Source organism: Streptomyces rimosus subsp. rimosus (assembly GCF_000720725.1).
GTDB classification, from domain to species: Bacteria; Actinomycetota; Actinomycetes; order Streptomycetales; family Streptomycetaceae; genus Streptomyces; species Streptomyces rimosus_A.
Genome location: NZ_JOCQ01000005.1, coordinates 56,419 through 171,751 on the forward strand (window position 1 = coordinate 56,419; position 115,333 = coordinate 171,751).

Sequence of the window (115,333 nt, forward strand, 5' to 3'; positions counted from 1 at the left end):
TACGGCAAATTCGTGAAAGGTTACCCCGAGGCGTCATCGGAAGACATGATGATCCTCACTTGGGGTGGTCTGCCTGTTGTGTCGGGTGACTTGACGGCCTTCGGAGGGCGGGGCGGGCGCGGTGGGGGAGTACACCGCGCCCTCGTTGTCCCGGGCCTTCGCCCTAGCCGCCGAACGTACGGTGGTTCAGTACGTCCGGCCATGCGCGCGGGCTTCGGCGGCGGCCTTGAGGTCGCTCAGCCACTTTTCGAGGCCCCTGCGGAGGATTTCCGTGGCGAGGGGGACATTCGATTCGACCTGGGCGCCGTGGTGGGTCTCTTCGGTGCTCACGCGCACGCCGCCTTCGACCTTGGTGAAGTTCCACACGTGGACGCCCCTGTCGATGCGCAGTCCGTCACCGATCGCGGGGCCGGTCCAGCGGATGCAGGAGTTGTGTTTGAGCTGCTCGACGGTCGAGGTGATTTCCAGGGTGGTGGCGGGAGTCGTGGGAGTGGCGGGCGCCGGGGTCGTCCACCGGAAAACCGAACCCTTCCGCAGGGGGCCGTGATCGAGGCGTTCCGCGGTCTCGACAGGGGACTGCCAGGACGGCCAGCGCTCCACATCGGTCTGCAGCTTCCAGATGGTGCGCAGCGGCGCGTGGATCACGGTCTCGGTCCTGTGGCGGATGAGGGCGTCGGGATCGACGCCCTTGCCGCGGCAGGTAAGAGACTTGCCGGGGTGGTGGGAGGTGGCTCCGGCGGGTGCGGCCGTGGTGCCGAGGAGGCCTATGACGAGCGGGAGGGTGAACAGGGCGGCGCGGGTGCCGGTTCTGCGGATGCCGGACATGGCGTTCTCCTTGTGAGGTCGGTGCGCGGTTCGCATGCTGGGCCGTCAGCGGGTACCGGCGCGGCGGAGGGTGACGATGAGCGCGGCGGACGCGGCGATGATCAGTCCTGCGAACGCGGGGTGCATGTCCTTGGACAGGCTCTGCGCGCCGTCGGGCCGCACCAACCACACGACGAGCGGGGCGGCGTAGGCGACGGCGAGCAGGGCGGCCGCCCGGCGCACCACCCGGTCACGGACGTAACGGAACGCGCCGGCCGACGCGATGGCGACCGGGAGGGCCGCGATCAGGGCGAACCGACCGGCGATCAACACGGGGACCGCCCAGGAGGAGACGGCCACCGCCAGTGGGACGCGCCGGGCGGCGGAGGCGGGGCGTGAGGGGACGGTGGTGGTCATGAAGATCCTTCGCTCGAAGGTGGCGGAGGGTGTGCGCCCGGGCAGGGGCGTGCTGCGCACTCCGCGCGCGATAGGGGCTATTGCGCGAGTTAGAGGTTATAACCATTTGATGGAGAGGGCAAGAACCGGGGTTCAGGAGTGCCCCAGGGGGACCGGGACCGGGTCCGGTGGGATCGCCGTATAAGAGATCCATTGCGGGGTATTCGGATCGAGCCGGTCCGACGTCGAGGTGCGGGCCGTGGGATTCCTGGATGCGAGTGCCGGTCACGGCTGTGCGGAAGGTGGGACGTGACGTGAGTGTGGGAGTGGACACGAGACGAATCCCGGACGCCGAGGAGCTGCGGCGGTCGGTGGCGGACCGGTTCGCCACCTGGGTGGACACTGAGGCGCGGGACCTGCCGCTGCCGGGAGCGGGGCGTACGCGTGACCGCTTCGCCGCCCTGTACGCGCTGGGGCGCACCGACCTGTCGCTCGCCCGGCTTGCGGAAGGGCATGCCGACGCCACGGCCATTCTGCGGGAGCTGGGGGAGACCCCGCCCGGCCCGGGCGAGCGCTGGGGCGTCTGGGCCGCGCAGCCGCCCGGTACCGGTCTCCAGGCGCGCCAGGAGGGCGACGGGTGGCTCCTGGAGGGGTACAAGGCGTACTGCTCGGGGGCGCACTCCTGCACCCACGGCCTGGTCACGGCGGACACCGGGGAAGGACGCAGGCTGTTCGCCGTACGCGCCGATCACCCCGGTTACGCACCGCTCGAAGGGACCTGGCAGGCCATCGGCATGGCGGGCAGCGACACCCCGGACGTGCGCTTCACGGCGGTTCCGGCCCGGCCGGTCGGCGGGGTGGATGCCTACCTGGACCGGCCGGGCTTCCAGCACGGCGGCATCGGCGTCGCCGCCTGCTGGCTCGGCGGGGCGCGGGCGGTCGCCGGCACCCTTCAGGCCGGTGCCCGTACGGAGGATCCGCTGACCGCCGTACACCTGGGCGCGGTGGACGTGGCGCTGTACGCCGCGGAGACCGCGCTGTGGGAGGCGGCGCGGGCCATCGACGCCGACCCGCTGGACCGCTCGGGCGCCGCACGGCTGCGCAGCCTGCGGGTACGGGCGATCGCGGAGCGGGCCTGCAGCGACGTACTGGACCGGGTCGGGCGGGCGACCGGCGCCGGACCGCTGTGCCACGACCCGCGCCACGCCCGCAACGCCGTCGACCTGACGGTGTACATCCGGCAGCACCACGCCGAACGCAACCTCGCGGAGCTGGGCGCGCTGGTGGGACAGCAGACGGAGCAGGCGGCGGAACCCGAAGCGAGGCCGGAACGGTGATCGGTTCGTTCGACCGCGCGGCGGCCGCCGAGGCCATCGAAGCCCCCGGTACGCCGGAGGAGCAGTGGGCGGCCTGGCCGGAGCTGGCACGGCTGCCCGCCGTACGGCCGCCGGCCGGGCCCGTCGTGGTGGTCGCCGCCCACCCCGACGACGAGGTCCTGGGGTTCGGCGGCACGATGGCGCAGCTCGGCGGCGAGGTCGGGCTCGTGACCGTCACCGACGGCGAAGGGTCGCACCCGCACCTCCCGGCGGAGCGGATCGCCGCACTGCGTGCGGACGAGCTGGAGCGTGCGCTCGGCGAACTCGGGCTGCGCGGGCACCGTACCTACCGGCTGCGGATCCCCGACACCGGTGTCGGCGCCCACGAGGCACGGCTGGAGCGGGAACTCGCCGCGGTGCTGCGGGAGACCGGCGCCGCGCTGTGCGTCGCGCCGTGGACGGGCGATCTGCACGCCGACCACGAAGCGGCGGGGCGGGCCGCGGCCGTCGCCGCCCGGGAGACCGGCACACCCTGCTGGCACTACCCGGTGTGGATGTGGCACTGGGCGTCGCCCGGTGATCCGCGCGTCCCGTGGTCCGCCGCCCGGCGGCTGTCGCTGTCCCGGCCGGCGCGGACGCGAAAGCAGGCGGCGATCCGCCGCTTCGCCAGCCAGATCGCTCCCCTCGGCCCCGGCGACGACACGGTGATCCTGCCGCCCGCCGAACTCGCCCACCACACGCGCCCCTTCGAGGTGGTCTTCACATGACGACGACGAACCGAACGGAACGTTCCGCCACTACGGGTACGGACCGCTCCACCATTACGAATACGGCCCGCTCCACACCCACACCCCCGTCCACGCCGCCCTCCTACTTCAACACCATGTACGCCGGTGCCGCCGACCCCTGGGACCTGGCGGGCCGGTGGTACGAGCAGCGCAAGTACGCCCTGACCGTCGCCGCGCTGCCCCGCCGCCGCTACCGCCGGGCGTTCGAACCGGGCTGTTCCGTCGGCGTCCTGACCGGGCTGCTGGCCGAGCGGTGCGACGCGGTGCTGGCCGCCGACCGGGTGCCGGCCGCCGTCGAGGCGGCCGCCCGCCGCAACCGCGACCGGTCGCACGTCGAGGTGCGGACCATGGCGGTACCGGACGAATGGCCTGAAGAAACGTTTGACCTGATCGTGCTCTCCGAGCTGCTGTACTACTTCGACGACGCCACGCTGCGGGAGGTCCTGCAGCGGACCGTGGACAGCCTGGAGCCCGGCGGAACCCTGGTGACCGTGCACTGGGACCACCCGGTCGAGGACCACCTCCGTACCGGTACGCAACTTGCCCCGCTGCTCACCGGCCTGGACGGGCTCGCCCCCGTCGCGCGGCTGGACGACGCCGACTTCGTGCTGCACACGTTCACCCGGCGACTGCCGGACGGCAGCGCCGTCCCCGCGCCCGCGGCAGCCGAGGGGCTGGTGTGAACGGCCCGGTCACCGCACCGGCGGCCCTGGTGGTCGCCGTCCCCGCGCACAACGAGGAGGCGGCGCTGCCGGCCGCGCTCCGAGCCCTGCACACGGCCGCCCGGCAGCCGGAACTGCGGGCGCGGCGGGTGCGGGTGGTGACGGTCGTCGCGGCCGACGCCTGTTCCGACGGCACCGCGGCGCTCGCCCGCCGACAGGGCGCGCACGTCGTGGAGCTGACGCGGCGCAACGTCGGCGCGGCCCGGGCCGCCGCCGTCGCGCACGGCCTCGACCTGCTCGGACCCGCCGCCGACCGGGCCTGGATCGCCACCACCGACGCCGACACGCTCGTGCCCGCCACTTGGCTGGCCCACCAGATCGAGCAGGCCGCCGCCGGATGGGACTGCGTGCTCGGCACCATACGGGTCGCCCCGCACCCCACGCTGAGCGCGGCGGTCGCCCAGCGGCACCGCACGCTGTACTTCGCCGGGCGGCCCGGCCGCGACCGCGCCTGGGACCACCCGCACGTCCACGGCGCCAACCTGGGAGTCGCCGCCGACGCCTACCGGCGCGTACGGGGCTTTCCCGCGCTCCCGCACAGCGAGGACCACGCGCTGGCCGCCGCACTGGAACGCGCCGGCGCCCGCATCCTCAGAACGGACCGCTGCCCCGTCCTCACCTCCGGCCGCACGGACTCCCGCGCAGACCACGGTTTCGGAACGTACCTGCAGGACCTGACCCTGGCGTCCACCACCGGGAATCTCCGCTGAGCGGGTGCGAGTGCCCTTACGGAAACCCGCGCCAGAAGCCCAGGGCGTGTTCATGGGCGTAGTCGACCGGAGCGATCCCGTCCGGTGTCAGCGACTGGGTGTACGGACGCGGGTCCGCGTCCCGGTACGACGGACGCGGGTCCGCGGCCCGGTACGGACGCCAGGCAGGCAAGCGGAGCCCATTGGGCGTGCCGGTGCGGGCGAAGGCGGCCCACTGGTCCGTCATGGTGTCCGACAGCCACCGCTGCGCGGCCGTGAAGCGCTTGCTCACCTCCGGCTCCTCGAACAGGTAGGGCGTGTCGCCCGCGTGGTAGGCGCCGAAGGCGAAGCGGCCCGGCAGCGGGAGGTACATGGGCGCGTTCCGGTCGGCGAACTCGTAGGCGTACGTCGGAACGTACCGTGAGAGAGCCATGTGCTGCGCGTGGGTGCCCCGGGCCCACAGCCGGTCGGTGACGACGGCCGACCAGGCGATGGCCGGGGACGGGAACCGCGCCGGCGGGTACTGCGCGCGCACCGCGTCCGCGCGGCCGCCGAACGCCTTCGTGAGCGCCCGCCCGTAGTCGTCCCCGGTGAACGGCTTGCCGACGGCGTCGTACAGCATCCCCACGAACGTACGGTGCTCGTCGCGGGTCGCGCCCGAGAGCACCGGCACGCGGTGGAAGCGCCCTTCACGCAGAGACCTGGCCGGGAGCCGCGGCAGCGTCGCGTTGCCGTAGGCGAAGAACTGGAAGGCGTTCATGATGTGCGGCACCTTGAGAATCCGCTTGACCGGCAGGGCACGTAGACACCGCAGCGTCCGTGCGGGGTCGGGCACCGTACACCCCAGCGACGAGGTCATCTCCGCGCTGATCTCCTCGGCCTCCCGGGCCGTACGCCAGACGAACCACGGATATCCCGGCACGTCCGGGCCCATCGCCCCGGTCGGCAGGTCCATCATGCCCTCGCCGCTCGACAGGACGGCCCGGTGGAACAGGCCCCGCGCCCCGGGCGAGGTGAGGTGCCCCGTGATGGCCGCGGCGCCGAACGAGGAGCCCGCCACGGTCACGTTCCCCGCGTCACCGCCGAACGCCGCCGCGTTGCGCCGCACCCAGCGCAACGCGGCCTGCTGGTCCTGGAGTCCGAAGGTCCCCGATCCCTTCAGGTTCGGGTGGGCGAAGCCGCCGAAGATCCCCAGCCGGTAGTTGACGGTGACGACCACGACGCCGCGGTCGGCGAGCCGGCGCGCGTCGAAGAAGCTGCCCGCACCGACCGACCCGTCACCGTGGATCCACACCAGTACGGGGGCGGGGCGGTGCCGTACGGCGGCGGGCGCGGTGACGTTCAGGAACAGGCAGTCCTCTTCCTCGCTCGACACCTGGGCGTACGGGGACGGCACCTGCGGGCACAGCGCGCCCGGCGCGGCGGCGTCCCTGACCCCCTTCCACGGCCGCACCGGCCGCGGAGCCGCCCATCGGTACGCCCCCTCGGGCGGCCCGGCATACGGGATGCCCTGAAAGATCCGGTGCCGCGCCGACCGTACGCCGAGCACCAGGCCGGCATCAGTCCGTACGGTCACCCGTTCCGCCACCGCCCTCTCACCCGGCCGCACCCCGCCGGGCACCGCCGAGGCGGCGGCGCCCGCACTCAGGAATGCCACCGCCACCGCGGTACCGGCCAGCCTCCTCGGCCCTCTCCGCATCTTCATGGCCCGCTCTCCTCTCACCGACGTGACACCGCCGAACGGCAGACGGCCGACGGCATGTGATGTCACCGAACCGGCCCGTACAGCCGCAGCCCGGCCTGCCGACACGGCAACGGCGACGCCGACCACTCGGATACGTGCGCCCTCAGCCGTCCTCCACGCGGCCACCCTCCAGGGCGATGAGCCGTACACGCGTCCGGCCGAAATGCCGTTTCTCCTGAAGGCGCGTGATTGCTTCTGACATCCGCCAGTTCGCAGCACGCGCCCCAAAGGCAGAGCCGTCTCACGGGGAGGCGGCCAGGCCGGGGGAGGCTTCATGGCACCGACCGCACCCGACTTCGGACCTCGCATCGACCCGTACGCGCCGTACGACCCGCAGCGCGACTGCGACCCCGCGGCCAAGCCCGGCGTCACCGGCTTCCGCGACCTGATCCTCGCCGCCTACCCGGACACCCGGGACCTGGGCATCAGCCGCCCCTGCGGCAGCGGCGGCCAGAGCGAACACAAGGAAGGCCGGGCCTGGGACTGGGGCGTCGAGGCCAACGGCCAGGCCCACCTGGCGGACGACCTGATCAACTGGCTGCACGCCACCGACCGGCACGGCAACCCCCACGCGCTGCTCCGCCGCTTCGGCATCATGTACATGATCTGGAACCGTCGCATCTGGATGGCGAACCGCCCCGACGCCGGCTGGCAGCCGTACCGGGGCAGCAACCCGCACACCAACCACATCCACTTCAGCTTCTCCTGGCCCGGCGCCCGCAAGGAGACCACCTGGTGGACGGACGCGGCTCCCAGGACGAACCCCCGGGTGAGTGTGGGGGTGCCGTCGGTGGTGGACACCGGTTCCGGGATGGTGATCTTCGGGGTTGATGTGGGCGGGGGCCTTACGCATCGTTGGCAGAGTGCTCCGGGTGGGGCCTGGTCGGCGTGGACCGCGTTGGGGCGTCCTGCGGGGCGTGCGGTGGGGCGGCCGTGGGCCTTGGTGGGCCGGTACGGCAAGTTGGCGGTCTTCGTCCGTGGTGATGACGGTGCCGTGTGGCATACGTGGCAGTCGGAGGCGGGGGAGTGGGCGCCCGAGTGGGTGTCATTGGGCGGGCACTTGGCTGGTGATCCGGCGGTGGTGCTGAGTCCGAACGGTGCGTTGTCGGTGTTTGCCCGGGATGCGGGTGGTCGGGTGACGCATACGTGGCAGCGGGGGCCCGAGCAGGGATACGCCTGGAACGACACCTGGGCGGACATGGAGGGTTCCGTCCGGGGCCGTCCTGTCGTTGTCGTCGGTCGTGACGGCGGGATGGTGTTGTTCGCGCGCGGTGCGGACGACGGACTGCACCACCGTTGGCAGACCGGCACCGGCGGGCCCTGGTCCGCCTGGACGCCGCTGCACGGCCGTCTGGTCAGTGATCCGGCGGTGGTGTTGAGTCCGAACGGTGCGTTGTCGGTCTTCGCCCGCGATTCGGCAGGCCGCGTCACCCATACGTGGCAGCACGGGCCGGAACAGGGGTACGCCTGGAATGACACCTGGGCGGATATGGAGGGTTCGATTCGAGGCCGCCCCACTGTTGTTGTCGGACGCGATGGCGGGATGGTGCTGTTCGCACGCGGCACGGACGACGCTCTCCACCACCGCTGGCAGACCGGCACCGGCGGGCCCTGGTCCGGCTGGACACCTCTGCACGGCCGTTTCACCAACGACCCGGCGGTCGTCCTGAGTCCGAACGGTGCGTTGTCGGTCTTCGCCCGCGATCCGGCGGGCCGCGTCACCCATACCTGGCAGCGCGGCCCCGAGCAGGGCCACGCCTGGAACGACACCTGGGTGGACATGGAGGGCAACCTGACCGACGACCCGCCCGAGGCCGAGAACCCGCACACGTCCCGCTCTCAGCAGCCGACCACGGCACCCGCGTAGACAGGAGATCCGTCATGGCACCCTGCCCCGTTCCACCGGACCGTGACCTGGAAGTCACCAAGGCCGTCTACCTCGTCGGGCGTGACCTCGGTGTCTCCGGCAAAGTGATGCTCGCCGGCTTCGAAGCCGGCTGGGTCGAGTCACACATGAACAACCTTCCGTGCGGCGACCGCGACTCGCTCGGGGTCTTCCAGCAACGCCCCAGTCAAGGCTGGGGCACGCCGCAACAGATCATGCAAGTGCCCTACGCGGCCACCCAGTTCTTCATCCGGGCCGTCCGCATCGAGCAGCAGAACCCGCAACTGACCGCCGGACAGACGGCACAGCGCGTACAGCGCTCCGGGTTCCCCGACCGCTACGACCAGGCCGAGACGAAGGCTCGGGCGCTGCTCGAAGAGGCGCGGAAAGCGGTGGGTCACGTTCCGCAGGCTGCCACCCGGGTGAGTGTGGGGGTGCCGTCGGTGGTGGACACCGGTTCCGGGATGGTGATCTTCGGGGTCGATGCGGGTGGGGGGATCACGCATCGTTGGCAGAGCGCTCCGGGTGGGGCCTGGTCGGCGTGGACCGCGTTGGGGCGTCCTGCGGGGCGTGCGGTGGGGCGGCCGTGGGCTTTGGTGGGCCGGTACGGCAAGCTTGTCGTCTTCGTCCGTGGTGATGACGGTGCTGTGTGGCATACGTGGCAGTCGGAGGCGGGGGAGTGGGCGCCCAACTGGGTGTCATTGGGCGGGCGTCTGGCGAGTGATCCGGCGGTGGTGTTGAGCCCGAACGGTGCGTTGTCGGTGTTTGCCCGCGATCCGGACGGGCGAGTCACGCATACGTGGCAGCACGGACCGGAAGGGGGTTACGCGTGGAATGACACTTGGGCGGATATGGAGGGTTCAGTGCGCGGCCGTCCCACTGTTGTCGTCGGTCGCGATGGCGGGATGGTGTTGTTCGCGCGCGGTGCGGACGACGGTCTGCATCACCGCTGGCAGACGGGTACGGGTGGGCCGTGGTCGGCCTGGACGCCGTTGCACGGCCGCCTGGTCAGTGATCCGGCCGTAGTGCTGAGTCCGAACGGTGCGTTGTCGGTGTTCGGCCGGGATGCGGCGGGTCGGGTGACGCATACCTGGCAGCGGGGGCCGGAGCAGGGGTACGCCTGGAATGACACCTGGGTGGACATGGAGGGTTCGGTCCGCGGGCGCCCCACCGTTGTTGTCGGCCGTGACGGCGGGATGGTGTTGTTCGCGCGCGGTGCGGACGATGGTCTGCATCACCGTTGGCAGACCGGCACCGGCGGGCCCTGGTCCGCCTGGACGTCACTCCACGGGCGCCTCACCAACGACCCGGCCGTGGTTCTCAACCCGCACGGCACTCTTTCCGCCTTCGGCCGCGGGCCGGATGGCCGTGTCACTCATACGTGGCAGCGCGGGCCTGAGCAGGGGTACGCCTGGAACGACACCTGGGCCGATATGGAGGGCAACCTGACCGACGATCCGCCCGAGGTCGAAATGACCACACCGACACCCTCTCCGGCGCCGGCATAGAACGCCGGCACCGCCGGACGGCCGCCCCGCCTGTAACGGGGGTGCGGGGCGGCCGTTCGGAGCGCGCTCGCGGGGCGAGTGGCCGCCCGGCGTTCACAAGCGCCACCGCACCTCGCGATCCGGTGCGTAGCGGCACATCGCTCCGGTCGACACGGCCGCCTGTAGGTGGGAGGCGAGTTCGGGGTGGTGCTCTCTCAGGCGGCGCAGAGTGTCCCGGATACGGGCCGTGACGTTCTTGCGGGCGCGGTCGGTCTCGTCGCCCAGGCGGCGGGAGCGTCCGGCCAGCCCGGCGGCTTTGCGGAGTTCGGCGAGCAGCGCCTTCCGCTCGCGGTCGTACTCCGCGGCCGCGTGGTCGTCGCCGTGGACGGATGCCCTGTCGATCTCCTCGTCGAGCAGTTCCAGGCGCTGCCGGTAGCGAGTCTTCGCCTCCTCGTCCAGGACCATGTCACTTCCGAGGGCGCCTGCCGCCGCTGCCAGAGGCGCGCTGTCCGGGTACAGCAGGCGGACGGCAGGGACGTCCTGGCCGGGACGGCCGAGCAGCGTGTGCAGGTCGGCCAGTCCTTTGGCGTCGGGTACATGGACGGTGCGGCCCGCGTAACGAAGGCGCCACACGGCCCCGTTGCGGACGAACTCCCGCTCCGGATGGCCGTCTTGGAGGTGATGGTGCGGGGTGGGGGAGGGCAGGCGGGGCCGGATGCGTTCGACGATGTGCGCCATGCCCAGTTCGCGGGCCTCGGCTTCGGTGGCGCGCAGGAGCGCGGTGGCCCGGTCGTGGTCGTCGTGGTCGTCGTGGTCCGCGCGGGCGAGCAAGACGTGGGCCAGTTCCGTACGGGCGCGTACCGACCAGGGCCGGGCGTGCAGCCGGTCGGCGGACCGCGCGGCGGTGGTGAGGTCCCGTACCGCTGCTTCCCACCGCTCCTCAGCAGCGTGCAGCAGGCCCGACCACAGGGCTGCCGGGCCGCTGATGTCCCAGCCGAACAAGGAGACCAGCCACTGTCCCCGGTACGGCGCCAAGGCCGTGTGTGCCTGCTCGCAGCGCGCCGGGTCCCGGGACGCCGCCGCGCTCTGCGCCTGGAGCCGGACCCGCAGGGGGGCGATGCCGCGTTCCAGCACAGTGTCGTCCACCGTGTCGTCGGACGAGTGGTCCCCGGGCCATGGCACCGGGCCGTGCGAGGCGGCGCCCTGTTCCAGTGCCGTGATGCCCGCCAGCAGTTGCGTGTACAGGTGGTCCTGTCCCCGCATCGCGCGGTGGGCCTGCTCCGCTGCCGGGAAGCTGCCCTGGAGGAGGGACAGCGCCCAGCGGTGGTGGCCGACGAAGTACTGGTAGTAGTTGGCGTGGGTGCCGCTGAGGGCCAGTGTCTGCGCGAGCAGGTCGTCGGCCTCGGCGAAGCGGCCCATGAACGCGTACACGACGCTGCGGTCGATGACCGAGATCATGCTGGTACGGGGCAGCCCGCAGGCGTCCGCTCCGGCCACCATGCCGGAGAACTGCCGCAGAAAGCCCGGGTCGTCCAGTTCCAGCAGGGCGACCCAGCGCATCGACGCCGCCAGATGCTCCATCCACACATCGGCCCGGCGGCGGGACACCTCCATCAGCTCCCCGGCCACACGGACCCGCTGCACGGCCGTGCCGGGTGCCCATACCGCGTGCAGGCGTGCCCACAGCCCCAGGTGCAGGGTGTCGTCGTCGCCGGCGGTACGGGCGGCCGCCACGACGCGACGGGCCACCTCGTCCACCGGGCCCGCGTCAGGCACCTCGGACGCGTCGGACGTGCCGGACGTGTTGGACGCGTCGGCCGGGGGGCGAGGCCCGGGAATCAGCGCACGGTGCGCCTCGCGCAGCGCCCGGATCTTGAGCCCCGTCCCGTCACCCCGGCCGTCCGCGTGGTGCAGCGTGAGCGCCACCCGGCCCACGAGTCCGGCGTCGCCCGTACGGGACGCCAGCGCGGCGGCGTCCTCGTACACCAGCCATGAGCGTTCGTGTTCGCCGAGCAACTGGAGTTCGGCGCCGAGGTCAAGGGCGAGGAGCACGTGGCGGCGTGGGTCGCCGGTTCCGAGCCGTTCGAGCGCGCGCCGGTAGTGCGCCACGGCCTCCTCACTCGCCAGCCTGCTCACCGCGTGCCGGGCCGCGGCCACCAGGATGTCCACCGCCTCATCGGCATCGAGGTCCGGGCCGGCGAAGTACGCGTGCCGGGCCAGGTCGGTGGGCCGCGCCCGGTCACCGGCGCCGGTGGTGTCCCGCAGAGCCCGTACGGCGGCGGCGTGCAGCCGGCGGAGCCGGTCCTCCGCCAGCCCGTCGTACAGGGTCTCCCTTACCAGGTCGTGGGTGAAGACGTACGCCTCGGCCGCCGACGGCTCCAGCAGTCCGGCCGCGACCGCCTCCCCGAGCAGTCCGGTGGCGAGGGATTCCGGCGATCCGGCAGTACGGGCCAGCGTTCTCCGCTCGAACCGGCGGCCCAGCACGGCGGCGGCGCCGAGCAGCCGTACGGTGGGCTCGCCAAGGAGTGACAGCCGCCGGTGCACCACGGCGCGGACCCCGGGCGCGACGGCGGCCACCGGCTGGCCGGCGGACCACAGGCGGGCCGTCTCCTCCACGAAGTACGGATTGCCGCCGGTGCGTTCGCACATTCCCGCCGTCGTGGCCGCGTCGGGCCGGGCACCGACCGTACGCGCGACCAGCTCCGCAACCTGCGGCGGGGTCAGCCCGGTCAACGCGAGCGTGGTGGCCTTCGCAGCCAGTCGCGGCAGCAACGGCCGCAGGGGATGGTCGGGCCGCTGCACCTCCACATCGCGATACGTCCCGATCACCAGCAGCCGCTCGAACCAGGTGTGCTGCGCCGTGAACTCCAGCAGGCTCAGCGACGCGGCGTCCGCCCAGTGCAGGTCCTCCAGCACCACGGTCACCGGGCGGTGCTGCGACAGCACGGTCAGCAGGGTCGTCACCGCGTCGAACAGCTCGAAACGCAGCGCGTCCCCGGCCCCCGTGCCCTCACCCAGCAGGACGGAGAGCGCTCCTCCGGCGGCCGTCGCCGCCTCCTCCCACTCACCGGCGGCCGCGCCGCGCCGCAAGCTCCGTACGGCTTGCGTCCACGGCCAGAAACCGGGCGTGCTGTCGGAGTCCCAGCAGGTTCCGCGCACCACCAGCATGCCGCCGCGCTCCCGCGCTTCGTCCACCGCGCTCCGCACCAGGGACGTCTTGCCGATGCCGGCCTCGCCCGTGACCAGCACCAGCCCGCCATGACTGGCGCGCGCCCGCTCCAGGCTCGACCGCAGCACCCGTACGCTGTGTTCCCGCCCGATCAGCGCAATTTCCATTCGTCCTCCCGGGCTTGGGCTGCGCGGTACTTCCGCGCCCCGGCCACGCGCCGCGTCAGCGGTACGTCGGTCCGCGGCCGGGTGTGCCGTCGCCGCCTTGATAGCCCGGGGGCGGGGGGCCGCGTGGCGTTACGTACCGACGTCACCTTCCCGGGTGCGACGGTGCCTGGTCGCGCGCCCGATTCCTCAGCTGCACCTCCCGCTGCCGCTGTAGCAGGGCGTGTAACCGGGGTCGGGGGCGGGAGCGGGGCCCGGGTGGGCGCGGTCGTAGTCGTGCTGCGCGAGTACGAGCAGTGCGGCCACTGCTCCGGCTGCCAGGAGTTGCGAGACCACCGTCCACGGGGCGCGGGACAGCAGCGCGCACGCGGCGATCACGACCGTGACGATGAGGAAGTGCCGCATCCAGGCGAGCTCCGCGAGGTGGGCCGCATCGATGCGCGCCTGCTTCCCTTGCGCGGCCCACACCTCCATGCCGTACCCGAAACCGACCCACAGAAATACGGCGGCCTCCACGAGGAACAGCACGATGCCCAGGGCGATGTCCCAGCCCAACGGTGTCCTGCGCGACCAGGGCAGCCGCCCGGGACGGGGCGGACGGGGGAGAGGAGGGACGGGTGGTGCGTACGTCATGACCGCACCATGCCGGGCGGCCGTGGAGCGCGCATGAGTACGCGCACTCAGTTTGTGATCAAAAATGGGTCGCCGTCCACGATGGCCCCCCGAGGCCACGGTGACGTGCGGCAGGCCCGGCTCGCCGTCCGATGCCTGGCCGGTGGCCGGCTGCACGATGCCGGGCGCGTTGACGACCTGCTGGAACGCGGCCATGGCACCGACCGATACGGCCACGGCATCGGGCGATCCAGCGGCGGTGAACGGCACCACCGTCCGGCGAACTGGTTCGAGCCGTCGAGATTCCGGGCGATGCACACCAGATTCGCGTCGTCCGGACTCAGCGCCGGCCACACCGGCTGCCACGTGCCGCCCGTGCTGATCGAGTCGTTGCCCAGTCGTGCGGTGCTGCCGGACAGGGCGCGCTGGGCCTGTTGCTCCTGTTGCTCCTGGTGCCGTCGGAGCGCCGGACACGTCACTGACCCGAGGAGCGGGTCGGTTCACGGTTCATCGGCTGCCGGCTTCGCCAGGTAATTCCGGTTGTCCTCGATGAGGTGGTCGAGCGCGGACCTGGCAGCGGCGAGGCCGTCCATGGCCGAGGAGAGCCGGGCTCGCTCACGGTTCATGATCGCCAGTGCGTGCCGCGCTTTGTGCCTGCTGGGCTCCGCCATGCAAGGAACCATCTCGGCGATGGTGGCGCTGGACATGCCTGCGGCCAGGAACGCCTGGATGAGGTGCACCCTCCGGACGTGATCGTCATCGTAGTGACGCTGTCCGCTGGGAGAGCGTGAACTGACGAGCAGGCCCTGGTCCTCGTAGTAACGCAGCGACCGACGGCTGACTCCCGTCCGAGCGGACAGTTCACCGATCCGCATGTCGACTCCTCGTTATGCGCCGGGTCACAGCGCCTTGCCCCTGACATCGATGTGAGCGTTTAGGTTAACTCCTGCGGTCGCGCGGCCTGCCGCCCCGGACGTCCGAACGCCGACGCGGCTCTCCGAGAAAGAAAGAAGAAGCCAGTGCTCAAGTTCGCCTTCATGATCAACCGCATCGAGGGAATGTCTTTCGAGGCATTCGTCGAGTACCACAGGGATCGGCACGCCCCGTTGTTCGCCTCCATTCCCGAGGCGCGGCGCTACGTGAAGAAGTACGCCGTGTCCCACCCGGTGCACGCCGAGAACTACCCGAGCCCGGCCTATGACGGCCTGACGGAGATCTGGTTCGGCAGCTGGGAGGACCATGACGCCTTTTTCGCCTCCGAGAACTACCGGAAGCTGGTCAACCCGGATGAAGCAAAGTTCATCGACCTGAGTTCCGTGGCCGTCATGGTCAGCGAGGAGAAAGTGGTCATCTAGCTGCGGTGTTCAGCGTCCGGGCGCAATCCGCAAGGGCGGCCGGCGGCGTGCGCCTCCCGGTCGCGTACGTGAACCAGTATCGACACCGAGCCGCCCCCGCCACCGCCCTCGCCCCCCGGCACGCCCCCGCCACCCGCTACGCTGGTCAATTCGCCCACTCCGATGCCGGGAGTGCCGCATGAGCACGTTCTTGCGTCCGTCCGCCGACCGGGCCGTCATCCGCTGCGACCAGTGCCCGGGACGGCCCGTTCTGGCCACCCACCGGGAGGAGACCGACACCCGCCGCTGCGTACGCTGCCAGGGCGAGCACCGGTGGCTGGCCCAGCCCCACCCCGAGGATCACCTGTGCGCGGTGTGCCGCAGGGAATGTCCCGGCTGTCAGGCGCCCACCTCCAACGGCGAGCGCTGCCGTGCCTGTCGGGACCGCTGCCGTACCTGCGCCGGACCGTTGCCGCAGCGTCCCGCGTACGCCTCCGGCGTTACGCATGTCGAGCCCGGCAAGCGCAGGGACCGCCGCCGCAAGTGGGCGCGGACCTACTTCCCGCGCTCCTGGGACCGGGACCAGTGCGACGCGTGCCAGACTGCGGCGAGTGCGAGAGACCCGCTGCGGGCGGTGTTGGCCGCGCTGCCCGACAAGCTGGTGCTCGCCTGTGGGGGCGCCGTCCCGCCCGCTGTTGTCGACCTCGTCCACGACGAACTCCAGCGGCATCCCGCCGCCCGGATCGCGGCCCGCGTCGAGCGACGCTGGTGGCAGGGCTGGGCCGGCCGTCCGCTCAGGCGGGACGGTGACGGGCGCCGTGACGGGTACGGGCCCGACGATGTCGCGGTGTGGCTGCTGACGCCCACCGCCTGCAACGGCCGGTGCGAGGACGGCTGGTTGCCGGCTCCGCCGGAGCGGCCCGACCGTGACGACGTACCGTGCCCGGTCTGCCGGGGCGGATGGCTGCTGTCCTCCCGGCGCGACGAGCCCGCCGCGGACGACGAGGGGGCCGAGCCGAAGCCTGCCGCGGCACGCTCGCTCGCCGACGCCGTCAGCTACCGGCCCCCGATCCAGGAATGCGCCGGCCGCGGCGGCACCTGCGGACGGCCCGTCACCTCCCCGCACACCCAGTGCCCCGAATGCCTCGACTGGCCCTGGTGCGTCTGCGGGCGCCGCCGCCGCAACCCCGACCGGGCCGCGTGCCCTGCCTGTTCCACGAGTTGAGCGCTGCGGGCCATGCGTTTCCCGTCCGGCGTGACGCCTCTCACGTCCACCGACGGCACCGATCGAGCCGACCTCGGCGTGCCCGACGGGGCCGCGCCGGGCATGCGTTTCAGCCCTGACAGTTCGCCGTTCCGCGCGTCCTCCGCCGGGCCGACGGCTTTCCCGCCGCCGCGCGGGACGGCGCCGCACCGCCGGTAACCCCCGTACGGGACGAGGCGATCGCGGCGCCTCCCCGGCCACGGTTTCCGGCCGCCGGGCACCCCGTACGTCCCTCCCGTCACGCCGCTGCGAAGCGGCTCAAAACCGCTCAAAGCGTATGTTTGGCGGGCATTCGGCCGGGGAGTGATCCCCTCGTTCTCAAGATTGTTATCGCGGCGGCCCCCTCGCAACAGGACCACTTCGGCCGCACTTCCCGACCCGGAGGAGAGCTCTTCCATGCTGCCCGCCATGGCGCGCCACGACCGTGAACGCTTCCTCGCCGAACCGCGCGTCGGTGTCCTGGGCGTCGTCGACACCAGAAGCGGCGGCCGGGCGCCTCTGATCGTGCCGGTCTGGTACGGCTACGAGCCCGGCGGCGAGATCGTGGTCGAGACGGGCCGCCAGACCGTCAAGGCCCAACTGCTGCGCTCCGTAGGGCGGTTCAGCCTCTGCGCGCAGGACGAGGGGCGCCCGTACCGGTTCGTCAGCGTCGAAGGGCCCGTCACGGCGGAGGCCCCGGTGGACCCGGCCGTACGCGAAGCCCTGGCCCACCGGTACCTGGACGCCGAGGAGGCGCGCGCCTACCTGGCGGCGACCGCGGACCAGCTCAAGGACGACGTCGTCTTCCGCATGCGCCCACAGCGCTGGCGCAGCGCCGACTTCGCCGCCTTCGCGGCGGACTTCGCCGAGGGGGCCGCCGCCGAGGGCCCCGGCGAGAGCGGCGCCACGGGCTGAGCGCGCCCGCCTGCGCATCGCAGCACCGTACGCACCGTACGAAAGCCGTTGAAGCGAGAGGGACTTGATGACCGACGTCTACGCTCCGATACGCCCGCTGTTCCGGCCCGCGGCCCAGGCGGCCTCCGGCGCGCCCGCGTCCGGCTACCCCCGGAACAGCCGTATCCAGGAGCTGTTCGAGGCGCAGGCGGCGGCGCGGCCGCACGCCCCGGCGGCCCGGCACGGGGAACGCACCGTGACCTACGGGCAGCTCGACGCCCGCGCCGACGCCTTGGCGGCGCGCCTGACCGCCTGCGGGGCCCGGCCCGGTGACCTGATCGGCGTGTGCGGCAGCCGCTCGCTGGAGGCGCTGGTGGCGCTGGTGGGCATCCTCAAGGCCGGCTGCGCGTACGTACCGCTCGACGAGGACCTGCCACCGGCCCGGCTGCGGGCCATGGCCGAGGACGCGGGACTGCGGATCGCGGTCACCTTGCCGGGCAGCACCCGCCGGGTGCGCGGCTTACGCGCGTCGGTCGAGGCCGGCTCCCTCGACCGGCCCGCCGGCCCGGCGGCGCCCCGGACCGGCCCGCCCCACCCCGGCTCCGCCACCGACTGCGCCTACGTGGCGTTCACCTCCGGTACGACCGGCCGCCCCAAGCCCGTCGCGATCTCCCACCGCGGCGTGGTCCGCCTGGTCCTGTCCGACGCCGAGATACCCCCGCCCGCACCGGGGGACGGGGTACTGCACGCCTACGGCCTGTCCTCCGACGCCTCGACGATCGAGATCTGGGGCGCGCTGCTCACCGGCGCCTGCCTGGTGATCGCCGACCGGGAGGAACTGCTCTCGCCCGCCGCGCTGGAGCGGCTGATCCATGAGCACGGCGTCACCGTGGCGTATCTGACCACGAGCGTCTTCCACCTCGTGGCCCGGACCCGCCCCGAGGCGCTGGCCCGGCTGCGCTTCGTCTCCGCGGGCGGGGAGGCGATGGACCCGCGCCTGGCGAACGCCGTCCTCGCGGCCTGCCCCGGCACCACCGTCGTCAACTTCTACGGCCCGACCGAGAACGCCGTCGTCTCCACCGCCCATGTGCTCAGCCCCCTTCCCGACGACGCGGCACACGTCCCCCTGGGCCGCCCTTTCGGCGCCTCCACCTGCCACGTCGTACGCCCCGACGGCTCGGCCACGCGGCCGGGGGAGGAGGGGGAGCTGTACGTGGGCGGGGACGGGCTGGCCCTGGGATACCTCGGCGACCCGCAACTGACCGCCGAACGCTTCGTCTCGCTCTCTGCCGTGGAGCCGGGCGGCCCCCTGTACCGGACCGGCGACCGGGCCGTACGGCACGCCGACGGACAGCTGGAGTACCGCGGCCGGGCCGACCGCCAAGTCAAGCTGCGCGGCATACGCATCGAACTCGACGAGATAGAGGCCCGATTACGAGCCCACCCCGAGGTCGGTGAAGCAGCCGTCGAAGCCGACTCGGGCTCCCTGACCGCGTACCTCACGGCCACCGCCCCCGGCGGCCTGTTGCCGCTGTCCGCCTTGCGCGCGTACTGCGCCCAGTGGCTGCCCCCGCAGGCCGTCCCGGAGCTGGTGCCCCTGGACCGCTTCCCGGTGACCAGCGGCGGAAAGACCGACCGCGCCCGCCTGAAATCCGCCGCACCCCGTCCGGTCCCGGGCAGCGGCGCCGTAGCGGCGCAGGCCACGGACGAGCCGAAGGCCGAGGGCCTGCTCGGCGTCCTGGCCGAAGTGTGGCAGCGGGTGCTGCGCGTACGGCCCACGCCCCAGGACGACTTCTTCCTCCTGGGCGGCGACTCCCTGCTCGCCTCGGAGACCGTCACCCGCACCCTCGCCGTGCTCGGCCTCGACGCCGCCCTCGGCTCCTCGCTCATCAGGGCCCTGCTGGCCGCGCCCACCCTCGAAAGCTTCACCGCCGCCGTGGACGAGGCCCGGGGCGGCTCCGGCGGGAAAGCGGACGGGCAGCCGGCCGTCGACTTCGTCCGGGAAAGCGAACTCGGCTTCGCCCTCCCGCCCGCCCAAGGCCCGGCACCGCATCCGCACGACCCGAAGAACGTCCTGCTCACCGGCGCTTCGGGCTTCGTCGGCGGCTTCCTGCTGCACCGACTGCTGCGCGCGACGGCCGCCCGCGTCCACTGCCCCGTACGGGCGACGACCCCGGCCCACGCCCGGCAGCGGGTGCACACCGCGCTCTCCCGCTACGGGCTGCACCTCGACGAGGCCGACTGGCAGCGCGTGGAGTGCTTCCCCGGCGACCTGGCCCAGCCGCGGCTCGGGCTCGACGCCGACCACGCCGAAGCCCTGGCCCGCAGCCTGGACCTGGTCGTGCACAACGGCGCGCGGGTCAACTTCCTCTACCCCTACGAGCAGCTGCGCCCGGCCAACGTCGACGGCACCCGCGAGGTCATCCGCATCGCGGCGCCCCGCCGGGTGCCGGTGCACTTCGTCTCGACCGTCGCCGTCGTCGCCGGATTCGGCACCGCCGGGGTGGGCGAGGTGGACGAGGACCTGCCGCTCGCCCACGCCGACGGGCTGACGATGGGCTACGCGGAGAGCAAGTGGGTCGCCGAAGGGGTGCTGCGCCACGCGTCCGCGCAGGGGCTGCCGGTGGCCGTGCACCGGCCGTACGAGGTGACGGGCGACCGTACGCACGGCGCCTGCAACACCGAGACGGCCATCTGCTCGCTGATCAAGATGATCGCCGAGACCGGGCTGGCCCCCGACATCGAGCTGCCGATGGACTTCGTCCCCGTCGACCACCTCGCCGAGTCCGTGGTCCACATCGCCACCCGCCGCCGCGCCGACGGCCGGGTGTACCACCTGACCAACCCCCGCCCGGCCATGCTGTCCGACCTCCTCGACCGGATGCGCGCCGCGGGGTTCACCCTGCGCGTACTGCCGTACGACCAGTGGGTCGGCGAGCTGGTGCGGCACGTCGCGGAGAACCCGACGAGCGCCACGGCGCCGTTCGTGTCCCTGTGCGTGGACCGCAGCCGCAACGCCGACATGTCCGTCAAGGAGATGTACCTCGCGGGCACCTTCCCCGCCCTGGGGCGGCGCAACGCCGAGGAGGCGCTGGCCGGCAGCGGACTGCACTGCCCGCCGGTCGACGCCACACTGCTGGACCGGTACCTGGAGTACTTCTTCACCTCCGGCTACCTCACCCGGCCCGAACCCGCACCGGTCCACGGCAAGTCGTACGCCACGCCCCACACCTCCGCGCCGGGATCGGAGCACACCGTATGAACCATCACGAAGCCCTCATACCGGTCCCGGAGGCCGAGCCCGGTACCGCGGGACCGCCGTGCGCCTACGCCCGCCTGCGGGCCGAGGCACCCGTGGTCAGGGCGCAGCTGCCCAACGGCGAGACGGGCTGGCTGATCAGCCGCTACGAGGACGCGCGCGCCGCGTTCGCCGACCCCCGGCTCGTACGGCCGCTGCTGTCGGCCTGGCCGCCCCGGGAGGGGAGCGACGCCCCGCCGCCGTGCCTGCCCACCTTCCTGGAGATGACCGGCGCCCACCACGAACGCGTGCGCCGTGCCGTCCTGCCGCTGTTCGGCAGGCGACGGCTCGCCTTCATGGAACCCCGCGTCCGGGCGATGGCGGAGGAACTCCTCGACACGATGGTGGCCGGGGCCGACGGGGGAGTGGCGGACCTCGTCGCCTCCTACGCCGAGCCGCTGCCGCTGCGGGTGCTGTGCGCGACCGTCGGCCTGCCGTACGAGGACCGCGGGATCTACCTGCCGCACACCCTCGCGCTCCTCGGCGCCTCCGGTCTGACGATGGAGGAGGTACTCGCGGCCCTGTACGCGCTGCAGGACTATGCGGGCGACCTCATCGCCCGCAAGGAGAAGACGGACGGCGAGGACGAGGACTACATACGGCTGCTGCTGGCACAGGCCCGCCGGCCGGACAGCGGGATCACCCGCGACGACGTCGTCAGCTTCGTCGTCACCATGCTCATGGCCGGTTACAAGACCAACATCCAGCACACGGGCAATGCGCTGCTCGCGCTGCTCACCCGTCCCGAGCAGCTGAAGGCGCTGCGCGAGGCGCCCGAGCGGACCGGCACCGCGGTGGAGGAACTGCTGCGGTACGTCCCGCTCATGAACGCCATCAACATCCTCGTCGCCACCGAGGACTTCACCCTCCACGGACAGCACATCCGCGCCGGGGACGCGGTCGTGCCCGTACCGGCGTCCGCCAACCGCGACCCGGAAGCCTTCGCCGAACCCGACCGCCTCGACCTGACGCGGGCCCCCAACGCGCACCTCGCGTTCGGACACGGCCCCCACGCCTGCACCGGCGGACACCTGACCCGCATGCAGCTCGGAATCGCCGTCCAGGTGCTGCTGGAACGGCTGCCCGGCATCGAACTGGCCGTCCCGGCGGAGACCATCCCCTGGGACGAATCCACCCCGCTGCGCGCACCGGCCCGGCTCCCGGTGCGCTGGTGAGCCTGCCGTACGACCGGTACCGCCGGTCTTCCACCGGCAACGCCGGCCACGACGGTGATGCCGGCAGCTTCGGCAATTCCGGCCATTCCAGGAAAGAGATCCGCACCACGTGACCACTGAGAACCGAACCGCGCAGCCCCAAGCGTCCGCGCCCGACGGAACCCCGTACGACGAGCCCCTTCCGCACTACCCCTTCAGCACCCGGGGCGACCGGCTCGCTCCCGAGCTCGACGAGCTGCGCAGCCGCTGCCCCGTGGCCCGGGTCAGCACCAACTCCGGTGAGCAGGCGTGGCTGGTGACCGACTACGGGCTGGCCCAGCACGTACTGCGGGACCGTGCGTTCGCCCGCTCCGTCCTGGCCGAGGCGGACAGCCCCGCCCAGGACGCACCGATCCTCGCGCCCGAACTGCTCGACGCCATGAACCACCTCCAGCAGGCCGGACTGCGCGCCGAAGTGCTCCGCTCCCTCGGCCGCGACCAGCCCGATCTGCCCGCCGATTGGGTCGCGCGGGTCACCGCCGAAGGGCTGGACGCGATGGTCCGCGAGGGCGCCCCCGGCGACCTCCAACGCCATTTCGCGGAGTGGGTCGCCGCCCAGTGCATGTGCCGGCTCCTCGGCCTGCCCTTCGAGGACCGCGCCTGGCTCGCCGAACGGGCGGACCTGGACCTGACCATGGTCACCCCCACCCCCGGGGAGCTCGCCCGCAACTGGGAGGAGATCCGCGGCTACATGGCCGCGCACATGACCGCCCGCCGCCCCGGCGCACCACGCGGCCTCGTGGACCGCCTGGCCGACCTCAACGCCGCACACCAAGGGCTGACGGAGCGGCAGCTGTCGAACATCGTGACCGTTCTCTTCGTCAGCGGCTACGAGGACTTCGCGAGCTTCCTGGGCGTCGCGGCCTTCAACCTGCTCCAGCACCCCGATGCCGTCAGCGCGGTGCGCGCCGAACCGGAGAGCATGCCGCAGTGCGTGGAGGAGCTGTTGCGGTGCAGCGTCGTCCTGGGCAACGCGATTCCCCGCTTCGTCACCGCCGACGCGCGGATCGGCCCGTCCCAGGTCAAAAAGGGCGACATGGTCCTGCTCTCCCTGGACGCGGTCAACTACGACTCCACCGCGTTCCGCGAGCCGAAGACCTTCGACCCCACCCGCTCACCCAACCCCCACCTGCGCTTCGGTTACGGCCGTCACCACTGCCCCGGCGCCCACCTGGTCCGCCGTCAGTCCGACATCGCCTTCCGGGGCCTCCTCGACCGCCTACCGGACATCCACCTGGCGGTGCCGCCGGCCGAGGTCCCCTGGCTCCCGAACCGCATGGCGATCATGGCGGCCGAGATTCCGGTGGGGTGGTGAGGGGGGCCTCGAAGAGAGGGCTCCAGGAAGAGAGGTCTCTAGGCCCGGGTGCCGTGTGACGTGCCGTCACCCCGGGGTTCGGGGTGGTCGTCGGTCAGCGCGCTCGCGGTCAGGCCGAGGTGCTGGGCCAGGACCGCGGCCGCGGTGTCGGCGTCGCGGGCCAGCGCCGCCTCCTCCAGCCGGCGGTGCTCGTCGGCGCCGTCCCGGTCGGGGTTGCGGTGCGCCGACCAGCGGCGGGCCAGTTCGCTCGCGGTCCACATGCGGTCGAAGGTCTCCAGCAGGACGGGGTTGCCGCACCCCTCCAGCAGCGTGCGGTGGAAAACCCGGTGGGCCTCGGACCAGGCGCTGCTGTAGTGGCGGCCCTCCTCCGCCACGTACGCCGGGGTGCGGGCCAGGCGGTGGTGGGCGGCCCGTACGCGGGCCTCCCAGTCGAGGTCGCCGCGCTCGACGGACATGCGCAGCACGACCGGCTCGACGGTGCGCCGCGCTTCGGCGATCTCCTGCCAGCGGCGGTCGGAGAAGGCGGGGACGGCGAAGCCGCGGTTGTGCAGCCGGTCGGCGAGGCCGTCCCCGACCACCCGCACCAGCGCCTCGCGTACGACGGCCAGGCTCACCCCCTGTTCCCTGGCCAGTTCCTGCGGCTTGAGGGCCTCTCCGGGGGCGTGGTCCCCACGCATGATCGCGTCCCGCAGGCGTGTGTAGACCTGCTCGGAAAGCATCTGTTTTCCCGCGGAGGGGGTGGAGGCGGCGGTCTGTGTCATGACCATCAGCATAGACGGTCGATCCGATAATCGATTATTGGTGTTATCGTCGATGCGTCGAGGCGTTGCGGAGCATCCGCCACGCCCCATGGCCGCCGTCACCATGACCGGCCACGGTCACGGCTCCGGCCGCGGCCGCACGTCGAAAGGAACGACGCGATGAGCGCCAACGACCCGTTCGCCCGCCTCCCCGAGGCAGCCGCCTTCACCGTCACCAGCACCACGGTCACCGACGGCGCCGCCTGGTCCGCCGAGCAGTTCTCCGCCGGCGTCCCCGGCGGCCGGGACCGCTCCCCGCAGCTGTCGTGGAGCGGCGCCCCGGAAGGCACCAGGAGCTACGCCGTGACGGTGTACGACCCGGACGCCCCCACCGGCTCCGGCTTCTGGCACTGGGCGGTCGCCGACATCCCCGCCACCGTCACCGAACTGCCCGAGGGCGCGGGCGACGACACCGGTTCGGGCCTGCCCGGGGGCGCCTTCCAACTCCCCAACGACGCCCGCGCCGCCCGCTTCATCGGCGCCGCCCCGCCCGCCGGACACGGCCCGCACCGCTACTTCGTCGTGGTGCACGCCCTCGACGTCGAGTCCATCGGCGTCCCGGCCGACGCCACCCCGGCCGTCCTCGGCTTCACGATGGCCGGCCACATACTCGGCCGCGCGGTGCTGACGGCCACCGCCGAGATAGCCGCCTGACGGCCACCGCCGAGATACCTGCCCGAGGGCCACGGCCGGGGGCTCGCCGCGATGGCGGCGGGCCCCCGGGCCCCGACGGCGTTCCCACACCTCACCAGGAGAACAACCGCGATGCCTCCGACCACCCTCTCCGGCCATGCCCACCCGACCACCGGGCGCATGGACACGGCCGCCATACGCGAGGTCAGCCTCGCCGTCAACGCGGCCCACCTGTTCATCTACCTCGTCCCCGAAACCGCGGAGGAGGCCGCGAAGCTCGGCGTGACCGACCGCGAACCGGCGTACCTCGCGTTCCGGTCGGCCGCGATGGGCGCGGTCCCGTGGCAGGTCGTACTCGCGGCCTTCTACAACTTCAGCCCCAGATCGGTGCGGTCCATGACGGGCGTGTGGGACGCCGCGTCCCCCGAGCGGTGGCAGGCCGCCCGCTTCGTCGCCGCCGACCGCGCGCTGCGACGCGTCGGCACAGGACTCACGGCCGGACAGATCGCGCAAGCGCGGTCGCTGATCGACCCGGTGGTCGCCGGCGCCGACTACGCGGGCAAGCCGCTGGCCGCCGCGAACGCCTCGGTCGCGCTCCCGGCCGATCCGCTCGTCGCGCTGTGGCAGCAGATCACCGTACTGCGCGAATGGCGCGGCGACGCCCATCTGAGCGTGCTCGCCGGCCATCGCCTCGGGCCGTGCGACTGCCTCGTCATGCACGCCGCGACGGGCCGCGCCCCGGTCGGCATCCTGCGTACGACCCGCCGCTGGAACGACGAGGAGTGGGCCGCGGCGACGGCACGTCTCGTCGCGCGCGGCTGGCTCGACGCCGACGGCACCGCAACCGATGCCGGCGCCGCGGCACGCGAGCGGATCGAGGCCGAGACCGACGAGCACTGCGCCGCGCTGTGGGCGCCGGTCGGCGACGCGGGCGCCCGCCGGCTCGCCTCGCTCATCACGCCGATCGGCGAGGCGTTCACCGCGGCCGGGACCTACGCGGCGCTGCGCTGAACGCGGCGGGCCGTTCCGGCCGCTGCGCGTGATCCGGCGGGCGAGGAAATCCGTCGCGGCCGGTGAGGTACGTCGCTAGCCTCGGTCCACCATGCAGCGCGAGGCGACCGCGAAGGGGGCCGGCATGGAGCCGGAGGGCGTACGGACCGACCGTCTGGGCGTGCTGCTCGCCCAGTTCGACCAGGCCAGGGAGATGGCCCAGGTACGGCTGACGGGGCTGGGCGACGCGGAGTACCTGTGGGAGCCGGTGCCCGGGTGCTGGTCGATCCGGCGCCGGGGCGAGGCGTCGACGCCCAGGGCGTTCGGGCCGGGCGAATGGCTGCTCGACCTGGGCGCCCCGGACATCCCGGCGAGCGAGTACGCCGAGATCGCCCGGCAGGCCGCCGGCGGGATGTCCGTCACCAAGATCGCAGACGACTGGGGCGTGGGCGTCGAACGGGTCGGGCAGGTCCTCGCCCACACCGGGGTCCCGGAGCCCGACGACACACCGGTCACCACCATCGCGTGGCGGCTGGGGCACCTCCACTTCCACCTGGCGGGCCAATGGGAGTGGACCTTCGGCGAACGGCGTCAGGAGCCGAAACTGCTCGTCGACTTCAGCCCCCGCGCCGCCGTCGCGGTCGAACGGTTCTGGGAGCTGATCGACCGCTGGCGCGACAGCGTGGGCGCCGTCACCGACGAGCAGCTCGACACGGTCGGCTTCTCCCAGTACCCGTACAGCTCCGACCCCGACAACCCCTACATCGCCGTACTGTCGGGCACCTGCCTCGAATTCATCCACCACATGGCCGAGATCGCGCTGCTCCGCGACCTCTGGAGGGCTCGCCGCACGTCGTGAGCGAGCGGAGGGCCTGCCGCGCCTGGTGAGCGAGCGCGAGCACGCCCTCCCGGTCCTCGCGTCACGCCCTCCTGGTCCTCCTGCCTACTCGCCGACGGCAGCGAGGAATTCGCCCAGGGCTTCGGCGACCGCCTCGGGAGCCTCCAGAGGCAGCAGGTGCCCGGCCCCGGGGACGGTGGTCATGGTCGCGTGCGGAACGTATGGCAGCAGGCACTCGCGCAGTACGCTGGGCGGCTCGACCTTGTCGTGCTCCCCGGCCAGCACCGCCACAGGGGCGGCGATGCGGCGGGCTTCCCCGGTGACGTCCCGTGCGATTCCGCGCAGCGGCCACTCCGTACGGGCATCGGCCGCAGCGGCGAGGCTGTCCCGGACGACCGTGTCCCGTACCGTCCGTGACACGGCGACAGCGGTCAGGACGTGATCGAGGGCGTGCCCGACGGCCTCCGGCGAGTCGTAGGCGTGGGACAGGCCCCGCCGGTACTCCTCGGTCACGGCCGGAGCCGGCAGCGGGGGAGCAGGCGCGACCAGGAACAGCCCGGCCAGCCCCGCGGGACGCCGGGCCGCGGCCAGCTGGCCGACCTTGCCGCCCATCGAGTGGCCGACGAGGACGAAAGGCCCCGAGACGCATGCCTCGACGATCCTGAGCAGATCGTCGGCGAGCTGATCGAGGTGGTACGGCCCCGGCAGTCCCCGCGAGGCACCCCAGCCGCGCTGATCGAAACGGACCGTGGTCCGCTCCGGCGGCAGACACCGGACCACCTCGTCCCAGGTGCCCGCCGAGCCGCCCCAGTAATGCGTGAAAACCAGCGCGGGACCGCTGCTCCCACCCCCGATCCGTACGTCCAGGGATCCGCCCGCCACAGCCACGGCCCTGGTGGCAGCCGCAGCCACACCATTTGTAGAATTCGACATTCTCGCGCCTCTCCTCAATACCGCGGCAGGTGGCTGAACCCATGGGACACGCGCCGACAGCGCCGTCCGTCCTGCCCACGAATCGTGATGACGAAAACGACGCTATGCCGGTGCATCCACCAGCCCTACGGAAAAGCGACCGACCTCTTGTGAAAAACGGACACTCTGCGGTACGGCAGCTGCGATATCTCCCCGCCGTCGGTGCCTCCTACGGCGTGGAGGTCCTCAGCTTCGCCGCGCTGCGAAAGGCCGACACCGAAAGGCGGCGTACGCAGCTGCAGCGCCCCGACTTCCACGTCCTCGCTCTGATCACCTCGGGCAGCGGCGCCCATGAAGCGGACTTCCGACACCACCGGCTGCACGAAGGCGGCGTCGTGTGGATCAGGCCCGGTGCGGTGCACCGATGGAGCGACGTCGATCGTCTCGACGGCCCTCTGATCCTCTTCCGGCCGGGCTTCCTGCCCGACCCCGGCCTCGAAACCGCGAACGTCACCGCCCCCGCCTGCTGGCAACTGCCGGCCCCGGTCCTCCCGCTGGCCGTGCTGGCCGCCGAGCACCTCGACCGCGAGCACCGCGCGGCGGTGCGGTCACCGCATCTGGCGTCCTCGGCGCTGCTCGCCCACCTCCTGGCGGCACTGCTCCTGCGCGTACTCCCCAAGCCGGCCGCCCCGCCGCCCCCCGGCGCCGCCGGGGACCGGCCGCTCAAGATCTTCCACGCCTACCGCACCGCGGTCGAGGAACACTTCGCCCAATGGCACCAAGTGGCCGACTACGCAAAGGCGCTCGGTTACGACGTACGGACCCTCACCCGCGCGACCCGCGCCACCGCCGGAACCGGCGCCAAGGCATTCCTCGACCAGCGCATCCTGCTCGAAGCGAAACGGCTGCTCGCCCACACCGACCTACCGGTCGGCCGCTGCGCACACCACCTCGGATTCCGCGACACCGGGAACTTCACCACCTTCTTCCGGCGGCAGACCGGACTGGCTCCTACCTCTTGGGCCGATATGGCGCGGAGTTGACCCGCCGGGACCGCGTTCCCGGTCCTCCCGGCACGATGGCCGCATCTTGCCGCGCCCGCGGGAAGTCCGAGACGAGATGACGAGGAGCGTGCACATCGTGGACCAGGAGAACGTGAGCGCCACCCTGACCCTCGCCGCGCCCGCCGAGAAGGTGTTCGCGGTGCTGGCGGACCCGACGGCGCATGCGGCGATCGACGGCACCGGCTGGATCCGGGAACCCGTCGACCGGGCGCCGCTGACCGCGGTGGGGCAGATCTTCCGGATGGCCATGTATCACGCCGATCACCCGGACGGTGACTACCAGGTGGCCAACAAGATCCAGGTACTCGACCCGCCGAGCGCCATCGGCTGGCTGACGGGGCAGGAGAAGGACGACGGCCGCCTGGAGTTCGGCGGCTGGTTCTGGCGTTACGACCTCGTGCCGCTCGGCCCGTCCGGGACGGAGGTCACGCTCACCTACGACTGGTCGGCGGTGCCGCAGTCCATCCGGGAGTACCTGCGGTTCCCGCCGTTCGGTCCCGAACACCTCAGCAACTCGCTGCGGCATCTGGCCGGGCTTGTCTCCGGCGGGTGAGGGACACCCGCCCCGCGTGCCGGGGCGGGCCGCCGACTGCCGGGCCGCCAACTGGCCGAGTCCATCGAGCGGTCCGCCCCCGCCCCGGCCGGTTCGCGGGCGCGTCTGCTCGCGGCGTTCGACAACGGCACCCGCTGCCCCGAATACCGGCCCCACCATGCCGCGCCCTCCCAGCTGCCCTCGATGCCCCGGCATTGTCCGCATGCCCAAAAGGTGACCCGCAAGTTCGTTCCCTCGGACCAACAACCCGGGGGTCTGCCCTGCGTACGCTGCGGCGCAGTTCAGTCTGAATTTCGCGTCCGACCTCGCCTGAGTCCTTCCCGCGCGGCGCTGTGTCCCTTACTCGGGCGGGGGCCGGGTCACATCTGCTCACCTCCACTGCTCACTTCCACACGAAAGGCTCCGTCGTGTCCGTGGACCTGCATCACCGCGCCGTCGTGGCCGATGCCCACAACGACCTCCTCATGGCCGTTGCCGCCCGCCCCCCGGCGAGCTGGGGCAGTTTCTTCCGGGAGCGGTGGCTGCCGCAGCTGCGCGAGGGCGGTATCGGCATCCAGGTCCTGCCGGTGTTCATCGACGATCAGTACCGACCCGAGGGGGCGCTCCGGCAAACCCTCCGCATGATCGAATGTGCCCATGTCCTCGCCGAGGCCAACGCCGATCAGGTCGCCCTGTGCCGCAACGGTGCCGGCATCGACGCGGCCCTCGCCGAGAACAAGATCGCCCTGGTACTCGCCCTGGAGAGCGCGCCGGGCATCGACGCCTCCGTCGAGCTGTTCTCCACCCTGTTCCGGCTCGGCGTGCGGATCGCCTCGATCGCCCATTGGGGACGTACTCCGCTCGCGGACGGCAGCCGGGAGGACGCCACCGGCAGTCGGCTGACCGCCTCCGGGGTCCGGGCGCTGGAGGAGATGGAACGCCTGGGCATCCTCTTCGACATCTCCCACCTGGGGGCGAGCGGCGTCTCCCACGTCCTGGAGCTCGCCACCCGCCCGCTGATCGCCACCCACTCCTGTGCCCGCGCCCTGCGGGATCACCACCGCAACCTCACCGACGACCAGATCCGGGGTGTGGCCGCCACCGGCGGCCTGGTGTGCGTGAACTTCGTGCCGGACTTCCTCACCGACGACCAGGCGGAAGTGAGCGTCGACCGGGTCGTCGACCACATCGAACACGTCGTCTCCGTGGCCGGGATCGACCACGTCGGCCTCGGGTCGGACTTCATCCGCGAGGTCATGGCGGACGTCACCCCGCCCTGCTGCGAGAACGCCGACGACGAGGACCCCCTGTTCGACTTCCCGGGCCTGGAAGGCCCGGCCGGTATGCCGCTGGTCACCGAGGCGTTGATCCGCCGGGGCCTGCCCGAGGAGGACGTCCTGAAGGTGCTCGGCGGGAACCTGCGACGGCTCATGAGCACGTGCATGGGCCCATGAGCAGCACACATGGGCTTGTAAGCACGTACCCGGGCTGAGGTCCGTCCAGCTTTCCAACTCGCTACCGATATGGCTCTGGCCTGCCTGTTCGGCGTTATGAAGCGACCCGATCCGTCGTCCTGCCCCCCGTCAACGCCCCACCGCCCCGCCAAGACGCTCAAGATGCTCAACACCCCACCTCCGGAGACCCACCCCGTGCCACACCACCCCGCACGTCTCTTCCCGCAAGCGGACCCCGCACCGGCCGCGGACAGCACCCCGTCCACCCCGACCACCCCGTCCACCCCGCCCGCTCCGTCCGCCCCTTCCCTGGACACCATGCTCGCCGACCTCGAAGAACTCGTCTCCTGCGAGTCCTTCTCGGACGACCACGCAGCCGTGGCCCGCAGCGGCCAGGTGGTCGCGGCGCAGGGACGCCGGCTGCTCGGCGCCGCGCCCCGGACGCTGGACATCGAGGGCATCACCCACGTGCAGTGGACCTTCGGAACCCCGCGCATTCTGCTGCTGGGCCATCACGACACCGTCTGGCCGATCGGCTCCCTGAAGACCCACCCCTGGTCGGTGGAGCAGGGCATCGCCCGCGGCCCCGGGGTCTTCGACATGAAGGCCGGTCTGGTCCAGATGTTCCACGCCCTGGCCTCACTGCCCTCCCTCGACGGCCTGTGCGTGCTCGTCACCGGCGACGAGGAGACCGGCTCGGCCACCTCCCGTTCGCTGATCGAGGACCTCGCGCGGCAGTGCTCGGCCACGCTCGTCCTGGAGCCCTCGGCACCCGGCGGGGCCTTGAAGACCAGCCGTAAAGGCGTGTCCCTCTACGACATCACCGTCCGCGGGCGCGCCGCCCACTCCGGGCTGGAACCGGAGAAGGGGGTCAACGCGGCCACCGAACTCGCCCACCAGCTGCTCGCCCTGGGAAGCGTGGCCGACACCGTCACCGCCTCGACCGGGCCCGGTACGAGTGTGACTCCCACCCTGATGAGGGCCGGCACGTCGAACAACACCGTGCCCGCGCGGGCCGGGCTGAGCGTGGACGTCCGGGTGCCGAACGCCGCGGCGCAGGAAGCGGTCGACCAGCTCATCAGGGGCCTTGAGCCGCGGATTCCCGGCGCCCGCGTGCAGGTCGACGGTGGTCCCAACCGTCCGCCCCTGGGGCCCGAGGCTTCCCGGGAGCTGTTCGCCCTGGCCACCGAACAGGCCGTACGGCTCGGCCTCGGCCCGCTGCGGCAGGCGGCCGTCGGCGGCGCCTCCGACGGCAACTACACCGCCGGGGCCGGCTGCCCCACGCTCGACGGCCTCGGCGCGGTGGGCGACGGCGCGCACGCCGACCACGAGCACGTCGTCACCGCCGCCATGCCGGCCCGCGCCCGGCTCCTGGCCCAGCTCGTCGGAGCACTGCGATGAAGGGGCCGACCGTCCGGGAACTCCACCTCATGGAGGACTTCGAGGCCGTCAGCCTTCTCTACGCCGACATCTGGGGGAGCGAGCCCGGCAGTTCGCCGATCTCCGGCGAGGTCATGCGGGCCCTCTCCCACGCGGGCAACTATGTGGCCGGAGCGTACGAGGACGGCCGCCTGGTGGGGGCATCCGTCGCCTTCCTCGGCGAACCCATAGGCACCAGCCTGCACTCGCACATCACCGGCGCCGTCATGGGACGCGGCGTGGGCCTTGCCCTCAAGACGCACCAGCGGCAGTGGGCACTGGCCCGCCGCCTGACGCGCATCACCTGGACCTACGACCCGCTCATCCGCCGCAACGCCTACTTCAACCTGGTCAAACTCGGCGCCCGCCCGGAGGAGTACCTGACCTCCTTCTACGGCGCGATGGACGACGCCATCAACGGCGGCGACGCGTCCGACCGGGTCCTGGCCGCCTGGGACCTCACCGCGCCTGCCCCCTCCGGGACCGCACCCATCCCGCCGGGGACGGCATCCGCCCCGCCCGGCACCGCGCCCGCACCGCTTGAGGTGACCGGCCTCCCCGCCGGCGCCGCGCACAGCGTCCGTGATCACGAAGGCCGCCCGGAGATCTCCAGGACCGACGCCGGGACCGTGCTCATCGACCTGCCCGACGACATCGAAGCGCTGCGCCGCACGGATCCCGGCGCCGCCCGGGCCTGGCGGCTGGCCGTACGGGAAACCCTGGGCGGCCTGCTCACCGAAGGCGCCCGCGTCGTCGGCCTCCACGAACGCCGCCGCTACGTGGTCGAGCGCCCCGCCACCCACGCCTGACCGCCCGCCTCATCCCAGCGCCATGCCGCACCGCCCGCAAGAGGAGTCACCACCCGTGAAAGCGAAGATCACCGGAGTCGAGCTGCGCCGGATCGCGATGCCGCTCGTCGCCCCGTTCCGCACCTCCTTCGGCGTGGAGACCAGCCGCGATGTGCTGCTGGTCCGCGTCGTCACCACAGAAGGGGAAGGGTGGGCCGAGTGCGCGGCCATGTCCGAGCCCCGCTACTGCTCCGAGCACGTCGACGGCGCCCAGGACGTCCTGCGCAGGTTCCTCATACCCGCCTTGCCGAAGGACGGGGTGGACGTGCACGTGGTCGGACGCGTCCTCGCGCCCTTCACCGGCCACCGCATGGCGAAGTCCGCGCTGGAGACAGCGGTGCTGGACGCCCAGCTCCGCGGCGCCGACGAGTCCTTCGGCTCCTACCTGGGCGCCGCGCGGGACCGGGTTCCCTGCGGCGTCTCGGTCGGAATCATGGACTCGGTACCCGAACTCCTCGACGCCGTGGACGCCTACCTGGCCGAGGGCTACGTCCGGATCAAGCTGAAGATCGAGCCCGGCTGGGACGTCGAGCCGGTACGCGCCGTCCGCGAGCGCCACGGTGACGAACTGCTCCTCCAGGTCGACGCCAACGCCGCCTACACCCTGGCGGACGCCCGGCAGCTCACCAAACTCGACGACTTCGGCCTCCTGCTGATCGAACAGCCCCTGGCCAACGACGACATGGTCCAGCACGCCGCACTGGCCGGGATGCTGCGCACCCCGGTCTGCCTGGACGAATCCATCGAGTCCGCCGCCGACGCCGCCGCGGCCATCTCCCTCGGCGCCTGCTCCGTCATCAACATCAAGCCGCCCCGGGTCGGCGGCTACCTCGAAGCACGCCGCATCCACGACCTCGCCCGCGCCCACGGCATTCCCGTCTGGTGCGGCGGCATGCTGGAGACCGGCATCGGCCGCGCCGCCAACGTCGCCCTGGCCGCCCTGCCCGGATTCACCCTCCCCGGCGACACCTCCGGCTCCAGCCGCTATTTCGCCACCGACATCACGGACCCGTTCGTCCTGGCCGACGGCCACCTTCAGGTACCCGCCGGCCCCGGCCTCGGTGTCGAGCCGCTGCCCGACGTCCTCGAAGAGGTCACCACCTCCAGCGAATGGATCGCGCTTTAGCACGCTGCCGGGCGGGCCGGAATCGCGCGGCCACCCGCGCGGCACCGGCTCCCGGAATCAACCTCGTCACAGGAGAAAACATTGCGATGCAGGACGGGTATTCTCGCGGCCTTGGCCTTCACGGCCTCTTTGGCGATGGTGTCCACCACAGCGCCCGCCGCCTCGGCCGGGACACCACGGTGTGACTCCAGGCCCCTGCGCACAGCGCTCAAGGCGCTGGAGGACGTCGGTGCCTCAGGAATCAGCGTGACGGTGAAAAGCCCACGCTGCGGCGTCTGGAACGGCGGTGTCGGTATCGCCGACCTCAAGACGGGCCGCAAGGTCGCCGGCAACGAGCACAGCCGTATCGCCAGCGACACCAAAACCTGGACGGCCACGGTCGTGCTGCAACTCGTCGGCGAAGGCCGAATCAAGCTCGACGACACCGTGGACCACTATCTCCCCGGTCTCATCCGCACCGAGCTCTACGACGGGCGCAGGATGACGGTCCGGCAGCTGCTGCAGCACACCAGCGGGCTGCCCGATTACCTGGACGCGCCGTACTGGAGCGACCTGGACGCGCGCCGCTGGGATCACATGGACCCCCTGCAGACCGTCGAGCAGGCGCTGACGCTGCCCCCGCCCGACGACCGGACTCCGTCCGGATTCGCCTACTCCAACACCAACTACAACCTGGCCGGCCTGATCGTCACCGAGGTCACCGGCCGCGACATCGGCACCGAGATCGAAGAGCGGCTCATCAAGCCCCTCGGGCTGCGCGAGACGTACTGGCCCGGCGACCGGACCACGCTTCCCGCACCGGACCTGCGAGGCTATGCGGAGCGGGACGGGGCGTTGCGGGACAGGACGGAATGGAACGTCTCCGGAGCCGATGCGTCGGGGGCGCTGGTTTCCACCGGCGCCGACGCGACCACTTTCTGGACCGCGCTGATGAGCGGGAAACTGCTGGCCCCGGCCCAGCTCGCCGAAATGAAGAAGACCGTCCCGGACGGGTCGTCGGCCGATCGGTACGGCCTGGGGGTCGAGCGTTACGAGCGCGTCCCGGGCTTCGTCACCTGGGGACACAGCGGCCATATGGAAAGCGGCCACAAATTCAGGAATGCCGTCACCGATGACGGGCGGCGGGCCGTGACCCTGCTGATCGGCTCGGAAACGTTCGACTCGGACCGGGTGGACGCCATCATCGGCGACCTCGTCCGCGACCTCCGCTGAAGGCGCCGCGCGAAAGGGGTACGGCGGAATTCCGCCGTACCCCGACCACAACCCCGATCTCGGCAAGGGGGCGTTACCGACGGCACACCTCAAGGATTGTGAGGAGCGCCCGCGCCCCCATACCCGTCGCCCCCACCAGCGCCCGCCAACACCCTCAACTGCAACCAGAGCACCAGCCGTTCATCGGCATCCTCCCAATCGATCCCGAGCTGCCGCCCGGCCTGCTTCAGCCGGTAGCGGCAGGTGTTGGGGTGGACGGAGAGCAGTTTCGCCGCGCCCGCCACGTCGCAGCCCGCGTCGAACCAGGACACCAGGGTGCGGGCGTAGTCGGTGCCCTGCTCGGCGTCCGCCGCCAGCACCCGCTGCCAGGCGCCCGCCCGCAGTTCCCGCCGTCCCCGCATCACCTCGGCGAGCCGCAGCAGTGTCGCCCGGGGACGTACCTCGTCGATCGTGGCCACCGGCAGCGCGTCGTGCAGCAGCCGCAGGACCACATCCGCGTCCGCACGCGAGTCCGCCACCCCGCCGAGGTCCGGCGCCACCTCGCCGAGCGCGGCCCGTACCGGCACCCGCAGCGACCGCCCGGCCTGGCGCACGATGTCCTCCGCCAGCTGCCGGTGCCGCTGATGGGCCGCCTTCCGCTCCTGCGGCGCGCGCGCCGCCCCGCTGTTCTCCCCGGCTGCGGGCAGCAACGCGTACACCACCCCGTCCAGGAGTACGCACGCCTGCCGCCCGTAGCGCGCCTCGCATTGCAGGCGTACGACGTCCAGCAGTCTGAGGCAGGCCCGCTCGGCGTCCGGCGCGCTTGCCGCGAAGTCCAGCACGAACGCGGCCACGCGAACCGTGCCCAGCCCCAGGCGGTGCGCTGCCGTCGAAGGATCCGCCGAACCGTCCAGCAGCCGGCGCACGAGGTCGGTGTTCTGGTGGCGGGCCAGTTCCTTGGCCGCGCGGGCGCGCAGCAGGAGCAGCGCCGCCGTGGACGCGCCCTGGGCCAGGGTCGCTTCGGCGTCCGGAGCGAGCGTGCCGCCGTCGACCACCCAGACCGAGCCGAGGGTTTCGCCGCCGGCCCGTACCGCGATGGCGAGCCGCGGCAGCTCGCCCGCCGTGAGCGGCGGCAGCCGTACCGGACCGTCCGCGGCGACGACCAGCCGGACCTGTTCCGCGTTCTTCACGCTGCCGGGGACCTGGAGGCCGAGGATGCCTTGGCGGCGGTCCTCGTCGACCGGCTGACCCGGCACGGTGGAGTAGGCCAGGATCCGCTGGTGCGGGTCCTCCACGGCCGTCGCACCGCCGGTCGCCGCCGCGATCGCGTCGGCCAGCGCGAACAGGTCCGCGAGCCCGCCGCCCTGAGCCGGCCGCGCGCCGATCGCCGAGGCCAGCATCAGGTGTACGTGGTGCCAGGCCGCGTCCTCGTCCACGGCGAGCAGCGCCATGCCGTACGCCTCGGCCTCGCCGACCGGCGGTCCGTCCGCACCCCGCACCACGACCCCGGTCATCCCGGCCTCCGCCGCGGCCCGCACCAGCGGCCCGGCCGCGGCCGCCCGCACGCCGACCGCGAGGAGCAGGGCGCCGGGCGCATGGGGGAGCGGTGCGTGCGCGTCGTACAGCAGCGCCTCGGTGACGGGGGCGGCGGATCCGGCGGGAGCGCTCAGCAGCCGCAAAGGCGGGCTGCCGACGACGTCGATCAGGTCGCCGAGCGTACAGGCGTCCACAGGTGCTCCTCACCGCAAAGAACCGGACCGGCCGGACTGCTGTCCGGGCAGCCCAGATTGCTCCGTGGAAGCATCCGGTTGTTCGGCCGATCCCAACAGGAACGTACGTGCCTGTTGTCCACTTCCACAACACGCGCATCGAACGCGACGGGTTCGGAAGCCTGGGGACCGTGGCACGGCGGCTGGTGCCTCACGGGCGGTACACCGTGCCGGGTTCGGGGCGGGCCGGCGCCATCAGCTGGGGGACCGTCACGAAGGTGTAGCCGCGGTGGCGGAGTTCGGTGATGATGCCGGGCACGGCGGGGATGGTTCCCTGGTAGCGCTCGTGGAGCAGGATGATCCCGTCGCGCTCGGTCCGGTCGAGGACGCGCTGCTTGATCAGGGCGGTGTCGGTGGTCCGGTAGTCCTTGGCGGTGACGCTCCACAGGATCTGTGACAGGCCCAGTTTCTTCAGGACGCCGGATATGTGGTCGTCGGTGGCGCCGCCCGGCGGCCGCATCAGGGTGGGGGCGTGGCCGGTGATTTTCTTGACGTCCTCCTGGACCGGGGCGATCTCGTCGCGTATCCCGTCGGGCGTGAGCTCGGTGAGATTCTCGTGCGACCAGGTGTGGTTGGCGATTTCATGGCCCTCGTCCGCCATCCGGCGCACGGTGTCCGGGTAGGTGTCGGTGTGGCCTTTTCCCTGGAGGAAAAAGGTCGCCCGCACCTTCTCCCGCTTGAGGATGTCCAGCAGCTTCGGGGTCGGTTCGCTGGGGCCGCCGTCGAAGGTGAGAGCCACGCACTTGGCGGTGCGGCAGTCGACCGGCTGAATGCGTCGGCCGTCCTGCTTCGCCGCTTCCCTGACATCGGCGGGGGAAACGACTCCGGTCAGGGTGCTGCAGCCCGCAAGGGCCGTGATGGTGACGGCGGCAAGGAGGGGCGCGCCTGCTTTTCCGGCAATGCGGGCGGCGGCGGAATGCTTGTGACGGATCATGTGAGGAACGCTAAGGAACCGTGTTCCGCCGCGGCATCGTCGGAAAGTCGGCGAAAGCGGTGACGAAAGAATGCATGAAGGCGGCGGGCGGTACTTCGGTAGGGGAGTGGGGGAAATCCCGCTGTCGGTGGGCTGGTCCGTGGGATCGGTCACGGCTCGCGCGTGACAGCCGTACGCAAACGACCGCGCAAGGGTCAGGAGCCCGCTGCCGGCGGCGTCCGCGTCCGGCTGCCGGGCCTCAGTGGGGTACGGCGCAGGCGGCGCAGCGCCCCGCGGGCGAGCAGCGTGCCGGTGGCCCGGTGCAGCGCGGCCGTCCCCAGCAGCACATTCTCCCGGCGCGGCCCGGGCGTACCCGGCGAAGGCGCGGTGCGGCGGGCGCGCAAGGTGGTCAGCAGCGCGTCGTAGCGGCGGGCGGCATCCGTGGGGTCGAAGGACCGGGTGACGCGTTCGCGGGCGGCCGCCCCCATCCGGGTACGCAGTTGCCGGTCGTCCATGAGCCGCAGCAGGGCGGCGCTGTAGGCGCGGACGTCGTCGCGGGGCACCAGGAGGCCGTCGATGCCGTCGCGGAGGATCTCGCGCGGGCCGTGCGGGCAGTCCGTGCTGACCACGGGCAGGCCGCAGCGCATCGCCTCCACGATGGTCATGCCGAACGACTCCTGCGCCGAGGTGACCGCCGCTATCGACCCCTTGCCCCACTCCGCGTCCAGCGGGGTCACGGCCCCCATGAGCCGCACCCGGCCGCCCAGACCGCGGCGTTCCACGTCCGCGGCGAGGCGGTCCTTCTCCGGGCCCTCGCCGTAGATGCGCAGCGTCCAGTCGGGACGCCGCGCGCTGACCCGGGCGAAGGCGTCGATGAGCATGTCGTAGCGCTTGACCCGGGTCAGGCGCCCGGCCGCCACCACGACCTTCGCCGCGCCGTCGGCCGGGCCCGCCGCGGTGGCGGGCACGCTGTTGGGTATGGCCTCGACCATGCCGTACGGGAGGCGCAGACCGGCGCGGTGGGCCTGTGCGTCGGCCCGCGTCATCGTCACCAGGGCGTCCAGCTGCGGGTACCACCGCCGCAGCTCGCGGCGCAGGCGGTGCGGATGGCTGTCGTGCGTGAGGTGCTCCTGGCCGATGCGCAGGGCCCCGGGCGGCCCGAAGCGGGCGAGGAGCACGTTGAGCCCGGTGCGGGCGCTGATCACGGCGTCCGCGTCGGTCGCGGCCAGCCAGTCGACGATCCGCTGCTCGGCGAGGCGGTGGTACTGGCCGGCGCGGCTCTCACCCGCGGGGAACAGGACACCGGGCTGTGCGGCGCGCGGATCCGCCATGTCCGCCGCGGACCCGCGGCGGTCCACCAGGGCGGTCAGGGGCACGCCGGACGGTGCTGCGAGCGAAGGCGCCGCCTGATGCCGGAAAACGGATACCAGGCGTACGTCGTGCTGGCCGGCGAGGGACGCGGCCAGGTTGAACGTCGTCCGGGTCGTTCCGCCGATGGCGTAGGCGTTGTGCAACAAGAACGCGATGCGCATGAAGGGGCGATCTCCTGATTTCTCCCTGGGACGCGTTCGGGCGAGGGGAAAGCGAACGCATTCGGAGGGCGGACTGGAACAACAGAGCGGCGACAGGAGTCCTGGAACAGCTCACGGCGGAACGCTAAAGGCGGGCGTCTGCCGCGGCTTCGGTGAAAAGTCGGCACCATGCGGTGACGAAAGTATGAGTCCCGGCGGCGGAAATGTACTTAGGTAGGGAAATGGCCTGCGAGCGGATTCACCGCCGCCTTGAGGTGGTTGCCGGGCCGCGCGCTGCGTATGCTTCGCTGCTGTGATCTGGAAGGAAATAGCTCCGGCCCGTCGTCGCCGGATCATCGACGTGGCAGCCGTCATCGGGGCAGCGGCCCTTTCGGTGGCCGCGAGCTATGCCAATTCTTCGGCCACGGGCCACGCGAAGGGCGTATGGCTGCACCCGGGACTCACCTCGCCCATTCCGCTCGCGGTGGACCAGCTGCTTCCCGCGCCGCTCAAAGGCCATGCGAATCTGCTGGTCCCGCCGGCGGGCAGTGCGCTGCTGTGGTGGCGGCGCCGGTGGCCGGCCTCCGTCGCCGTACTGCTGATGTTCTTGTCGATCAGCTGGCCGCTGCTTCCCGCGGGCCTGATCGCCCTGTTCACCGTCGCCGCCACCCGCCCCTGGCGGACCGCTCTGACCGTCACGGCGATCTCTCTGCTGCCCTTCGTCCTGTACTTCGCGCTGCACCCCTTCCTCACCGACGTGAAGCTGTCGATGACGGCGCGGACCGGGGGTGTGCTGGTGGGGGTGCTGGTGTGCGCCGCCGTCGGCTGGGGGTCGTTTCTGCGGGTGCTGCACGAGAGCACCGAGCACGCCAGAACGGAGGCGGCCCTGCGCGCCGACCACGTCCGGCAGCGTGAACGCGAATCGCTGGCCCGCGAGATGCACGACGTCCTCGCGCACCGCCTGTCCCTGCTCAGCGTGCACGCCGGGGCGCTGGAGGTGAACCCCGGAGCGCCCGCGGACCAGGTCGAACAGGCCGCTGCGGTCATCCGCTCCAGCGCCCACCAGGCACTGGAGGACCTGCAGGAGGTGCTCGGCGTACTGCGCGCCCCGGTGGGGGACGGCACGCGCTCCGAACCGCCTCAGCCGGAGCTGGCCGACCTGCACCATCTGGTGCGGGAGTCCCGTACGGCCGGAATGCGGATCGACCTGGAGGAGTCCGTCACCGACGGGGGAGCGGTGCCCCGGGCCACGGGGCGGACCGCCTACCGGATCGTGCAGGAAGCCCTGACCAACGCCCGCAAGCACGCGCCCGGACAGCCGGTGACGGTCACGGTGCGCGGGGCGGCGGGCTCCGGACTGACCGTGGAGGTGACCAACGTGGTACCCGAAGGCGCCAAGCCGGGACTGCCCGGAAGCGAGCTGGGCCTGATCGGTCTGCAGGAACGCGCGGCTCTCGTCGGCGGCACCCTCACCTACGGCCGCCACGGGAAGACCCACCGGATCCGGGCAGAGCTGCCGTGGCCCGCATGATCCGCGTCCTGCTCGTCGACGACGACGCCCTCGTACGCGCCGGACTGCGCATGATGCTCGCCGCCGCCGACGACATCGAGGTCGTCGCCGAGGCGGCCGACGGCAGCGAGGTCGAGACGCTGGTGGACCGGCACGCTCCCGACCTCGTCCTCATGGACATCCGGATGCCCGCCGTCGACGGCCTGGAGGCCACCCGCCGCCTGCGGGCCCGTACCGGCGCCCCGGAGATCGTGGTGCTGACCACCTTCACCACCGACGGCTACGTCCTGCGTGCGCTACAGGCCGGGGCCGCCGGCTTCCTCCTCAAGCACACCCACCCCGACCGGATCATCGACGCCGTACGCCGGGCCGCGTCCGGCGAGCCGGTCATGTCGCCCGAAGCCCTGCGCCAGCTGATCGGCACGGTCACGACCGGTCCGCCCGACACCCCCGCTCCCGCACCCGACTCCGAGGCCCGGCGTCTGCTCGGCCTCCTGGGGGAACGCGAGCTGGAGGTCGCGGTCGCCATCGGCCAGGGCCGGACCAACGCCCAGATCTCGTCCGAGCTCTACATGAGCATTCCCACCGTCAAGTCCCATGTCTCGCACATCCTGGCCAAACTCGATCTGAACAACCGCGTGCAGATCGCCTTGCTGGTCTACCGTTCCGGCAGAGCCTGAGCGGCCTCGACCCCTCAGGCGGGCGGCCAGTTGCGCAGGGCCGCGTCGGCGACCTGCTGGAGTTCCTCGCGGGTGGTGCCGCTTGCGGCTTGGACAGCCAGGCCGTTCGCCACGGTCATGATGTAGCGGGCGAGCACTCCGGGGTCGGAGTCCGGGGGCAGGTCGCCTTCGTCCACGGCCCGCCGGAACCGGTCGCGGAGCTGGGCGGTGCCCTCGTTGCGCCAGGCGGCGAGGGCGTCCCGGGCGGTGCGTGCGGTGTCGCCGGCGGCGAGGGAGGCCTGGACGCCGAAGCACCCGGCGGGGCAGCCGGGGCGGGTGGTGGTGCGGACGGAGCCGCCGAGGAACGCGGTGGCCACCTGCTGGGCGGTCGGTTCCCGCAGGGCCCGGGCTCCGTACGAGGCGGGGCCTTCGGCGTAACGCTCCAGCGCCTTGCGGAACAGGTCGTCCTTGTTGCCGAAGGCCGCGTACATGCTGGTGCGGGTGATGCCCATGGCGCTGGTCAGGTCGGTGAGACTGGCGCCTTCGTAGCCCCGTTCCCAGAAGACCCGCATGGCCCGTTCCAGGGCCTCGTCGGCGTCGAATCCTCTCGGCCGGCCGATCGGCGCCCTCCGCTGCGTCTCCATGTCCTCGATCCTACCTCTTCTGTACTGACCGGTGCGGAAGTGCTACGTTCTCGTTCAGTACCGATCGGTACTTAAATAGAGGGAGGTCATTCACATGGGACAGCTGGAAGGCAGGACCGCCGTCGTCACCGGCGGCAGCACCGGGATCGGCCTGGCCGCCGCCGTGCGGCTGGCGGACGAGGGTGCGCATGTGTTCATCACCGGCCGGCGCAAGACCGAGCTGGACGCGGCAGTGGAGACCATCGGCGCGGCGAGGGTCACCGCGGTGGCGGGCGACATCGCGGACCCGGCCGACCTGGACCGGCTCTACGACGCCGTTCGCGCTCGGGGCCAGGGGCTGGACGTGCTGTTCGCGAACGCGGCGACCGCCTCGCTGGCGACCCTGGGGCAGATCACCGAGGAGGATTTCGACCACATCTTCGGGATCAACGTGCGCGGCACGCTGTTCACCGTGCAGAAGGCGCTGCCGCTGCTCAACGACGGCGCCTCGGTCATCCTGAACGCCTCCACCGCCGCCGACAACGGCCAGGAGACGTTCACCCTGTACGCGGCGTCCAAGGCCGCCGTCCGTTCCTTCGCGCGGACCTGGGCCAACACCCTCAAGGGCCGCGGCATCCGGGTCAACGCGATCTCGCCCGGCCCGATCGACACCCCCGGCATCACGAACCTCTTCGGCGAGGAGGACGCGGCGGGCGTCAGGGCGCAGCTCGCCCGAACCGCGGCGCTCGGCCGGTTGGGGCGCCCGGAGGAGGTCGCCGGGCTCGTGGCGTTCCTCGCCTCCGACGAGAGCAGCTTCATCCTCGGCGCCAACCTGTACGTCGACGGAGGCGAGAACCAGATCTGACCCACGGATGACATCCGCCGCGGGGCACCCGCGGCTCCCGCCCGGCCCGGCCCGCCCGCAAGCGGCCGGGCCTTGCGCTCGGCCAGGCGGTGGTCGGGCCTCTCATCAGCGTCTCCGACGGCGCCTCCCGGGCCCGGCGGCACCACCCCCCCCAGATCATGCCTTCGACAGGGGAACCAGCCATGCCGGGCCCGGAGACCGGCGGTCCCATTGCGGAACCGCGAAGAAGATAGCGGGGAAGGCGACGGTCATCGCGTACGACGGCCGGCCGGGGAATCCGGCAACGCCGAGGATTCCAGCCGGGCCAAGGCGTTCGAGGTCGCCTCGTCCGCCGGATGGTAGGCCCAGATCCGGTGGCCGTCGCCTCCCGGCAGATCCAGGACGTGCTGGTTGAGCGCGAGAGGGCCGACGCGCGGGTGACGGAGCCGTTTGCGGTCCATCGCCTTCTCGTAGACGCGGTGCTCGTTCCACGAGGTACGGAAGACCTCGCTGCCGGCGGCCAGCTCGTCCACCAGCCCGGTCGGGCGGGCCGCCGCCACCTCGTGGCCGGTCTGTGCACGGAGGGCCGCCACCGTGCAGCGGGCGAGTTCGGACCACTCGGCGAAGAACGACTGCGCCCCGGGGGCGAGGAAGACCATGCGGGCATAGTTGTCCCGGGGTTCCAGCCCTTCGTGGAGGAGAGTGCCGAGCGTATTGCTGCCCACGATGTCGAGCCACCGGTTCACCAGCAGGGCAGGCACCGACAGGGAACCGAGCAGCCGGTGCACCTCCGCCAGCCGTTCCGTGCCCATGCCGGGGCCCGCTCCGTCCGTGGACGTCTCACCGGCCGAGGCGGTGAGCCCACGCAGATACCGCGCCGCCGCGGTGTCCAGCAGCAACGCAGTGCACAGCCCGTCCACCACCGCGCGGGACGGCCGCCGTTCCCTGCCCTGTTCGAGGCGTATGTAGTAGTCGGTGCTGATCCCTGTCAGGAACGCCACCTCGTCCCGGCGCAGCCCCGGCACCTGGCGCTTCGCCCCCGGAACCAGCCCGTGCTGTTCAGGGTGCACCTGCTTCCGCCTGGCGCGCAGGAAGCCCGCCAGTGTCCCGCCGTCATCGCCGCGGCTGCTCGAAACGCCCATGCCACCAGCTTAGGGACGCGTTTTCCGCTGCCGTGCGCGGGCGTCCGCGCGCACCCGGGGGTGGGTGTGCCGCTCCTACCCGCCCGGCCGAGCGGATGACTACCGTCCCGAGGCGTGAGAGAAAGAGAGCAGTCGATGTTCGTTGTCACCGGGGCCGGCGGCCGTACCGGACGGGCAGCCGCTGAGCGGCTGCTGGCGCAGGGGCACCCCGTGCGGGCCGTCGGCCGGTCGGCCCGGCGGCTCGCCGGCCTTGCCGAGCGGGGCGCCGAGGTGTGGGAGGCCGACCAGACCGACACCGCCGCGCTGACCGACGCCTTCCGCGGCGCGGACGGCGTCTACGCGGTGATCCAGCCCAACTACATACCCGACCATCCCGACTTCGGCGCCTTCCAGGACCAGGTGGCGGCCGCCCTGACCCGGGCGGTCGCCGCGTCCGGGGTGACCCGCGTCGTCGGGCTCAGCAGCTGGGGAGCCCAGCATGCCGAGGGCACCGGACCGGTCGCCGGGCTCCACCGCTTCGAGCGGCGCCTGTCGGCCGTCCCCGGAGTGGACACGCTGTGGTTGCGGGCCGGTTACTTCATGGAGAACCTGCTGGACCACATCGATGCCGTCCGGACCCTGCGCCGCATCAGTGCCCCCTTCGACCCCGGTTTGCCGCTGCCTTTCGTCGCCACCCGCGACATCGGGGCCAGAGCCGCGGATGAACTGGCCGACGGCACATGGCGGGGCACGGAGATCCTGGAACTCCAGGGCGAACGCGATGTGAGCATGCGGGAAGCCACGGACGTGATCGCGAAGGCCGTAGGTGCCGACGGCCTCGCCTACGAGCAGATCAGCCTCGCCGCCTTCCACGCGGAACTGCGCGGGAACGGGGTGTCCGCCGGCGTCGCGGACATGATGGCCGAGGTGGGGAATGCCCTCAATCTCCGGCATACGCGCATGCAGCAGCCGCGTAGCTCCCGCACCTCGACCCCCACCTCCATCGAGCGGTTCGCCGAAGAGGAATTCGCTGCCCGTTACCACGCGACCGCACAAAGGTGAGCCTGCTCGGCGGTGGTGGTCCCCGGCTCAGCCGTTCACGTTGTAGAAGTGGATCGGTGAGTTCGGCTTGAAGCCGATGCGCGGATATACGGGGGCTCCGGCGGCGGTCGCGTGCAGCGTGGCGCGGGTCAGGCCGGTGGCCCGGCCGCCCTCGTACAGCGCCTTGCGCGTGACCGCCTCGCCGTAGCCCCTGCGCTGCCACTGCGGGTCGGTGGCGACGAAAGCCACGAAAAGGCGGCCGTCCGCTGCGAGCGTGGCGGCGCAGGCGACCGGCGTACCGCCGCGCAGTGCCAGATAGGCGTACACCTCGCGTTTCCAGAGCGCGGAGCCGACGAGCCCTTCGCGTGCGTCTTCCAGAGGGAATCCGTAGGCACGCGAATTGAGGTCCGCATACGCTTGCAGGTGCTCATCCGTGGTCACGCGGACGAACGTGAGGTCGGGGTGGGCCGGGTCGGGGACCGGGAGCAGGTCGCCGGCCATGCCCGTACCGGGGAAGGCGTACCGGAGACCTGCCTGCTCGGCCGCCGCCTCGAACTCGGAGCGGGCCTCGTCGCCGAGGAGGTCTTCGAAGAGCCACAAAAACCCCGGGTGCCTTTTCGCGCGCATGATGTCCGCCGCCTGGTTCAGGCGTTGCCGGACGAGATCCGCTCCCGCTCCGACATCCGTCAAGGCGATGCAGTTCCAGAAGGAGAAACGGCTGTCGGCCCAGCGGACGGCGATGCCCGGCAGGTCGCGCACATCCGCACCCGCGTCGCGGTCGAGCACCATGGTCCGCCAGGCGGTGGCGAGTTGTTCCACCGATTCGACGGACTCCGTGAGATCGGTCACCGTACCTCCATGCATGATCGGGCTGGTGATGTCCGGTGAGCCGGTCGCCGGTGGCCTCGGCTCATCGGGGCCGGCGCGGCTTTCCTCGCGCCGAGTGTTCGGGACGTCATCAGACGATGCCTTCGAGTTCTTCGTCCTGGGTCTGGGCCGTGCTGGAGCGGCGCTCGACGTAGGAGCGGCGTCCGACGCGCCACCACAGGGCGGCCAGGGCGAGGGCGGCCAATGTGGCGACGGGCGTGTAGTTGAAGGTGGCGGCGGTGACCGGGCTGGTCTGCGGCAGCATGAACAGCGCCGTCACCGCGCCCGCCCACAGCACCGCCGTCCAGCCGATCGGCCGGCTCCAGCGGCCCAGGTGCCAGGGCCCCGGCGCCCACTTGTCACGGTGCCGCAGCCGCAGCAGCACCGGAATCGCGTACGCCGGGGTGAAGCCCACGACCGAGATGGCGGTGACCGCGGAGAACGCGCTGGCGGAGTACAGGGACGGCAGGGCCAGTACGAAGGCGACGGCGATCGCGAGCCAGACGGCGTTGGCCGGGATGGCGGTGCGGCGGCTGACCTTCTGCCAGCGGGCCCAGCCCGGCAGGGCGCCGTCCCGGGAGAACGCGTAGATCATGCGGCTGGCGGAAGCGGTCACCGTGTACCCGCACAGGAACTGCGCCACGATGATCACCAGCAGCAGGGCCTTGGCCGTGGCCACGCCCAGCGCGTCCAGGAGGATCTGCGCCACCGGTACACCGGTCGGGCTGGCCAGGGTCGCGGCGTAGTCCTGGACGGCGAAGATCAGGGCTGCCAGCAGGATGCCGCCGGCGATCCAGGACACGGCCACCGAGCGGACGATGCCGCGGGCCGCGGCGACGGAGGCCCGGCTGGTCTCCTCGCTCAGGTGGGCGGAGGTGTCGTAACCGGCCAGGGCGAAGCACGGCAGCAGCATGCCCAGCAGGATCACGTACACCGGTGCGCCCCAGCCGGTGTTGTTGGTGAACTCGGAGAACACGAAGCCGGCGGGCTGGTGGTGGGAGGGGATGAACGCCAGGGCGCTGATGATGACGACCGCCCCGGCCAGGTGCCACCAGGCGCTCACCGACGTCAGGACGTTCATCAGCCGGGCACCGAAGAGGTTCAGGACCGCGTGCAGTACGAGAATGACCGCGTACAGCGCCAGCAGGCCCCCCGGGGACGGCACGATGCCCCATTGCAGGTTCGCCCACGCGGCGGTGAAGGTCGCGATGCCGTAGTCCTGGGCCGCGATCCCCGCGAGCAGGCCCAGAAGGTTGAGCCAGCCGGTGTACCAGCTCCACCGCTCACCGCCGAGCTGGCGGGCCATGAAGTACAGACCGCCGCTGGTGGGATAGCGGGAGGTGATCTCGGCCAGCGCCGCCGCCAGGCACAGCACCAGCGGCCCGACGGCGAGCCACCCCCACATCACCACGGCGGGGCCTCCGCTGTTCAGGCCGTAGCCGAACAGCAGCAGCGTCCCGGACATGATGGAGATGACCGACAGGGAAGCGGCGAAATTGCCGAACGCGCCCATGCGCCGGTGCAGTTGCTGCGTATAGCCGAGTTCCTTGAGCAGGCGCTCGTCCTCGTCGAGCGGGCCGGGCTGTTGCCGTCGTGCATGTGCCGAAGTACGCATCGTGGATCTCCGCACAGGGAAGCAGAAAAGGGGAAGGGCGAGGCGGGCTGCTGAACCCCCGGGGAAAGCGGCGGTGCCCGCCCGGAAAAGCGGCAGGAATTCACGGGCGGCGTTCCTCCGGGTGCGGGGGGAGGGACTTCAGGCAGGCGTCGCGGTCCGTCTCGAAGGTTTCCCGCCATTGGTGGGGATGCTGGGCGTGGCACTGCCACGGGTCCCGCGTGGCGAAGACGCCGATGGCCTCGAACACCTTCGCCGCCCAGTGCGGAAAGCCGCCCCGCACGAGCGCGTACGCCAGATGGTTCAGATCCAGCGGAGAGCTGGTGGCCGGGTCGCAGTTCGCGAACCAGCCCGTGAAAGCTCTCGTGACGGCCCGGGTGATGTCCTCCCGGCTCCAGAGCAGATTGCCCACGCCCTCACCGCTGTCCCGCCGCTCCCGGTACTCCTGTACGCGGGCGTAGACCGGCAGCAGAAGCAGCGGTGAGTCGGCCGGCGCGAGGGAGGCCGTCCAGCGCGCGAAATCCGTCGCGACCGCGCGCCGGCCCGCGGGCCCCGGGCGGGACTGGAGCGCCTGGGACATCCGGTGCCACGCCTCGCGGTTGAACGGGTCCCGCCGGTGCGCCTCCCGCAGCAGTCCCCACGGCCCGGGCGGCAGCAGGTACTCCGGCTGCGGCGGAGGTACCCGGTGCTGCGGGTGGCGTCCGATCGCGTCCGTTTCGGTCAGGGCGATGTAGCAGTTCCAGGGCACCGGATCCCTGGGGTTCAGGGCAGCGGCCCTGCCGCTCGCCTGCCAGGCCCCGTCGGCCAGCTTCTCCAGGCGCCGCGCCTGCTCCGGGCTCGTCGCCGTCTGCTTCCGGTGGGCCCGCAGCACGCGCTCGGTGGCGACCCGCGCGTACATCACCTGCGCGGCGAGGCTGTCCGGCTCCTCTTCGAGCCACAGCTCCACGGTGTTGGTCTCGGCCGCCGCCACGCCCAGGACCTGGGTACGGGACGTCCACTGCGCCCAGTACCCGGTCCGGGCCAGCACCTGCCGCATCTGCATCCAGTAACCCGCTCGGATGTCCTGCACCGCCCGGTAGAGGTCCGGGTCGCGGCCGGCCGCCGGGTGCGAGGCGGTCATCGGCGCCCCTCCCGGGCGGCGACCGGCCGGTTCGGGCCTGCGGCCGCCCGGCCGCCGCCGTACGCACCGCGGCGCGGCGGTTGGTGGGGACATGACATCGGGCGGTGGGCGGACGCGGGCATGGACAGGGAATTCCTCTGGGCAGGGTGCGGATGCGCGGCCTCACGGGACGGCGGGGCCGGGCCGGCGAGCAGGCGTACCGGCCATCCCGTCACGATGTCCGAGGCGGACCGGCGGATGCCTGACAGCTACCTAAGCGCCTGGGGAAGCGCCATGGCCAGAGGAAAGCGAGGTTGGCCGGTTATCGGGATACGGATTCGGCCACGGGGCAGCGGGAGTTGCCCTCCGGGGCCGGGGCCGGGGCCGGGGCCGGGGCTGCGGCGACCGGACGGTGCGTCGCCACGGTGCCGGACGCTCAGGGCTACGCGTGTGCGGGCCCACCGGATCGGCCCACCGGCTCGTGCCCGGGAGAGGGCGACGGCGCGCCGGCCCATCGGCGCAGGGCGGCTTCGAGAGCGCCGGCGGCGGTGCTGCCGGCCGTGTCGGAGGCCCAGGCGACCACCCCGTCCGGGCGTACCAGCACCCCGGCCGGCGTCGCGGGGCCGTCGGTCACCCCGCTCACCCGCCCGGCCCAGGGCTCGGCGAGGCGGGCGAACGCGCCGTCCGCAGTGCGGTCGAGCAGCAGGAACCCGCCGCCGTGCCCGTGGTCGGCCAGACGGGAGCCGTCCCGCAGCCACAGGTCGGGCGCGTACCGCCCGACCAGCGGGTGGTCCCCGGGCAGGTCGATCCGCTGCGTGACGCCGGAGATCTTCTTGACGGCGTACGTCGTACCGTCCCGCGTGCTCAGCAGATCGGCGACGACCTCCCGGAGCGCGGCCGACTTGGCGTCCCCGCGCAACACGCCGACCTGGGCCCGCGTCCAGTCCAGCACCCAGGCGCCGAGGGGACGCCGCTCGGTGTCGTAGCTGTCGAGCAGCCCCTCGGGCGCCCACCCGGCGACCACGGCACCGAGCTTCCAGCCGAGGTTCATCGCGTCGCCGACCCCGAGATTGAGCCCCTGACCGCCGAACGGCGAGTGCACGTGCGCGGCGTCACCGGCCAGCAGCACCCGCCCCGCCCGGTATGCCGCGGCCTGCCGGGCGTTGTCGGACCAGCGGGTCGCGGCGCCGCGCAGCGCGGTCAGCGTGACATCGGTGCCCGAGACCCGCCGCAGACTGGCCTGCACCTTCTCCAGGGTGACCGGCGGCAGGGGGGCGCCCCCGCGCGGGAGCCGGGTGTGCGGAAGGCCGGCGCGAGCGCCGTCGAACTCCACGGTGACCACCCGCCCGGGCTGCGGCCCGTAGCGGTACGCCCCTCGGGCCGACCATGTCCAGCCGTTCGCCAGTTTCTCCGGGTCGGCGATGTCGGCGACCGCCAGATGTCCGGTCAGCTCGGGGTCGGTGCCCGGGAATGCGATGCCCGCGAGGCGGCGTACGGTGCTGCGCCCGCCGTCGCACCCGACCAGCCATCCGGTGCGCACCGTGCCGGCGGTGGTGCCGACGAGCACGCCGTCGCCGGTGTCTTCGAGCGAGGTGACCTCCACCCCGCGGCGCACCGGCACACCGAGTCGCGCGACATGGCCGGCCAGCAGCGCCTCCAGCTCACACTGCGGCACCATCCGCGCGCCGTCGACCGCGGTGTGCGCGGCGAGGTCGGGATCGGACCAGTCCACGAGGCCGGCGTCGAGGATCATCCCCGCGAAATGCCCGGTGAACCGCGGCGTGCGCGCCCCCCGGCCCTCACCGGACCGCTCGTCGTCAGCCGTGCGGGCGAACGATCCCACCCGCTCAAGCATCTCCCGCTGTACCTGTTCGGCGGCGGGCAGCAGGCCCCGGCGGTCCAGCGCCTCGGCCGTGGGCACATTGATCGCCCCCGCCTTCATTCCTTCGTCGGGCTCGGCCCGTCGCTCGATCACCTGCACCGTCGCCCCGGAGAGCGCCAGCTCCGCGGCGAGCACGAGGCCCACCGGCCCGGCTCCGACCACGGTCACGTCCATGTCCTGCTGCACATTCATCGTCACGAACACTGTTCTACGTACGAACGCTGTTCGCGTCAAGTTATGATGACGGGGTGAACCCGAGAGAGCGACGCGCCGCACGCCACCAGCCGCCGAACCCCGAGGCCGAAGCCGCCCCCAGACCGCGGCGCCGCAAGGCCCCGATCACCGTGGAACAGGTCGTCGAGACCGCGCTGGGTGTCATCACCGCGGAGGGTTACGAGGCGCTGACCATGCGCCGACTGGCCGGCGCGCTCGACACCGGCCCCGCCTCGCTCTACGCCCACGTGGTCAACAAGGCCGACCTCGACGAGCTGCTCATCGGCCGGCTGTGCGCCGAACTCGTACTGCCCGAACCCGACCCCGCGGCCTGGGGCGAGCAGATCCGCGGCGTGTGCGCCCAGCTGCGCGACCAGTACCTGAAGTACCCCGGAATCTCCCGCGCCGCCCTCGCCATGGCCCCCACCGACCTTCAGACCCTGCGCATCAGCGAAGGGCTGCTGGCGGTCCTGCTGGCCGGCGGCGTCGCCCCGCAGGCTGCCGCCTGGACCGTCGACGCACTCTTGCTGTACGTGGCTGCCTACTGCCTGGAGGTGTCGATCGCGCGGCAGCGAGCGGCACACGATGACGATGCCTGGGTCCTGGACCGCGACGAACTGCAACGCCGCCTCACGGCCCTACCTGCCGCGACCTTTCCCCACACCACCCGCTATGCCGCTGAGCTCACTGCGGGGGAGGGGCATGACCGGTTCGATTTCACGCTGGGGTTGATGATCGAGGGGCTCGGGCGCAGCTAACCGGGGCGTGAACTCCCGCTCGATATGCGAGCACCAGGCAATCGGCACTCGATCGCGGCGCACGGCGTACGCCATTGCGCACACTGTACGGACCCCCGTACAGTGTGCGGACGCCGCGGTGCCGACACGGGCGAGCGGCAGAAGGAGGGGGTCATGTCGAATCACCTGAGCCGGGGACGGCAGGGCGCGCCGGGCAGGGGGCTGTCCGATGCGGGGCTGCGCAGGATGCGCGACGTGCTGGCCGGGCACGTCGAGTCCGGGGCCGTTCCCGGGCTGGTTGCCCTGATCGCACGGGGCGGTGACACGCACGTTGAGGCGATGGGGACGCTGCACGAGGGCGGCGGCGCGCCGATGGAGCGGAACACGATTTTTCGGCTCGCGTCGGTGACCAAGCCCGTAACGGCTGTGGCGACCATGATCCTCGTGGAGGAATGCCGGCTGCGGCTGGACGACCCGGTTGATGACTGGCTGCCCGAACTCGCCGGCCGACAGGTCCTCAGGCGCTTCGACGGACCGCTCGACGAGACGGTGCCGGCGCGGCGTTCGATCACCGTACGGGACCTGCTGACGTTCACGTTCGGCTTCGGCCTGCCGGTGGCCCCGGGCGTTTCGGCGGTGCCGCCCATCGTGGAGGCGATGAGCACACTGGGCAGCGGCACCGGGGGACCGGTACCGGCACCCGATCCCGACACCTGGATGCGTCGGCTGGGCGAACTGCCGTTGATGTACCAGCCGGGGGAACGCTGGCTGTACCACACCGGTTCCGACGTGCTCGGCGTGCTGGTGGCGCGCGTCGCGGGGCGGCCGTTCGAAACCTTTCTGCGCGAGCGCATATTCGAGCCGCTCGGTATGAACGACACCGGCTTCCATGTCCCCGAGCGCACTGTCCACCGACTGCCGACGAGCTACGCGCACGACCCGCGGACCGGAAAGCTGACGGTGTACGACAAGGCCGTCGACGGCAGTTGGAGCAGGCCGCCGGTCTTTCCGTCCGGCGGCGACGGGCTGGTCTCGACGGCTGACGACTACACCGCGTTCCAGCGCATGCTGCTGAACAAGGGCACGTACGGCAAGGAGCGTGTCCTGTCCGAAGCCGCGGTGAATCTGATGACGACGGACCACCTCACGCCGCAGCAGCGAGCCGGAAAGGACGCGTTCTTCAGCAGTGAAGGCGCCGGAGGGCTCGGAACGCAGGGCGGATTCGGCTTCGGGATGGCGGTACGCACCCACAACCGCGATTTCCCGTCCGTGGGCCAGTTCGGCTGGGACGGCGGCCTGGGCACCTCGGCGTACACGGACCCGGCCCAGGGGCTCACCGGAATCCTGCTGACCCAGACGGCGCTGGACGCCCGCGCGTCCTTGCATCTGGTGCAGGACTTCTGGACCACGGCCTATCAGGCGATCGGGGACTGAGGCGATGGGCGGATCGGCGGAGGGCGCTGCCTGACTCAGTCGAAAAGCCGACGCCTCATGCCCCTCACCGCGAGCAGCCAGGCGATCGCGGTGAAAGCGACGAGTACGAGGGCGTGCAGCCAGTCGCCCGTGTCCAGTGTTCCGAAAGCGGCGTGGCGTACCAGTTGCATGCAGTGGTAGATGGGGTTGACGCCGGCGGCTGTCCGGATCCAGTCGGGGAGACCGTCCAGCGGGAAGAAGACGCCGGCGGCCATGACGAGTGGTGTCAGCACACCCGAGACGACCAGGCGCAGCCAGTCGATCGCCGGTACGAGGGTGGACACCCACATGCCGCACAGGGCGAAGGCCAGCCCCGAGACCAGGGTGACGACCGGTACCAGGAGCAGTGCGGGGCTCGGGGGGAGACCGATGGCGAGGGTGACCAGCAGGGGTACGGAGCTGTAGACGGAGGACTTGACCGCGATCCAGGACGCCTCGGCGGTGACGAGTTCCCAGACTTCCACCGGGCGGCTGAGTACCGCGTCGTACAGGTGCTGGTAGCAGCGCCGGTTGTAGGTCTCGAACATGCCAGCGAAGGCGGAGGCGAACAGGACGGAGGTCACGACCATGCCCACACCCACGAACTGGGGGTACGGCCGGCCTTCGGCCGAGTCCACCAGGGCGCTGAAGCCGAGGCCGAAACCGGCCATGTACACCAGGGGTTCGATGAGCGAGCCGAAGGTGATGGCGGGCCAGTAGCGCCGGAAGAGCAGCAGTTCCCTGAGCCACACCGCCCGCACGGTCGGCAGCAGTGTGGGCGGTGCCGCCGCTCCTCCGTCCTGGAAGGCGCTCTTCGGTGTCTCCTCGCGGCGTGCCGGTGCGGCCCTCGTCATGGAGGCGGGTCCCTTCTGGTGTGGGGTACGGCGGGGCGCCGCGGGGTCAGACGAAGAGCTCGCCGGTCAGGGCGACGAACACGTCCTCAAGTGTGGTGGGACGCAGGACGTCGGGAGGGCCCAGCACCTCGCGCAGCCCATCCGGCATGGTCTCGGCCCGCAGGACCGACACCGACAGTCCGGTACGGCGGCTCGTCAGCCCCGCCCGGGCGGCGTGCTCCTCGACGGCGGCGCGGCGGGGCGCGTCCCCCCGGTACTCGGCGGCCTGTTCCCCGGCGTGGGCCCGCAGCAACTCCCGCGGGGTGCCCCGGGCGATCTGCCGGCCGGCGGACACCACGACGACCTCGTCGGCGAGCCGCTCGGCCTCCTCGATGTAGTGCGTCGACATCAAAACCGTCGTGCCGGAGGCCCGCAGGGTCTCCATGACGTCCCACAGGTCCTGGCGGATCTGCGGGTCGAGGCCGACCGTGGGCTCGTCGAGCAGCAGCAGGCGGGGGGCGGTGAGAATGCCCCGGGCGAGCAGGAGCCTGCGCCGCATACCGCCGGACAGTGTCTCCACCCGGCTGTCGCCCCGGTCGGCGAGGCGCACCGCGGCCAGCGCCCGGTCCACCGCCTCCGCGTAGTGGCGGGCGGACATGGCACTGAAGCGCGCGAATACTTCGAGGTTCTGGCGTACGGTCAATTCGGCGTCGAGATTGCTTTCCTGCGGCACCACACCCAGCAGGGAGCGCACCCGCCGGGAGTCCTTCGGCATGCTGTGGCCGAGGACTTCCACCGTCCCGCTGGTCGCCCGGCTCTGCCCGGTGATGAGGCGCATGGTGGTCGACTTGCCCGCGCCGTTGGGGCCCAGCAGCCCGAAGAACTTCCCCCGGGGAACGTCGAGGTCCAGCCCGTCGACGGCGTTCGTCGAGCCATAGGTCTTCACGACATCCCGGAAACGGACGACGGGGATGCTCACCCCTGATTCCCCCCAACGTGAAAGTGCTGTGCGGTCCGGGGCGCGATGGCGTCAACCCGGCCGCATCGGCCAATGGAAGCGCACGTTCAGGGTTTTGTGAAGTCCTTGTTTCGCTCTGTGACCCGCTGCTAGGTTGCCGCACGATCAAGTCCCCCATGAGGGCGCTTCGTCGAAACGGGGGATGCATGAGGTCGCGCCTGTCCGCGCTTTCCGGTGTTCTGCTGCTGTGCGGCATCGCGTTCGGCTGTGCAATTCCGGTGCGTGTTCCCCCGGAGCCGGAACCGGCGAATAGCGCGTCCTCCGGCTTTTCCGCGGCGCGGGCCACTGAGCACATCGCGCACATCGCGCGTTCCCCGCATCCGTCCGGTACTTCCCGGGCCGAGGACGTACGGCCTTATGTGACACGGCAGTTGAGCCGTCTCGGACTCTCGCCGGAACAGCGCGAGTCGACCGAGGTGCTGCCCGGAAAGAGCGGCGCGCACCTCGTGGGCCGGGTCCACAACATTACCGCCACGATCCCCGGGCGGTCCTCGACCGGCCGGGTCCTGCTCGTCGCGCACACCGACTCGGTGGCCACCGGGCCCGGCGCCTCCGACGACGGCCTGGGCGTGGGCTCCCTGCTGGAGATCGCACGTGCCCTCGGCGACGGGCCCGCTCCGCGCAACGACGTGGTCCTGCTCTTCACCGACATCGAGGAGACGGCCCAGCTCGGCGCCCGTGCGGCGGCCCGGGACCTCGCCGGGACCCGGCGCGGCCCCGATGTCGTCGTCAACCTCGAAGCGCGCGGCACCGGCGGCCGGGCGGTCATGTTCGAGACCGGCCCGCACAGTGCGGCGCTGGTGGCCGCCCTGGGCGGTGCGCCGCCCGTCGCCACGTCCCTCTCCGACGAGATCTACCGGCTGCTGCCCAACGACACCGACTTCACCCGGCTGCGCGCGTCCGGCGCGACCGGGCTGAACTTCGCGGTGATCGGCGGCAGTGCCCGCTACCACGGCCCCGAGGACGATCTGGACCACGTCGACCCCGGCAGCCTCCAGGACCTGGGGAACACCGCCATCTCGGCCGTCCGCGCCCTGTCGGCCACCGACCTCGCACGTGTCGGGAAGGCCTCCGAGGCCACGTGGTTCAACCTGGGGCCCGTGCTGGTCCGCTACCCGGCGGGCGCCGTCCTGCCCCTCGCGCTGATCGCCGTACTCGCGCTGGTCGCGGCCGCCTGGTACGCCCGCCGCCGCGGAGCCCTGAACCTGCGCGCGGCCGCACGCGCTGCCCTGAGCCTTCCCCTGCCGCTCCTGGCCGCCGCCGCGCTCGGCTGGGCGGCCTGGCAGGCCCTGCTCATCGTCCGGCCCGACTACGCCCTCTTCCAGATGGGCGACCCGTACCGCTCGGGCCCGGCCGTCGCGGGAATGCTGCTGCTCACCGCCGCCGTCGTATGGCTGTGGACCGTATGGGTCGGCAGGCGGGCCGGCGCGGTGGAGACGGCCGCCGGAACGGCAGCGTGGGCGACGCTGCTGGCCGTGGTGGCCGCCGTACTCCTGCCCGGCGCCGCGTACGTGTTCACCTGGACCGCCCTGGGCGGAGCGGCCGGTGTCGCGCTGGCCGCCCGTACGGCCGAGCGTTCCCCCTGGCGGACCGCCGCGCTGACGGCCTCTGCGCTGCCGGGCGTCGCGGTCATGGCGCCGTTGGTCGCCCTGCTCTTCCCGACGGTCGGACTCGCGTCGGCCGCCGCTCCGCTGGCCCTGGCCGCGCTGGCCGCCGCGGTGGTGCTGCTGCCCCTCACCGGCCGGGTCGCCGCCGTCCACCTCCGTCGAGCCGTGGCGGCCGGCACCGCCCTGGCGCTGGTCGGCGGCGCCCTGGTGGGCGTCAATGCCGCCATCGACACCCCCGATGCCGAACACCCGCGCCCCGTGAGCCTGATGTACGCCCTCGACGCCGACCACGGGAAGGCCGTCTGGGCGTCCGAGGACGCCGACCCGCACCCGTGGGTCACCCACTACACGGGCAACCGCCGGACGGACTCCCTGGAGGAATGGTCCCCCGCGCTGGCCGCGCCGCCCGGAGGGCTGCTCGCCGGGCCCGCCCCCGTCGCCCAGGTCTCCCGCCCCGTCGTGACCCCCGTGTCCGACACGCGCGAGGGCGGCCGCCGCACCCTGCGCCTGTCGGTGCGGCCCGAGGCGGGGAAGCCCACGCTGATGGCCCTGTACGTGGATACGACGGCCACGGAGGTCGTGGGCGCCCGGGTGACCGGCGCGCCCGTCGGCACCGGCACCCTCGGCGGGGGCACCAACCGCCCGGCCGCCAGGTGGAAGTGGGGGATCCTCCTCGTCGCCCCGCCCTCGGAGGGCACCGAAGTGACCCTCACCGTCCGCGACACGGGCCGTCCGGTCCGTCTGCTGGCCATGACCCAGGACGCGGGCCTGCCCGCCGCGGCCGTGGACCGGCCACGCCCCGACGACCTCACCTGGGACCCGCACGCGGCCGGCGTCTCCTTCGCGAGCCGTCTCTACAAGCTCTGACCAAGCTCCGCCCCCTTGATGCAACCGACAGAAGAGAGCGCCCCCATGTCGCCGAACCCGAACAGCGCAGAGGACAGCACGGCACCGCAGGACCTCCGGCTGCGCCGGGCGGAAGCGGCGGACGCCGCCGAGATCACGAACGTCTTCCTCGCCTCGCGGGCCGCGGCCATGCCGTACCTGCCCAGGCTGTACAGCGACGAGCAGACCCGGTCCTGGATCGAGGCCGTCGTCCTGCCCGGCAGCACGGTGTGGGTGGCCGAGACCGGGGAGCAGCCCGGGATCGTCGGCTTCGCCGCGCTCGACGGGACCGTGCTCGACCACCTCTACCTGCGGCCGGACGTACGACGGCAGGGCATCGGCTCGGCCCTCCTCGCCGCCGTCAAGGAGGCCTCTCCGCACGAGCTCTCGCTGCACGTCTTCCAGCGCAACCAGGCGGCCCGCGCCTTCTACGAGCGCCACGGCTTCACCGCCGGGGAGCTGAACGACGGCAGCCGCAACGAGGAGAACGAGCCCGACGTGACCTACCACTGGACCGCTCGCTGAGGTGAAGGCCGGCCGGGCCCCGTAACGCCCGGCCGCACGCACCGCACATCCATCGACGACCGACGGGGACCGCACGGAACCCGGCGCCTTCACACACCGGCAACGAGCGGCCCCCACCCGGGCGGCCGCGACGCGGGGGAGGAACGAAGAAGTGGTTGGCGAAAGCAGGGTGCCGGGGGAGATCCCGCTCTCCTACGCACAGCTCGCGCTGTGGTTCAACGACCGTGTCCAGGACGGCGACGCCTCCTACAACATGCCGGTGGCGCTGCGCCTGAAGGGGCCCCTCGACACCGGGGCCCTGCGCCACGCCCTGGCCGACGTCATGGCGCGCCACGACGCGCTGCGCACCGTGTTCCCCGACCGCGACGGCACGCCCTACCAGCGGATCCTCGCCCCCGGTGACTTCACGGTCCCCTTCACCGTGACCGACGCGGCCGAGGACGACCTGCCCGGACTCATCGGCGCGGCCTGCCGCGAATGCTTCGACCTCGCCTGCGAACCGCCGCTGCGGCTGCGGGTGTTCGCCCTCGGCCCCGACGACCACCTGGTGCTGATGGTCCAGCACCACATCGCCGGCGACGGCTGGTCGATGGCCCCCCTGGGCCGTGACCTCAGTACGGCGTACGTGGCGCGGTCCGAGGGCCGGGCACCCGAGTGGACGCCGCTCCCCGCCGACTTCGCCTCGTACGCCCTCGACCAGCACGAGAGCCTCGGCAGTCTCGACGACCCCGACAGCGGCATCAGCCGCCAGCTCGGCTACTGGAAGGAGGCGTTGGCGGGCCTGCCGGACTGCCTCGACCTGCCCACCGACCGGCCTCGCCCCGCCGTCATGTCCCACGAGGGCGACTACTTCCCCTGGGAATTCCCCGCCGCCCTGCACCGCGAGCTGCTGGCTCTCGCCCGCGCCTGCCGCGTCAGCCTCTTCATGGTGGTGCAGGCGGCGCTGGCGACCGTACTGTCCCGGTCCGGCGCCGGAACCGACATCCCCCTCGCCAGCCCCACCGCGGGACGCGGGGACGCCCGCTACGACGACGTGGTCGGCTACTTCGTCAATCCGCTGGTCCTGCGCGTGGACACCTCGGGCGACCCGACGTTCCGGGAGCTGCTCAAGCGGGTACGCCGGACCGACCTGCGGGGATTCTCGCACCAGGACATGCCGATCGAGCGGCTGATCGCGGCGCTCAACCCGCCGCGCTCCCTCGCCTGGCACCCCCTGTTCCAGGTCATGCTCGCCTTCCAGAACCTCCCCGAGGCGAGCCTGTCGCTGCCCGGCATCACCTGCGAGGTCGTGGAGGCGGACCCGGGCGGCGCCAAGTTCGACCTGTCGTTCAACATCATGGAGCGCAAGGACACCGACGGCGGGCCCGCCGGACTGACCTGCTTCGTCGAGTACAGCCACGACCTGTTCGAACGGGCCGGCGCCGAGGCGCTGATGCGGCGGCTCACCCTCCTGCTGGAAAGCGTCGTACGCGACCCCGACCAGCACATCGGCGACATCGGCCTGCTCACCGGCGACGACCTGGACGCCCTGCGCACCCTGTGGCACGGCCCCGGACTCGCCGTTCCCGACCGGACCTACCACCAGGCCTTCGAGGAGCGGGCAGCGGCCGACCCGGACGCGCCGGCCCTGGTCGCCGGCAGCACCCGGCTCACCTTCGGGGAACTCAACGCCCGCGCCAACAGCCTCGCCCGCGAACTGGTCCGGCGCGGCGCGGCGCCCGAACGCCTCGTCCTCCTGCTGCTGGACCGCGAAGCCGACGTGGTCGTCTCCCTCCTCGCGGTGCTCAAGTCCGGCGCCGCCTTCGTGCCGCTCGCCCCCGACACCCCCGCCGAGCGGCTCGCCGCCATCACCGCGGCCACCCGGCCGGTGTGCGCGCTCACCACCGGGCGGGCCGCCGGCCGGCTGCCGGGCTCAACGCCGGTGCTCGCCCTCGACGACCCGCGGGAACGGGAACGCATCGCGGAGCACCCCCCGGCCGACCTCACGGACGCCGACCGGGCCGGCGCCACGCGCCGCTCCGACCCCGCCTACGTCATCTACACCTCCGGCTCGACCGGCACCCCCAAGGGCGTCGTCGTGGAACACGACGCCCTCGCCCACCTGGCGCACCACCACCGCGTGCGGATGGCCCGCCGGCACGCCCCGGAGGGCAGCCCGCGCCTCGACGTCGGACTGGTCGCCTCCCTCAGCTTCGACACGGCCTGGGAGCCCTTCTTCTGGCTGCTCGACGGGCACTGCCTGCACCTCCTCGCCGACGAGGTGCGCCTCGATCCCGAGGCCCTGGTCGCCCATGTGCGGCGCGAGGGCATCGCCTTCCTCGACCTCACCCCGACCTACGCACAGGCGCTGTTGGCCGCCGGCCTGCTCGACGAGGGCGACCACCACCGCCCCGGTGTCGTCATGCTGGGCGGCGAAGCCGTCGGACCCGAGCTGTGGGCCCGGCTCGCCGCGATTCCCGGCACCCGGGTCCACAACTACTACGGGCCCACCGAGTTCACCGTCGACGCGCTCGCCTGCGAACTCACCGACAGCCCCACCCCGGTCATCGGCCGCCCGCTCGACAACACCCGCGCCTACGTCCTCGACGAGCGGCTGCGCCCCGCCCCCGTGGGCGTGCCCGGCGAGCTCTACCTCGCCGGCCCCCAGCTGGCCCGCGGCTACCTGGGCGCCCCCGCCCTCACCGCCGAACGGTTCCTCGCCGACCCGTACGGCCCGCACGGGTCCCGGATGTACCGCACCGGCGACCTCGCCCGGCTGCGCCGCGACGGCCGGGTCGAATACCTCGGCCGGGCCGACGAGCAGGTCAAGATCCGCGGCTTCCGCATCGAACCCGGCGAGATCGAGGCCGTGCTGACCCGCCATCCCGGTGTCGCGCAGGCGGCCGTGGCGGTCCGCGGCGAGGACGCGGGCGAGCCGTTCCTCGCCGCCTACGTCGTGCCGGCCGCCGGACCGGCCGTGGACGCGGCCGCGCTCCGCGACCACCTGGCGGCGCACCTGCCCGAGTACATGCTGCCCGCGGCCTTCGCCCGCCTGGAGCGGCTGCCGCTCACCATCAGCGGCAAACTGGACCGGCGCGCCCTGCCCGAACCGGACCTGCGCGTCTCCGGCGCGAGCGGCCGGCCCCCGGCCGACGCCCGCGAGGCGGCCCTCTGCGAGATCTTCGCCGATGTGCTGCGGGTGCCGGAGGCCGGACCGGACGACGACTTCTTCCGGCTGGGCGGCCACTCCCTGCTCGCCATGCGCCTGGTCAGCCGCGTCCGGGCGGTGACCGGCGCCGAACTGCCGATCCGGGCGGTCTTCGAGGCGCGCACACCGGCCGGCCTCGCCCGGCTGTGCGGTGCCACCGGCCGCCGGCCCGCGCTGGCGCCGGCCGAACGCCCGGCGCGGCTCCCGCTCTCGTACGCCCAGCGCCGGCTGTGGTTCCTCCAGCGCCTGGAGACCGACAGCGCCGCCTACCACATCCCGCTGCCCCTGCGGCTCGACGGCCCGCTGGACATCGGTGCGCTGGGCGCGGCCCTGCACGATGTCGTCGTCCGGCACGAGGCGCTGCGGACCGTGTTCCCCGACCGGGAGGGCGTGCCCTACCAGCGGGTTCTGTCTCCCGAGGAGCTGCCGTCGCTGCTGGACATCGTCCCCTTGGCCGCGGCCCGCGCCGAGGGTGAGGCGCTGGAGGAGGAGCTGCGCGCCGCGGCCTCCGTCCCGTTCGACCTGGCGAGCCGGCCACCCCTGCGGGCCCGGCTGTACCTCCTCGGGCCGGGCCGCCACATCCTCCTGCTGACCGTCCACCACATCGCCTGCGACGGCTGGTCCCTCGGCCCGCTCGCCGCGGATCTGAGCGTGGCGTACCGGGCGCGCGCCGAAGGGTGCGAGCCCGGCTGGGCGCCGCTGCCGGTCCAGTACGGCGACTACACCCTGTGGCAGAACGAACTCCTGGGGGACGCCCGTACGCCGGGCAGCGTCGCGGCCGAGCAGTGGGACCACTGGAGCAAGACGCTCGACGGGCTCCCCGACGAGGTGCCGCTGCCGGTCGACCGGCGCCGCACCCCCGAGACCGGGCACGAGGGCCGCACGGTCCCCGTCCGCGTCGACGCCGCCGTCCACCGCGCGCTCGCCGGGCTCGCCCGCGAGAGCGGCGTCAGCCTCTTCATGATCGTCCAGGCCGCCCTGGCCGCCCTCCTCACCCGCCTGGGCGCCGGGACGGACATCCCCCTGGGGACGCCGGTGGCCGGCCGTACCGACGAGAACCTCGACCACCTGGTCGGCTTCTTCGTCAACACGCTGGTGCTGCGCACCGGCACGGAGGGCGATCCGACCTTCCGCGAGCTGGTGCGCCGGGTGCGGGACGCGGACATCGCCGCGTACGCCCACCAGGACCTGCCCTTCGAGCAGCTCGTCGATCTCGCCAACCCCGAGCGGCAGCCCGGGCGCCACCCGCTGTTCCAGGTGGCCCTGGTCGTGGACCACGGGCTCGACATCGCCCTGGACATACCGGGGATCACGGCCGAGCGGCTCACCGTCCAGCTCGCGCCCGCGAAGTTCGACCTCACGGTCACGCTGGCCGCCGAACGTGCCGCCGACGGCGCCGAAGGACCGCTCACCGGCACCATCGAGTACCGCACCGACCTGTTCGAAGAGCCCACCGTCGCAGCCGTCGCCGACCGGCTCACGCGGCTGCTCACCGCCGCCGCGGACGACCCGGACCGGCGTATCGGCCGGATCGGTCTCCTCTCCGGCCACGAGCGGCACCTCCTCGCCGAGTGGAACGACACCCGCCGGGACCTGGAGCCCGGCACCCTCGCCGGCTCCGTCGCCGGGCAGGCGGCACGGACGCCGGACGCCACCGCGGTCGTCGACCAGGACCGTACGGTGACGTTCGCCGAGCTGGACGGGCTGGTCGGGGCGCTGGCCGGGCGGCTCGCCGCGCGCGGCGTCGGCCCGGGATCGGTCGTCGCCGTCGCCGTGCCCCGCTCGCTCGACCTGGTCGTGTCCGTGTGCGCGGTGCACCGCGCGGGCGCCGCCTATGTGCCCCTCGACCCCGACTACCCCGCCGAGCGGCTGGCGTTCATGCTGGAGGACGCCCGCCCCACCGCCGTGATCGCCACCCCGGAGGAGGCCGCGAAGCTCCGCGTGCCCGAGGGCGTGAGCCTGCTCGCGCCGCACGACCCGGCGGACACCGGCCGCGGAGTGCCGGCGGGGCCCACCCCGGCCGACCCCGCCTACGTCATCTACACCTCCGGCTCCACCGGCCGCCCCAAGGGCGTGGTGGTCCCGCACAGCGCCGTGACCAACCGGCTGAGCTGGGGCCAGGAGCAGTACCGGCTGACGTCCGACGACCGGGTGCTGCACAAGACGCCGTCGAGCTTCGACGTGTCGGTGTGGGAGATCTTCTGGCCGCTGGGAACCGGCGCCACCCTGGTCGTGGGGCGGCCGGAGGGCCACCGCGACCCGGCCTACCTGTGCGAGCTGATCCGCCGGGAGCGGGTCACGGTCGCGCAGTTCGTGCCCTCCATGCTGGACGCCTTCCTCCAGCACCCCGACGCCGGGCGGTGCGACTCGCTGCGGCTGGTGATCGTCGGCGGCGAGGCCCTGACCACCGCCACCGCGCGCCGGTTCCACCAGGTACTGCCGGGCATCCGGCTGGTCGACCAGTACGGCCCGACCGAGGCGGCGATCGAGGTGACCGCCTGGACCTGCCGCCCCGAGGACGACGACGGCCGGCCCGTACCCATCGGGCGGCCGGTGTGGAACACCCGCGTGCACATCCTCGACGGCGCACTCCAGCAGGTACCGCCGGGGGTCGCGGGGGAGCTGTACCTGGACGGCGCGCAGCTGGCCCGCGGCTACCTCGGGCGCCCGGCGCTCACCGCCGAGCGGTTCGTGGCCAACCCGTACGGCGGGCCCGGATCCCGTATGTACCGCACGGGCGACCTGGCCCGGTGGCGCCCCGACGGCGCCGTCGAGTACCTGGGCCGCATCGACGGCCAGGTCAAGGTCCGCGGATTCCGTATCGAGCTGGGCGAGATCGAGGCCGCGCTGGGGGAGCACCCGGCCGTCGCGGCGGGGGTCGTCGTGGTCCGGCAGGACCGGCAGGGCGCTCCCCGGATCGTCGCGTACGTGGTGCCGGTCGCCGGCGCGCCCGCCCCCACCACCGGAGACCTCCGCGAGCATCTGCGCAGCCGGTTGCCGGAGCACATGGTGCCCACCGGTTACGTCACGCTCGACGGCCTGCCGGTGACGCCCAACGGCAAGCTGGACCGCGCCGCGCTGCCCGAGCCCGCCGCCCCGGCCGCCCCGGCCGCCCGGGACGAGCGGGTGCCGCGGGAGCCGGCCACGCCCCTGGAGGCGGCGCTCACCGCCCTGTTCGCCGAGGTGCTGGACCTCTCGGCGGTCGGCCCCGAGGACGACTTCTTCCTGCTGGGCGGGCACTCGCTCATGATGGTGCGGCTCGTCGAACGCATCCGCGCCGAACTCGAAGTGGAACTGCCGATCCACGCCCTCTTCGACAACCCGTCACCGAGCGCGCTCGCGCTGCGCATCGCACGGGAGCGCGGCACCGAGGCCCTGTCCGCCACCGGCGCGGCAGCCTGGGAGCCGGTGCTGCCGCTGCGGGCCCAGGGCACCCGCCCGCCGCTGTTCTGCGTCCACCCGGTCGTCGGCGACGGCTTCGGCTACGTGGGGCTGCTGCGTTCCCTGGACCCGGAACAGCCCGTGTACGCGCTCCAGGGCATCGGCCCGGCGGGCGGGCGACGGCGGCCCGCCACGATGGGCGGACTCGCCGCCGAGTACGTGACCCGCATCCTGGAGGTGCAGCCGAAGGGGCCCTACCGTCTCCTCGGCTGGTCGTTCGGCGGTGTGCTGGTCCACGAGATGGCGGTCCAGCTCCGGGAGCGCGGCGAGCGGGTCGAGCTGCTGGCGACGCTGGACAGCGTCCCGCCCGGCGAGCACGACCGGCGGGCGCACGCGGACGCGGTCGGCGAGGCCGACGTCATACGGGCCCTGCTCGACGCCGTGGGCGCGTCGCCGGAGGAGATCGCCGCCGTGGACGACGGCCGGGCGCCCGACCCGGAGGAACTGCTCGGACTGCTCGGCCCCGTCCTCGGCGCGTCGGCGCCCGCCGACCGGGCGGCACTGGACGCCATGGTCGACACCTGCCGCTACCACGGCGAGCTGATGGTCCGCTGGGTGCCGCGGGTGTACGACGGGGATCTGCTCGGCTTCACCGCGACGGCCGAAGCACGGCGGGCCGGCACGGTGGGGCGCGCGACGGCGGCCGAGCTGTGGGGCCCGTACGTGGCGGGACGCATCGTGGAGCATTCGGTGGCGGCCCGGCACCTCCAGATGGTGGAGCCCGGGCACATCGACACCATCGGCCGGGTCATCGCCGGTGAACTGGCCCGCCGGGACGAGCGATGACCTCCGCGGGGCCCCGTCCGCCCGCCGGCGCACACCGCGCCGGCGGCACCCGCCCGGACGCCTCGGCGCCCGGGCGGGCGGTGACCGCCTCAGCCCGCGGCCGGCGCCGCGTGCTCCCGTACCGCGGCGGCGACCTCGGCCATGACCTCGGCCGGCCGGGCGTGCAGGAAGAAGTGGTCACCGGGCAGGACCCGGTGACGGAAGCCGCCGGCGGTCATCGCCCGCCAGCCGGTGATCCACTCCGGCCCCGCCAGCCGGTCGTCGGCTCCGCCCAGCGCCACGACCGGGCAGGGCAGTACGGTCGGCCGGACGTCCGTCATGTAGCGGGCCAGCAGACCGAGATCGGCCCGCATCACCGGCAGCAGCATCTCCAGCAGTTCCCGGTGCTCCAGGACTTCGGCGGGCGTGCCGCCCAACTCGACGATCCCGCGCAGCAGTTCGTCGTCGCTCCGGTCGTGCAGCGGCAGCGCGACGGGGGCACCGGGCGGACGGCAGCCGGACGCCACCACGGCCCGCGGCAGCGGCCGGCCGGCCTGTGCCAGGCGCCGCGTCGTCTCGTACGCGATCTGGGCGCCCATGCTGTGCCCCAGAAGCAGGAACCTCTCCTGTTCCGGGCGCCCCGCCAGCACCGCCAGGAAGCCGTCGACGACGTCGGCCATCGAGTCGAGCAGGGGTTCGCCGATGCGGGTGCCCCGGCCGGGCAGCTCCACCGGTACAAAACTCAGCCCCGGCACCTCCTGGGAGCGGGCCCAGGCGAGGTAGGCGCCCGCCGCGCCGCCGGCGTGCGGGAGACAGTAGACACGGACGGTCTCCGCTCCGGCCTCCGGGCCGGCGGCGTCCCAAGGTGTCCAACGATTCCGTGCCACTGCATTCTGCCCTTCTGTGTTCCTGGATTTCCGTGCGGGCCGCGGCCCGCGGGGCGACCCTATTCGCGAATTCGCTCGGCGGCCAGCTCCGGCGTGCAGTCAATGCGGCTGCCCCGCACTCTCGTTGAAAACTTTTCATTGACCTCGATCTGTTGCGTGGGCTAGCGTCGGACCTGCATCTGTTGTTGTGCGGATGTGAAACGGGGGACTCCTCAACTTGTGCGGAATAGTAGGTGCTTTCTCCCTCGGTGGAGCGCATCGGATCGACGACCAGACCATTTGCCGGATGACCTCCGAACTAATTCACCGGGGCCCGGACGATCAGGGGTTCCACGCTGCCGACGGTATTGCGCTGGGATTTCGCAGACTCGCGCTGAACGACCTGGAGCGGGGTAATCAGCCGCATTTCTCGGAGGACCGCTCCCTGGTCTCCGTCTGCAACGGCGAGATCTACAACCACCGGCGGCTGCGTACCGCACTGGCCGAAAAGGGCCACCGGTTCCGCACCGGGTGCGACACCGAGGTGCTCGTCCACCTCTACCGCGAGTACGGCACCGGCCTCGTCGCCCACCTGGACGGCCAGTTCGCCTTCGCCGTGCACGACGCCCCCGCCGGGCGCCTGCTTCTCGCCCGTGACCACGCCGGGATCGTGCCCCTCTTCTACACGGTCGTGGACGGACTGCTCCTCTTCGCCTCGGAGATCAAGGCCCTGCTGCGCCACCCGGCGGTCCGCCCCCGCGTCGACCTCCGCGGCCTCGACCAGATCCTCAGCCTGCCGGGGCTCGTCAGCCCGCGCACCATGTTCGAAGGCATCAAGGCCCTGCGGCCGGGGGAGAGGCTGATCGCCGACGCGTCCGGGGTGACCGTACAGCGGTACTGGGACCTGGACTACCCGGCCGCCGACGCCCTGGAGCCCCTGGACGCCGGCGGCATGGACACCGAACTCGCCTGCGCGGCAGAGCATATGACGACACTCCTGGACGACGCGGTGCGCGACCGGCTCGTCGCCGATGTCCCCGTGGGCCTCTACCTCAGCGGCGGTCTCGACTCCAGCCTCATCGCCGCGCTCGCGGCAGGCTCCCGGCCGGATCACGCCTGGCCGAGCTACTCCGCGGTCTTCCCCGGCCACGACTTCGACGAGAGCCCCCACCAGCGGCTGGTCGCCGCCAAGCTGGGCACCCGCCACCACGAAGTGCCCGTCCGGCACGGCGATCTCGCCGCTCAGCTGACCGCCATGGTCCGGCACGCCGAGACGCCCGTCCGCGAGTCGTACAACGTCTGCTCGATGATGCTGTCCCGGGCGGTACGCGCCGACGGCACCGTCGCCGTGCTCACGGGGGAGGGCGCCGACGAACTCTTCGGCGGCTACCCCGGGTACCGCTACGACGCCGCCGGACTCGGCGCCGCCCGGCTCAGCGGCCTCGACGCCGAACTGGAGCGGGAGATCCGGCACCGGATGTGGGGCGCCGACTTCGGCTACGAGACCGACCACCTCGTCGCACAGGAATTCCGCCGCGACCTGTACTCCGACGATCTCGCCGACTGCTTCGACGAGTTCACCGTCACCTCCCAGCGCCTGGTCGACGCCGAGCGGCTGCGCGGCCGCCACCCCCTGCACCAGCGCTCCTACCTTGACTTCCACCTGCGGCTCGCCGACCACCTGCTCGGCGACCACGGCGACCGGATGGCCCTCGCCCACTCCGTCGAACTGCGCTTTCCGTTCCTGGCCCGCGGGGTCGTCGACCACGCCGCCGCACTGCACCCGGACCTGATGGTGGCCGGCGGGACGGAGAAGGCCGTACTGCGGCGGGTCGCCGAAGGCCGCGTGCCCGGCGAGGTGCTGGCCCGCCCCAAGTTCGGCTTCCGCGGCCAGACCAGCAGCCACCTGCTCGCCGGCGGCGCCGACTGGTTCGAGGAACTGCTCGCACCGTCGGTGGTGCGCAAGCAGGGCTACTTCAACCCCGACACCGTGGCGGCCCTCGTCCGCCACCAGCGCGAACAGGGTGGCCAGGTGCACGCCCACCTCGACACGGACTACCTGATGGTCATCGCGACATTCGCCCTCTTCGTCGAGGAGTTCGGCCTGCCGTGTATCGGATGACCCACCCCGCCGCCCCCGGCGGCCGGACCGCCCCCGGGACCAGGCCGTACGGCGTGCCCTCGGCGCTGCCGCTGGTCGGCATCGTCGGCGGCATGGGCCCCCTGGCCTCCACCGAACTACTGCGCACCGTCTACCACAGCGGCGACGGACGCCGCGAACAGGAGACGCCCCGGGTCCTGCTGTGGTCCGACCCCGCCGTGGTCGACCGCACCGAGGCCATCGGCACCGGCGACCTCGAACCGCTGTACCGGGCCGTGGAGAACGCCGTGCGCGGCCTGGTGACCGCCGGCGCGGAACGGGTCGTCGTCGCGTGCGTCACGGCGCACAGGGTGCTCGGCGACCTGCCGCCCGACCTCCTCACGCGCTGTGTGTCCCTGGTGGACGTCGTCCACCAGGAACTGATCCGCACCGCACGGCCGCACCTCCTGCTGTGCACCAAGGGCACCGCCCGGGCCGGCATCCTGACCTCCGGCCCGTACGCGGACCGGGCGGTGCCCCACCTCGTCCCGCTCCGGCCGGACGACCAGGAGGCACTGCACCGCGAGGTCTACCACGTCAAGCGCGGCGGGGACCCGCTGCGCACGGCCGGCTTCCTCCGCGACACCCTGCCCCGTTACGGGGTGCGGTCCTACGTCGCCGCCTGCACCGAACTCCACCTGGTCACCCGGGCCGTCGCCGCCACGGGCCGGCCGGACGGGTTCTCCGCCATAGACCCGCTGACGGTCGTGGCCCAACGGATCAAGAACGGAGAGCTGTGAGCCACCCCACGACCCTGGAGCGCTGGGCCGACCACGTCGAGCGGGACGGGCAGGCGCCCGCCGTGGCCACCCCCGAACGGGAATGGAGCCGCGGCGAACTCGCCCGGTACACCGCCGGACTGCGGGCCCGGCTCGCCGCGGACGCCGGATCGGGGCCGGCCCTCATCGCCTGCGCCGAACCCGTCCCGGTCATCGCGGCCATCCTGGCCTGCGCCGCCACCGGGCGGACGTTCGCCCCCGTCGACATCCGGCAGCCCGCGGCGCGCTGGGCCGCGCTGCTGGAGGACCTGCGCCCGGCCGTCATCGTCACCGACCGGGCCGGCGGCGACAGCCTCGGCCCCCACCACGGCCCCGCGGCCGGCCCGCCGGTCATCGACGCCGGCACCGTCGAGCCCGCGCGGTGGCGCGCGGCGGACTGGCAGGGCCTTGACGTACCCGACGCGGGATACGTCTACTTCACCTCGGGCACCACCGGACGCCCCAAGGGCATCAAGGGCAGCCTCCGGGCCGTCGAGCACTTCCTCGACTGGGAGACCACCGAGTTCGGCATCACCGAGGACACCCGCGTCTCGCTGCTCACCTCGCCCGGCTTCGACGCGTTCCTGCGCGACGCGCTCGTCCCGCTGCGCTCCGGGGGCAGCGTCCGGGCCGCCGCCCCCGGCGCCGTACCCGTCGCCGCCTCCCTCGCCGAGTGGCTGGAGAAGCAGGGCGTCGAGGTGCTGCACTGCGTACCCACCCTCTTCCGCACCCTGCGGGCCGCCGGCCTCACCTCCGGCTCCCTGCCCGCACTGCGCACCGTGCTGCTCGCCGGCGAACCCGTCCGGCCCGCCGATGTCGCCTGGTGGCGCGGCCTGTTCGGCGACGGCAAGGCACTGGTCAACCTCTACGGACCGTCCGAGACCACCATGACCAAGGTCTTCCGGCGCCTCGGCGCCGAGGACGCCGAGGCCGGGACGGTGCCCGCCGGCCTCCCCCTGCCCGGCGTCGACATCCGGGTCCTGGCCGCGGGCGCACCGGTCACCGACACCATCGGCGAGATCGAGATCCACACCCCCTTCCCGCTCGGCGGCTACCTCGACGGCCGCGCCGGAGGGTTCACCGGCACCCACGGCTACCGCACGGGCGACCTCGGGCGGCTGCGCCCCGACGGCGTCCTGGAAGTCCTCGGCCGCCGCGACCAGCAGGTCAAGGTCAACGGCGTACGCGTCGAACTGGGCGAGATCGAGGACGCGCTGCGCCGCCACCCGGGCGTCCGCGACGTGTGCGCCGCCGCCGTGGCCGAAGAGGACGCCGACCCCGTCCTCGTCGCCTACGTGGTCACCGACGACTCCCTCACCGACGAGGAACTGCGCGCCCACGCCGACGCCGGGCTCGCCCCCGGCAGCCGTCCCGCCCGCTACCTCCGGCTCGCCGCCATCCCGCGCACGCTGAACGGCAAGGCCGACCGCCGCGCCCTGCCGATGCCTTCGGCCGTACAGGCCGCCGCCACCGAGGACGGCCCGAGGAACGACACGGAGGCCCGGATCGCCGGGGTGTGGTGCGAGCTGCTGCACCTGTCGGCCGTCGGACGCCACGACGACTTCACCCTGCTCGGCGGCGACTCCCTGGCCATCGCCCGCCTGCTGGACCGGCTGCGCTCGCTGTTCGGCGTGGACGTCCCCCTGCGGACCTTCGTCGGCGACCCGACCGTCTCCGGTCTCGCCGCCGCCGTGACCTCCCGGAGCAGCCGATGAGCCCCGCCGCCGTACCGCCCAGGCCCGAACGGGGCCGTGCGCCGCTCTCCTACGCCCAGCGTTCGATCTGGCGCGCCGAACAGGTGGTCCCCGGCAGCGCCCTGCACAACGAGACCGCGGCGTTCCGCCTCGACGGCCCGGTGGACGCCGACGCCCTCGAACGGGCGCTGGCCGCCCTCGCCGCCCGCCACGAGGCGATGCGCTGCGCCGTCGTCGCGGACGGCGACGGCGAACCGTGGCAGCACTTCGCGGACCGCGTCCTGCCCGCCGTCGAACGGACCGACCTCTCCCACCTGCCGGAGCGGCAGCGCGAGGAACAGCTCGCCGAACGCGTCGCCCAAGCCGTGGCGGCACCGTTCGACCTGGCCAGGCCGCCGCTGATGCGCACCTGCCTCTACCGGCTCGGCGCGGACCGGCACCTGCTGCTCTTCGTCGCCCACCACATCGTCGTCGACGCCTGGGCGTTCGGCGTCTTCCTCGAAGAACTCGCCGCGCGGTACGCCGCCGAGACCGGTGGCCCGGCGGCCGGACCACCGGCTCCCGGCCGTGACTTCGGCGATTACGCCGCCTGGCAGCGCAGCGACCCCGCCGCCGCCCACGGCCTGGACCACTGGCGCGAACGGCTCGGCGGCGAACTTCCGGTACTGCGCCTGCCCGCCGACGGACCCGGCGCCGGACGCCCCGCCGACGCCATCGCCGGCGCCGTCCACCGCTTCGTCATCCCCGCCGGCCTCGTCACCCGCCTCGGCTCCCTGGCCCGGACCCACCTCGCCACCCTGCCCACCGTGGTGCTCACCGCGTTCGGCGCCCTCGCCCAGCGCTACACCGGCCAGGACGACCTCGTCGTCGGCATGCCCGTCGCGACCCGCAACCGCCCCGCCCTGGGCGCCATGATCGGCCCGCTGCTCAACATCGTGGCCCACCGCGTCGACCTCTCCGGCGACCCCGCCTTCGACGCGGCGCTACGGCACACCCGGCAGCGCCTCAAGAGCGACCTCGCGCACCGGGACACCCCGTTCGACCTGGTCGTCGAGGACCTCGCCCCGGCGGGCGGCGGCCGGTCCCCGCTCTTCCAGCTGATGTACGCCTTCCACAGCGGACCGACCACCCTGCTGCGGCTGCCGGGCGTCGGGACCACGGCGGCCCCGGCGCACAGCGGCACCGCCAAGTACGACCTCTCCCTGTTCGTACGGCCCAGGCCGTCCGGCGACCTCGATGCCGAGCTGGAGTACCGCACCGCGCTGCTGTCCCCGCAGACCGTCCAGGGCATGGCGGAAGGGCTGTTGTGCCTGCTGGAGGCGGCCGTCGCCGAGCCCGGCCGCCGCCTCTCCGAGCTGCCCGTGATGACCGCCGCGCAGACCCGGCGCGTGCTGACGGAATTCAACGCCTCCGACCGGACGCGGCCCGAGTGGTCCACCGTTCCCGAGGCCCTGCGTGCCCTTGCGGCCCGGTCCGGCGACGCGCCCGCGGTCGTCCACGGCGACGAGGTTCTGACGCGCGCGGAGCTGGACGCCGCCGCCGACCGCGTCGCCGCGCGCCTCACCGCCCGCTGGTCCGTTCGCCCCGGTGACCGGGTGGCACTGCTCGTGCCGCGCGACACGGGACTCATCCCGCTGGTCGTCGGACTGTGGCGGGCCGGAGCCGTCCTCGTCCCGCTCGACGAGACCATGCCGGACGAGCGCATGCGGTACGTCCTGGAGGACAGCGGGGCCCGGCTGCTCGTCACCGGATCCGGCGCCTCCGCGGCACAGGGCCACGCCGTACCGTGCGCTGCCGCGGCGGAACTGCTGGCCGCGTCGGGTGACGAGACAGCCGGGGCCGGTCTCCCCGCCGCCGACGCCCTCGCCTACCTGATGTACACCTCCGGCTCCACCGGCCGGCCGAAGGGCGTGGCCGTACCGCACGACCGCGTCGCCAACCTGCTGCACAGCATCGTCCGCGAGCCGGGACTGGGCCAGGACGACGTCCTGGTCGCCGTCACCTCCCTCACCTTCGACATCTCGGTGCTCGAACTCTTCGCCCCGCTCGTAGCGGGAGCCCGGGTCGTGATCGCGCCGCACGCCACGGTCCGCGACCCCGACGGGCTCGGCGCCCTGCTGGACCGGTCCGGTGCCACCGTCATGCAGGCCACACCCTCCCTGTGGCGCGCCCTGCTCGACGGAGGCTGGCCGGGGCGGCCCACGCTGCGGGCGCTCAGCGGTGGCGAGGCCCTGGACCCCGCGCTCGCCGAGCGGCTCCTGGAGCGCTGCGCCGAACTGTGGAACCTGTACGGCCCCACCGAGACGACCATCTGGTCGACGGCCGGGCGCGTCCTGCCGGGGGAACCGGTCACCGTCGGGCGCCCCGTGACCCGCACCTACTGCCACATCCTCGACCGGCACGGCCGGCCGGTGCCCGTCGGCGCCGCCGGGGAACTGGTCGTCGGCGGCGCGGGCGTCACCGCCGGATACTGGAACCGGCCCGACCTCACCGCCGCCGCGTTCGTCCCCGACCCGGTGGGCGCCGACCCGCTGGGCGACGACGCCCCGGTCTACCGCACGGGCGACCTCGCGCGGTATCTGCCGGACGGCCGGATCGCCGTCCTCGGCCGCGCCGACCAGCAGGTCAAGATCCTCGGCCACCGCGTCGAACTCGGAGAGATCGAAGCCCTGCTGACGCGCCACCGGCAGGTGCGGGCCGCCGCCGTCGTGGCCGACGGGGACCGCCGCACGACGCCCCGGCTGGTCGCGTTCGTCGTCCCCGAGAACACCGCCGAGGACACCGCCGCGGACCCGGCCGCCCTCGGCGCGGAACTCCGCCGCCACCTGCGCACTGCGCTCCCGGCCGCGGTCGTGCCCGCCACCGTCGTCCCGCTCGACGGGCTCCCGCTGAACGCCAGCGGCAAGGTGGACCGCCCCGCCCTGACCGCAGCGGCCCGCGCCCTCCCCGACACGGCGGCCACCGCCGGACGGGTCGCGCCCGCCACCGACGCCGAACGGACCGTCGTCGCCCTCTGGGCCGACCTGCTCGGCGCGGACCCCCGTACGACGGGCGTCACCGACGACTTCTTCCTCTCCGGGGGCAATTCCCTCGTCGCCACCCGGCTCCTCGGCCGCGTCCGCGACGCCCTCGGCCACGCCCCGTCCCTCGCGGACTTCTACGCCGACCCCACCCCGCGCGGCCTGACCGCCTGCCCGCCGGCCGGGCCGGACCTCCCGGACACCCCGCACCCGGCACCGGCGCCGGAAGCTCCGGTGCCGCTCACCGACCAGCAGCGGCAGCTGTGGCTCACCCAGCGCCTCGCGCCCGACTCCGCCGCCTACAACCTGGCCGCCGCGGTCCGGCTCGACCGCCCGGCCGACGCCGGTGCCCTCACCCGGGCCCTGCGCGACCTGGTCACCCGCCACCCGGTGCTGGCGGCCCGCTGCCACCTCGCCGACGAGGGCCCCGTCCTCGTCCGCCTGCCCGCCGACTCCGTCCGCCTCACCGTGCTCGACGCGCCGGACGCAACCGCCGCACCGGGTGCCGGAGCGACCCGGGCCTGGCTGGAGTCCGTCACCGCCGACGAGGCCGTACGCCCCTTCGACCTCGCCGAAGGGCCGCTGCTGCGCGTCACGCTGCTGCGCGCCCCCGACGCCTGCGTCCTGCTGTTCACCGCGCACCACATCGCCGTCGACGGCTGGTCGATCACCGTGGCGGTCCGCGAACTCGCCGCGCTCCACGCCCTCCACACCGGCACCGGAACCCCCCTGCCGCCCCCTGCCCGCGAATTCCTCGGCCACGCCGTGGCCGCGACCGGCCCCGCCGCCGTCGCGGTCCGCGACGCCCAGCTCGCCTACTGGCGTACTCGCCTCGACGGCCACCCCGGGGTCCTCGACCTGCCGGCCGACCCCGACGCCGGTCCCTGCCCGCCGGGCACCGGGGACACTGTGCCCGTCGTCCTGTCGCCGGACCTCACCGCCCGCCTGCGGGCCACCGCCGCCCGGCTGCGGATCACCCCCTTCTCCGTGCTGCTCACCGTCTACGCGTCCCTGCTGGGGCGCTACGCCGGCACGGACGACGTCATCGTCGGCGTGCCCGCCGCCAACCGGGGCGCGCCGGAGCTGGAGGGCCTGGTCGGCTCCCTCGTCAACAGCCTGCCGGTCCGCGTCGACCTCACCGGCAATCCGTCGTTCGCGGACCTCGCCCGCCGTACGGCACGACGGCTCGCCGCCGACCTCGACCGGCCGCTGGTGCCGCTCGACCGGCTCGTGGACGGCCTCGGCGTGGCGCGTGACCCCGGACGGCCCGCCCTCGCCCAGGCCACCCTCGTACTCCAGGAGGCACTGCCGGGGCTGATCCGGCTCGGCGAGGCCACCGGGGAACTGCGCCCCGTGCCGACCCGCACCGCCAAGTACGACCTGACGCTCGCGCTGGAGGAGCACCCCGACCGTATGGAGGGCGTGCTGGAGTACGCCTCCGCGATGTTCACCCCGGAGTCGGCGGGCCGCTTCGCACGCCATCTGGAGACCCTGCTGCGCGCGGCGCTCGACGACCCCGGGGCCGAGGCCGCACGCGCCCCGCTCGACCCGGCCGGGCAGGAGACGCCGTCACCCCGGCCCGCCCGTCCCGCGGGCACCGCACGCGCGGCGTACGCCACACCCGTCCACGAGCTCTTCCGCGCACAGGCCGCGGCACGGCCCGACGCGGTCGCCGTCCGCCACGGCGGACGGGGCCTCACTTACGCGGCGCTCGACGCCTGGAGCGACCGGATCGCCGCGCGGCTGCTGCGCCTCGGCGCGGCACCGGGCCGTTTCGTCTCGGTCCTGCTGCCCACCGGCACGGCGCAGACCGCGGCGGTCCTGGCGGTGGCCAAGACCGGGGCCGCCTTCGCGGTCCTCGACCCGGAGAGCCCCGAACTCCGGCTGCGGGCCGTGCTCGCGGACGCCGAGCCGCTGTGCGTACTGGCCGACGAAGGGTGCCTGACCGGCTTGCCCGAACTGTGGGACCGGGGGGCCGGCCGGTTCGCCGGTGTCCCCGTCGAGCCGCTGCCGTCGGAGCCGCAGCCGTCCGACGGGCCGGAGGCCGGTGCGCATCCGCCGGTCCCCTCCGCACCGGTCACCGGGGACGATGCCCTGTGCCTGGTGTACACCTCCGGATCCACCGGAGCCCCCAAGGGCATCGCCCTGCCGCACGCGTCGCTCACCCAGTTCGCCGACTGGCAGGGAGAACGGTTCGGCATCGGCTCCCACAGCCGTATCGCCCAGTGGGCGCCGTTCACCTACGACGCCGCCTACACCGAGGTGTTCGCGGCGCTCTGCCACGGCGCCACGCTGTGCGTACCGCCGGACGAGACCCGCCGGGACCCGGTGGCCATGGCCGCCTGGCTCGGGGCCGAGCGGATCACGCAGATCCAGACCGTACCCGGCTTCTTCGCCGTGCTCACCGAGGCACTGGAGCGCGACGAGACCGAACTGCCCGATCTGGAACACGTCCTGCTGGCGGGCGAAGTGCTGCCGCCCTCGCTCGCCGCCGCCTGGGCCGAGCGGACCGTCCGGCCCCGGCTGCACAACCTGTACGGGCCCACCGAGTGCGTCCTGGCCACCCACCGCGAGCTGGCGCCGGGGGAGGGGTTCACACGGTCCGTACCCATCGGCCGGCCCATCGCGGGACGGGAGGCGCTGGTGCTCGACCACCGCGGCCGGCCCTGCCCGGTGGGCGTGGCGGGCGAGATCCACCTGCGCAGCGACTTCCTCGCCGGTTCCTACCACCGCCGGCCCGAGGAGAGCGCCAAGGCCTATGTGCCCGACCCGTGGCGGCCCGGCGGCACGCTGTACCGCACCGGGGACCTCGGCCGGTTCCTGCCCGGCGGCGAACTCGCCTTCACCGGCCGCACCGGCAGCCTGGTGAAGATCCACGGCAACCGCGTCGAACTGGAGGAGATCGAGGCGCTCCTGCAGGCGCACCCGGCGGTCCGCGAGGCCGCCGCGGCCCTGCACGGCACCCCCGCGGCGCCCCGGCTCCTCGGCTACGCGGTCGTGGACGGCGCCGTCACCGGGGACGACCTCCGCGTCCACCTCGCTGAGCGGCTGCCCGCCGCGGTCGTGCCCGAGAGCGTCGTGCTGCTGGACGCGCTGCCCCGCACCCGTACCAACAAGCGGGACCGCGCCCGGCTCCCCGCCCCGCGCACGGCCGCCCCGGACGGGGTGACGCCGCCCCGCGAAGGGCCGGAGCAGCTCGTCGCCGCGGCATGGCGGCAGGTGCTGGGCGCCGACCGGCCCGTCGGCCGCCACACGAACTTCTTCGAAGCGGGCGGCAATTCACTGCTGGCGGCCCGGCTCCAGCTGGAACTCGGCCGCCGACTCGGCCGCGAGGTACGGCTCGTGGACATCTTCGCCCGGCCCACGGTCGCCGAATTCGTCGCCGGCCTGCGCCTCGACACGGCGGGCGACGCGCCGCACGAGCCCCGCCACAACGGGCCCGCCGGCCCCGTCGACGACGTCGCCGCGCGCGCCGGACGCCGGCGGGCCGCCGTCCGGGCCCGGGCCCGCGACCGGGCCGACCAGTTCAACGTACCGACAGGGAGAGACTGACATGGACGTGCGGAGCATGATGACGGAGCTGCGCGACGCGGTGGGCTCCGAAGGACTCGACCGGGTCGAGGAGTGCCTCGCCATCCTCGTCGGTGAGCGGGCCCCCGAATACCTCCACGACGACCAGGAGCCCACCCGGCTCTTCTTCCCGGAGATCAGCGCCCTTCCGTGGCACGACACCGCGGACCGGCCGTGGGTGGCCGGCATGGAGGCCGCCTACGAGGAGATCAAGGCGGAATTCCTCGCCCTGCGCGAGGCGGAGGCCCGCTTCGCCCCCTACGAGGACCTCTACACCAAGGAACTCGGCTGGCAGGGCTGGGACACCTACCAGATCTACCGCGACGGCGCCTGGCGCGACGAGGCCCGCGAGCGCTGCCCGAAGACCTGCGAGGCGCTCGGAGCCACCCCGCACGGCCCGCGCGACGGCATGTTCACCGTCCTCAACCCCGGCGTCCACATCACACCCCACACCGGCGGCGTGAACCTGCTGCTCACCGCCCACCTGCCGCTGATCGTCCCGCCCGGCTGCGCCATCAAGGTCGGTGACGACGAACGGGGCTGGGAGGAGGGCAAGGTCATCCTCTTCGACGACAGCTTCATCCACGAGGCGTGGAACCGGGGCACCCAGCAGCGTGCCGTCCTGCTGTGGGACGTCTGGCACCCGGACCTCACCGCCGCCGAGGTCCGGGCCCTCGAATACCTGATGCCGCGCTTCCAGCGCTACCTGATGGCGGTCTGACCCCGCACCGGAACAACGCACCGGACCCCGCACCGGACCGCGCCGCCACCGCCCCGCCCGCCGCCGCGCAGGGCCGCACCGAGCCACCAACGGAGAGCATTGTGAACGCACAGCCAGGCCAGCCGGATCGGGACGACCAGGTCGACACCGACGGCCGGATCGCCGTCGTCGGCATGGCGGGGCGGTTTCCCGGAGCCGGGTCGCCCGACGAACTGTGGGACCTGCTGGAGACCGGGGCCGAGGCGGTCTCCCGGTTCACCCCGGAGGAACTGCGCGCCTCCGGCGTGCCCGAGGCCGACACGGCGGCCCCCGGCTACGTACCCGCCAAGGGCATCCTGCCGGACATCGCCGGGTTCGACTCCCAGCTCTTCGGCTACAACGCGCTGGAGGCCTCGGTCATCGACCCCCAGCAGCGGATCTTCCTGGAATGCGCGTGGGCGGCGCTGGAGGACGCCGGCTGCGACCCGGACCGGGCCGCGGGGCCCGTCGCGGTCTACGCCGGCTCGCTGCTGAGCACGTACCTGATCCACCAGCTGCTGCCCCGCACCGATCTGCGCGCCAAGCTGGGCGTCCCCCTGCTCTTCCAGGGCAACCAGCCCGACCAGCTGGCCAGTCGCGCCGCGTACAAGCTGAACCTGCGCGGCCCCGCCGTCAGCGTCCAGACCGCCTGCTCGACCTCCCTCGTCGCGGTGCACATGGCCGCGCAGAGCCTGCTCACGCAGGAGTGCGACCTCGCCCTGGCGGGCGGCGTCACCGTCACCGTGCCGCACCGTTCGGGCTACCTGCCCGTCGACGGGGGCATCGAGTCGCCCGAAGGCCGCTGCCGCCCCTACGGTGCCGGTGCCGACGGCACGGTGTTCGGCAACGGCGCGGGTGTGGTCGTGCTCAAGCGGCTGTCCGACGCGCTCGCCGACGGCGACCGCGTCCACGCCGTGATCCTCGGCTCGGCCGTCAACAACGACGGAGCCGCCAAGGCGGGGTACACCGCCCCCGGCGTCGCCGGTCAGGTGGCCGTGATCCGCGAGGCGCTGTCGGTCGCCGATGTGTCGCCGCGCTCCATCGGTTACGTGGAAGGCCACGGCACGGGCACGGCGCTCGGCGACCCGATCGAGGTCGAGGCGCTGACCACCGCCTTCCGGGCCGACGGCCCCGGTACGGACCCGGCGCCCTGGTGCGCGCTCGGCTCGGTGAAGTCCCGCGTGGGCCATCTGGACACCGCGGCCGGCATCACCGGTTTCATCTCGGCCGTACAGGCCCTGCGCCACGGCCGGATTCCCGCCACCCTGCACGCCGACGGCGACACCCCGGCCCCCGCGCTGACCGCGACACCGTTCTTCGTGCCCGACCGGACCACCGCGTGGCCGGCCGGCGACGGCCCCCGCCGCGCGGCCGTCAGCGCGTTCGGCATCGGCGGCACCAACGCCCACGTCGTCCTGGAGGAGGCGCCGCGCACCGGCCGCGGCCACGGCACACCGGAGAACACCGCCTTCCCGGTCGCGCTGCCGCTGTCGGCCCGTACCTCCACCGCCCTGGACGCCGCCGCCGAGCGGCTGGCCGCCCACCTGGAGGCGCATCCGGAAGTGCCGCTCGCGGACGCCGCCCGCACCCTGCGCACCGGACGGCGCCGCCTGGACCACCGCGCGGTCGTCCTCGCCCGCGACACCACAGAGGCCGTCACCGCGCTGCGCACCGGCGGGCGCCACGACTCGGTGCGGGCCCGTACCGACCGCGTCGACGCGCCCGTGGCGTTCCTGCTGCCCGGCCAGGGCACCCAGCGGCCAGGGATGGCCGTGGGCCTGTACGACGCGCACCCCGTCTTCCGGGCCGCGCTGGACGAGTGCGCCGCCATCCTCCGGCCGCACCTCGGACAGGACCTGATCGGCCTGCTGCGCTCCGGCGACGAGAAGGACCTGCGGCGCACCTCACTGCTGCAGCCCGCCGTCGTCGCCATCGGGCACGCGCTCGCCCGCCTCTGGGGACACTGGGGCGTGCGCCCCACCGCGCTGCTCGGACACAGCCTCGGCGAGTTCACCGCCGCCGCCCTGTCCGGCGTGTTCGAACTGCCCGAGGCGCTGCGGCTGGCCGCCGCGCGCGGCCGGCTCATGGAGGAGACGGCGGCAGGCGCCATGCTGGCGGTGCCGCTGGGCGAGGCCGACGCCATGGAGACGGCCGCCCGGTACGGGCTCGACCTCGCCGCGGTCAACGGCCCGGCGGCGACCGTGCTGTCGGGCTCGGCCGACGCGGTCGAGAAGGCCCGCGCCGACCTCGAAGCGCGCGGTCTGCGCCCCCTGCGGCTGCCGGTGGACCGGGCATTCCACAGCGCCCTGTGCGACGAGGCCGCCACACGCTTCGCCGAAGAGGTCGCGGGCGCCACACTCCGGGCGCCCCGAGTGCCGTTCGTCTCCGGGGTGACCGGCGACTGGATCACCGCGGAACTGGCCACCGACCCCGCCCACTGGGCCCGCCAGATGCGCGAGCCGGTCCGCTTCGGCCGGGGCCTCGACACCCTGGCCGCGCTGGACGACGGCCTGGTCCTGGTGGAGAACGGCCCCGGCAGTGTCCTCACCGACCTGGTGCGCTCGGTCCGTTCCGGCACCGGCGGGACACGGCTCGCCCCGCCGCCGCTGCCTTCCCGGGGCCGGGGCGGTCCCGAGGGGGAGCCCGCCGGCGCGGCGCTGTCCCTGGCCGGCCTGTGGGCCCACGGCGCCCACGTCGAATGGGAGCCCGCCGCTCCCGGCGCACGGGTCACCGACCTGCCCGGCTATCCCTTCGAGCACCGGCACCACTGGATCGAACCCCTCGTGGCGGCCGCGCCCGCAGACGATTCCGGGCCCGTGGACCCCGTACGGCAGGAGACGGCCGACGCCGTGCACGCCACCCACGTCTGGCGTCCGGCGGCCCCTGGCGACGAGACCGCCGGCCAGCTCTCCGGCCGCCGCCGGACCTGGCTCGTCCTGATGGACCCGGACGGCGCGGCCCAGCCCGTCGTCGACTTGCTCACCGCACGCGGACAGATCGTCACCGTCGTACAGCCCGGCACCGCTTACCGGCGCGTCCGGCGCGGCGTCTACGAACTCGACCCGGCCGACCCGGCCCAGTACCGCAAGCTCCTCGCCGACCTGCGGGCACTGGTGCGCACCCCCACCGCCGTGCTCTACGCCTGGGGCCTGGCCCCCCGGCAGGACACCGCGGCCGCCGAACCCGACGAGACCGCCTGCTACTTCGGGCTCGTACGGCTTGCCCGCGCCATGGCCGACGAAAGCGTCGTCAACGAGGTGCGCCTCGGCGTACTGACCCGCGGCGCGTTCCGCGTCACCGCCGAAGAGAGCCCCGACCCCGCGGCCGCCATGCTCAGCGGCCCCGTCCAGGTCCTCCCCGAGGAGTACCCCAACCTGCGCTGCTCCCAGGTCGACCTGGCGTCCGGCGACGCGCTGGACGAGCCCCGCGCCGAAGCCGTGCTGAACGCCGTCCTGGCCGCGCCCGCCCGGCTCCTCGCGCTGCGCGGTGACGGCCTTCTCACCCGTACCGTCGAAGCCGTCGAGCGTCCCGTTCCCGACCCGGCCGGCCGCGTCGCCGAGGCCGGCACCTGGGTGATCACCGGCGGTCTCGGCGGCATCGGCCGGACCCTCGCCACCCGCCTGGCGCGCCTCCCGGGCACCCGGCTGGCCCTGCTGGGACGCCACATCCCCGACGGCGACGACGGACCGGCCGCCGCGCTCCTGCGGGAGCTGCGCGCGTCCGGGACCGAGGCCCTCGCGCTGCGGGCCGACGTCACCGACGCCGGCTCGCTGAGCGGAGCGCTGGACGAGGTCCGCGCCGCCTTCGGCCCCGTCCACGGCGTCGTGCACGCGGCCGGTGTGCCCGGCGGCGGCTCCGTCGCCCTGCGCGACGACCAGGACGCGCGCGCCGTGTTCGGCCCCAAGGTGACCGGCATGCGCAACCTCCTCGCGGCCCTGCGCCCCGAGGAGGCCCGGATTCTCCTCGTCTGCTCCTCGCTCGCCACCGTCGTACCCACCTACGGCCAGGCGGACTACGCGGCGGCCAACGCCTACGTCGCCGCGGCGGCCGAGGCCGAGGCGGCCGGCGGGAAGCGGCACGCCATCGCCGTCGACTGGGACATGTGGGCCGAGGTCGGCATGGCCAGCCAGGCCGACGTACCCGCCGACCTGAAGGCGTTCCAGGAGCGCATGCTCGCCGGGGCCCTCACACCCGAGCAGGGCGCGCGCGCCTTCGCGGCCCTGCTGGACGCGCCCGCCGGCCGGGCGGTGGTGGCCCGCTCCGCCGCCTCCGTCACCGACGGAACGCTCCGGCTCGCGGACGAACCCGCCGCCGTACGGCCCGGGACCGTCGCCCTGCCCCGCCCCGACCTCGCCACCGCCTACGCGGCCCCGCGCACCCCCACCGAGGAAAGGCTCGCCGAGATCTACGGCGAGATGCTCGGCATCGACCGCGTCGGCGTCCACGACGACTTCCTCGGGCTGGGCGGACACTCCCTGCTCGCCGCGCAGATCGTGGCCCGGCTGCGGGCCGAGTACGAGGTCGACGTCCCCGCCCGCGCCTTCTTCGAGGGCGGCACCGTCGCCGGCCTCGCCGAGCTGATCGAGGAGCGCATCCTCGCCGAACTGGAGAACCAGTGACCGAGCCCACCGACCGGGAAGAGCGTCTCGCCCGGCTCACCCCCGAACGGCGGGCCGCCTTCGAGGCCCGCCTCCGCGGCCGTACCGCCGGCGCGGCCACGGCACCCGCCGGCACCACCGCCGGGGAACCGATCCGTCCCGCGCAGGGCCCGGCCCCGCTCTCCTTCGGGCAGGAGCGGCTGTGGTTCCTGGACCAGCTCACGCCAGGCCTCGGCGTCCACAACGAGTACGTGGCGCTGCTCCTGACCGGCCCGCTCGACCTCACCGCGCTCGACGCGGCGCTCACCGGGCTCGTCGACCGCCACCAGGCCCTGCGCACCGTCGTCGACCCGGCCGACGGCACCCCGGTGCAGCGGGTGCTGCCCACGCCGGACACCGTCCTTCGGACCGTGGACACCGAAACCGGTGCCGACGCGGACGCGGACCCCGGCCAGGACGGCCTGCTGCCCGCCGAACGGGCCCTGGCCGAGGAGGAGGCCGCGCGCCCCTTCGACCCGGCGGACGGCCCGCTGTTCCGTGCCCTGCTGATCCGGTCCACGCCGGAACGGGCCCTGCTGGTCGTGGTCAACCACCACATGGTCGGCGACGCCTGGTCCCGGGCCGTGCTCGTGGACGACCTGTGCGCCGGCTACCGCGCCCGCCTGGACGGCACACCGGCCGCCGGCCGGCCACTGCCCGTCCAGTACGCCGACTGGGCCGCCTGGCAGCGCCGCGAACTCACCGACGAGCACCTGGCCGGGCACCTGACGTACTGGCGGGAACGCCTGACCGACGCACCGCCGCTGCTCGACCTCGCCACCGACCGCCCGCGCCCCGCGGTCCCCACCCACCGCGGCGGCCGCGTCCGCTTCACGCTGGACCCCCGCCTCAGCGAGGCCGTGGAGAACACCGCCCGGGAAGCCAGGGCCACCCCTTTCATGGTGACCCTCGCCGCCTGGCAGGCCGTCCTGATGCGGCACTCCGGACAGGAGGACATCGTCGTCGGCGTGCCCACCGCCGGCCGTGACCGGCCGGAACTCGCCTCCCTGGTCGGCATGTTCGTCAACAGCCTGGTCCTGCGGACCGACCTGTCCGGCGACCCCACGTTCGGAGAGTTGCTGGCGCGGGCCAGGGACGCCTCCCTCGGTGCGCTGGCGAACGCCCAGGTCCCCTTCGAGCGGCTGGTGCGCGAGCTGAACCCCGACCGCGCCCTCGGCCACGCGCCGCTCTACCAGGTGCAGTTCGGCTACCGCAACGTCCCCGAGCGCGAACTCGCCCTGCCCGGTGTCGAGGTGCGGGTCGCCGACCTCGACAACGGCCTGTGCCGTACCGACCTCAGCCTCGAACTGGCCCGGCAGGGCGATGTCATCGAGGGCATCTGCGAGTACAGCCGGGACCTGTTCGACGAGGACACCGCGCGCACCCTCACCGAAGCGCTGGAACGGGTGCTGCTCCGCGCCACCGCCGACCCGGACCTGCGGCTGTCGGAACTCCTCGCCCTCACCCCCGCCGAGCAGGCGCTGCTCGAAGCGTCCGGCGACGGCGGAGCCCTGCCCGAAGGCGCCGCGGACATCCTCACCGCATTCGCCGCCGCCACCGGCGACCGCCCGGACGCCGAGGCCGTCGTCTGCGCCGGCACCTCGCTCACCTTCCGCGAACTCCACAACCGCGCCACCGACATCGCCGCACGGCTGCGGGCCGCGGGCGTCCGGCCGGGCGACCGGGTCGGCGTCGGCCTACGCCGGTGCGCGGACCTGCCGGCCGCGCTGTTCGCCGTGCTCATGACGGGCGCGGCCTACCTGCCGCTCGATCCCGACTACCCGCAGCAGCGACTGCGGTACGTGTGCGAGGACGCGACACCCACCGCCGTGCTCGTCCACACCGCGACCCGCGCGGCCTTCGCCACCGGCGGCCCGGTCCCCGATGGCGTGCCCCTGGTCGACATCGGCACGCCCGCCGACCGCACCGGCCCGGCCGGACACGGCACACCGGCCGTCGACCCCGGCGCACCGGCGTACGTCATCCACACCTCCGGCTCCACCGGAAAGCCGAAGGGCGTGGTGGTCCTCCACCGCAACCTCACGGCGTTCCTGGCTGCCATGGACCGCGTCGTGGACACCGGCGACGCGCCGGTGACCTGGCTCGCCGTCACCAGCGTCTCCTTCGACATCTCGGTGCTCGAACTGTTGTGGACGGCCAGCCGCGGCCACCGCGTGGTCCTCACCCCGGACAGCGGCGGCACGGCCGTACCCGTGTCCGCGCCCGACGCCCCCGAAAGCGCTGCCGCAGCACCGGAGTTCAGCCTCTTCTACTTCGCCAGCGGCTCCGGCGCGACGGGACCCGAGCAGTACCGGCTGCTGATGGACGGCGCCCGCTTCGGCGACGAGCACGGCTTCAGCGCCGTATGGCTCCCGGAGCGCCACTTCCACGCCTTCGGCGGCTCGTTCCCCGCGCCGTCCGTGCTCGCCGCCGCCGTGGCCACCGCCACCCGGCGCATCGGCATCCGCGCGGGCAGCGTCGTCATGCCGCTGCACCACCCGGTCCGCGTGGCGGAGGAGTGGTCGGTCGTCGACAACCTCTCCGGCGGCCGGGTCGGACTGTCCTTCGCCTCCGGCTGGCACATGGACGACTTCGTCCTCGCCAAGGACGCCTATGACGACCGGCAGGCGCGCACCCTGGACGGGCTCGACGGGGTCCGCCGACTGTGGCGCGGCGAGCAGGTGGCCTTCGAAGGCCCCCGCGGCCGGACCGTCGAGGTCGGCGTACTGCCCCGCCCCGTCCAGGCCGAGCTGCCGGTATGGCTCACCTCGTCGGGCAACCCGGAGACGTGCCGCCGGGCGGGCGAGGCCGGCGCACGGCTGCTGACCCACCTGCTCGGCCAGAGCGTCGAGGAACTCGCCGAGCGCATCGCGGTGTACCGGCAGGCGTGGCAGGACGCCGGACACCCGGGCGAGCCGCACGTCACCCTCATGCTGCACACCTTCATCGGCGGCGACGCCCAGGACGTCCGCACGCACGCCCGGCAGCCGTTCCGCGACTACCTGCGCTCCTCCGTCGGCCTGATCGAGAACATGGCCCGCGCCATGGGCGTCGACATCACGGCCGAGGACTTCACCGAGGACGACCAGGAAGCCCTCCTCGACCACGCCTGCAACCGCTACCTGGCGGACAGCTCGCTCATCGGCACGGCCGAGGACCGGCTGCCGCTGGTGCGCCGGCTCACCGGGGCGGGCGTGGACGAGATCGCCTGCCTCCTCGACTTCGGAGTCGACGCCGACGCCGCGATCGGGGCCCTGCCCGCGCTGGCCGGCCTCAGGACCCGGGCCGCCGCGGCCGGCGCGCCCCGCGCGGAGACCTCGCTCACCGGACTGATCCGCGCGCACGGCGTCAGCCACCTCCAGTGCACCCCCTCGCACGCCCGCGCGCTGCTGGCGGAGGCGGACACCGCCGCCCTCGGCGGCCTGCGGCAGCTGCTCCTCGGCGGCGAACCCCTCGATGCCGAGCTGGTCCGCGGACTCGCGCGGCATGTGCACGGCACGATCCGGAACATGTACGGCCCGACCGAGACCACCGTGTGGTCCACCACGGACCTCGCCGACCCGGCGGAGGCAACCGTCACCATCGGACGGCCCGTCGCCGGCACCACGGTCCGCGTCCTCGACCCGTACGGGCGCCGCGTCCCCGTCGGCGTCCCCGGCGAGCTGTACATCGGCGGCGCCGGCGTGACCGCCGGGTACCTGGGCCGCCCGGAGCTGACCGCCGAACGGTTCGTCACCGCGCCCGGGGACACCGGCCCGGCCGCCGCCGCGGAACGGCTCTACCGTACGGGCGACATCGTGCGCGTGCGCCGCGACGGCCGGATCGACTACCTGTCCCGCAACGACCACCAGCTGAAGATCCGCGGCTTCCGGGTCGAGGCGGGCGAGGTCGAGGCCGCACTCACCGCCCTGCCGGCGGTCCGCCAGTGCGTCGTCACGGGACACGGCCTCGGCACGGCCGCCGCCGCGCTCGCCGCCTACGTGGTGCCCGCCGACCCCGAGGCACCGCCGGCCACGGCCGAGCTGCGCGCCGAACTCGCCCGCCGCCTCCCGCCGTTCCTCGTCCCGTCCCACTTCGTCCGGCTCGACGCGCTGCCGCTGACCAGCAACGGCAAGGTCGACCGCGGAGCACTGCCGGCCCCCGGCCCGGAGCGGGGCGCCACCGGAGAGTTCACCGCGCCGACGACCCCGGCCGAAAAGGCCGTCGCGGAGATCTGGCGCAACGCCCTGCGCGTCGAACGGGTCGGCGTCCACGACGACTTCTTCGAACTCGGCGGCCACTCCCTGCTGGCCACCCAGGTCGTCGCCGCGATCCGGCGCGCGCTCGGCGTCCGGCTCCCGCTGCGCATCCTGTTCGAGGCGCCCACGGTCGCCGCGCTCGCCCGCGCCGTGGAAGGACCCGCCGCCGCGCCGGAAACGGGACCGGCGGAACCCGCCGCCCCGGCCGTGCTCGCTCCCGACCAGGAACACCGGCACGAACCCTTCCCGCTCACCGACGTGCAGCGCGCCTACTGGATCGGCCGCAGCGGCAGCGTGGGCGGCGACGTCTCCTGCCACCTCTACGTCGAGCTCGACGTCGACGACGTCGACCTGCCCCGGCTGGAACGGTCGTGGCAGGCCCTCGTACGGCGACACGACGCCCTGCGCATCGTGGTGGACGAGGACGGGGCCCAGCGCATCCTGGCGGACGTCCCCGACTACCGCATCGAGGTGGACGACCTGCGCGGCCTGGACGGCGCCGGACGCGACAGCCGTCTGGCGGCGACCCGGCAGGCGATGTCCCACCAGGTGCTGCCCTCCGAGACGTGGCCGCTGTTCGACATCCGGGCCAGCCGCACCGGGGACACCGACGCCCGGCTCCACTTCGGCATCGACACCCTGATCGCCGACGGCGGCAGCGTGCAGATCCTGCTGCGTGAACTGCTCGCCGTCTACCGCGGCGAGCTCCGGCCGCACCCGCTCGACCTGTCCTTCCGGGACTACGTCATGGCCGAGCAGCAGCGCCGCGGCGGCCCCGAGCGCGAACGCGACCTGCGCTACTGGCGCGACCGGCTCGACACCCTGCCGCCCGCGCCCCCGCTGCCGCTCGCCCGGCGCCCCGAAGAACTGGCCGAGACCCGCTTCCGGCGCCGCGAGGCGTACCTGGCGGCGGACGTGTGGAGCCGGCTGAAGGAGCGGGCCGCCGCTGCCCGCATCACCCCCTCGGCGCTCGCCCTCTCCGCGTACGCCACCGTGCTCGGCACCTGGGCCGGTACCGACCGCTTCACCCTCAACCTCACCCTCTTCAACCGGACCGGCGACCACCCCGACCTGCCCGCGCTCGTCGGGGACTTCACCGCCCTGACCATGCTGGAGGTGGACGGCGCTGCGTCCGGAGCGTTCGGGGAGCGGGCCCGCCGGATCCAGGAACGGCTCTGGGAGGACCTGGACCACCAGCTGGTCAGCGGTGTGTGGGTCGCCGGCGAGCTGGCCCGCCGCCGCGGCGTCGCCGACGCCGCGATGCCCGTCGTCTTCACCAGCGAACTGGGCGCCGCGGACGCCGGGGGCAGCCTCCCGGCCGGCCTGGGGGCACGGGTCGCGTACACCATCACCCAGACCCCCCAGGTCTGGCTCGACCACCAGATCGCCGAGGACGCCGGCCGGCTGCGGCTGACCTGGGACGCCGTCGAGGAACTGTTCCCGCCCGGTGTGCTCGACGACATGTTCGCCGCGTACACGGCGCTGCTGACCTCCCTCGCGGAGGAACCGGACGCCTGGACCGACGGGCACCGCGAAATCCTGCCCCCCGAGCAGACCGCGCGGTACACCGCGCTCAACGACACCGCGGGACCGCTGCCGGACGGCCTGCTGCACGAGCCGTTCCTCGCCCGGGCCCGGAAGCAGCCCGACCGCCTCGCGGTCGTCTCCGCCACCGGCACCGTCACCTACGGGGAGCTCGACCGGGCCTCGCTCGCCGTCGCCCGCAGCCTGCACCTGGCGGGCGTGCGGTCCGGCGACCTCGTCGGCGTCCTGGCCGACCGCGGGTGGGAACAGGTCGCGTCCGCCATCGGCGTCCTGCGCGCCGGAGCCGCCTACCTGCCCCTGGACAGCGGCCTGCCCGCGGCACGCGTCGCCCGCTCCCTCACCCACGCGGGCGCCGTCGCCCTGCTCGTGCCGCCCTCCGCACCGGCCGGGGACGCGGCGCCGGACGGCATCACCGTCCTCGGCTTCGACGAGGCCGTCGCGCAGGGCACCGCGGCCGGTTCCGGGCACGACCCGCGGCCTGCCACCGCACCGGGCGACCTGGCCTACGTGATCTACACCTCCGGGTCCACCGGTGAGCCCAAGGGCGTGATGACCGACCACCGGGGCGCCCTGAACACCGTCACCGACGTCAACGACCGGTTCGACGTGGGCGCCGAGGACCGGGTCTTCGCCCTGTCCTCGCTCGGCTTCGACCTCTCCGTGTACGACATCTTCGGCACCCTCGCCGCGGGCGCCGCCCTCGTCCTGCCGGGCCCGGGCGAGGAACGCGACCCGGTCCGCTGGGCACGGCTCGTCGCCGAACACGACGTCACGGTGTGGAACTCGGTGCCCGCCCTGATGGAAATGCTGCTCGTGCACGCCGCCGGCAACCCGGCCGTGGACGTGCGCAGCCTGCGGCTGGTCCTGCTCAGCGGGGACTGGATCCCCGTCGGCATGCCCGACCACATCCGGTCGGTCGCCCCGAAGGCCGAGGTCATCAGCATGGGCGGCGCCACCGAGGCGTCGATCTGGTCCGTCCTGCACCCGGTCGGCACGGTCGATCCGGAGCGGCCGAGCATCCCCTACGGCCGTCCCATGCGCAACCAGACGATGTACGTCCTGGACGACGCCTTCCGGCTCCGCCCCACCGGAGTGCCCGGCGCCCTGCACATCGGCGGCGTCGGCCTCGCCACGGGCTACCGCAACGCGCCCGGGCTCACCGCCCGGGCCTTCCCCACCCACCCGGTCACCGGGGAGCGGCTCTACCGGACCGGCGACCTGGCCCGTTTGCTGCCGGACGGCGACCTGGAATTCCTGGGACGCGAGGACTCCCAGGTCAAGGTGCGCGGCATGCGCATCGAACTGGGCGAGATCGAGGCAGCGCTCGTGCGCACCCCGGGCGTCCGCGAGGCCGCCGTCCTCGTCGAGGGCTCCGGCATGTCGGCCCAGCTCGCCGCGTACGTCGTACCGGACGCGCCGTCCGCACCCACCGGTCCGGACGTACCCACCGGTCCGGACGTACCCGCGGCAGCGGGCACCGCCGGACTCGACGCGGAGCGGGTGCGGAGGCTGGAGACGCGGCTGCGCCAGCCGGGGCGGCGCGACGACCTGTCGGGACGCGAGGTCGTGCCGTTCGCGCTGCCGCCGGACACGGTGGCGCTGCGCGCCGCGTCGAACGCGCGCGGCGCCGCCACCGGATTCGGCACCGGCCCCGTCCCGGCCGCCGACCTGTACGCGCTGCTCACCGTGCTGGCCCGCCAGGACGACGACGGCGTGCCCCGGTACGCCTACGGCTCGGCCGGCGGTCTCTACCCCGTCCAGACGTACCTGACCGTCGCGCCGGACGGCGTCGCGGGAATCGCGGCAGGCACCTACTACCTGGACCCGGCCGGCCCCGCCCTGGTGGCGCTGGACGGCCCGGACGGTGCCCGGCGGGCCCTTGACCCCGTGCTGTACGCGGAGTCCAACAGGCAGCTGGCCGCGCAGGCGGGCTTCGCCGTCCACCTGGTCGTCCGCAACGCCGCGGTCAAGCCCGTGTACGGCGAACTCGCCGACCGGTTCGGGCTCCTGGAGGCCGGGGCCATGGCCCAACTGCTGCGCCAGCGGGCCGCGGACTGCCGGGTGGGCCTGTGCCCGATCGGTGATGTGTACGCCGAGCCGCTGCACGAGGTCCTGAGCCTGGAGGACGGCCAGGCCGTACTCCACACGCTGCTCGGCGGGCTCCCGGCCGGCGCGGTCAACGCCGCCGCCGACCGGGACCGGCAGGCGGCCGAGCTGCGGGACGAACTCGCCCGGCGCCTGCCCGCGTACATGGTGCCGCGGCACATACGCGTGATCGACGCGCTGCCCCTGTCGGCCAACGGCAAGGTGGACCGCAAGGCGCTCGCCCGGCAGACCGGCGCCCCCGCGCTGCCCACGCCCGTCACCCCGGCCGCCGTGCCCACCGCTCCACCGGCCCCGGCCCCCGCCGCACCGGCGGCAGCCGGCACCGTTCCCGGCACCACCGTGCAGCGGCTCGTGGCGCTGTGGCGGGAGGTGATGGACGGCGAGGAGATCGACATCGACACGAACTTCTTCGACGCCGGTGCGACCTCCATCCACCTGGTGCGCGTACAGCGCCGTATCACCGAGGAATTCGGCACGGAACTGTCGGTCGTCGCGATGTTCGACAGCCCGACCGTCCGGCGCCTCGCCGAACTGCTCGAAAGCGCCGGGACGGCCGCACCCGCCTCCGCCGCGGCCCCGGCCGTCACGACGGACGCGCCGCCGCCCACGACGGCCGCGGTCCCGGAGGAGCCGCAGAACGGCACGGCCTCCGCCACCGGCCGGCACCGGCACCACGAGCGGCGGCGTGCCGCACGCCGCGCCGGCGAACCCGGCAGCCCGTCGGCCGGCTGACAGAACCCGGGGGAGGGGCGGGGCCATGTCCCCGCCCTCCCCGGCCCCGCAAACGCGGCATGCACCGCCCCTAAGGAGACAGACCGAATGACCAGTCAGGGCACCGGGAGCCCCACCGGCGCACCGGACCTGCCGGACGCCATCGCCGTGACCGGACTCGCGTGCCGGTTCCCCGGCGCGCCCGACGCCGAAGCCTTCTGGGCGAACCTCGTGGCGGGCCGCGACAGCGTCACCTTCCGCACGCCCGAGGAGCTGGCCGCGCTCGGCGTACCGGCCGACCGGCTGGCCGACCCGCGCTTCGTCCCCGCCGGGGGAGTGCTCGACGGCATCGACGAGTTCGACGCCGAGTACTTCGGCATCACCCCGCGCGACGCCGAGCTGATGGACCCGCAGCACCGGCTGTTCCTGCAGTGCGTCGTCTCCGCTTTCGAGGACGCGGGGCAGCCCACCCGAGGGGTGGACGGCGGCATCGGCGTCTACGCGTCGGCCGGCTTCAACTCGTACCTGACGCACCACCTGCTGCCGCACGCCGCCGAACTCGCCGACCGCGCGGACGTGCAGTGGCTGGCCGCGGGGGACAAGGACTACCTGGCCACCCAGACGTCCTACCGGCTCGGCCTCACCGGCCCCAGTCTGACCGTGCAGAGCGCCTGCTCGTCGGCGCTGGTCGCCGTGCACCTGGCGGGCGAGGCGCTGCTCAGCGGAGAGTGCGACGTGGCCGTCGCCGGAGCCGTGTCGGCGGGGATCTCCCAGGGACTGGGCTACCTCCACACCGAAGGCGGCATCCTGTCGCCGGACGGCCGCTGCCGGCCCTTCGACGCCGCCGCCGGCGGCACCGTCTTCGGCAGCGGTGTCGGCGCCGTGGTTCTCAAGCGGCTGGCCGACGCCGTCGCGGACGGCGACACCGTACGCGCGGTCCTGCTCGGCTCCGCCGTCAACAACGACGGCGACCGCAAGGTCGGGTTCACCGCGCCGGGCCTGGAGGGACAGGTCCGCGTCATCGGCGCCGCGCAGGCCGTCGCCGGCGTCGGCCCCGCGGACATCTCCTGCCTGGAGGCCCACGGCACCGGCACGGCCCTCGGCGACCGCATCGAACTGGCCGCCCTCGACCGCGTCTTCGCCGACGCCCCCGACTCCGGACGGGTGCTCGGCGCGGTGAAGTCCAACGTCGGCCACCTCGACACCTGCGCGGGCATGGCCGGGCTGATCAAGACGGTCCTCGCGCTCCAGCACCGCACCCTGCTGCCCACCGCGCACTTCGAGGCGCCCTTGCCCGGCCTCGACGGGAGCCGCTTCCGTGTGCTGACCGCCGCCGAACCCTGGACCGGCGAGGACGGCACCCGTACGGCCGGTGTCAGCTCCTTCGGCATCGGCGGCACCAACGCGCACGTCATCCTGCAGGACGCCCCGCCGGCCGCCCGCCCCGCACCGGAATCCGACGCGGCCCGCGGATGGCAGGTGCTTCCGCTGTCCGCCCGCACCCCCGAGGCGCTGGACCGGCTGGCCGACCGGCTGGACACGGCAGTGACGGACCCGGCCGCTCCCGCACTCGCCGACGTGGCGCACACCTTGCAGACCGGCCGCACGGCCCACCCCTGGCGCCGTGCCGTCACGGCGGCACCCGGCCGGGCCCCGGTCTTCGCCACGCCCCGGCCCGCTCCCGTCCGCGCCGGTGACGCGCTCGGCGGCGTCGCGCTGCTCTACCCCGGGCAGGGGGCCGGCGCTCCGGGCATGGCCGCAGAACCGTACGCCGCCGAGCCGGCCTTCCACGACGCCCTCGACCGGTGCCTGGAAGCCCTGCGCCCGTGGACGGCCGCCCCGCTGCGGGACCTGCTGCTGAATCCCGGGCACGCCGACGACTTCGGCCGTACGGAGGTGGCCCAGCCCGCCCTGTTCGCCGTCGGATACGCCCTCACCGAATGGTGGGCCGCGCTGGGCGTCCGCCCGGTGGCCCTGGCCGGGCACAGCGTTGGCGAACTCACCGCCGCCTGCGCCGCCGGGGTCTTCACCCTCGCCGACGCCGCCCGGCTCGTCGCCCGCAGGGGCGCGCTCATGAGCCGGATGACGGCCGGCGCGATGCTCGCCGTTCCGCTTCCCGAGGCCGAGCTGCGCCATCTCATCGAGACCTCGTACGGCGACGCGGACGCGGCCCCGGAGCTCGCCGCCGTCAACGCGCCCGACCGCTGTGTGGCGACCGGTGAGCCGGCCGCGATCGAAGAACTGCGGAAGCTGCTCGCCGAGCGCGGTGTGGCGGCCCGTCCGCTGTCCGTCCGGCACGCCTTCCACAGCCGCCACGCCGACGGGCTGCTCGACGAGTTCGCCGCCCTCGTCGCCGCCACGCCCGCACAGGCCCCGCGGATCCCCGTCGTTTCTGCGCTGACCGGCCGGCCGCTCACGCCCGAAGAGGCGGCCTCGCCCACGTACTGGGCCCGGCAGTTGCGTGAGACGGTCCGCTTCGAGAAGGCCCTGCGAGCCCTGCCGGACACGGTCGCGCTGGTGGAGGCGGGGCCCGGCCGGGCACTGTCCGGCTTCGCCCGCCGCACCCTCGGCACGGACCGGTTGGTCCTCCCGGCGCTCGGACAGCTCCGCGACACCGAGGACGCGGCCCCTGCCCGGCTCACCGCGGTCGCGCGGCTGTGGGAACGCGGTACGGACATCAACTGGGCGGCGCTGGGCGAGCGGACCGGACGCCGCCGCGTCCCACTGCCGGCCTACCCGTTCGAACGGACGCGGCACTGGTTCGAGCCCACCGCACCGTCCGCCGCCCGGCCCGCTCCCGCGAGCCCGCCCACCGCGACCGGCGGACCGGACCGGCCCGAAGACCGGCTGCACGTGCTGGCGTGGACCCCCTCCGTGCCGCCCGCCCCCGTTCCCCGCACGGATCTCGGTACGGTCCTGCTGCTCGCCGACGCCTCGGGCCTGGCCGACGAGACCGCCGCGAAACTGGTCCGCGACGGCACCCGGGTGCACCTCGTACACCTCGGTACGCCAGGCTTGCCGGGCGGGATCGAAGCCGACGGCGACGGGCACCGGCTGGACCCCGGGCACCCGGACGCCTTCCCCACCTTGATGGCCGAGCTGGAGTCCCGCGGCACGCCCCCGGACGCGGTCGTCTCCTGCTGGGCCGTGGACGATCCCACCCTGGACAGCGCCACCGCCGACGCCGTGGCGCGCTGCGCGCTGCGAGCCGTCACCGTGCCCGCCGCGCTGGCCCGCGCCCTCAGCGAGCGGTTCCCCGACCGGCCCCTGCGCGCGCTCCTGGTCAGCGACGCGGCCCTCTCCGCGGGCGGCCGGCCTCCCCGTACACCGCACGCCGCCGCGGCTCTCGGACCGGCGCGGGTCCTGCCCCTGGAGCTCCCGGGCAGCGCGGTGCGCGCCCTCGACCTGGACTGCGCGACCGGTGCGCGCTCCGGTTACGCGCGGGCCGCCGACGCGGTCATCGCCGAACTCGCGGCGCTCGTCCACGGCGCCGGGGCGTCAGACCCGGTGGTCGCCGTCCGCGGCCGTGCCCGGCTGGTGCCCGAGGCCGCGCGCCCGGCGCTCGACGACGGCACACGGCCGCCCGCCGACCCGCCGTCCGGAGCCTGGCTGATCACCGGCGGCCTGGGCGGCATCGGCACCGCCGTCGCCACGCGCCTTGCCGACCGGGCGGACCGCCACCTCGTCCTCGTCACCCGCCGGCCCGTGCCCGACGGGCCGTCCTGGCACGCGATCAGACCGAAGGGCGCCCGGCCCGCCGCCACCTGCCCGCCGGAGCTCGCCCGCACGCTGACGGCACTCGCCGCGAACGGCTGCGAGGTCTGTCTCGTCCAGAGCGACGTCACCGACGAGCGGAGCCTGGGCGAGGCCCTCGACCGGGTACGCGAACGCTACGGCCGGATCGCCGGCGTCGTGCACGCGGCCGGCCTGCCGGGCGGCGGTGTGCTGTCCCTGCGGCGGCCGGAGGACATCGCGCGCGTCCTGGAACCGAAGGTGCTGGGCACCGTACTGCTGCACCGGCTGACCGAGCGCGACCGGCCGGTCATGGTGCTGTGCTCGTCCGTGCTGGCCGTGACCGGCGTGGCCGGACAGGCCGACTACACCGGGGCCAACGCCTTCCTCGACAGCTTCGCGCACACCACCGACACGGCCGTCTCCATCGGCTGGGACCGCTGGTCCGAGACGGGGATGGCTGTGCGGAGCGGCACCGCCGACTGGCCGGAGGACGAGGGCGAGCCGCTCGACCACGCGCTGTTCGACGCCCGGCGCGACACCTCCGACGGGTGGACCGCGTTCCGCCTGCGCCGCGGCCCGCACACCGCGTGGATGTCCGGCGAACACCGCCTGGCGGGCGAATCGGTGCTCCCCGGCACGGCGCTGCTCGAACTGGCGCTCGCCGCGCACCGGCGGCTGACGGACGCGGGCGACGGCTCCGACAGCCGGACCGGGGCACCCGCACCGGTGGAGCTGGACGCGGTCTTCACCAGCCCCGTCCGGCTCGCCGAGGACGCGCCGCCGGTGGTCGTCGTACGGCTCAGACCGCACCCGGAGGGCGGCCACGACTGGGAGGTACGGTCCTCCGCGGCCGGCGCCCGCCCGCACGGCCAGGGGCGGGTCCGTCCGTACGACGGCCCCGCGCCGGACGGCATCGACCTCACCGCGCTGCGTACGGGAGCCACCCCCGCGGCGCCGCCGGGCCGGGAATCCGGCGGCATGCTGACCACCGGCCCGCGATGGGAGTGCGCGACGCAGATCCACCGGGGCGCCGGCCACGCCCTGCTGACGCTGCGGCTGCCCGAGCGTCACCACGGCGACGTCACGGCCCACCCGCTGCACCCGGCGCTGCTCGACGCCGCCACCGGCGCCGTCGCCGAAAGCACCGGACGGCACCTTCCGGTGGCCTACCGCAAACTGATCTCCCACCAGGACCTCGGCCCCGAGGGGTACGCCCACATCGTGCCGGTCTCCGGCGACCCGCGGACCGGCGACACCCTGGTGGCCGATGTCACGATCACCGACCCCGAGGGCCGCCCGGCGGTGACCGTCGAGGGCTTCGTCCTGCGCCCGGCGCCCACGGCACCGGGGGAGAGGCCACCGGGCGACGAGGACCCCCGGGACCGGGCTCCGGACGCCGGCGACGGCCTCACCACCCGAGACGGCCTGCACGCCCTCGACGTCATCCTGGCCAACCCCCACCTCCCGCACGTCATGGTCACCCCTCGCGCCCGGGCCGTCCCGGCGGCCGCTCCGCGCGTGACCGCACCCGCGGCACCGAGCGCCGGACGGGGACCGCAGGAAGCCCTTCAGAAGGACGACCTGCCGGGGCGGATCGCGCAGGTGTGGGCCCGCATGCTCGGACTGACCGGCGTGGGCCCCGACGACAACCTCCTCGAACTCGGCGCCGACTCCCTGGCCATCGTGCAGATCGCCGCCGAGATGCGGAACGCGGGCCTGGCCGTGTCACCCGGCGACCTCTTCGCCCATCCCACCGCGGCCGCGCTCGCGGAACGGCTCGACGCCGGACGGCACGCGCCCGCGGCCGAGGACACCCCGCCGCCCGGCTCCGCGCACGCCCCCTCCGGCACGGACGGCTCTCCGGACGCGCCCGCTCCCGCCCCCGAGCCGCCCGCCGGGTCGACGGGGCCCTTCCCGGACGCCGACCTCAGCAACGAGGACCTGGCACAGGTGCTGAACCTGTTCCGGTCCGGACAGGACACGCAGTGAACGACATCGAGGACATCTACCCGCTCTCTCCCGCCCAGGAAGGGATGCTCTACCACACCACGACCGCACCGGAGCAGGGCCTCTATGTCGAGACGACCACCTTCACCGTCCTCGGTGCCCTCGACCTCCGGGCCCTGACGGCCGCCTGGCAGACCGTGGTCGCCCGCCACCCCGCACTGCGCACGGCCTTCGTCCACGAACGCATCAGCGCACCCCGCCAGGTGGTGCTCCCCGGCGCGGAAGTCCGCGTCGACTTCCGCGACCTGACGGACCTGGACGGGGCGGCCCGCGCCGAAGCGGCCGAGCAGGAGGTGGCGCGGCGCCGCGGCGAACCGTTCGACCCGGCCCGCCCGCCGCTGATGCGACTGCTGGTCCTGCGGCTGCGCGCGGACAAGCACCTGATGGTGTGGACGTACCACCACATGATCCTCGACGGCTGGTCGGCCGCCCTGCTGATGGCCGAGGTCACCGCCGAACTGGCGCACCCCGGCAGCGCCGCGCCCACCCCGCCGCCCCCGTTCCGCGACCACATCACATGGCTGCGCCGCCAGGATCCCGAGTGCGACCGCACCTTCTGGAGCGACTACCTGGCCGGCTACCGCGAGCCCGCGGTCTTCACCCTGCCGGGCACACGGCCCGGCGCCAAGCCGTCGGGGGAGTTCCGCACCGTGCGGGGCACCCTGTCCGCCGAGGCCACCGCCCGGCTGCGCGACCTGGCGGTGGCACGGTCGACCACCCTCGGCAGCGTCGTGGAGGCCGCGTGGGCGGGCACCGTCGCCCGCTACTCGGGCCGGGACGACGTGGTCATGGGCGTCACCGTCGGCGGACGGCCGCCGCTGCCGCACGCCGAATCCATGATCGGCATGTTCATCAACACCGTTCCCGTACGGGCGCGCGTCGACCACGACCTGGCCGCGGAGGAGTGGCTGTCCGGGTACGCGGCCTCCCGCCACCCCGTCCTGGAGCACCAGCACACGCCACTCACCGACGTGCAGCGCTGGGCCGGAACCGAACGCGGAGTCCATCTCTTCGACACCGTCGTCGTGTTCGAGAACTACCCGGACGCCTCCCGCTCCGTGCTGCCCGGGGGAGCGCTCCGCGTCACCGACGTCCGCTACGAGACCCGCACCAACTACACCGCCACCCTCGTGGTGCGCGCCGCGGACGACCTGCGGCTCCAACTCGTCGTGGACGCGGCTGCGTTCGGCGAAGGCGAGGCCGAGCAGGTCCTCCAGCACGTCATCACCGTCCTGGAGCGGTTCGCCGGCCGACCGGACATGCCCGTCCGCGACCTCCTGGCGGTTTCCGAGGAGACCCGCACCCTGGTCCTGGACCGCTGGAACGGAACGGACGTCGACCGCACGCCGCCGCGCGCGCTGCTCGCCGGACTGATCGACGCCGCACTGTCCGACCGGCCGGACCATCCGGCGGTCGTCTCAGGCGACACCACGTACACCTACCGGCAGCTCGACACCCGGGCCACGGCGCTCGCCCGGCGCTTGGCCGCTCTCGGCACGGGCCCCGGCGACCGCGTCGGCGTCTGCCTGGGCCGCGGCGCCGACCTGGTGACCGCCCTGCTCGCGGTCGCGCGCGCCGGAGCCGCGTTCGTACCGCTGGACCCGGCCCACCCCGCCGACCGGACCGCCTACGTACTGCAGGACGCCGATCCCGCCCTCGTCCTCACCGACACCGCGACGGCCTTGCAGCCGGAAGGCTGGGGCGGCACCGTCGTGGACCTGTCGCGCGAGGACTCGGAAACCCCGCCCGAGGCGGACACCGTGCTGCCGGGTGCCGACCCAAACGGGCTGGCCTACGTCATCTACACGTCCGGTTCCACCGGGCGCCCCAAGGGCGTGGTCATCGGCCACCGAGCCCTGGCCAACCTGGTGGACAGCCTGGCGCTGCGGCACCCCGGCCTCCGACCGGACGACCGCTTCCTCGCGCTGACCACGCTCACCTTCGACACCTCGCTGGCCGAACTCCTGGTGCCGCTCGCGGTCGGGGCGACGGTCCATGTCGGAGGACGGACCCTCGGCCTCAGCGGCAGGGAAGTGGACGCCTACGTCACCCGGCACGGCATCACCGCACTGCAGGCCACCCCCTCGCGCTACCGGGCGCTGCTGGACTCCGGCTGGCAGGGCGACGGCTCCGTACGGCTGTACAGCTGCGGCGAGGCGTTCCCGCCCGACCTGGCCGAACCACTGGCCAAGCGGGGCACGTCCGTGTGGAACATGTACGGGCCGACCGAGACCACGGTGTACTCCAGCGTCGAGGAGATCCACGCCGAGACCACCCGCGTCACGGTCGGACGCCCGATCTCGAACACCACCCTCCGCGTCCTCGACCCGCGCGGCGGCCTCCCGCCGCTCGGCTGCGTCGGCGAACTGTGCATCGGCGGCGACGGCGTCGCGGAAGGCTACTGGAAGCGGCCCGGACTGAGCGCCGAACGCTTCGTACCGGACCCGTACACCGGCGGACGCTCGCGCATGTTCCGCACCGGTGACCGCGCGCGCACCCTCCCGGACGGCCGGATCGAAGTCCTCGGCCGCATGGACCGCCAGCTCAAACTGCGCGGTTACCGCATCGAGCCCGGCGAGATCGAACAGGTGCTGCTGGAGGAGCCCGAGATCGCCGCGGCCGCCGTCGCCGTGCGCGACGACCGGCTGGTGGCCTGGACCGTGCCGGCCGACCGCGACGCCCCGGCCGCACCGGACCGGCTGCGCGAACGGCTCCGGCGCCGCCTGCCCTCGTACATGATCCCCGACCTCCTGGTCACGCTGGACGAACTGCCGCTCACCGCCGCCGGGAAGACCGACCTGCTCGCCCTGACCGTACCGGCCGACGGGCCGTCCGGCGCCGCCACCGGGAGCGGTACGGACGACCTGGAGGGCACGGCCGCGCCCGGCGGGCTGGAGGAAACGATCGCCCGCATCTTCCGGGAGGTGCTGGCCCTGCCCGAAGTCGGCCTCGACGACGACTTCTTCGACCTCGGCGGGGACTCGCTGCGCGCCATGCGCATCGCTGCCCGCATCCAGGCGGAGCTGGACGCGGACTTCGACGTCGAGCTGCTCTTCGACTACTCGACGGTGCGCGAACTGGCCGCGGGCATCGCCCGGATCACCGCCGCGGGCAACTGAACGAGAAGGGTCTCGAACCATGGAAACACCCCCCGATGCGGAGCACCGGCTCGACACCGCCCTGTTGGCCCGCTGGGAGGCCCATCCGGAGCGGGTCGCCGTCCTGGACGGTGACGAGACGGTCCTCGCCGGTGAGGTCCGCGACCGCGCCGTGCGGATCGCCGCCCTGCTGCGCGACCGCGGCGTGCGGCCGGGCGACCGGGTGGCCGTCCTGCTGGAACGGTCGGCCGACTTCGTGATCGCCGTCGCCGCGGTGGTCCTCGCCGGCGGCGCCCACGTCGCGATCGACACCGGTAACCCGGCGGAACGCGTCGACTTCCTGCTGCGCGACTGCGCGCCGCGTCTGCTGCTGACCTCCGCGGCCCTGCGCGCCGGCCTGCCCGAGGACCTCGGCACCCAGGTGCTGACGGTGCAGGAGTGCGCCGACGCCGACGGCCCGGCCGGATTCCGGCCGGCCGACGCCCTCGCCGACCGGCCCGCGGTGGTGATCTACACCTCCGGGTCGACCGGCCGGCCGAAGGGGTCGCTGCTCAGCCACCGGGGCATCACCGCCCGGCTGCGCTCCCTGCAGAACAGCCACCCGATCGACGAGAACGACCGGGTACTGCACCACACCGCCTGCACCTTCGACATGTTCCTCGTCGAGGTGTACTGGCCGCTCCTGCACGGTGCGCCGATCGTCGTCGCGGCCCCGGGCCGGCAGCGCGACCCCGCCCATCTGGCCCGGCTGATACGGGACCGGGAGGTCACCACCGTCTGGTGGGTGGTCTCCCTGCTCGAACTGTTCCTCCTGGCCCTGGCCCCGGGGGAGCGGGTCGACGGACTGCGCCAGGTGCTGACCGGCGGCGAGGCACTGGCTCCGGAACTCGTCCGCCGCTTCCACGAGCGGTCGGGCGCCACCCTCAGCAACTTGTACGGGCCGAGCGAGTGCACCATGTACTGCACCGCGTGGGTGTGCCCGCGCGACTCCGGCCTGCGGACCGTCATGATCGGCCCGGCCATCGAGGACACCGTCCTGTGGATCGTCGACGAGCACGGGCGGCCCGTCCCGGAAGGGCAGCCCGGCGAGCTGTACATCGGCGGCGTCGGCGTCTCGCTCGGCTATCACGACCGGCCCGAGCTGACGGCCGAGCGCTTCGTCGCCGACACCCTGGGCGGCACCGGCGGCCGGCTGTACCGCTCCGGGGACCTCGTGCGGGCCCACCCCTCGGGGGAGCTGGAGTACCTCGGCCGCGTGGACCGCCAGGTCAAGATCCGGGGATTCCGCATCGAACCGGGCGAGATCGAGGGTACCGCGCTGCGCGTGCCCGGAGTGCGCCAGGCGGCGGTGGTGGCCGACGGCACCGGGTCCGCGACACGGCTGGTCTGCTTCGTCGTCCTGGACACCGGCGACGGCCCGGCCCGCGCCGCCGAGCGGATACGCACCGAACTCGCCGCCCGGCTGCCCGCGCACCTGGTGCCGGCGGCGATCGTGCCCCTGGAACGGTTCCCGCTCACACCCAACGGCAAGCTGGACCACGGCAGACTCACCGCGCTGGCCGCCGACGCCGTACCCGTGACCGCCGGTACGGACCGCGACCCGGCAGCGGATCCGGCAGCGGACGCGGCAGGCCACGAGGAGGGCGCGGACGGGCCGGCGGCGGCCGGTATGGAAGCCCTGGTCGCTGAGGTCTGGGGCAAGGTGCTCGGCATTCCGGCCGTCGGCCCGCTCGACGACTTCTACGCCCTGGGCGGGGACTCCTTCCGAGCCGTGCGCGTGGTACGCGAGCTGGAGGAGCGGACCGGCCTGCAGGTCCCCATGTACCTCGTCCTGGAGGCGTCCGGGGTCGCGGAATTCGCCGAAGCCGTCACCGAATACGCGAAGTGACCGCCCGGCCGGAGGACGCACTCCCATGAACCACCCCCGCCCCGTCCGCCGTTGAGGAGAAAACTATGCGGTTGTCGCTCAGCGGCACCAAGATGGCCGGACTGTCCGGCCTGCGCAGCATCATGGAAGACGTCGCCGCGAGCACGGCCGGGGCGTCGGCCGGCGCATGGCTCAACCTGAGCGTGGGCAACCCCGCCCCCATCCCCGAGGTGCGGGACATGTGGCGGGCCGCCCTGACCGAATCGATGGCCGAGGACTTCGACGAGGCCGGCTGCCGCTACGGCCCGTCCCGCGGCAGCCACGCCCTCGTCGAAGCCATCGCCGACTACTTCCACCGGACGTACGGATGGCAGCTCGGCCCCGAGAACATCGCCGTCGGCCCCGGCAGCCAGATGGTCTGCTTCGCGGCGGCCGCCCTCTTCGCCGGCCCCGGAGCGCACGGCGAACGGCGGATCGTGCTGCCCATGGCGCCCGACTACACCGGATACCAGGGACTGTGCCTGCACGACGACGGCATCGCCGCGATCGCCCCGCTGATCCACCGCGAGGAGGGCCACCGTTTCCGCTACGCCCTGGACATCGAGGCGCTGCGGCGTCGTGCGGACATCGGCATGATGCTGATCTCCAGCCCGGGCAACCCCACCGGACGCGCCCTCGGCCGCGCCGACCTCGACGCGCTGACGGCGCTCGCGACCGAGCGCGAGGTGCCCCTGTTCGTCGACCACGCCTACGGCGCGCCGTTCCCCCGGATCGCCCAGGTGCACACCGAGCCGGTGCTGCACGACAGTGTCGTCAACTGTTTTTCCGCGTCGAAGGCCGGACTGCCCGGCGAACGCATCGGTTTCGCGATCGGCCACCCGACGTACATGGCCCCGCTCGCGGCGTTCATGTCCAATTCGGTCCTGCATGCACCCCAGCTCGCCCAGTACGCCCTCGCCCGCGTCCTGACCGACGGGCGCCTCGACGCGACGACCCGCGACGTGATCACGCCGTACTACCGTGCGAAGAAGCGCTACGTCGATCACCTGCTGCATGAGCTGATGCCGGCGGATGTCGACTGGCGCATGCACTCCGGGGAGGGCGGCATGTTCTGCTGGCTGTGGGTGGATCACCCCTGGTTCGAGGACACCGCGCTCTACGGCCGGCTCAAGGAGAGGCACGTATTCGTCGTACCGGGACGCCACTTCTTCGTGGACCCGCCGCGCACCCCGGGCCTCGCCGGCCACGCGACCCGGTGCTTCCGCCTGAGCCTGAGCGCGGACGAGAAGGTGATCACCGAGGGAGTCCACCGTCTCGCGGACGTACTGCGCGAGATGCGCGACGCGGCCTGACCCGGTCGGCGCCATCGGCTTGGCCACGCCCGGCATGACCAAGCCGGACATGAAGGCGAACGCAGCCTCCTCCGATACCTGCAAGACACGCGTTCAAGACCGCTCCTCGCAGACCGGACCGGTGAAGCGCTCGGCACAGCGTGCCCCTGTCGCCGGCAGCATGAGGACTGCGGTGCATCCGCCCAGCAGCATGACCGTGGACGGAGAGGTGCGGTCCAGGACGATTCCCCCTACGAGCGCGCCGACCGAGATCGTCGCCTGGAAAGAGGCGGTGAACAGGACCGACGCCGCTTCCGGGGTGCGCGGTGCCGCCTTGGAGAACCAAGTCTGCGACGCGACCGGCACAGCACCGTACGCGATCCCCCATACGACCAGCAGAACCACGGCGCCCGCATTCCAGCGGCCCAATGCCGGGAGCAGCAGGGTCGCTGCGGCGATCAGCCCGGCCGCGAGCCCGAAGACGCTCCGCGGATACCGGGCCACCCAGGCGCCGCCCAGGAAGTTGCCGAGGATACCGGCGGCACCGTAAAGCAGCAGGAATGCAGTGATCAGACCATCACCGGCGTGAGTGACCTGTTCCAGGAATGGTGTGACGTAGGTGTAGGTGGCGAAGTGGGCCAACACGATCAGAAAAGTCAGCAAGAGCGCGAAGCGCGTATCGACGCTGCGGAGCATGGGGCTGAGGACGCCCAGCCGTGTGACCCGCACCGGGGGAAGCGGCGGTACGAACAAGAACAGCATGACCAGCACGCCGACCGCCAGGAGGCCCATGACAACGAGAGCCGTCCGCCATCCGGCGAATTGGCCGATGAGGGTGCCGGTCGGTACGCCGAGAACGGACCCCAGCGGGACAGCGGAAAAGATCACAGCAGTTGCCCTGCCCACGGACGCCGTTGGCACCAGTCGTTCGGCCAGCCCCGCACCGATCGGCCAGAACCCGCCGATCGTTATCCCGACCATGACCCGAGAAATCAGTACGAGCCAGTAGCCGTGTGCCACGGCGGCGAGAAAGTTGGCCAGTGCCAGCAGCAACATGAAAACGCACAGCATCAGCCGGCGGTCGCATCGTGCCGTGGCCGCGGTGACCAGCGGAGCAGCGGCAGCCGCCAGGAAGCCGGGCATGGTCATCATCAGCCCGGCCATCCCGTCCGACACGGTGAAATCGGAACCGATCGAGGTCAGCAGACCGACCGGAAGAATCTCGGTGGTGACGATGGCGAAAATCCCCAGCATCACCGAGACCACGGCCGGCCACCCCATCAGTGGCGTCCGGGAAGACAAATGTTGGCTGTTGATCGCAGCGGTAGGGGTAATCGGCATGGCCTTCCGTCCTGTAAAAGCCGACACGTTGCGCGATCAGTCCAACAGCTCCTGTCCACAGATGGCTGGCAGATCCGCGACTGCACCCTCGCCGGTCACGGATGATGTCGCATACCCGCCGACCTCGGCACGGCAGTCGTCGCTGCGCTGCGCGAGGACTGGCGGTGGAAGCGCTGCGCGAGGTGGCGGGGGAAGCGCATGGCGAACGTGCGCGGGTTGAGCCGGTCGCCGTGGTTCGACCGCGCCCACGACAACTCAAGTCTGCGCGCATGACGAGCTTGTGCGTCCTCAGCCCAGTTAAGCCTCGCCGGTCGGAAGGCGAATCAGCGGCCGGGCATCCGCACTGTCCCTGAAGCCCGGAACTACAGATAGAGCGCCCGGTTGACCGGAATGCCCTGCTCCTCGCAGCCGCGCTCGTAGTGGTCGATGAACCAGAAGACGTCGATCACCTCTGTCACCCTGTCCTGCTCGTCCAGGAACTCCACCGGTCCGTTCAGCCAGAAGACGGTCTTCATGCCCTCGTCGGAAACCAGGGTGTGGGTACGGCCCGGGCTTTCCCGGATGAAGTCACCCGGGCGGCCGACCCAGTCGTACTCCAGGTAGCGCCAGCTGCCGTCGAGCACATAGCCGGAAACCGGGCCACGGTGGCGATGGCGGCCCAGCACTCCGCCGGCCTGCACCCACAGGACATTGGCGGCCGAACTGCTGCGGACGTCGAACGTCAGATGCTTGATCATCACCTGCGGGACGAAGGGGAGCCAGGGCGAGTCCCCCTCCGCGATATGCCCCTCGGGCAGCGCGTACTGGTCCCGCCGCCGGTCGAGCCTCGCTTCGATCGCGGCCAGGCTGTCCGCACCCGGGTCCGAGCTGAGCGTCATGGCTGATGTCCTTCCTGGTGCTGCTGGGACGGACGCGCACGCATACCCATGCTCGGCTTCTCCCGGCCCAGCACAACAGTGACTTCCAGGACGGTTGGGCACAGCCGAGCGGGCCGCTTCGTGTCAGCTCAGCTCGAACACACCTCTCAATCGCAGATGGCGTCATCCAGCACTTTGTCGATGGGAGTACCGATGCGCGGGTCGGCGGGCCAGTCGGCGAGGTTCGCGGACAGTACGACCCGGCGTGATTGGTCCGGCGTGGTGAAGGCGAGCGTCGCGTAGCCCGGGATGCCGCCGGTGTGGCCGAGGGCCACGCGGCCACAACTCAACTGCAGCCGTTTGAGGCCGAGCCCGTACCGGCTACCGGGGGTGGACGTGGGCACGGTGCGGTTCATCTCCTTCCATTCGGCCGGAGGCACGAGCTTTCCGGAGGCGAGGGCGGTCAGGAAGGTGTCCATGTCGCTCGTCGTCGAAATGATTTCTCCGGCGGGGCCTGCCATCGAGGGATTCAGCTCCGTGACGTCCACCTGCCGTGCGCGACCCTGCTGAGTGCCCGTTCCGCGGAGCGTGATGTAGCCGTGCGCATGCGGTCCTGGCACAGACGCTTTGTCCTCGGGTACGTAAGTGTGCTCCAGGTGCAGGGGCTTGATGATCCGGTTGCGTACCTCCTTGGCGTACGAATGGCCTGTCACGCGCTCGATGATGAGGCCGGCGATGAGGTAGTTGGTGTTGGAATACCCGTAATCCGTGCCGGGCGGGAATTCGGCGGGCCGGGCCGCGGCCTCTCGTATCAGTGCGGTCGTGTCGTAGTGGCGGAAACGCGTGCGGACCAATTCCTCGCCCTGCGGCAGATCGCGTGCGATGTCATGAAGGCCGCTGGTGTGCTGGAGGAGCATCCGCACGGTGATGTGCTCGGCCCCGGGGACGAGTTCTGCAGACAGATAGCGGACCAGCGGGGCGTCCAGCGACACCGCACCCGCTTCGACCAGTTGCAGCATCACGACGGCGGTGAACATCTTGGTGGTACTCCCGGCACGGAACCGGCCCTCCCGCGGCACCAAGGCGTCACCGCCTGCCCGGGCCTTGCCTGCCCGGGCCGTCCAGGTGCCGCTGCCGTCCGTCACCTGCACCTGGGCGCCGACAGCGCCGCTGCGGGCGAGGTCCTGAAGGTGGCGACGGATCCGTTCGCGCCCGCTGTCGCCGGCTCCGGGCGCACCACTCACGGGCGCGGCGTACGCCGGAAAGACCGTCGCGCCGACCGCGATGGTGAGGAGGAAGGTGAGTAAAGACCGCAAGATACGCAAGGTACGCATGCTTCTCCACGGGCGAAGGAGACAGTAGGTATCGCTATTCCATGCCATATAGCTTTCCGGGGCACTGGGGGAGGCCCTACGGCTTCGGGTGGGGGAAGCCCGGCCCGTAGTCGGGGGTTGCCCCCAGCGTCGACAGCAGCCCTTGGGCGCAGGCGTCGCGGCGAGCTATAGGTTCCCACCCAGGGCTGAAGCAGGCGATATCTCCGCCGGCGGTGGCGGATTGCGGCGTGCAGTACGGCCGTGCAGTACGGCATTGGAGGCAACGGAGGCAAGGCCGGCCTGGACCAGCCGAAAGAACGCCCGGACGTCGTCGACGAGCAGGTCCGGTACCTCCATGGCGGGGAAGTGGCCACCGCGGTCGAACTCCGACCAGTGCACCACCTTGTGCTCCCCCTCGGCGATGCGGCGGACACCGGAGTCGCCGGGAAGGACGGCGACGCCGTGTGGCACCGTGGACGTCGTTACGGCCGAGCCCCAGGCCTGCGCGTTCTCCTTGTACAGCCGGGCGGAAGAGGCGGCGGTGCGGGTCAGTCAGTAGATGCTCACGTCGGTGAGCAACTGGTCACGGTCGACGGCGTGCTCGGGGAATTCGTGGGCGGGGTCGGCCCGCTCCGCGAACTTCTCCCCGGTCCACGCCAGTTGTGCGGCGGGCGAGTCGGTCAGGCCGAACGCGAGGGTCTGCGGCCAGGTTGCCTGGATGATCGCGTAACCGCTGCGGTCCTGGTCCTGGTACTGCCCGAGCCGCTCCAGCTCGCCCGCCGACAGTCCGTCGAACTCGGCGGGGGCACCGGTCGGGAAGCCCAGCGCGCCGTTGCCATGCACACCGACGACGTGTTCGGGGGCGATCCGGATGGAGGGAGTCACCACGTGGAACGCGTCGGCGGGGTCGCCGCCATGTGCCCGCGGATCTGCTGTGACCACGAGACCCGGCGCTTTTGCTACCGCTCCCACGACGTCACCGAGACCCGGCGCGAAGCCGAGCCGCGCCGGCTGGTGTTCTCGGGCGCCACTGGTATCCCCTGGCCTACGACACGGCGCGCGCCGACTGGCGCACCTTCCGCGTCGACCACCTGACCCTGCGTACCCCCAACGGGCCCCGTTTCATCCCCCGCCAGGCACCCGCCCCCGACCTCGCCGACTACGCCTCCCGCGCTTTGTCCACCGCCCCTTACCGCCACCAGGCCCGCTTCACCGTCCACGCCCCGGCCGCCCAGGTACCGGAGCGGATGCCCGCAACGGCGGCGACGGTCGAACCGCGGGGACTGACGGGCCTACGGTCAAGCATGGCCGCCCACGGTGACCGGACCGAACGTGAGCTGCGGCGCGGCCTCCAGGATCTCGCCGATCCGGGCCACCCGGTGCTCGACCTCGGTACGCTGCGCGGCGCTGAGCGGCACCAGGGACTCCACGGTGACGTCGAGCTTGCGGCCGGAGCGCCGCTGGTGCCAGAGCCCGCCGACCACACCGTCCACGATCAGCACCTGGAAGTTGCCGGGCAGCACCCGTTCACGGGCGCGGCCGGGGTAGAGAAGCTCCGGTGGCTGGTTGCCGACCCGGTAGGCGTAGCCGTCGAAGTAGGGCAGCAGGTGCAGGCCGCGCGGCGGCGTGTCGGGCATGGCGGTGTCGCCGGCGACCACCCAGGCCGGATGTCCCTCGACCTCGACCGGCTGGAGTTCATCGGCCAGCGACGTGAAGAGTTCGTCGGCCCAGCGGACCGGCGCGTTCAGCCAGTGCGCGAACTGCTGCGGGGTGGCCGGGCCGTAGGCGTGCAAATAGCTGGTCGCGACATGGATCAGTGCGGCTCGGGGGTCGGCCGGCGAGAGGCCGGGCAGCCAACGGGCCGGGTTGGTGTAGGTGACCTTGCGGCCGCGGTTGGGGCCGAAACACAGCTTCCCCCGCAGACCGGCCAGGTGCAGTGCCTGGCGCCAGCGCGGCCACATGCTCTGGAAGCCGGGCATGACCAGGTCGCCGGCCCAGGGGCCGGTCCTGCTGATCACTTCCTCGCTGAGTTCGTCAATGGTGAGCTCGGCGTCCTGCAGGGCGTCGCCGATGGCCGCGACCACCTCGGCGGTCTGTTCCTCGGTGATCCGTATGCGCGCCGGATGAGGGTTCTTCGGCTCGGGAACGGCGGAGAAGGCCGCGACCCACAGCGGTAGGTCGGAGGTCGGAAACAGGTGTACGGTCCCCCGCTGCCCGAACGTCTTGACCAGGCTCTGCTCCGACCAGAGTGCTTTGCGCACGTCCACCCGAGAGGCGTCGGACATCCGCAGCCCGATGGCGAGTTCGGCGGCCGAGAGTACCTGGGCATGGGTACCGGCCATGGCACCGACGATGTCAGCGGGCCGGGCGGTTGCCGACGGGGTGCTCAGAGCGTGGCGTTCCAGACGGCGGGCGCACACCTGCGACCAGGTGAAACGCGGGATCTGTGACGAACGTCCGGACATGCGGGCAGGCTCCTTGGGCGGCGGGTGGTTCGTGGGACGGGGACGCGGACACGGGGGCGCCGGCTTCGGGTGGCAGGTCCGATGGCGCCGTGACGACCGCGTTCACCAGTGACTGTATCGGCGATGTAGGTCACGAACGGTCCTAGCTGTTGTTGGTCGGCTGTGCCTGATGTGGCCGGGTGTGCCTGATGTGGCCGGGTCGCAGCCTGGGATCGGTTTCCGGGGCTCTCCCAACATTCCCGAGCTGTCCGGAGCTTCCCGGAGCCGGCAAGCCGTTGATTCGGTTGTGGATTTCAGCGATCAGGGAGGAGGCAGCCCCAGAACGACAACGGCCAGTGTTTGCTTGCACCCCGGCGTCTTCTCCAACGCGTATTTCTGCGCTGGGCTTGCGTCCACTCACCCTCTTGCTCCCGCGGAATGGAGCAGCTCCGCCAAAGTCGAATACGAGCGGTCCCACGTCCATTCCGTCCGGATCCAGTGACGTCCCTTCCTGCCCATTTCGTGAGCCAGTTCGGGGTTGCGGAGGAGCCTGGTCAGGCGGTCCGCCGTTGCCGCCACCGAGCGGCCGTCGACGACATGGCCGGTCTCGCCGTCGCGTACCGCATCGGGGGCGCCACCCGAGTCGCCTGCCAGGACGGGGAGCCCGGACGCGGCGGCCTCCAGGTAGACGATGCCCAGGCCCTCCACCTCCAGGCCGCGTCTGCGGGTGCGGCAGGGCATGGCGAAGGCATCGGCGGCGGCGTAGAAGGAGGGGAGGGCGTGGTGAGGGTGGCCGCCTGCGAAGACAACCGAGTGCAGGACGCCTTCGCGCAGGGCAAGTTGTCGTAGTTCGGGAGCGTACGGGCCGTCGCCGACCAGGAGGAGCATGGCGTCCGGGACCGCCCTGCGGACCCAGGGCAGCGCCCTGATCAGGGTGTCCTGGCCCTTGCGCGGGACCAGCCGGGCCGCGCACAGGATCACCGGGCGGCGGCCCAGACCATAGCGGGCCCGCACCGCGCCGCCGTCCAGGGCGGGGTGGAAAGCCGTGGTGTCCACACCGGGGACCAGACGTGCGGTGCGGGTCCCGGGAGCGAGGGCCGCCTCGATCGGCCGACGGGTGCTCGCGCCCAGCCAGGTGAGGGCGTCGACCTGCGTGCCGATGCGGCGTAGCAGGGCCCTGGCCCCGGGGGTGCGGGCCCACCACACCTCGTGGCCGTGCGTGGTGGCGACGGCGGTGCGGATGTCCGTCGTCCGCCGCAGTCGGTCCGTCATCAGGCCGAGCGGCGCCGCCGCGCCGAACCACACCCGGTCGCAGCCGTACCGGCGGGCCACGGATGCGGCATGCGCGGTGGCCCGGGGAGTGGGCAGGAGGGTGCGTGCCGGGTGGCGGATCACCGGGTAGGCAAAGGACTCGGCAGGGTACGTAAAGGACCCGGCAGGGTACGTGGAGGACTCGGCAGGGTACGTGAAGGACTCGTCGGGTACCGACTCCGTCGTGGCCTGGCTCGGCGTCGAGGTGAAGACGACCACCTCGTCGGGTGGGAATCGGTCGGCCAGTTCACGGACGAAGGTCTCGATGCCGCCCTGCCTCGGCGGAAAGTCATTGGTGACGATCAGTGTGCGAGGGCGGGAGCTGTTCGTCATATGAGGGCCTTCTTCCTGGAGGGAACGACCGGGTTGACGGGGGCGATGGAGGTGGTGGGTGCGATGGGGGTGACGGGAGCGATGGGGGTGACGGTGGTGTCGCCGCGCTGCGGCATCCGGTACGCCACCGCCCCGAGCACCAGCGGATAGACCAGGTAGCCGAAACGCGTCGCGGGCATCAGGGTCATCGCCAGGCCCAGACCGAGCGCGAGCCGTGCGGCCGCCGCTCGTGCGGTTGTCGGCGGCCGCACCACCAGCGACACCGCGATCAGCAACGCGCTCACCGCGAGGAGCGCGGGCGCGATCACCCTGCCGCCGGGGACGTACGTCGCGAGCAGATGGCCGGGCAACGGGCTCGCGGCCGGCGAGGCGGTGTCGGTGAGACCCAGCGGGAAGGCGATGACGCTCCGGTAGAAGGCGGAGGAGCCGGCGAGGGCGAAGGGCAGCACCGCCGCCGTTGCGGTGGACAGGGCCACGGCCGCGTACCACAGCGCGGGCCGGCCACCCCTGCGTACCGCGATCAGCGCCAGTGCCACGGGCAGCGCGGGCCACGCCGTCCACTTGAGCGCGGCGGCGGCGCCGAGCACCAGCCCTGCGCGGCCCGGTCGCCCCTGCCCGGCGAGTACGACGCCCAGGCACATCAGGCCGACGACCGGAAGGTCGACCCCGCTCACCGCGAGGGGCAGCGCGACCAGAGGGCAGGCGAGCAGCCGGGCTCGGTACAGACCGGCCGCAGCGAGGGCCGCCACGAATGCGCCGCCCAGCCACCAGCGCACGTCCCCGGGCAGCACACCGAAGAGCGCCATCCCCGGCAGGTAGGGATTGAAGTCGGCGACGACCGCAGGGTCGGCGACGTACGGGCTGCCGTTCGTGAGCAGCGACTGCCCCGACCGCTCAACGACCGTGACCTCCAGCTGCCCGAGCCCGGCCGTCGCCAGCGAGACGAGCGGCACCACGACGGCCCCCACCACGACGGCCCCCACCACGGCGACCGCCCGGGAGGCGGGGCGGGAGCGCGCACCGCACGCCAGGACCGCCGCGACCGCGTAACCCGCCCCCGCCACCACCCCCCACACCCGGTGCGGCTCCAGATCCGAGACCAGGGTGAGCCCCAGCGCGACGACCGCGCAGCCGGCCCACGCGTACCGCTCGTGACGTACGCACTGAATATGTCGCACATGCCGTTCGTGGCGTACACACTGAATGTGTTGCACACACCATTCACGATGTACGCGCCGAATAACCCGCACATACCGATCAAGACTCTTCGTCATGCCCATCGACGGTAGGAACCCGCTGGTCGCACGGCGTCAACCGAGACTCCGGACCTGGGACTCAACCCGTGGCATGACATCCGCCCGCAGACTCAACCCGTGCGGCGACGCGCGCACCCGCGCCGGCACGGACCATGGACGCATGCGTACGTCCCTTCAGCAGCGGTTCCGCGCCTGGACCGCCGCGCCCGCCTACCCCTGGGCCACCGGCGGTGCCCTGACCATCGGTGCCGTGGCGGAGCTGATCGCCATTCCCGGATCCGTGACCACCACCATCGGGGTCCTCGTCTCCGCCGCCTCGCTGATGTGGCGGCGGTCGTTCCCGCCCGTCGCGGTGCTCACGGTCGCCGCGGGGATGCTCGGATTCGCCGGGGACGTCAACCTGTACGTCTCGATCATGGCGAGCGGGCTGATCGGCTGCTACACCCTGGGCCGCAACCGGGTACTGCACCCCGCGGTGACCGTCGCGGGCGCCGCGCTCGGCGCCCTGTGCGTGAACCTGGTGCACATCAACACCTGGTCGCGGATGGACCTGCCGGTGCCCGCGCTCTGGGAGAAGGGCTCGCTCAGTCTGTTCGCCGAGTCGTTCCTGCTGACCGTGGTCATCTTCGGGGCCGTGATGATGGGCGACGCGGTACGTTCCCGGGAGGAGACCCGCAAGGAACGCAACCTGGCCCAGTCCCAGCTGATCGCCATGGAGCGGCAGCAGGCCGCCGAGGCCGAGCGGGCCGCCATCGCCCGTGAACTGCACGACATCGTCTCGCACTCGGTGTCGATGATCGCCGTGCAGGCGGAGAGCGCCACGTACACCACCCCCGGCCTCACCCCCGAGGCTCGCGACGGCTTCCAGCAGATCGCCGGCACCGCCCGCTCCTCGATGGCCGAACTGCGCCGCCTCCTCGGTGTCCTGCGTACCCCTCAGGGGCAGGGGGACGTGGCCCTCACCGCCCCGCAACCGACCCTCGACCACCTTGCCGAACTGGTCGACCAGCACCGGGCGGTGGGCGGCGACGTCGAGTTGAGGATCACCGGGGAGCGGGTGCCGCTGCCCGCCGCGTGGGAGCTGTCCGCCTACCGGATCACCCAGGAGGCGCTGACCAACGTGCGCAAGCACGCGCCCGGCGCCCGTACCGTCGTGGAGATCGACTACGGTGCCGACCGGCTGCTCACGCTGCGCGTCCACGACGACGGCCCGGGCCCGGGTTCCGGACCGGGCTCCGGCGCGGGACACGGCCTGACCGGAATGCGGGAGCGGGCGGCCCTGGTCGGCGGTCGGCTCAGCGCGGGCGCGGACCCGGACGGAGGCTTCCTGGTGGAGGCGGAGCTTCCCTGGGGGACCGGCTGATCGGCATGGAGAGCACGGAGAGCGCGGAGAGCGCGGAGAGCGCGGAGAGCATGGAGAAGGAGTTGCGTGTGATCAGGGCACTGGTCGCCGACGATCAGGCGGTCGTCCGCACCGGCTTCGTGAACCTCCTCAACACCCAGGAGGACATCGAGGTCGTGGGCGAGGCCGAGGACGGTGTACAGGCGGTACGCGTCGCCGCCGACACCCGGCCCGATCTCGCGCTCCTCGACATCCGGATGCCGCACAAGAACGGCATCGAGGCGGCCCGCGAGATTCTGGCCGGGTCCGCGGGCACGACGAAGGTCCTGATGCTGACGACCTTCGGCCTCGACGAGTACGTGTACGACGCGCTCGCGGCCGGGGCGGGCGGCTTTCTGCTCAAGGACGCCACCTTCCCCGAACTGCTGCACGCCGTACGAGTCGTGGCGGCCGGGAACGCGCTGCTCTCGCCCGAGATCACCAAGCGGGTGATCGGCGAGTTCGTGCATGCGCGGACGTCACGGCTGCCGGTTCACTCCGTGGGAGAGCTCACGGCGCGTGAGGCGGAGGTGCTCACCTTGATCGCTCGGGGGCTGTCCAACACGGAAATCGCGAGCCGGCTCACGATCACGGACCACACTGTGAAGACCCACATCAACCGACTGTTCGCGAAACTGGAACTGCGGGACCGGGCGCAAGCCGTGATCATGGCTTATGAGTGGGGGCTGGTGCGGGTGGGGGGCGGGTGTGGCTGAGGGTCTTTTCCCGGCTTGCTTCCCAACCTGCTTCCCGATTGCTTCCCGACCTACTGGACCCTGTCTTTCTGGGATGCGCGGTCTACTGGCCCCGGCCTACTCGGTTCCCACAGCGAACATGACCCGCCGCCTCACCACCCCTCACCGGACCGAAGCCCGCCTAGCGGACCTGAACACCACGCGGAAGGTCATCGCCGAACCCGCACCACCCGGGAACACACCGGCTCCACCCGAGACGACCACCGCCCCTCGGTCGTCGTTTTCCGGGCACGTAGGGTCGGGGGATGGCTGAGAGGCGCGAGAGATTGGACCTGGCCCGGGCGTTCGGCGCCGCGGCCACCGAGCGAGAGGCGGTGTGGAAGTTCGTCGAGGCGTTCGCAGGCTCGTGGTCGGCGCCTCTGTCACCGGCGGACGGCATTCCGCCAAGTGAGGTGCGGCGTGCCGAGGAACGGCTCGGACATTCACTTCCGGCGGCGCTGCGTGAGGCGTACGGGCTTTTCGGCCGGCGGGCGGATCTGGTCGCCGTGCACAGTCCTTTGCTGGCGCCTGAGGAATTGCTGCCGGATCCCTCGGGGGAGCTGCTGGTGTTCCGTAGCGAGAACCAGGGCTGCGCCGGGCACGCCGGTACGGCTCGTACGGACGTGAATGCCTGGCGACTGCGGAGGTCGTCGCGGCCGTCGAGGCGGCGTACCGGCCGATAGCGTTGCCACCTTGCCCGACCTGGTATCACCCGGCGGGAGAACCGGCGCGTTGGTTCTCCGCCCCCGGAAAGCTGTTGTGCCTGGAGCCGGATCCGGTTGAGCCGGGCCTGGTCGTTGCCGGCCAGTCGGAGGCCGAGGTGCTGGAAATCCTGGCGCAGGTCCCCGGTGCATGGTCCGCTGTCGAACCCGTACCGTACGAGGAGGATGTGCCGCTGCCTTTCGGCTGATCGAGACGCGAATAAGCCCGAACGAACGGGCAGGTGCTGGACGGAAATGCCGGACGTCGGAGCGGCCTGGGCCTGATCAGCCATCGTGGACTTCCGAACGATGCATTGCGCGCATGCCAGGTCTTCATCTGCTTGTCCGTCGTCACCAGTGACCGCTTAGGGAGTGATGCGCGTCATATCGACAGTCTCGGAACGTAACACTTCCGCCTGTTCGCACCGCAAAGAGCCGCAAAGTGCGGTAAAGAGAGTTCGCCACGGCACGCCTTCCCAATCCCCGCACGGAGTGACCCGCACACACCCATTACGGACACGGACCACTCCTGTATCACGCACCTGATCGAGTCCGGCCATCCCGAAAGCCCTCGCCCACACCCGCCACCACCCCCTTCCTCCTCT

General features: G+C 72.9%; 73 protein-coding genes. 45 read left to right on the top strand and 28 right to left on the bottom strand.

All coding sequences use genetic code 11. From position 1 onward, the window contains the following. Positions 1-186: 186 nt before the first annotated feature. Positions 187-825, bottom strand: coding sequence for an SRPBCC family protein (locus IH45_RS0104055; RefSeq protein ID WP_030661400.1), 639 nt, complete (start codon positions 823-825; stop codon positions 187-189). 45 nt (positions 826-870) lie between these two features. Then, positions 871-1,221, bottom strand: a complete 351-nt coding sequence (locus IH45_RS0104060; protein ID WP_032916757.1) for a hypothetical protein — start codon at positions 1,219-1,221, stop codon at positions 871-873. A gap of 293 nt (positions 1,222-1,514) precedes the next feature. On the opposite strand from IH45_RS0104060, the gene IH45_RS0104065 reads away from it, so the two are divergent. From IH45_RS0104065 to IH45_RS0104080, 4 genes are all read left to right on the top strand, one after another. Beyond that, positions 1,515-2,537 (top strand): acyl-CoA dehydrogenase family protein, encoded by a 1,023-nt coding sequence (locus tag IH45_RS0104065; RefSeq protein ID WP_030661406.1) that lies wholly within the window; start codon positions 1,515-1,517, stop codon positions 2,535-2,537. After that, positions 2,534-3,283 carry a PIG-L deacetylase family protein gene (locus tag IH45_RS0104070; RefSeq protein WP_030661409.1) on the top strand — a complete coding sequence of 250 codons (750 nt, stop codon included), beginning with the start codon at positions 2,534-2,536 and terminating at the stop codon, positions 3,281-3,283. The genes IH45_RS0104065 and IH45_RS0104070 overlap by 4 nt, the downstream gene beginning before the upstream one ends. Positions 3,284-3,399: 116 nt before the next feature. Next, entirely contained in the window at positions 3,400-3,987 is a 588-nt protein-coding gene (locus tag IH45_RS0104075; protein WP_030661412.1) for a class I SAM-dependent DNA methyltransferase, read from the top strand. Further along, complete coding sequence (locus IH45_RS0104080) at positions 3,984-4,736, top strand: glycosyltransferase (RefSeq protein WP_030661415.1); 753 nt, start codon at positions 3,984-3,986, stop codon at positions 4,734-4,736. The genes IH45_RS0104075 and IH45_RS0104080 overlap by 4 nt, the downstream gene beginning before the upstream one ends. A 16-nt stretch (positions 4,737-4,752) precedes the next feature. On the opposite strand, the gene IH45_RS0104085 is transcribed toward IH45_RS0104080, so the two are convergent. Beyond that, a complete protein-coding gene (locus tag IH45_RS0104085) occupies positions 4,753-6,420 on the bottom strand; it encodes a carboxylesterase/lipase family protein (RefSeq protein ID WP_030661417.1) in 1,668 nt (555 codons plus the stop codon). A gap of 313 nt (positions 6,421-6,733) precedes the next feature. Between IH45_RS0104085 and IH45_RS1000000147695 the strand changes: the two genes are divergently transcribed. Together IH45_RS1000000147695 and IH45_RS1000000145025 are read left to right on the top strand one after the other, a co-directional pair. Further along, the gene (locus tag IH45_RS1000000147695) at positions 6,734-8,326 is read left to right on the top strand and encodes a PLL family lectin (RefSeq protein WP_050514513.1); all 1,593 of its coding nucleotides are present in this window, start codon (positions 6,734-6,736) and stop codon (positions 8,324-8,326) included. A gap of 14 nt (positions 8,327-8,340) precedes the next feature. Further along, positions 8,341-9,852, top strand: a complete 1,512-nt coding sequence (locus IH45_RS1000000145025; protein ID WP_050514514.1) for a PLL family lectin — start codon at positions 8,341-8,343, stop codon at positions 9,850-9,852. 93 nt (positions 9,853-9,945) lie between these two features. Here IH45_RS1000000145025 and IH45_RS0104100 read toward each other — a convergent pair whose 3' ends face one another. From IH45_RS0104100 to IH45_RS0104110, 3 genes are all read right to left on the bottom strand, one after another. Then, positions 9,946-13,167 (bottom strand): ATP-binding protein, encoded by a 3,222-nt coding sequence (locus IH45_RS0104100; protein ID WP_078897214.1) that lies wholly within the window; start codon positions 13,165-13,167, stop codon positions 9,946-9,948. 186 nt (positions 13,168-13,353) lie between these two features. Continuing rightward, on the bottom strand, positions 13,354-13,797 hold the full coding sequence (locus IH45_RS01000000143130) for a DUF6234 family protein (protein WP_050514531.1): 444 nt from the start codon (positions 13,795-13,797) through the stop codon (positions 13,354-13,356). Positions 13,798-14,276: 479 nt separating this feature from the next. Then, complete coding sequence (locus IH45_RS0104110) at positions 14,277-14,651, bottom strand: MerR family transcriptional regulator (protein WP_030661428.1); 375 nt, start codon at positions 14,649-14,651, stop codon at positions 14,277-14,279. Between the two features lie 144 nt (positions 14,652-14,795). Between IH45_RS0104110 and IH45_RS0104115 the strand changes: the two genes are divergently transcribed. The 6 genes from IH45_RS0104115 (at position 14,796) to IH45_RS1000000150585 (ending at position 23,074) form a co-directional block, all read left to right on the top strand. Beyond that, positions 14,796-15,131, top strand: coding sequence for an EthD domain-containing protein (locus tag IH45_RS0104115; protein WP_030661431.1), 336 nt, complete (start codon positions 14,796-14,798; stop codon positions 15,129-15,131). A 178-nt stretch (positions 15,132-15,309) separates the two neighbouring features. After that, on the top strand, positions 15,310-16,335 hold the full coding sequence (locus IH45_RS0104120; RefSeq protein ID WP_030661434.1) for a hypothetical protein: 1,026 nt from the start codon (positions 15,310-15,312) through the stop codon (positions 16,333-16,335). Positions 16,336-16,770: 435 nt separating this feature from the next. Then, positions 16,771-17,268 carry a pyridoxamine 5'-phosphate oxidase family protein gene (locus tag IH45_RS0104125; RefSeq protein ID WP_032916758.1) on the top strand — a complete coding sequence of 166 codons (498 nt, stop codon included), beginning with the start codon at positions 16,771-16,773 and terminating at the stop codon, positions 17,266-17,268. Between the two features lie 67 nt (positions 17,269-17,335). After that, positions 17,336-20,509, top strand: coding sequence for an amino acid adenylation domain-containing protein (locus tag IH45_RS0104130; RefSeq protein WP_030661441.1), 3,174 nt, complete (start codon positions 17,336-17,338; stop codon positions 20,507-20,509). Beyond that, positions 20,506-21,720, top strand: coding sequence for a cytochrome P450 family protein (locus tag IH45_RS0104135; RefSeq protein ID WP_030661444.1), 1,215 nt, complete (start codon positions 20,506-20,508; stop codon positions 21,718-21,720). The genes IH45_RS0104130 and IH45_RS0104135 overlap by 4 nt, the downstream gene beginning before the upstream one ends. 109 nt (positions 21,721-21,829) lie before the next feature. Then, on the top strand, positions 21,830-23,074 hold the full coding sequence (locus IH45_RS1000000150585) for a cytochrome P450 (protein WP_030661447.1): 1,245 nt from the start codon (positions 21,830-21,832) through the stop codon (positions 23,072-23,074). Positions 23,075-23,112: 38 nt separating this feature from the next. Here IH45_RS1000000150585 and IH45_RS0104150 read toward each other — a convergent pair whose 3' ends face one another. After that, the gene (locus IH45_RS0104150; RefSeq protein ID WP_030661450.1) at positions 23,113-23,835 is read right to left on the bottom strand and encodes a GntR family transcriptional regulator; all 723 of its coding nucleotides are present in this window, start codon (positions 23,833-23,835) and stop codon (positions 23,113-23,115) included. Between the two features lie 159 nt (positions 23,836-23,994). On the opposite strand from IH45_RS0104150, the gene IH45_RS0104155 reads away from it, so the two are divergent. The 3 genes from IH45_RS0104155 to IH45_RS0104165 all read left to right on the top strand — a co-directional run bounded on the left by IH45_RS0104155 (position 23,995) and on the right by IH45_RS0104165 (position 26,356). Further along, on the top strand, positions 23,995-24,528 hold the full coding sequence (locus tag IH45_RS0104155; RefSeq protein WP_030661454.1) for a YbhB/YbcL family Raf kinase inhibitor-like protein: 534 nt from the start codon (positions 23,995-23,997) through the stop codon (positions 24,526-24,528). Positions 24,529-24,687: 159 nt separating this feature from the next. Next, positions 24,688-25,518 (top strand): SCO6745 family protein, encoded by an 831-nt coding sequence (locus tag IH45_RS0104160; RefSeq protein ID WP_107058567.1) that lies wholly within the window; start codon positions 24,688-24,690, stop codon positions 25,516-25,518. Positions 25,519-25,642: 124 nt separating this feature from the next. Then, a complete protein-coding gene (locus IH45_RS0104165) occupies positions 25,643-26,356 on the top strand; it encodes a DinB family protein (RefSeq protein ID WP_030661460.1) in 714 nt (237 codons plus the stop codon). Positions 26,357-26,440: 84 nt separating this feature from the next. On the opposite strand, the gene IH45_RS0104170 is transcribed toward IH45_RS0104165, so the two are convergent. Next, positions 26,441-27,268, bottom strand: coding sequence for an alpha/beta fold hydrolase (locus IH45_RS0104170; protein ID WP_078897216.1), 828 nt, complete (start codon positions 27,266-27,268; stop codon positions 26,441-26,443). A gap of 149 nt (positions 27,269-27,417) precedes the next feature. Here IH45_RS0104170 and IH45_RS0104175 point away from each other — a divergent pair, with 149 nt between their 5' ends. From IH45_RS0104175 to IH45_RS0104210, 7 genes are all read left to right on the top strand, one after another. Continuing rightward, positions 27,418-28,290 (top strand): helix-turn-helix domain-containing protein, encoded by an 873-nt coding sequence (locus tag IH45_RS0104175; RefSeq protein WP_030661466.1) that lies wholly within the window; start codon positions 27,418-27,420, stop codon positions 28,288-28,290. A gap of 76 nt (positions 28,291-28,366) precedes the next feature. Next, on the top strand, positions 28,367-28,864 hold the full coding sequence (locus IH45_RS0104180) for an SRPBCC family protein (RefSeq protein ID WP_234440417.1): 498 nt from the start codon (positions 28,367-28,369) through the stop codon (positions 28,862-28,864). A 407-nt stretch (positions 28,865-29,271) separates the two neighbouring features. After that, complete coding sequence (locus tag IH45_RS0104185; RefSeq protein ID WP_030661472.1) at positions 29,272-30,297, top strand: dipeptidase; 1,026 nt, start codon at positions 29,272-29,274, stop codon at positions 30,295-30,297. A gap of 318 nt (positions 30,298-30,615) precedes the next feature. Further along, entirely contained in the window at positions 30,616-31,698 is a 1,083-nt protein-coding gene (locus IH45_RS0104190; RefSeq protein ID WP_030661475.1) for a M20 family metallopeptidase, read from the top strand. Beyond that, the gene (locus IH45_RS0104195; RefSeq protein ID WP_030661477.1) at positions 31,695-32,525 is read left to right on the top strand and encodes a hypothetical protein; all 831 of its coding nucleotides are present in this window, start codon (positions 31,695-31,697) and stop codon (positions 32,523-32,525) included. Before IH45_RS0104190 ends, IH45_RS0104195 begins: the two co-directional genes overlap by 4 nt. Positions 32,526-32,580: 55 nt before the next feature. Further along, the gene (gene menC / locus IH45_RS0104200; protein WP_030661479.1) at positions 32,581-33,690 is read left to right on the top strand and encodes an o-succinylbenzoate synthase; all 1,110 of its coding nucleotides are present in this window, start codon (positions 32,581-32,583) and stop codon (positions 33,688-33,690) included. Between the two features lie 135 nt (positions 33,691-33,825). Continuing rightward, a complete protein-coding gene (locus tag IH45_RS0104210; protein WP_324607918.1) occupies positions 33,826-34,902 on the top strand; it encodes a serine hydrolase domain-containing protein in 1,077 nt (358 codons plus the stop codon). Positions 34,903-34,991: 89 nt separating this feature from the next. On the opposite strand, the gene IH45_RS0104215 is transcribed toward IH45_RS0104210, so the two are convergent. The 3 genes from IH45_RS0104215 to IH45_RS0104225 form a co-directional block, all read right to left on the bottom strand. Then, a complete protein-coding gene (locus IH45_RS0104215; protein WP_030661485.1) occupies positions 34,992-36,611 on the bottom strand; it encodes a PucR family transcriptional regulator in 1,620 nt (539 codons plus the stop codon). A gap of 190 nt (positions 36,612-36,801) precedes the next feature. Next, complete coding sequence (locus IH45_RS0104220; RefSeq protein WP_032916761.1) at positions 36,802-37,584, bottom strand: polysaccharide deacetylase family protein; 783 nt, start codon at positions 37,582-37,584, stop codon at positions 36,802-36,804. Positions 37,585-37,778: 194 nt separating this feature from the next. Beyond that, entirely contained in the window at positions 37,779-39,095 is a 1,317-nt protein-coding gene (locus IH45_RS0104225) for a glycosyltransferase family 4 protein (protein WP_050514515.1), read from the bottom strand. Positions 39,096-39,387: 292 nt separating this feature from the next. On the opposite strand from IH45_RS0104225, the gene IH45_RS0104230 reads away from it, so the two are divergent. Together IH45_RS0104230 and IH45_RS0104235 are read left to right on the top strand one after the other, a co-directional pair. Continuing rightward, entirely contained in the window at positions 39,388-40,605 is a 1,218-nt protein-coding gene (locus IH45_RS0104230; protein ID WP_158812922.1) for a sensor histidine kinase, read from the top strand. Beyond that, complete coding sequence (locus tag IH45_RS0104235; protein WP_030661496.1) at positions 40,602-41,264, top strand: response regulator transcription factor; 663 nt, start codon at positions 40,602-40,604, stop codon at positions 41,262-41,264. Before IH45_RS0104230 ends, IH45_RS0104235 begins: the two co-directional genes overlap by 4 nt. 14 nt (positions 41,265-41,278) lie before the next feature. Here the strand turns inward: IH45_RS0104235 and IH45_RS0104240 are convergent, their stop codons facing one another. Continuing rightward, a complete protein-coding gene (locus IH45_RS0104240) occupies positions 41,279-41,887 on the bottom strand; it encodes a TetR/AcrR family transcriptional regulator (protein WP_030661500.1) in 609 nt (202 codons plus the stop codon). Between the two features lie 94 nt (positions 41,888-41,981). On the opposite strand from IH45_RS0104240, the gene IH45_RS0104245 reads away from it, so the two are divergent. Further along, the gene (locus tag IH45_RS0104245; RefSeq protein ID WP_030661503.1) at positions 41,982-42,731 is read left to right on the top strand and encodes an SDR family NAD(P)-dependent oxidoreductase; all 750 of its coding nucleotides are present in this window, start codon (positions 41,982-41,984) and stop codon (positions 42,729-42,731) included. Positions 42,732-42,979: 248 nt separating this feature from the next. Here IH45_RS0104245 and IH45_RS01000000143135 read toward each other — a convergent pair whose 3' ends face one another. Continuing rightward, entirely contained in the window at positions 42,980-43,852 is an 873-nt protein-coding gene (locus IH45_RS01000000143135) for a helix-turn-helix transcriptional regulator (protein WP_050514517.1), read from the bottom strand. Between the two features lie 114 nt (positions 43,853-43,966). On the opposite strand from IH45_RS01000000143135, the gene IH45_RS0104255 reads away from it, so the two are divergent. Continuing rightward, entirely contained in the window at positions 43,967-44,893 is a 927-nt protein-coding gene (locus tag IH45_RS0104255; protein ID WP_158812924.1) for an NmrA family NAD(P)-binding protein, read from the top strand. A 27-nt stretch (positions 44,894-44,920) separates the two neighbouring features. On the opposite strand, the gene IH45_RS0104260 is transcribed toward IH45_RS0104255, so the two are convergent. The 4 genes from IH45_RS0104260 to IH45_RS0104275 all read right to left on the bottom strand — a co-directional run bounded on the left by IH45_RS0104260 (position 44,921) and on the right by IH45_RS0104275 (position 50,524). Beyond that, positions 44,921-45,721 (bottom strand): GNAT family N-acetyltransferase, encoded by an 801-nt coding sequence (locus IH45_RS0104260; protein ID WP_199810613.1) that lies wholly within the window; start codon positions 45,719-45,721, stop codon positions 44,921-44,923. A gap of 109 nt (positions 45,722-45,830) precedes the next feature. Then, entirely contained in the window at positions 45,831-47,354 is a 1,524-nt protein-coding gene (locus IH45_RS0104265) for an amino acid permease (protein ID WP_030661514.1), read from the bottom strand. 100 nt (positions 47,355-47,454) lie between these two features. Continuing rightward, positions 47,455-48,471: a hypothetical protein gene (locus IH45_RS0104270; protein WP_030661517.1), complete on the bottom strand. Its 1,017-nt coding sequence runs from the start codon at positions 48,469-48,471 to the stop codon at positions 47,455-47,457. A gap of 421 nt (positions 48,472-48,892) precedes the next feature. Further along, entirely contained in the window at positions 48,893-50,524 is a 1,632-nt protein-coding gene (locus IH45_RS0104275; RefSeq protein ID WP_234440418.1) for an FAD-dependent oxidoreductase, read from the bottom strand. A 56-nt stretch (positions 50,525-50,580) separates the two neighbouring features. Between IH45_RS0104275 and IH45_RS0104280 the strand changes: the two genes are divergently transcribed. After that, a complete protein-coding gene (locus IH45_RS0104280) occupies positions 50,581-51,303 on the top strand; it encodes a TetR/AcrR family transcriptional regulator (RefSeq protein ID WP_030661522.1) in 723 nt (240 codons plus the stop codon). Positions 51,304-51,456: 153 nt separating this feature from the next. Then, positions 51,457-52,716 (top strand): serine hydrolase domain-containing protein, encoded by a 1,260-nt coding sequence (locus IH45_RS0104285; protein ID WP_050514519.1) that lies wholly within the window; start codon positions 51,457-51,459, stop codon positions 52,714-52,716. Positions 52,717-52,751: 35 nt separating this feature from the next. Here IH45_RS0104285 and IH45_RS0104290 read toward each other — a convergent pair whose 3' ends face one another. After that, positions 52,752-53,588, bottom strand: a complete 837-nt coding sequence (locus tag IH45_RS0104290; protein WP_030661528.1) for an ABC transporter permease — start codon at positions 53,586-53,588, stop codon at positions 52,752-52,754. A gap of 46 nt (positions 53,589-53,634) precedes the next feature. After that, positions 53,635-54,546, bottom strand: a complete 912-nt coding sequence (locus IH45_RS0104295) for an ABC transporter ATP-binding protein (RefSeq protein ID WP_030661531.1) — start codon at positions 54,544-54,546, stop codon at positions 53,635-53,637. Positions 54,547-54,944: 398 nt separating this feature from the next. On the opposite strand from IH45_RS0104295, the gene IH45_RS01000000143140 reads away from it, so the two are divergent. The 3 genes from IH45_RS01000000143140 to IH45_RS0104310 all read left to right on the top strand — a co-directional run bounded on the left by IH45_RS01000000143140 (position 54,945) and on the right by IH45_RS0104310 (position 65,016). Next, the gene (locus IH45_RS01000000143140) at positions 54,945-57,059 is read left to right on the top strand and encodes a M28 family peptidase (RefSeq protein WP_158812926.1); all 2,115 of its coding nucleotides are present in this window, start codon (positions 54,945-54,947) and stop codon (positions 57,057-57,059) included. Between the two features lie 45 nt (positions 57,060-57,104). Beyond that, positions 57,105-57,602, top strand: a complete 498-nt coding sequence (locus tag IH45_RS0104305) for a GNAT family N-acetyltransferase (protein WP_032916763.1) — start codon at positions 57,105-57,107, stop codon at positions 57,600-57,602. 151 nt (positions 57,603-57,753) lie between these two features. Then, entirely contained in the window at positions 57,754-65,016 is a 7,263-nt protein-coding gene (locus IH45_RS0104310) for an amino acid adenylation domain-containing protein (protein WP_078897220.1), read from the top strand. An 89-nt stretch (positions 65,017-65,105) separates the two neighbouring features. Here IH45_RS0104310 and IH45_RS0104315 read toward each other — a convergent pair whose 3' ends face one another. Beyond that, entirely contained in the window at positions 65,106-65,882 is a 777-nt protein-coding gene (locus IH45_RS0104315) for a thioesterase II family protein (RefSeq protein WP_050514522.1), read from the bottom strand. Between the two features lie 217 nt (positions 65,883-66,099). Between IH45_RS0104315 and asnB the strand changes: the two genes are divergently transcribed. The 11 genes from asnB to IH45_RS0104370 all read left to right on the top strand — a co-directional run bounded on the left by asnB (position 66,100) and on the right by IH45_RS0104370 (position 103,078). Continuing rightward, positions 66,100-67,983: an asparagine synthase (glutamine-hydrolyzing) gene (gene asnB / locus IH45_RS0104320; RefSeq protein ID WP_030661546.1), complete on the top strand. Its 1,884-nt coding sequence runs from the start codon at positions 66,100-66,102 to the stop codon at positions 67,981-67,983. Further along, positions 67,980-68,741: an aspartate/glutamate racemase family protein gene (locus IH45_RS0104325; protein WP_050514523.1), complete on the top strand. Its 762-nt coding sequence runs from the start codon at positions 67,980-67,982 to the stop codon at positions 68,739-68,741. Before asnB ends, IH45_RS0104325 begins: the two co-directional genes overlap by 4 nt. Then, the gene (locus tag IH45_RS01000000143145; RefSeq protein WP_030661550.1) at positions 68,738-70,474 is read left to right on the top strand and encodes a non-ribosomal peptide synthetase; all 1,737 of its coding nucleotides are present in this window, start codon (positions 68,738-68,740) and stop codon (positions 70,472-70,474) included. The genes IH45_RS0104325 and IH45_RS01000000143145 overlap by 4 nt, the downstream gene beginning before the upstream one ends. Beyond that, a complete protein-coding gene (locus IH45_RS01000000143150; RefSeq protein WP_032916764.1) occupies positions 70,471-77,025 on the top strand; it encodes a non-ribosomal peptide synthetase in 6,555 nt (2,184 codons plus the stop codon). Before IH45_RS01000000143145 ends, IH45_RS01000000143150 begins: the two co-directional genes overlap by 4 nt. A gap of 1 nt (position 77,026) precedes the next feature. Continuing rightward, positions 77,027-77,764 (top strand): aspartyl/asparaginyl beta-hydroxylase domain-containing protein, encoded by a 738-nt coding sequence (locus IH45_RS0104340; RefSeq protein ID WP_050514524.1) that lies wholly within the window; start codon positions 77,027-77,029, stop codon positions 77,762-77,764. A 101-nt stretch (positions 77,765-77,865) separates the two neighbouring features. Then, the gene (locus IH45_RS0104345) at positions 77,866-82,401 is read left to right on the top strand and encodes a type I polyketide synthase (protein WP_050514525.1); all 4,536 of its coding nucleotides are present in this window, start codon (positions 77,866-77,868) and stop codon (positions 82,399-82,401) included. Further along, positions 82,398-91,040 carry a non-ribosomal peptide synthetase gene (locus tag IH45_RS1000000145030; protein WP_050514526.1) on the top strand — a complete coding sequence of 2,881 codons (8,643 nt, stop codon included), beginning with the start codon at positions 82,398-82,400 and terminating at the stop codon, positions 91,038-91,040. Before IH45_RS0104345 ends, IH45_RS1000000145030 begins: the two co-directional genes overlap by 4 nt. A gap of 87 nt (positions 91,041-91,127) precedes the next feature. Next, positions 91,128-96,743, top strand: coding sequence for a type I polyketide synthase (locus IH45_RS0104355; RefSeq protein ID WP_030661559.1), 5,616 nt, complete (start codon positions 91,128-91,130; stop codon positions 96,741-96,743). After that, entirely contained in the window at positions 96,740-99,880 is a 3,141-nt protein-coding gene (locus tag IH45_RS0104360; protein ID WP_030661562.1) for a non-ribosomal peptide synthetase, read from the top strand. Before IH45_RS0104355 ends, IH45_RS0104360 begins: the two co-directional genes overlap by 4 nt. 19 nt (positions 99,881-99,899) lie before the next feature. Continuing rightward, the gene (locus IH45_RS0104365) at positions 99,900-101,747 is read left to right on the top strand and encodes a non-ribosomal peptide synthetase (protein ID WP_050514527.1); all 1,848 of its coding nucleotides are present in this window, start codon (positions 99,900-99,902) and stop codon (positions 101,745-101,747) included. A 65-nt stretch (positions 101,748-101,812) separates the two neighbouring features. Continuing rightward, entirely contained in the window at positions 101,813-103,078 is a 1,266-nt protein-coding gene (locus tag IH45_RS0104370; protein WP_030661567.1) for a valine--pyruvate transaminase, read from the top strand. 93 nt (positions 103,079-103,171) lie between these two features. Here the strand turns inward: IH45_RS0104370 and IH45_RS0104375 are convergent, their stop codons facing one another. The 8 genes from IH45_RS0104375 to IH45_RS0104405 form a co-directional block, all read right to left on the bottom strand. Further along, positions 103,172-104,398: an MFS transporter gene (locus tag IH45_RS0104375; protein ID WP_030661570.1), complete on the bottom strand. Its 1,227-nt coding sequence runs from the start codon at positions 104,396-104,398 to the stop codon at positions 103,172-103,174. 362 nt (positions 104,399-104,760) lie between these two features. After that, complete coding sequence (locus tag IH45_RS0104380; protein WP_030661573.1) at positions 104,761-105,276, bottom strand: 2,4'-dihydroxyacetophenone dioxygenase family protein; 516 nt, start codon at positions 105,274-105,276, stop codon at positions 104,761-104,763. A 146-nt stretch (positions 105,277-105,422) separates the two neighbouring features. Further along, on the bottom strand, positions 105,423-106,637 hold the full coding sequence (locus tag IH45_RS0104385) for a serine hydrolase domain-containing protein (protein WP_078897226.1): 1,215 nt from the start codon (positions 106,635-106,637) through the stop codon (positions 105,423-105,425). Between the two features lie 117 nt (positions 106,638-106,754). Beyond that, complete coding sequence (locus IH45_RS1000000149195) at positions 106,755-107,039, bottom strand: hypothetical protein (protein ID WP_050514528.1); 285 nt, start codon at positions 107,037-107,039, stop codon at positions 106,755-106,757. A gap of 81 nt (positions 107,040-107,120) precedes the next feature. Continuing rightward, positions 107,121-107,510 (bottom strand): hypothetical protein, encoded by a 390-nt coding sequence (locus tag IH45_RS1000000149200; RefSeq protein ID WP_050514529.1) that lies wholly within the window; start codon positions 107,508-107,510, stop codon positions 107,121-107,123. A 356-nt stretch (positions 107,511-107,866) separates the two neighbouring features. After that, entirely contained in the window at positions 107,867-109,033 is a 1,167-nt protein-coding gene (locus IH45_RS0104395; RefSeq protein ID WP_030661579.1) for a winged helix DNA-binding domain-containing protein, read from the bottom strand. Positions 109,034-109,429: 396 nt separating this feature from the next. Beyond that, entirely contained in the window at positions 109,430-110,656 is a 1,227-nt protein-coding gene (locus IH45_RS0104400) for a glycosyltransferase family 4 protein (protein WP_030661583.1), read from the bottom strand. Further along, a complete protein-coding gene (locus IH45_RS0104405; protein ID WP_394298657.1) occupies positions 110,653-111,825 on the bottom strand; it encodes a glycosyltransferase 87 family protein in 1,173 nt (390 codons plus the stop codon). Before IH45_RS0104405 ends, IH45_RS0104400 begins: the two co-directional genes overlap by 4 nt. Before the next feature lie 247 nt (positions 111,826-112,072). Between IH45_RS0104405 and IH45_RS0104410 the strand changes: the two genes are divergently transcribed. The 3 genes from IH45_RS0104410 (at position 112,073) to IH45_RS1000000148570 (ending at position 114,710) form a co-directional block, all read left to right on the top strand. Beyond that, a complete protein-coding gene (locus tag IH45_RS0104410; RefSeq protein WP_030661589.1) occupies positions 112,073-113,275 on the top strand; it encodes a sensor histidine kinase in 1,203 nt (400 codons plus the stop codon). A gap of 50 nt (positions 113,276-113,325) precedes the next feature. Then, a complete protein-coding gene (locus IH45_RS0104415) occupies positions 113,326-114,009 on the top strand; it encodes a response regulator (protein ID WP_030661591.1) in 684 nt (227 codons plus the stop codon). A gap of 284 nt (positions 114,010-114,293) precedes the next feature. After that, positions 114,294-114,710, top strand: a complete 417-nt coding sequence (locus IH45_RS1000000148570) for a hypothetical protein (RefSeq protein ID WP_158812928.1) — start codon at positions 114,294-114,296, stop codon at positions 114,708-114,710. Positions 114,711-115,333: the final 623 nt, after the last annotated feature.

Bases quoted from the DNA above. Each gene is read 5' to 3' on its own strand.
- IH45_RS0104055 (WP_030661400.1), bottom strand. From the start codon at position 825: ATGTCCGGCATCCGCAGAACCGGCACCCGCGCCGCCCTGTTCACCCTC.
- IH45_RS0104060 (WP_032916757.1), bottom strand. From the start codon at position 1,221: ATGACCACCACCGTCCCCTCACGCCCCGCCTCCGCCGCCCGGCGCGTC.
- IH45_RS0104075 (WP_030661412.1), top strand. From the start codon at position 3,400: ATGTACGCCGGTGCCGCCGACCCCTGGGACCTGGCGGGCCGGTGGTAC.
- IH45_RS0104085 (WP_030661417.1), bottom strand. From the start codon at position 6,420: ATGAAGATGCGGAGAGGGCCGAGGAGGCTGGCCGGTACCGCGGTGGCG.
- IH45_RS1000000147695 (WP_050514513.1), top strand. From the start codon at position 6,734: ATGGCACCGACCGCACCCGACTTCGGACCTCGCATCGACCCGTACGCG.
- IH45_RS1000000145025 (WP_050514514.1), top strand. From the start codon at position 8,341: ATGGCACCCTGCCCCGTTCCACCGGACCGTGACCTGGAAGTCACCAAG.
- IH45_RS0104100 (WP_078897214.1), bottom strand. From the start codon at position 13,167: ATGGAAATTGCGCTGATCGGGCGGGAACACAGCGTACGGGTGCTGCGG.
- IH45_RS01000000143130 (WP_050514531.1), bottom strand. From the start codon at position 13,797: ATGACGTACGCACCACCCGTCCCTCCTCTCCCCCGTCCGCCCCGTCCC.
- IH45_RS0104110 (WP_030661428.1), bottom strand. From the start codon at position 14,651: ATGCGGATCGGTGAACTGTCCGCTCGGACGGGAGTCAGCCGTCGGTCG.
- IH45_RS0104120 (WP_030661434.1), top strand. From the start codon at position 15,310: ATGAGCACGTTCTTGCGTCCGTCCGCCGACCGGGCCGTCATCCGCTGC.
- IH45_RS0104125 (WP_032916758.1), top strand. From the start codon at position 16,771: ATGCTGCCCGCCATGGCGCGCCACGACCGTGAACGCTTCCTCGCCGAA.
- IH45_RS0104130 (WP_030661441.1), top strand. From the start codon at position 17,336: ATGACCGACGTCTACGCTCCGATACGCCCGCTGTTCCGGCCCGCGGCC.
- IH45_RS0104135 (WP_030661444.1), top strand. From the start codon at position 20,506: ATGAACCATCACGAAGCCCTCATACCGGTCCCGGAGGCCGAGCCCGGT.
- IH45_RS0104150 (WP_030661450.1), bottom strand. From the start codon at position 23,835: ATGACACAGACCGCCGCCTCCACCCCCTCCGCGGGAAAACAGATGCTT.
- IH45_RS0104155 (WP_030661454.1), top strand. From the start codon at position 23,995: ATGAGCGCCAACGACCCGTTCGCCCGCCTCCCCGAGGCAGCCGCCTTC.
- IH45_RS0104160 (WP_107058567.1), top strand. From the start codon at position 24,688: ATGGACACGGCCGCCATACGCGAGGTCAGCCTCGCCGTCAACGCGGCC.
- IH45_RS0104165 (WP_030661460.1), top strand. From the start codon at position 25,643: ATGGAGCCGGAGGGCGTACGGACCGACCGTCTGGGCGTGCTGCTCGCC.
- IH45_RS0104170 (WP_078897216.1), bottom strand. From the start codon at position 27,268: ATGTCGAATTCTACAAATGGTGTGGCTGCGGCTGCCACCAGGGCCGTG.
- IH45_RS0104180 (WP_234440417.1), top strand. From the start codon at position 28,367: ATGACGAGGAGCGTGCACATCGTGGACCAGGAGAACGTGAGCGCCACC.
- IH45_RS0104190 (WP_030661475.1), top strand. From the start codon at position 30,616: ATGCTCGCCGACCTCGAAGAACTCGTCTCCTGCGAGTCCTTCTCGGAC.
- IH45_RS0104195 (WP_030661477.1), top strand. From the start codon at position 31,695: ATGAAGGGGCCGACCGTCCGGGAACTCCACCTCATGGAGGACTTCGAG.
- IH45_RS0104210 (WP_324607918.1), top strand. From the start codon at position 33,826: ATGGTGTCCACCACAGCGCCCGCCGCCTCGGCCGGGACACCACGGTGT.
- IH45_RS0104220 (WP_032916761.1), bottom strand. From the start codon at position 37,584: ATGATCCGTCACAAGCATTCCGCCGCCGCCCGCATTGCCGGAAAAGCA.
- IH45_RS0104225 (WP_050514515.1), bottom strand. From the start codon at position 39,095: ATGCGCATCGCGTTCTTGTTGCACAACGCCTACGCCATCGGCGGAACG.
- IH45_RS0104235 (WP_030661496.1), top strand. From the start codon at position 40,602: ATGATCCGCGTCCTGCTCGTCGACGACGACGCCCTCGTACGCGCCGGA.
- IH45_RS0104240 (WP_030661500.1), bottom strand. From the start codon at position 41,887: ATGGAGACGCAGCGGAGGGCGCCGATCGGCCGGCCGAGAGGATTCGAC.
- IH45_RS0104245 (WP_030661503.1), top strand. From the start codon at position 41,982: ATGGGACAGCTGGAAGGCAGGACCGCCGTCGTCACCGGCGGCAGCACC.
- IH45_RS01000000143135 (WP_050514517.1), bottom strand. From the start codon at position 43,852: ATGGGCGTTTCGAGCAGCCGCGGCGATGACGGCGGGACACTGGCGGGC.
- IH45_RS0104265 (WP_030661514.1), bottom strand. From the start codon at position 47,354: ATGCGTACTTCGGCACATGCACGACGGCAACAGCCCGGCCCGCTCGAC.
- IH45_RS0104270 (WP_030661517.1), bottom strand. From the start codon at position 48,471: ATGACCGCCTCGCACCCGGCGGCCGGCCGCGACCCGGACCTCTACCGG.
- IH45_RS0104275 (WP_234440418.1), bottom strand. From the start codon at position 50,524: ATGAATGTGCAGCAGGACATGGACGTGACCGTGGTCGGAGCCGGGCCG.
- IH45_RS0104285 (WP_050514519.1), top strand. From the start codon at position 51,457: ATGTCGAATCACCTGAGCCGGGGACGGCAGGGCGCGCCGGGCAGGGGG.
- IH45_RS0104290 (WP_030661528.1), bottom strand. From the start codon at position 53,588: ATGACGAGGGCCGCACCGGCACGCCGCGAGGAGACACCGAAGAGCGCC.
- IH45_RS0104305 (WP_032916763.1), top strand. From the start codon at position 57,105: ATGTCGCCGAACCCGAACAGCGCAGAGGACAGCACGGCACCGCAGGAC.
- IH45_RS0104325 (WP_050514523.1), top strand. From the start codon at position 67,980: ATGACCCACCCCGCCGCCCCCGGCGGCCGGACCGCCCCCGGGACCAGG.
- IH45_RS01000000143150 (WP_032916764.1), top strand. From the start codon at position 70,471: ATGAGCCCCGCCGCCGTACCGCCCAGGCCCGAACGGGGCCGTGCGCCG.
- IH45_RS0104340 (WP_050514524.1), top strand. From the start codon at position 77,027: ATGGACGTGCGGAGCATGATGACGGAGCTGCGCGACGCGGTGGGCTCC.
- IH45_RS0104355 (WP_030661559.1), top strand. From the start codon at position 91,128: ATGACCAGTCAGGGCACCGGGAGCCCCACCGGCGCACCGGACCTGCCG.
- IH45_RS0104365 (WP_050514527.1), top strand. From the start codon at position 99,900: ATGGAAACACCCCCCGATGCGGAGCACCGGCTCGACACCGCCCTGTTG.
- IH45_RS0104370 (WP_030661567.1), top strand. From the start codon at position 101,813: ATGCGGTTGTCGCTCAGCGGCACCAAGATGGCCGGACTGTCCGGCCTG.
- IH45_RS0104375 (WP_030661570.1), bottom strand. From the start codon at position 104,398: ATGCCGATTACCCCTACCGCTGCGATCAACAGCCAACATTTGTCTTCC.
- IH45_RS0104380 (WP_030661573.1), bottom strand. From the start codon at position 105,276: ATGACGCTCAGCTCGGACCCGGGTGCGGACAGCCTGGCCGCGATCGAA.
- IH45_RS0104385 (WP_078897226.1), bottom strand. From the start codon at position 106,637: ATGGCATGGAATAGCGATACCTACTGTCTCCTTCGCCCGTGGAGAAGC.
- IH45_RS0104395 (WP_030661579.1), bottom strand. From the start codon at position 109,033: ATGTCCGGACGTTCGTCACAGATCCCGCGTTTCACCTGGTCGCAGGTG.
- IH45_RS0104400 (WP_030661583.1), bottom strand. From the start codon at position 110,656: ATGACGAACAGCTCCCGCCCTCGCACACTGATCGTCACCAATGACTTT.
- IH45_RS0104410 (WP_030661589.1), top strand. From the start codon at position 112,073: ATGCGTACGTCCCTTCAGCAGCGGTTCCGCGCCTGGACCGCCGCGCCC.
- IH45_RS0104415 (WP_030661591.1), top strand. From the start codon at position 113,326: ATGGAGAAGGAGTTGCGTGTGATCAGGGCACTGGTCGCCGACGATCAG.
- IH45_RS1000000148570 (WP_158812928.1), top strand. From the start codon at position 114,294: ATGGCTGAGAGGCGCGAGAGATTGGACCTGGCCCGGGCGTTCGGCGCC.